Origin of the sequence: Pseudomonas triticifolii (assembly GCF_014358015.1) — a bacterium.
Lineage (GTDB): Bacteria > Pseudomonadota > Gammaproteobacteria > Pseudomonadales > Pseudomonadaceae > Aquipseudomonas > Aquipseudomonas triticifolii.
Genome location: NZ_JACONV010000010.1, coordinates 1 through 109819, shown reverse-complemented (window position 1 = coordinate 109819; position 109819 = coordinate 1). Strand labels below are relative to the sequence as shown.

At 60.0% G+C, this 109819-nt stretch carries 112 protein-coding genes, 1 other RNA gene and 1 pseudogene (1 of these 114 cut by a window edge); 62 read left to right on the top strand and 52 right to left on the bottom strand.

Annotation, left to right across the window (positions count from 1 at the left end):
* Positions 1 to 1186, bottom strand: the 5' portion of a protein-coding gene (gene coaBC, locus H8S56_RS15085; protein WP_024687411.1) for a bifunctional phosphopantothenoylcysteine decarboxylase/phosphopantothenate--cysteine ligase CoaBC. 23 nt of this gene lie to the left of the window's left edge; only the first 1186 of its 1209 coding nucleotides appear in the window; the start codon lies at positions 1184 to 1186; the stop codon falls past the left edge of the window.
* Between the two features lie 133 nt (positions 1187 to 1319).
* Here coaBC and radC point away from each other — a divergent pair, with 133 nt between their 5' ends.
* Positions 1320 to 1994, top strand: coding sequence for a RadC family protein (radC, locus tag H8S56_RS15080; protein WP_024694607.1), 675 nt, complete (start codon positions 1320 to 1322; stop codon positions 1992 to 1994).
* A 236-nt stretch (positions 1995 to 2230) separates the two neighbouring features.
* Here the strand turns inward: radC and H8S56_RS15075 are convergent, their stop codons facing one another.
* Positions 2231 to 3817: an ABC transporter substrate-binding protein gene (locus tag H8S56_RS15075; RefSeq protein WP_187519077.1), complete on the bottom strand. Its 1587-nt coding sequence runs from the start codon at positions 3815 to 3817 to the stop codon at positions 2231 to 2233.
* A gap of 364 nt (positions 3818 to 4181) precedes the next feature.
* On the opposite strand from H8S56_RS15075, the gene rpmB reads away from it, so the two are divergent.
* Together rpmB and rpmG are read left to right on the top strand one after the other, a co-directional pair.
* Positions 4182 to 4415, top strand: coding sequence for a 50S ribosomal protein L28 (gene rpmB / locus H8S56_RS15070; protein WP_002551514.1), 234 nt, complete (start codon positions 4182 to 4184; stop codon positions 4413 to 4415).
* 11 nt (positions 4416 to 4426) lie between these two features.
* Positions 4427 to 4582, top strand: a complete 156-nt coding sequence (gene rpmG, locus H8S56_RS15065; protein ID WP_004887154.1) for a 50S ribosomal protein L33 — start codon at positions 4427 to 4429, stop codon at positions 4580 to 4582.
* A gap of 76 nt (positions 4583 to 4658) precedes the next feature.
* Here the strand turns inward: rpmG and H8S56_RS15060 are convergent, their stop codons facing one another.
* Together H8S56_RS15060 and H8S56_RS15055 are read right to left on the bottom strand one after the other, a co-directional pair.
* The gene (locus H8S56_RS15060) at positions 4659 to 4862 is read right to left on the bottom strand and encodes a hypothetical protein (protein ID WP_187519076.1); all 204 of its coding nucleotides are present in this window, start codon (positions 4860 to 4862) and stop codon (positions 4659 to 4661) included.
* Between the two features lie 72 nt (positions 4863 to 4934).
* Complete coding sequence (locus H8S56_RS15055; protein ID WP_187519075.1) at positions 4935 to 5303, bottom strand: cupin domain-containing protein; 369 nt, start codon at positions 5301 to 5303, stop codon at positions 4935 to 4937.
* A gap of 239 nt (positions 5304 to 5542) precedes the next feature.
* On the opposite strand from H8S56_RS15055, the gene H8S56_RS15050 reads away from it, so the two are divergent.
* On the top strand, positions 5543 to 7036 hold the full coding sequence (locus H8S56_RS15050; protein ID WP_187519074.1) for an aldehyde dehydrogenase: 1494 nt from the start codon (positions 5543 to 5545) through the stop codon (positions 7034 to 7036).
* A gap of 181 nt (positions 7037 to 7217) precedes the next feature.
* Positions 7218 to 8363 carry an MFS transporter gene (locus H8S56_RS15045; RefSeq protein ID WP_187519073.1) on the top strand — a complete coding sequence of 382 codons (1146 nt, stop codon included), beginning with the start codon at positions 7218 to 7220 and terminating at the stop codon, positions 8361 to 8363.
* On the opposite strand, the gene H8S56_RS15040 is transcribed toward H8S56_RS15045, so the two are convergent.
* Both H8S56_RS15040 and H8S56_RS15035 read right to left on the bottom strand, forming a co-directional pair.
* A complete protein-coding gene (locus tag H8S56_RS15040; RefSeq protein ID WP_187519072.1) occupies positions 8360 to 9940 on the bottom strand; it encodes a phospholipase D family protein in 1581 nt (526 codons plus the stop codon). The two genes, H8S56_RS15045 and H8S56_RS15040, sit on opposite strands and share 4 nt — an antisense overlap.
* A 72-nt stretch (positions 9941 to 10012) precedes the next feature.
* Positions 10013 to 11434, bottom strand: coding sequence for an aminotransferase-like domain-containing protein (locus H8S56_RS15035; RefSeq protein ID WP_187519071.1), 1422 nt, complete (start codon positions 11432 to 11434; stop codon positions 10013 to 10015).
* Between the two features lie 176 nt (positions 11435 to 11610).
* On the opposite strand from H8S56_RS15035, the gene H8S56_RS15030 reads away from it, so the two are divergent.
* A complete protein-coding gene (locus H8S56_RS15030; protein ID WP_187519070.1) occupies positions 11611 to 11856 on the top strand; it encodes a DUF1127 domain-containing protein in 246 nt (81 codons plus the stop codon).
* Between the two features lie 7 nt (positions 11857 to 11863).
* Here the strand turns inward: H8S56_RS15030 and H8S56_RS15025 are convergent, their stop codons facing one another.
* On the bottom strand, positions 11864 to 13177 hold the full coding sequence (locus H8S56_RS15025; protein ID WP_187519069.1) for an NAD(P)/FAD-dependent oxidoreductase: 1314 nt from the start codon (positions 13175 to 13177) through the stop codon (positions 11864 to 11866).
* A gap of 106 nt (positions 13178 to 13283) precedes the next feature.
* Between H8S56_RS15025 and H8S56_RS15020 the strand changes: the two genes are divergently transcribed.
* Entirely contained in the window at positions 13284 to 13637 is a 354-nt protein-coding gene (locus H8S56_RS15020) for a YkgJ family cysteine cluster protein (protein WP_024687422.1), read from the top strand.
* 8 nt (positions 13638 to 13645) lie between these two features.
* Here H8S56_RS15020 and dadR read toward each other — a convergent pair whose 3' ends face one another.
* Positions 13646 to 14134 carry a transcriptional regulator DadR gene (dadR, locus tag H8S56_RS15015; protein WP_004887134.1) on the bottom strand — a complete coding sequence of 163 codons (489 nt, stop codon included), beginning with the start codon at positions 14132 to 14134 and terminating at the stop codon, positions 13646 to 13648.
* 157 nt (positions 14135 to 14291) lie between these two features.
* Between dadR and dadA the strand changes: the two genes are divergently transcribed.
* The 6 genes from dadA (at position 14292) to H8S56_RS14985 (ending at position 20552) form a co-directional block, all read left to right on the top strand.
* Entirely contained in the window at positions 14292 to 15593 is a 1302-nt protein-coding gene (gene dadA, locus H8S56_RS15010; protein WP_024687423.1) for a D-amino acid dehydrogenase, read from the top strand.
* Positions 15565 to 15918, top strand: coding sequence for a RidA family protein (locus tag H8S56_RS15005; RefSeq protein WP_024687424.1), 354 nt, complete (start codon positions 15565 to 15567; stop codon positions 15916 to 15918). Before dadA ends, H8S56_RS15005 begins: the two co-directional genes overlap by 29 nt.
* Positions 15919 to 15991: 73 nt before the next feature.
* Positions 15992 to 17065, top strand: a complete 1074-nt coding sequence (alr, locus tag H8S56_RS15000; RefSeq protein ID WP_187519068.1) for an alanine racemase — start codon at positions 15992 to 15994, stop codon at positions 17063 to 17065.
* Positions 17066 to 17188: 123 nt separating this feature from the next.
* Positions 17189 to 17737: a cupin domain-containing protein gene (locus H8S56_RS14995; RefSeq protein ID WP_024687426.1), complete on the top strand. Its 549-nt coding sequence runs from the start codon at positions 17189 to 17191 to the stop codon at positions 17735 to 17737.
* Between the two features lie 173 nt (positions 17738 to 17910).
* The gene (locus H8S56_RS14990; RefSeq protein WP_187519067.1) at positions 17911 to 18330 is read left to right on the top strand and encodes a c-type cytochrome; all 420 of its coding nucleotides are present in this window, start codon (positions 17911 to 17913) and stop codon (positions 18328 to 18330) included.
* Between the two features lie 299 nt (positions 18331 to 18629).
* Positions 18630 to 20552, top strand: coding sequence for an acetyl-CoA hydrolase/transferase family protein (locus tag H8S56_RS14985; RefSeq protein ID WP_187519066.1), 1923 nt, complete (start codon positions 18630 to 18632; stop codon positions 20550 to 20552).
* Between the two features lie 350 nt (positions 20553 to 20902).
* Here the strand turns inward: H8S56_RS14985 and H8S56_RS14980 are convergent, their stop codons facing one another.
* From H8S56_RS14980 to H8S56_RS14970, 3 genes are read right to left on the bottom strand one after another with little or no spacing between them, the layout of a single operon-like run.
* Positions 20903 to 21721 carry a sulfite exporter TauE/SafE family protein gene (locus H8S56_RS14980; RefSeq protein WP_187519065.1) on the bottom strand — a complete coding sequence of 273 codons (819 nt, stop codon included), beginning with the start codon at positions 21719 to 21721 and terminating at the stop codon, positions 20903 to 20905.
* Positions 21714 to 22967: an NAD(P)/FAD-dependent oxidoreductase gene (locus H8S56_RS14975; RefSeq protein ID WP_187519064.1), complete on the bottom strand. Its 1254-nt coding sequence runs from the start codon at positions 22965 to 22967 to the stop codon at positions 21714 to 21716. Before H8S56_RS14975 ends, H8S56_RS14980 begins: the two co-directional genes overlap by 8 nt.
* 27 nt (positions 22968 to 22994) lie before the next feature.
* Entirely contained in the window at positions 22995 to 23879 is an 885-nt protein-coding gene (locus H8S56_RS14970) for an MBL fold metallo-hydrolase (protein WP_187519063.1), read from the bottom strand.
* Positions 23880 to 24160: 281 nt separating this feature from the next.
* Here H8S56_RS14970 and H8S56_RS14965 point away from each other — a divergent pair, with 281 nt between their 5' ends.
* A complete protein-coding gene (locus tag H8S56_RS14965; RefSeq protein WP_024687433.1) occupies positions 24161 to 25480 on the top strand; it encodes a sigma-54 interaction domain-containing protein in 1320 nt (439 codons plus the stop codon).
* Positions 25481 to 25483: 3 nt separating this feature from the next.
* Here the strand turns inward: H8S56_RS14965 and H8S56_RS14960 are convergent, their stop codons facing one another.
* Together H8S56_RS14960 and rep are read right to left on the bottom strand one after the other, a co-directional pair.
* On the bottom strand, positions 25484 to 26053 hold the full coding sequence (locus H8S56_RS14960; RefSeq protein WP_024687434.1) for a xanthine phosphoribosyltransferase: 570 nt from the start codon (positions 26051 to 26053) through the stop codon (positions 25484 to 25486).
* Between the two features lie 52 nt (positions 26054 to 26105).
* Entirely contained in the window at positions 26106 to 28115 is a 2010-nt protein-coding gene (rep, locus tag H8S56_RS14955; protein WP_024687435.1) for a DNA helicase Rep, read from the bottom strand.
* A 204-nt stretch (positions 28116 to 28319) separates the two neighbouring features.
* On the opposite strand from rep, the gene H8S56_RS14950 reads away from it, so the two are divergent.
* The gene (locus tag H8S56_RS14950; RefSeq protein WP_024687436.1) at positions 28320 to 29984 is read left to right on the top strand and encodes a putative bifunctional diguanylate cyclase/phosphodiesterase; all 1665 of its coding nucleotides are present in this window, start codon (positions 28320 to 28322) and stop codon (positions 29982 to 29984) included.
* A 22-nt stretch (positions 29985 to 30006) separates the two neighbouring features.
* On the opposite strand, the gene H8S56_RS14945 is transcribed toward H8S56_RS14950, so the two are convergent.
* A complete protein-coding gene (locus H8S56_RS14945) occupies positions 30007 to 31389 on the bottom strand; it encodes a NorM family multidrug efflux MATE transporter (RefSeq protein ID WP_024695095.1) in 1383 nt (460 codons plus the stop codon).
* A 156-nt stretch (positions 31390 to 31545) separates the two neighbouring features.
* On the opposite strand from H8S56_RS14945, the gene H8S56_RS14940 reads away from it, so the two are divergent.
* Both H8S56_RS14940 and H8S56_RS14935 read left to right on the top strand, forming a co-directional pair.
* A complete protein-coding gene (locus tag H8S56_RS14940) occupies positions 31546 to 32466 on the top strand; it encodes a LysR substrate-binding domain-containing protein (RefSeq protein WP_024687438.1) in 921 nt (306 codons plus the stop codon).
* A 181-nt stretch (positions 32467 to 32647) separates the two neighbouring features.
* Positions 32648 to 34624: a methyl-accepting chemotaxis protein gene (locus H8S56_RS14935; protein ID WP_187519062.1), complete on the top strand. Its 1977-nt coding sequence runs from the start codon at positions 32648 to 32650 to the stop codon at positions 34622 to 34624.
* A gap of 194 nt (positions 34625 to 34818) precedes the next feature.
* On the opposite strand, the gene H8S56_RS14930 is transcribed toward H8S56_RS14935, so the two are convergent.
* Positions 34819 to 36312: a YifB family Mg chelatase-like AAA ATPase gene (locus H8S56_RS14930; RefSeq protein WP_187519061.1), complete on the bottom strand. Its 1494-nt coding sequence runs from the start codon at positions 36310 to 36312 to the stop codon at positions 34819 to 34821.
* Positions 36313 to 36627: 315 nt separating this feature from the next.
* Between H8S56_RS14930 and H8S56_RS14925 the strand changes: the two genes are divergently transcribed.
* Together H8S56_RS14925 and H8S56_RS14920 are read left to right on the top strand one after the other, a co-directional pair.
* Positions 36628 to 36906, top strand: a complete 279-nt coding sequence (locus H8S56_RS14925; RefSeq protein WP_073170993.1) for a type II toxin-antitoxin system RelE/ParE family toxin — start codon at positions 36628 to 36630, stop codon at positions 36904 to 36906.
* 9 nt (positions 36907 to 36915) lie between these two features.
* Positions 36916 to 37221, top strand: a complete 306-nt coding sequence (locus H8S56_RS14920) for a HigA family addiction module antitoxin (RefSeq protein ID WP_024695088.1) — start codon at positions 36916 to 36918, stop codon at positions 37219 to 37221.
* Between the two features lie 23 nt (positions 37222 to 37244).
* Here H8S56_RS14920 and H8S56_RS14915 read toward each other — a convergent pair whose 3' ends face one another.
* Positions 37245 to 37511 carry an accessory factor UbiK family protein gene (locus H8S56_RS14915; RefSeq protein WP_024687448.1) on the bottom strand — a complete coding sequence of 89 codons (267 nt, stop codon included), beginning with the start codon at positions 37509 to 37511 and terminating at the stop codon, positions 37245 to 37247.
* A gap of 80 nt (positions 37512 to 37591) precedes the next feature.
* Here H8S56_RS14915 and H8S56_RS14910 point away from each other — a divergent pair, with 80 nt between their 5' ends.
* The 5 genes from H8S56_RS14910 (at position 37592) to sutA (ending at position 40743) form a co-directional block, all read left to right on the top strand.
* Positions 37592 to 37735 (top strand): hypothetical protein, encoded by a 144-nt coding sequence (locus H8S56_RS14910; protein ID WP_187519060.1) that lies wholly within the window; start codon positions 37592 to 37594, stop codon positions 37733 to 37735.
* Between the two features lie 196 nt (positions 37736 to 37931).
* Positions 37932 to 38270 carry a P-II family nitrogen regulator gene (gene glnK, locus H8S56_RS14905; protein ID WP_002555808.1) on the top strand — a complete coding sequence of 113 codons (339 nt, stop codon included), beginning with the start codon at positions 37932 to 37934 and terminating at the stop codon, positions 38268 to 38270.
* Between the two features lie 35 nt (positions 38271 to 38305).
* Positions 38306 to 39643 (top strand): ammonium transporter, encoded by a 1338-nt coding sequence (locus tag H8S56_RS14900; protein ID WP_024687449.1) that lies wholly within the window; start codon positions 38306 to 38308, stop codon positions 39641 to 39643.
* 243 nt (positions 39644 to 39886) lie between these two features.
* The gene (locus tag H8S56_RS14895) at positions 39887 to 40312 is read left to right on the top strand and encodes a secondary thiamine-phosphate synthase enzyme YjbQ (protein WP_024687450.1); all 426 of its coding nucleotides are present in this window, start codon (positions 39887 to 39889) and stop codon (positions 40310 to 40312) included.
* 98 nt (positions 40313 to 40410) lie between these two features.
* Positions 40411 to 40743, top strand: a complete 333-nt coding sequence (sutA, locus tag H8S56_RS14890; protein WP_024687451.1) for a transcriptional regulator SutA — start codon at positions 40411 to 40413, stop codon at positions 40741 to 40743.
* 81 nt (positions 40744 to 40824) lie between these two features.
* On the opposite strand, the gene H8S56_RS14885 is transcribed toward sutA, so the two are convergent.
* Genes H8S56_RS14885 through lptM form a run of 6 tightly spaced genes read right to left on the bottom strand, consistent with a single transcriptional unit; the run spans position 40825 to position 45398 of the window.
* Entirely contained in the window at positions 40825 to 41517 is a 693-nt protein-coding gene (locus tag H8S56_RS14885; RefSeq protein ID WP_187519059.1) for an HAD family hydrolase, read from the bottom strand.
* Positions 41510 to 42409, bottom strand: coding sequence for a tyrosine recombinase XerC (gene xerC / locus H8S56_RS14880; RefSeq protein ID WP_187519058.1), 900 nt, complete (start codon positions 42407 to 42409; stop codon positions 41510 to 41512). Before xerC ends, H8S56_RS14885 begins: the two co-directional genes overlap by 8 nt.
* Before the next feature lie 2 nt (positions 42410 to 42411).
* Positions 42412 to 43146 (bottom strand): DUF484 family protein, encoded by a 735-nt coding sequence (locus H8S56_RS14875; protein WP_024687454.1) that lies wholly within the window; start codon positions 43144 to 43146, stop codon positions 42412 to 42414.
* A gap of 13 nt (positions 43147 to 43159) precedes the next feature.
* Positions 43160 to 43990 (bottom strand): diaminopimelate epimerase, encoded by an 831-nt coding sequence (gene dapF, locus H8S56_RS14870; protein ID WP_024687455.1) that lies wholly within the window; start codon positions 43988 to 43990, stop codon positions 43160 to 43162.
* Between the two features lie 4 nt (positions 43991 to 43994).
* The gene (lysA, locus tag H8S56_RS14865) at positions 43995 to 45242 is read right to left on the bottom strand and encodes a diaminopimelate decarboxylase (RefSeq protein ID WP_024687456.1); all 1248 of its coding nucleotides are present in this window, start codon (positions 45240 to 45242) and stop codon (positions 43995 to 43997) included.
* 9 nt (positions 45243 to 45251) lie between these two features.
* The gene (gene lptM / locus H8S56_RS14860) at positions 45252 to 45398 is read right to left on the bottom strand and encodes an LPS translocon maturation chaperone LptM (RefSeq protein ID WP_032610549.1); all 147 of its coding nucleotides are present in this window, start codon (positions 45396 to 45398) and stop codon (positions 45252 to 45254) included.
* A 236-nt stretch (positions 45399 to 45634) separates the two neighbouring features.
* On the opposite strand from lptM, the gene cyaY reads away from it, so the two are divergent.
* The 3 genes from cyaY (at position 45635) to rnk (ending at position 46765) form a co-directional block, all read left to right on the top strand.
* A complete protein-coding gene (gene cyaY, locus H8S56_RS14855) occupies positions 45635 to 45967 on the top strand; it encodes an iron donor protein CyaY (protein WP_024687457.1) in 333 nt (110 codons plus the stop codon).
* Positions 45967 to 46218 carry a DUF1289 domain-containing protein gene (locus tag H8S56_RS14850; RefSeq protein ID WP_408003818.1) on the top strand — a complete coding sequence of 84 codons (252 nt, stop codon included), beginning with the start codon at positions 45967 to 45969 and terminating at the stop codon, positions 46216 to 46218. Before cyaY ends, H8S56_RS14850 begins: the two co-directional genes overlap by 1 nt.
* 139 nt (positions 46219 to 46357) lie before the next feature.
* The gene (rnk, locus tag H8S56_RS14845; protein WP_024695085.1) at positions 46358 to 46765 is read left to right on the top strand and encodes a nucleoside diphosphate kinase regulator; all 408 of its coding nucleotides are present in this window, start codon (positions 46358 to 46360) and stop codon (positions 46763 to 46765) included.
* Between the two features lie 203 nt (positions 46766 to 46968).
* On the opposite strand, the gene H8S56_RS14840 is transcribed toward rnk, so the two are convergent.
* The 3 genes from H8S56_RS14840 to H8S56_RS14830 all read right to left on the bottom strand — a co-directional run bounded on the left by H8S56_RS14840 (position 46969) and on the right by H8S56_RS14830 (position 50741).
* Positions 46969 to 49815: a class I adenylate cyclase gene (locus tag H8S56_RS14840; protein ID WP_187519057.1), complete on the bottom strand. Its 2847-nt coding sequence runs from the start codon at positions 49813 to 49815 to the stop codon at positions 46969 to 46971.
* Positions 49816 to 49999: 184 nt separating this feature from the next.
* Positions 50000 to 50248, bottom strand: coding sequence for a TIGR02647 family protein (locus H8S56_RS14835; protein WP_024686361.1), 249 nt, complete (start codon positions 50246 to 50248; stop codon positions 50000 to 50002).
* Positions 50249 to 50465: 217 nt separating this feature from the next.
* Positions 50466 to 50741 (bottom strand): hypothetical protein, encoded by a 276-nt coding sequence (locus tag H8S56_RS14830; protein WP_187519056.1) that lies wholly within the window; start codon positions 50739 to 50741, stop codon positions 50466 to 50468.
* 195 nt (positions 50742 to 50936) lie between these two features.
* Between H8S56_RS14830 and H8S56_RS14825 the strand changes: the two genes are divergently transcribed.
* Complete coding sequence (locus H8S56_RS14825) at positions 50937 to 51599, top strand: glutathione S-transferase family protein (RefSeq protein WP_187519055.1); 663 nt, start codon at positions 50937 to 50939, stop codon at positions 51597 to 51599.
* Positions 51600 to 51831: 232 nt separating this feature from the next.
* On the opposite strand, the gene argH is transcribed toward H8S56_RS14825, so the two are convergent.
* A complete protein-coding gene (argH, locus tag H8S56_RS14820; RefSeq protein WP_024689330.1) occupies positions 51832 to 53226 on the bottom strand; it encodes an argininosuccinate lyase in 1395 nt (464 codons plus the stop codon).
* 134 nt (positions 53227 to 53360) lie between these two features.
* Between argH and H8S56_RS14815 the strand changes: the two genes are divergently transcribed.
* From H8S56_RS14815 to H8S56_RS14785, 8 genes are all read left to right on the top strand, one after another.
* A complete protein-coding gene (locus H8S56_RS14815; RefSeq protein WP_024689331.1) occupies positions 53361 to 54443 on the top strand; it encodes a sensor histidine kinase in 1083 nt (360 codons plus the stop codon).
* Entirely contained in the window at positions 54440 to 55186 is a 747-nt protein-coding gene (locus H8S56_RS14810) for a LytR/AlgR family response regulator transcription factor (protein ID WP_024689332.1), read from the top strand. The genes H8S56_RS14815 and H8S56_RS14810 overlap by 4 nt, the downstream gene beginning before the upstream one ends.
* 227 nt (positions 55187 to 55413) lie before the next feature.
* Positions 55414 to 56355 carry a hydroxymethylbilane synthase gene (gene hemC / locus H8S56_RS14805; RefSeq protein ID WP_024689333.1) on the top strand — a complete coding sequence of 314 codons (942 nt, stop codon included), beginning with the start codon at positions 55414 to 55416 and terminating at the stop codon, positions 56353 to 56355.
* Positions 56352 to 57128 (top strand): uroporphyrinogen-III synthase, encoded by a 777-nt coding sequence (locus tag H8S56_RS24525; protein WP_024695822.1) that lies wholly within the window; start codon positions 56352 to 56354, stop codon positions 57126 to 57128. Before hemC ends, H8S56_RS24525 begins: the two co-directional genes overlap by 4 nt.
* A gap of 51 nt (positions 57129 to 57179) precedes the next feature.
* A complete protein-coding gene (locus tag H8S56_RS24520) occupies positions 57180 to 58301 on the top strand; it encodes a uroporphyrinogen-III C-methyltransferase (protein WP_328803405.1) in 1122 nt (373 codons plus the stop codon).
* Positions 58298 to 59542 carry a heme biosynthesis protein HemY gene (locus H8S56_RS14795; protein ID WP_187519054.1) on the top strand — a complete coding sequence of 415 codons (1245 nt, stop codon included), beginning with the start codon at positions 58298 to 58300 and terminating at the stop codon, positions 59540 to 59542. The genes H8S56_RS24520 and H8S56_RS14795 overlap by 4 nt, the downstream gene beginning before the upstream one ends.
* Positions 59543 to 59772: 230 nt before the next feature.
* Positions 59773 to 60300 carry a disulfide bond formation protein B gene (locus H8S56_RS14790; RefSeq protein ID WP_187519053.1) on the top strand — a complete coding sequence of 176 codons (528 nt, stop codon included), beginning with the start codon at positions 59773 to 59775 and terminating at the stop codon, positions 60298 to 60300.
* A gap of 174 nt (positions 60301 to 60474) precedes the next feature.
* Positions 60475 to 60948: an Rsd/AlgQ family anti-sigma factor gene (locus H8S56_RS14785; protein ID WP_024689338.1), complete on the top strand. Its 474-nt coding sequence runs from the start codon at positions 60475 to 60477 to the stop codon at positions 60946 to 60948.
* Positions 60949 to 61020: 72 nt separating this feature from the next.
* On the opposite strand, the gene H8S56_RS14780 is transcribed toward H8S56_RS14785, so the two are convergent.
* Positions 61021 to 61695: an FKBP-type peptidyl-prolyl cis-trans isomerase gene (locus tag H8S56_RS14780; protein ID WP_024689339.1), complete on the bottom strand. Its 675-nt coding sequence runs from the start codon at positions 61693 to 61695 to the stop codon at positions 61021 to 61023.
* A gap of 216 nt (positions 61696 to 61911) precedes the next feature.
* Here H8S56_RS14780 and H8S56_RS14775 point away from each other — a divergent pair, with 216 nt between their 5' ends.
* Entirely contained in the window at positions 61912 to 62829 is a 918-nt protein-coding gene (locus H8S56_RS14775; protein WP_187519052.1) for an AlgP family protein, read from the top strand.
* Here H8S56_RS14775 and H8S56_RS14770 read toward each other — a convergent pair.
* A complete protein-coding gene (locus tag H8S56_RS14770; RefSeq protein WP_187519051.1) occupies positions 62826 to 63299 on the bottom strand; it encodes a TIGR02444 family protein in 474 nt (157 codons plus the stop codon). The genes H8S56_RS14775 and H8S56_RS14770 overlap by 4 nt on opposite strands.
* 46 nt (positions 63300 to 63345) lie before the next feature.
* Between H8S56_RS14770 and H8S56_RS14765 the strand changes: the two genes are divergently transcribed.
* The 3 genes from H8S56_RS14765 to H8S56_RS14755 all read left to right on the top strand — a co-directional run bounded on the left by H8S56_RS14765 (position 63346) and on the right by H8S56_RS14755 (position 66549).
* On the top strand, positions 63346 to 65256 hold the full coding sequence (locus H8S56_RS14765) for an ATP-binding cassette domain-containing protein (RefSeq protein WP_024689342.1): 1911 nt from the start codon (positions 63346 to 63348) through the stop codon (positions 65254 to 65256).
* Positions 65256 to 65849 carry a mechanosensitive ion channel family protein gene (locus H8S56_RS14760; RefSeq protein ID WP_024689343.1) on the top strand — a complete coding sequence of 198 codons (594 nt, stop codon included), beginning with the start codon at positions 65256 to 65258 and terminating at the stop codon, positions 65847 to 65849. The genes H8S56_RS14765 and H8S56_RS14760 overlap by 1 nt, the downstream gene beginning before the upstream one ends.
* A 67-nt stretch (positions 65850 to 65916) precedes the next feature.
* Positions 65917 to 66549 carry a LysE family transporter gene (locus H8S56_RS14755; RefSeq protein ID WP_024689344.1) on the top strand — a complete coding sequence of 211 codons (633 nt, stop codon included), beginning with the start codon at positions 65917 to 65919 and terminating at the stop codon, positions 66547 to 66549.
* A gap of 52 nt (positions 66550 to 66601) precedes the next feature.
* Here the strand turns inward: H8S56_RS14755 and H8S56_RS14750 are convergent, their stop codons facing one another.
* Genes H8S56_RS14750 through H8S56_RS14735 form a run of 4 tightly spaced genes read right to left on the bottom strand, consistent with a single transcriptional unit; the run spans position 66602 to position 69754 of the window.
* On the bottom strand, positions 66602 to 67342 hold the full coding sequence (locus H8S56_RS14750; protein ID WP_024689345.1) for a hypothetical protein: 741 nt from the start codon (positions 67340 to 67342) through the stop codon (positions 66602 to 66604).
* Positions 67343 to 67345: 3 nt separating this feature from the next.
* On the bottom strand, positions 67346 to 67933 hold the full coding sequence (lpoB, locus tag H8S56_RS14745) for a penicillin-binding protein activator LpoB (RefSeq protein WP_024689346.1): 588 nt from the start codon (positions 67931 to 67933) through the stop codon (positions 67346 to 67348).
* A gap of 38 nt (positions 67934 to 67971) precedes the next feature.
* Positions 67972 to 68343 (bottom strand): YcfL family protein, encoded by a 372-nt coding sequence (locus H8S56_RS14740; protein WP_024689347.1) that lies wholly within the window; start codon positions 68341 to 68343, stop codon positions 67972 to 67974.
* 13 nt (positions 68344 to 68356) lie between these two features.
* Positions 68357 to 69754 (bottom strand): COG3014 family protein, encoded by a 1398-nt coding sequence (locus H8S56_RS14735; RefSeq protein ID WP_187519050.1) that lies wholly within the window; start codon positions 69752 to 69754, stop codon positions 68357 to 68359.
* A 351-nt stretch (positions 69755 to 70105) separates the two neighbouring features.
* On the opposite strand from H8S56_RS14735, the gene H8S56_RS14730 reads away from it, so the two are divergent.
* On the top strand, positions 70106 to 72016 hold the full coding sequence (locus H8S56_RS14730; RefSeq protein ID WP_187519049.1) for a cytochrome c/FTR1 family iron permease: 1911 nt from the start codon (positions 70106 to 70108) through the stop codon (positions 72014 to 72016).
* A 162-nt stretch (positions 72017 to 72178) separates the two neighbouring features.
* On the opposite strand, the gene elbB is transcribed toward H8S56_RS14730, so the two are convergent.
* Positions 72179 to 72847, bottom strand: coding sequence for an isoprenoid biosynthesis glyoxalase ElbB (gene elbB / locus H8S56_RS14725; RefSeq protein WP_024685904.1), 669 nt, complete (start codon positions 72845 to 72847; stop codon positions 72179 to 72181).
* A gap of 156 nt (positions 72848 to 73003) precedes the next feature.
* Positions 73004 to 73663, bottom strand: a complete 660-nt coding sequence (locus H8S56_RS14720; protein ID WP_187519048.1) for a DedA family protein — start codon at positions 73661 to 73663, stop codon at positions 73004 to 73006.
* A gap of 230 nt (positions 73664 to 73893) precedes the next feature.
* On the opposite strand from H8S56_RS14720, the gene hemB reads away from it, so the two are divergent.
* Both hemB and ppk1 read left to right on the top strand, forming a co-directional pair.
* Positions 73894 to 74904, top strand: a complete 1011-nt coding sequence (gene hemB / locus H8S56_RS14715) for a porphobilinogen synthase (protein WP_073170862.1) — start codon at positions 73894 to 73896, stop codon at positions 74902 to 74904.
* Positions 74905 to 74920: 16 nt separating this feature from the next.
* A complete protein-coding gene (ppk1, locus tag H8S56_RS14710; RefSeq protein WP_024685901.1) occupies positions 74921 to 77131 on the top strand; it encodes a polyphosphate kinase 1 in 2211 nt (736 codons plus the stop codon).
* Here ppk1 and ppx read toward each other — a convergent pair.
* Positions 77118 to 78620 (bottom strand): exopolyphosphatase, encoded by a 1503-nt coding sequence (gene ppx, locus H8S56_RS14705; RefSeq protein ID WP_122697136.1) that lies wholly within the window; start codon positions 78618 to 78620, stop codon positions 77118 to 77120. The genes ppk1 and ppx overlap by 14 nt on opposite strands.
* 728 nt (positions 78621 to 79348) lie before the next feature.
* On the opposite strand from ppx, the gene H8S56_RS14700 reads away from it, so the two are divergent.
* Positions 79349 to 80005 (top strand): hypothetical protein, encoded by a 657-nt coding sequence (locus H8S56_RS14700; protein ID WP_187519047.1) that lies wholly within the window; start codon positions 79349 to 79351, stop codon positions 80003 to 80005.
* Positions 80006 to 80142: 137 nt separating this feature from the next.
* On the opposite strand, the gene H8S56_RS14695 is transcribed toward H8S56_RS14700, so the two are convergent.
* From H8S56_RS14695 to H8S56_RS14680, 4 genes are read right to left on the bottom strand one after another with little or no spacing between them, the layout of a single operon-like run.
* Positions 80143 to 80877, bottom strand: a complete 735-nt coding sequence (locus tag H8S56_RS14695; RefSeq protein ID WP_187519046.1) for an amino acid ABC transporter ATP-binding protein — start codon at positions 80875 to 80877, stop codon at positions 80143 to 80145.
* Complete coding sequence (locus tag H8S56_RS14690) at positions 80864 to 81514, bottom strand: amino acid ABC transporter permease (protein WP_032610709.1); 651 nt, start codon at positions 81512 to 81514, stop codon at positions 80864 to 80866. The genes H8S56_RS14695 and H8S56_RS14690 overlap by 14 nt, the downstream gene beginning before the upstream one ends.
* The gene (locus tag H8S56_RS14685; protein ID WP_187519045.1) at positions 81511 to 82176 is read right to left on the bottom strand and encodes an amino acid ABC transporter permease; all 666 of its coding nucleotides are present in this window, start codon (positions 82174 to 82176) and stop codon (positions 81511 to 81513) included. Before H8S56_RS14685 ends, H8S56_RS14690 begins: the two co-directional genes overlap by 4 nt.
* Before the next feature lie 30 nt (positions 82177 to 82206).
* Positions 82207 to 82992: a transporter substrate-binding domain-containing protein gene (locus H8S56_RS14680; protein WP_073170848.1), complete on the bottom strand. Its 786-nt coding sequence runs from the start codon at positions 82990 to 82992 to the stop codon at positions 82207 to 82209.
* A 251-nt stretch (positions 82993 to 83243) separates the two neighbouring features.
* Here H8S56_RS14680 and H8S56_RS14675 point away from each other — a divergent pair, with 251 nt between their 5' ends.
* The 6 genes from H8S56_RS14675 to H8S56_RS14650 all read left to right on the top strand — a co-directional run bounded on the left by H8S56_RS14675 (position 83244) and on the right by H8S56_RS14650 (position 89330).
* Complete coding sequence (locus H8S56_RS14675; RefSeq protein ID WP_024689164.1) at positions 83244 to 83948, top strand: FadR/GntR family transcriptional regulator; 705 nt, start codon at positions 83244 to 83246, stop codon at positions 83946 to 83948.
* Between the two features lie 122 nt (positions 83949 to 84070).
* Complete coding sequence (gene trxA, locus H8S56_RS14670; RefSeq protein ID WP_024689163.1) at positions 84071 to 84400, top strand: thioredoxin TrxA; 330 nt, start codon at positions 84071 to 84073, stop codon at positions 84398 to 84400.
* Positions 84401 to 84630: 230 nt separating this feature from the next.
* A complete protein-coding gene (gene rho, locus H8S56_RS14665) occupies positions 84631 to 85890 on the top strand; it encodes a transcription termination factor Rho (protein WP_024689162.1) in 1260 nt (419 codons plus the stop codon).
* Positions 85891 to 86019: 129 nt separating this feature from the next.
* Positions 86020 to 87486, top strand: coding sequence for a 4-hydroxy-3-polyprenylbenzoate decarboxylase (gene ubiD / locus H8S56_RS14660; protein ID WP_024689161.1), 1467 nt, complete (start codon positions 86020 to 86022; stop codon positions 87484 to 87486).
* A complete protein-coding gene (locus H8S56_RS14655; RefSeq protein ID WP_187519044.1) occupies positions 87486 to 88454 on the top strand; it encodes a CDP-6-deoxy-delta-3,4-glucoseen reductase in 969 nt (322 codons plus the stop codon). Before ubiD ends, H8S56_RS14655 begins: the two co-directional genes overlap by 1 nt.
* Positions 88455 to 88661: 207 nt before the next feature.
* Positions 88662 to 89330 carry a gamma-glutamylcyclotransferase gene (locus H8S56_RS14650; RefSeq protein ID WP_187519043.1) on the top strand — a complete coding sequence of 223 codons (669 nt, stop codon included), beginning with the start codon at positions 88662 to 88664 and terminating at the stop codon, positions 89328 to 89330.
* 1 nt (position 89331) lies between these two features.
* Here H8S56_RS14650 and glpT read toward each other — a convergent pair whose 3' ends face one another.
* On the bottom strand, positions 89332 to 90681 hold the full coding sequence (gene glpT / locus H8S56_RS14645; protein WP_024689158.1) for a glycerol-3-phosphate transporter: 1350 nt from the start codon (positions 90679 to 90681) through the stop codon (positions 89332 to 89334).
* A 307-nt stretch (positions 90682 to 90988) separates the two neighbouring features.
* Here glpT and H8S56_RS14640 point away from each other — a divergent pair, with 307 nt between their 5' ends.
* Positions 90989 to 91378, top strand: a complete 390-nt coding sequence (locus H8S56_RS14640; RefSeq protein ID WP_024695811.1) for a hypothetical protein — start codon at positions 90989 to 90991, stop codon at positions 91376 to 91378.
* Positions 91379 to 91729: 351 nt separating this feature from the next.
* On the opposite strand, the gene H8S56_RS14635 is transcribed toward H8S56_RS14640, so the two are convergent.
* The 4 genes and pseudogenes from H8S56_RS14635 to H8S56_RS14625 form a co-directional block, all read right to left on the bottom strand.
* On the bottom strand, positions 91730 to 92008 hold the full coding sequence (locus tag H8S56_RS14635) for a bacteriocin immunity protein (RefSeq protein ID WP_187519042.1): 279 nt from the start codon (positions 92006 to 92008) through the stop codon (positions 91730 to 91732).
* Positions 92005 to 92182: pseudogene (locus tag H8S56_RS24705) on the bottom strand (HNH endonuclease signature motif containing protein); the annotation flags it as partial. The gene H8S56_RS14635 and the pseudogene H8S56_RS24705, both read right to left, overlap by 4 nt.
* 163 nt (positions 92183 to 92345) lie before the next feature.
* Positions 92346 to 92819, bottom strand: coding sequence for a DUF6392 family protein (locus H8S56_RS14630; protein WP_187519041.1), 474 nt, complete (start codon positions 92817 to 92819; stop codon positions 92346 to 92348).
* A gap of 362 nt (positions 92820 to 93181) precedes the next feature.
* Positions 93182 to 94177 (bottom strand): NADPH:quinone oxidoreductase family protein, encoded by a 996-nt coding sequence (locus H8S56_RS14625; RefSeq protein ID WP_187519040.1) that lies wholly within the window; start codon positions 94175 to 94177, stop codon positions 93182 to 93184.
* A gap of 157 nt (positions 94178 to 94334) precedes the next feature.
* Here H8S56_RS14625 and H8S56_RS14620 point away from each other — a divergent pair, with 157 nt between their 5' ends.
* Entirely contained in the window at positions 94335 to 94724 is a 390-nt protein-coding gene (locus H8S56_RS14620) for a flagellar basal body-associated protein FliL (protein ID WP_032610707.1), read from the top strand.
* Positions 94725 to 94731: 7 nt separating this feature from the next.
* Here the strand turns inward: H8S56_RS14620 and H8S56_RS14615 are convergent, their stop codons facing one another.
* Entirely contained in the window at positions 94732 to 95181 is a 450-nt protein-coding gene (locus H8S56_RS14615; protein ID WP_073170827.1) for an EVE domain-containing protein, read from the bottom strand.
* A gap of 184 nt (positions 95182 to 95365) precedes the next feature.
* On the opposite strand from H8S56_RS14615, the gene H8S56_RS14610 reads away from it, so the two are divergent.
* Positions 95366 to 95518 carry a hypothetical protein gene (locus H8S56_RS14610; RefSeq protein WP_032610705.1) on the top strand — a complete coding sequence of 51 codons (153 nt, stop codon included), beginning with the start codon at positions 95366 to 95368 and terminating at the stop codon, positions 95516 to 95518.
* A gap of 77 nt (positions 95519 to 95595) precedes the next feature.
* On the opposite strand, the gene H8S56_RS14605 is transcribed toward H8S56_RS14610, so the two are convergent.
* The 4 genes from H8S56_RS14605 to H8S56_RS14590 form a co-directional block, all read right to left on the bottom strand.
* Positions 95596 to 96207 (bottom strand): 5-formyltetrahydrofolate cyclo-ligase, encoded by a 612-nt coding sequence (locus tag H8S56_RS14605; RefSeq protein ID WP_187519039.1) that lies wholly within the window; start codon positions 96205 to 96207, stop codon positions 95596 to 95598.
* Between the two features lie 102 nt (positions 96208 to 96309).
* Positions 96310 to 96488: non-coding RNA, 6S RNA (gene ssrS, locus H8S56_RS14600), on the bottom strand.
* Positions 96489 to 96518: 30 nt separating this feature from the next.
* Positions 96519 to 96848 carry a cell division protein ZapA gene (locus H8S56_RS14595; protein ID WP_024689152.1) on the bottom strand — a complete coding sequence of 110 codons (330 nt, stop codon included), beginning with the start codon at positions 96846 to 96848 and terminating at the stop codon, positions 96519 to 96521.
* Positions 96845 to 97054: a TIGR02449 family protein gene (locus H8S56_RS14590; protein WP_024689151.1), complete on the bottom strand. Its 210-nt coding sequence runs from the start codon at positions 97052 to 97054 to the stop codon at positions 96845 to 96847. The genes H8S56_RS14595 and H8S56_RS14590 overlap by 4 nt, the downstream gene beginning before the upstream one ends.
* 149 nt (positions 97055 to 97203) lie before the next feature.
* Here H8S56_RS14590 and H8S56_RS14585 point away from each other — a divergent pair, with 149 nt between their 5' ends.
* The 8 genes from H8S56_RS14585 to gcvH all read left to right on the top strand — a co-directional run bounded on the left by H8S56_RS14585 (position 97204) and on the right by gcvH (position 106319).
* The gene (locus H8S56_RS14585; protein ID WP_024689150.1) at positions 97204 to 97758 is read left to right on the top strand and encodes a YecA/YgfB family protein; all 555 of its coding nucleotides are present in this window, start codon (positions 97204 to 97206) and stop codon (positions 97756 to 97758) included.
* A gap of 72 nt (positions 97759 to 97830) precedes the next feature.
* Positions 97831 to 99165, top strand: coding sequence for a Xaa-Pro aminopeptidase (gene pepP, locus H8S56_RS14580; RefSeq protein ID WP_024689149.1), 1335 nt, complete (start codon positions 97831 to 97833; stop codon positions 99163 to 99165).
* Positions 99162 to 100349: a 2-octaprenyl-6-methoxyphenyl hydroxylase gene (ubiH, locus tag H8S56_RS14575; RefSeq protein WP_024689148.1), complete on the top strand. Its 1188-nt coding sequence runs from the start codon at positions 99162 to 99164 to the stop codon at positions 100347 to 100349. The genes pepP and ubiH overlap by 4 nt, the downstream gene beginning before the upstream one ends.
* 51 nt (positions 100350 to 100400) lie before the next feature.
* Positions 100401 to 101621 (top strand): 2-octaprenyl-3-methyl-6-methoxy-1,4-benzoquinol hydroxylase, encoded by a 1221-nt coding sequence (locus tag H8S56_RS14570; protein ID WP_187519038.1) that lies wholly within the window; start codon positions 100401 to 100403, stop codon positions 101619 to 101621.
* A gap of 160 nt (positions 101622 to 101781) precedes the next feature.
* Positions 101782 to 102783 carry an extracellular solute-binding protein gene (locus H8S56_RS14565; RefSeq protein ID WP_024689146.1) on the top strand — a complete coding sequence of 334 codons (1002 nt, stop codon included), beginning with the start codon at positions 101782 to 101784 and terminating at the stop codon, positions 102781 to 102783.
* A gap of 247 nt (positions 102784 to 103030) precedes the next feature.
* A complete protein-coding gene (locus H8S56_RS14560) occupies positions 103031 to 104647 on the top strand; it encodes an ABC transporter permease (RefSeq protein ID WP_187519037.1) in 1617 nt (538 codons plus the stop codon).
* Between the two features lie 154 nt (positions 104648 to 104801).
* Positions 104802 to 105884, top strand: a complete 1083-nt coding sequence (gcvT, locus tag H8S56_RS14555) for a glycine cleavage system aminomethyltransferase GcvT (RefSeq protein WP_024686152.1) — start codon at positions 104802 to 104804, stop codon at positions 105882 to 105884.
* Positions 105885 to 105932: 48 nt separating this feature from the next.
* Positions 105933 to 106319: a glycine cleavage system protein GcvH gene (gcvH, locus tag H8S56_RS14550; protein WP_024686151.1), complete on the top strand. Its 387-nt coding sequence runs from the start codon at positions 105933 to 105935 to the stop codon at positions 106317 to 106319.
* Between the two features lie 52 nt (positions 106320 to 106371).
* Here the strand turns inward: gcvH and H8S56_RS14545 are convergent, their stop codons facing one another.
* From H8S56_RS14545 to H8S56_RS14535, 3 genes are all read right to left on the bottom strand, one after another.
* On the bottom strand, positions 106372 to 106692 hold the full coding sequence (locus tag H8S56_RS14545) for a DUF2388 domain-containing protein (RefSeq protein ID WP_024686150.1): 321 nt from the start codon (positions 106690 to 106692) through the stop codon (positions 106372 to 106374).
* Between the two features lie 140 nt (positions 106693 to 106832).
* Positions 106833 to 108617, bottom strand: coding sequence for a GspE/PulE family protein (locus tag H8S56_RS14540; protein WP_187519036.1), 1785 nt, complete (start codon positions 108615 to 108617; stop codon positions 106833 to 106835).
* Positions 108618 to 108727: 110 nt separating this feature from the next.
* A complete protein-coding gene (locus tag H8S56_RS14535) occupies positions 108728 to 109075 on the bottom strand; it encodes a hypothetical protein (protein WP_187519035.1) in 348 nt (115 codons plus the stop codon).
* A 126-nt stretch (positions 109076 to 109201) separates the two neighbouring features.
* Between H8S56_RS14535 and H8S56_RS14530 the strand changes: the two genes are divergently transcribed.
* Positions 109202 to 109669 carry an Lrp/AsnC family transcriptional regulator gene (locus H8S56_RS14530; RefSeq protein ID WP_024695809.1) on the top strand — a complete coding sequence of 156 codons (468 nt, stop codon included), beginning with the start codon at positions 109202 to 109204 and terminating at the stop codon, positions 109667 to 109669.
* The last annotated feature ends 150 nt before the right edge of the window (positions 109670 to 109819 follow it).

Here is a 109819-nt window from a genome sequence, read left to right as displayed (position 1 = left end):
CGATAAAAGTGATCAGCTGGCGGGCAATCTTGGCCTTACTGGTCTGGGCGAAGAGCGTCGGGTGCAACGCTCGGTCGATCACGCTGCAGGCGTTCTCTTCGCTGTTGAAGCCAATGCTGGGGTTGGCCACGTCATTGGCGACGATCAGGTCGAGGTTCTTGTCCTTGAGCTTGCGTGCAGCATAGTCGAGCAGGTGCTCGGTCTCGGCAGCGAAGCCGACACTGAACGGGCGATCCGGGCGGGTGGCGATGGTGGCGAGAATGTCCGGGTTGCGGACCATCTGCAGCAACAGGCCGTCGCCGTTCGTAGGATCTTTCTTGAGTTTGTGAGGCGCGATGACTTCCGGGCGGTAATCAGCAACCGCAGCCGACGCGATGAAAAGGTCGCAGGGAATGGCAGCCTCGCACGCCGCCAGCATGTCGCGGGCACTGACCACGTCGATGCGCGAAACGCGGTCCGGCGTTGGCAGGTTGACGGGACCCGTGATCAGCGTCACTCGCGCACCCGCTTCCACAGCCGCTTCGGCCAGGGCAAAACCCATTTTGCCGGAGCTGTGGTTGGTGATGTAACGCACCGGGTCGATGTTTTCCTGGGTCGGGCCAGCTGTGATCAGCACGTGCTTGCCTGTCAGGCACAGGCGCTGGAAGCAATCGGCAGCACACTGCGCCAGATCATCGGCTTCGAGCATGCGCCCAAAACCCACGTCGCCGCAGGCCTGGCTGCCGGACGCCGGACCGAATACACGAAAGTCACGTTCTTCCAGCAAGCGGGTATTGGCCTGTACCGACGCATCGCGCCACATGGCCTGGTTCATCGCCGGTGCGATGGCGACGGTCGCATCTGTGGCCAGCACAATGGTGGTCAGCAAGTCGTTGGCGATGCCTTGTGCCAGCCGGGCGATCAGGTCGGCGGTGGCCGGCGCAATCAGGATCAGGTCGGCCCATTTGGCCAGTTCGATATGCCCCATGGCCGCCTCTGCCGCCGGGTCGAGCAAGTCCAGGTGCACTGGGTGGCCGGAAAGGGCCTGCATGGTCAGGGGTGTGATGAACTCGGCCCCGCCCCGGGTCATGACGACACGGACTTCCGCACCCTGGTCGCGCAACCGGCGAACCAGTTCGGCGCTTTTGTAGGCTGCGATGCCGCCGCCGACGCCCAGAACGATGCGTTTTCGATACAGCCGCTGCATAGGCCTGCCTTTTTGGTCAAGTGTTGACGCGACGGCCAGGACGCCTCCCCAGGCCAGATCGTCGCGCAAAAAAGATGGGCTAAGATAGCACAGCGACCGCACCGGAACAGGTGCTCAACCACAGGGAGGTGTTATGAGTATTCGCAGTTGGCCCACGGCCGAACGCCCACGGGAACGTTTGTTGGCGTTGGGCGCGGGCAGTCTGTCCGACGCCGAGTTGCTGGCCATCTTTTTACGCACCGGCGTGGCCGGAAAAAGCGCTGTAGACCTCGCTCGTCATCTATTGAATCAGTTTGGCGGCCTCAGACCGTTACTGGATGCGAATTTGCAGGATTTCACGGCGCAACTGGGCCTGGGACCCGCCAAGTTCGCTCAGTTACAGGCTGTCATGGAAATGGCGCGTCGACACATGGCCGAATCGGTGCGCCGTGATTCGGCGCTGGAAAATCCCCAGCAGGTTCGTAGCTACCTCAAGGCGTTATTGCGTCATGAGCCGCATGAGGTGTTCGGCTGCCTGTTTCTGGATAACAAACATCGGGTCATGACGTTCGAAGTGCTGTTTCGCGGCACGATCAACTCGGCGTACGTGCATCCCCGGCAGGTGGTAAAGCGTGCCATGGCCCACAATGCCGCCAGCCTGATCCTGTGCCACAACCACCCTTCGGGCATTACCGACCCCAGCCGTTCCGACATCGACCTGACCAAGCGCCTCAAGGAGGCCTTGCTGCTGATTGACGTTCAGGTCCTGGACCATGTGATCGTGGGGGATGGCGAGCCGTTGTCGATGGTGGAGCGGGGGTTGATGTAGTGCGTGTTGATCGTTACCACGCTCTGCGCTAAGTCTCTCGGACGATTTTCTTGAGTGCGCACACAGCCTGGTGGGAGCGAGCTTGCTCGCGAAGGCTGTGTTCCAGACGCTTCTTTTCTGGAAACTGTACCGGCCTATTCGTGAGCAAGCTCACTCCCACAGGTGCCTGCGTTTGCTCCGCAGGCACGGTATGTACCGTTGAGCGCTTAGCAGAGGCATGATCAACGGCAAGCCTGTTACTTCACCTGCACCTTGTAGAAATCCTGCCGCCCGAACGGGCTCACCTGATAGCCCGTCACGTCCTTGCGCACCAGTGCGGCAGCGGTCGGGTGGGCGAGGGGAATCCACAGGGCCTGCTGCTGGATCTGCGTCTGGGCCTGGTGGTAGAGCTTGCTGCGTGTGGCCTGATCGCTGGTGGATTTGCCGTCGCTGATCAATTTGTCCAGGGTCTTGTCGCAGTAACGGGCGAAGTTGGTGCCCGATTGCACGGCTGCGCAGGAGAACTGCGGTGTCAGGAAGTTATCCGGGTCGCCATTGTCACCGGCCCAGCCCATGAACAGCAGGTCGTGCTCGCCCGCCTTGGCGCGACGAATCAGTTCGCCCCATTCGATGACCCTGATCTCGGCATCAATGCCGATCTGCTTCAGGTCGGCCTGCAGCAACTGAGCGCCCAGGCTCGGGTTCGGGTTCAGCAGGCTGCCGGAGGGGCGTGTCCAGATCGTGGTCTTGAAGCCGTCCTTCAGGCCAGCCTCGGCCAGCAACGCCTTGGCTTTGGCAACGTCATGCGGGTAACCGGGCAGGTCCTTGGCGAAACTCCAGGTGTTGGGCGGATAAGGCCCGTTGGCGGTTTCTGCAGTGTCTTCGAACACGGCCTTGAGGTAATTGGCCTTGTCGAACGCAAGGTTCACGGCTTGACGCACCTGCGGTTTATCGAACGGCGGATGCTGGCTGTTGATGGCCACGAATGCGGTCATGAACGCTTCGGTCTTCTCGACCTTCAGTGAGGCATCCTTGCTGGCGGCCTGGATATCCAGTGGCTTGGGTGAAAGCGCAATCTGGCATTCGTTCTGGCGAATCTTCTGCAGGCGCACGTTGGCGTCCGGGGTGATGGCGTAGATCAGGGTGTCGACGTCGGACTTGCCGGCGAAGTAGTCCTTGAACGCTTCGTAACGCACCACGGCATCTTTCTGGAAGCGCTTGAACACGAACGGGCCCGTGCCGATGGGCTGGCTGTTGAGTTTTTCCGGCGTGCCTGCCTTGAGCAGTTGCGCGGTGTACTCGGCCGAATAGATCGAGGCAAAGCCCATGCTCAGCGTCGCGAGGAACGTGGAGTCGGCGCGGTTGAGGGTGAACTTCACTGTGCGCGCGTCAGGCGCATCAATACTCTTGATCAGCGCAGGCAGTTGCATGGACTGCGCGTGTGGGAAGCCGCTTTGCGCGATCTTGTGCCACGGGTTCTGCGGGTCAAGCATGCGTTTGAAGCTGAACAGCACGTCGTCGGCTGTCAGTTCGCGAGTGGGCGTGAAGTAGTCAGTGGTATGAAATTTCACGCCCGAGCGCAGCGTGAAGGTATAGGTCAGGCCGTCGTCGGAGACCGTCCAGTGGTCAGCCAGGCTCGGTATCAGCTTGCCGCTCTGGGCATCAAAATCCACCAGGCGGTTCATCAACACATCGGCCGACGCATTGGTGGTGGTCAGGGAGTTGTATTGCACCACATCGAAACCTTCAGGGCTGGCTTCGGTACAAACCGCCAGGCTCGCCGCCTGAGAGGCAATCGGGAGCAGCAGCGGGACGAGCAAAAAGGGAAGTGCAGCAAGGCGCATGGCGAAATTCCTGTTCAGAAAGGGCCCCATCTGCCGGCGCAGTCTGGTGAGGGAGTAACCCTAGACCATGTGCTGGCGCAGAACAATCGCCGCGGAGCGACGAGCGGTCTTTTTGCCAGTACCCCGCGCATGGCTTGATTCAGCCGCCGCGCAAGGTCCGTTCATTTACTGTAGAGTGCATTGCCTGTTGTTGCACGCAAGGCTTTCTGGTATAAAGCAGCGCTCTTTTCTAGGGGCCCGGTTCCTTCACTGTAGGTGTAGCCGGTAAGACCCTTAAAGAAACGCGGCGCCTGGCGCCAAATGACTGAGAGATTAAGCGGCCAACCCATGCCGGGTTGGGCATGTGGTTTTAGAGGGCTGAGGCATGTCGAGAGTCTGTCAAGTTACCGGTAAGGGTCCGGTAACCGGGAATAACATTTCCCACGCAAACAACAAAACCCGTCGTCGTTTCCTGCCAAACCTGCAGCATCACCGCTTCTGGGTTGAAGGCGAGAAGCGTTTTGTTCGTCTGCGCGTATCTGCTAAAGGCATGCGTATCATCGACAAGCGTGGCATTGAAGTTGTGCTCGCTGAACTGCGTCGCGACGGCAAAATTTAAGGGAGAGAATCATGCGTGAATTGATCCGTTTGGTGTCGAGCGCTGGTACAGGCCATTTCTACACCACCGACAAGAACAAACGTACTACCCCGGATAAAATCGAAATCAAAAAATTCGATCCGGTTGTACGTAAGCACGTGATGTACAAAGAAGGCAAAATCAAGTAATTGATTCTGTCTCCTGCAAAAAAGCCCGCTTTATGCGGGCTTTTTTGTGTCTGGGTTTTGAGGAAGGCTGGCGGTCTCAGGAGAACGAGAACGCCGAAATCAGCCCCGCCTCGTCGGCGGCGATCTTGATGCGGTTGCGGTCAAACATCCGGTCACTGGCATCCAGTGGCCCTACGATGCGGGTTCTGCCTGTCAGTTCGCTGATGTAGGCCTTGACTGTCGGTACATAGCGGCTGCCAATCAGATACTGAAGGTCCAGGGTGATTTCTTCGTTGGTCATTGTCATAGTCCTTTATGAGTAATGTCCGGAATGGACGCCCCTAGACTCATACAATCAGCAGGGCGTCTGGCGTTATTTATGTATAGCCGCCTCGAACACCACGTAAATCTTGCGACAGGCCTCCAGCACCTCCCAGGTGCCCTTGAATCCAGCCGGAATCACAAACCTGTCGCCTGCCCGCAACGTCTTGGCGTGGCCATGCTCATCGCGCAGAACCGAAACGCCATGCACGATTTCGCAGTATTCGTGCTCGGTGTAATTGACCTGCCATTGTCCTTGCTCGCCTTCCCAGACCCCTGCACTCATCTGCCCGCAGGGGCTGTTGTAGTGGTTGTAGACCGTCTGGGCAGGATCACCCTTGAAGATCTTTTCCGGAGCGGGTCGATAGTGCTCTGGAGCGGTGCTGGCTTCATTGAAGTCGACGATGCTGTCGATACTCATACCGGGCTGGCCTCTGGTGGAATGGGATGAAGGTTTGACGAGTGCATCCAGCAATGGTGCCGTGATGGTTCAAACCTGTGTTTAATAAAATCAACAAAAAAGGTCATTTTCCGGTAATTATGTCAAATATATTGGTTTTTGCCTGGCCGCTGGTTTAGGGTGGCGTTTGCCCTGAAATGTCGAATGGTGTCTTTAATCCACCATGACACACGCCTGTTCAACAAGAGGAGGAGATCCACATGACCACCCTGACTCGTGCCGACTGGGAGAAGCGTGCCCAGGATTTGAAGATTGAAGGCCGTGCCTTCATCCAAGGTGAATACACCAACGCCGCATCCGGCGAAACCTTTGACTGCGTCAGTCCGGTCGATGGCCGCATGCTTGCCAAGGTCGCCAGCTGCGATGCCGCTGACGCTCAGCGCGCGGTAGACAGTGCCCGCAGCGTATTCAACTCCGGCGTGTGGTCGCGCCTGGCACCTGCCAAGCGCAAGGCAACCATGATTCGCTTCGCTGGCCTGCTCAAGCAGAATGCCGAAGAGCTGGCCCTGCTGGAAACGCTGGACATGGGCAAGCCGATCAGCGATTCGTTCGGGATCGACGTGCCCGGCGCTGCCGGGGCCTTGAGCTGGAGCGGCGAGGCTATCGACAAACTGTACGACGAAGTCGCAGCGACACCTCATGATCAACTGGGTCTTGTCACGCGCGAGCCGGTGGGCGTAGTCGCAGCCATCGTGCCCTGGAATTTCCCGTTGATGATGGCCTGCTGGAAGCTGGGGCCTGCATTGTCGACCGGTAACTCCGTGGTGCTCAAGCCGTCGGAAAAATCCCCGCTGACGGCTATTCGTATTGCGCAACTGGCCATCGAGGCGGGCATTCCTGCCGGTGTGCTCAACGTGCTGCCGGGCTACGGCCATACGGTCGGCAAGGCGCTGGCACTGCATATGGACGTCGATACCGTGGTGTTCACCGGTTCGACGAAGATCGCCAAGCAGTTGATGGTCTACTCGGGCGAATCCAACATGAAGCGCGTCTGGCTGGAAGCTGGCGGCAAGAGCCCGAACATCGTCTTCGCCGACGCACCGGACTTGCAGACCGCTGCAAAAGCGGCTGCCAGCGCCATCGCCTTCAACCAGGGCGAGGTGTGCACCGCCGGTTCACGTCTGTTGGTCGAGCGCTCCATCAAGGATCGCTTCCTGCCGTTGGTGATCGAGGCGTTGAAGAGCTGGAAGCCCGGCAACCCGCTGGACCCGGCGACCACGGTTGGCGCGCTGGTCGATACCCAGCAGATGAACACCGTGCTGTCGTACATCGAGGCCGGTCACGCCGACGGCGCCACGCTGGTGGCCGGTGGCAAGCGCATTCTTGAGGAAACCGGTGGTACTTACGTCGAGCCGACGATCTTCGACGGCGTGAACAACGCCATGAAAATCGCTCAGGAAGAGATCTTCGGCCCCGTGCTTTCGGTGCTGACCTTCGACACGGCCGAAGAAGCAATCCAGATCGCCAATGACACACCGTACGGCCTGGCCGCGGCTGTCTGGACCGCCAACATCTCCAAGGCGCACCTGACGGCAAAAGCCTTGCGTGCCGGTAGCGTCTGGGTCAACCAGTACGACGGCGGCGACATGACCGCGCCGTTCGGCGGCTTCAAGCAATCGGGCAATGGGCGCGACAAGTCGTTGCACGCATTCGACAAATACACCGAGCTGAAATCCACCTGGATCAAGCTGTAAGCTGTCGTTCCCCGCAAGCGTCCCCGTCCAGTGCGGGGGCGTTTGGTCGCGTCCATTTTCCACGCTTACCGCCAGCAATCCGCCTGCCATAGGCAGCGTTGTGTCAGGCATGGTGTGGCTTCCCATCGGGTTTCGTATCAAGACGACACCTGCGTATAACGCCGAGTACAGAGTGAGAGTCATGCGTTGGGGTACTTATTTCGCCGTTCTGGCCTCGATCCTGAGTGTCGGCCTGGCCATCGGCGTCAGCATGCCGCTGGTGTCGCTGAGGCTGGCAGACTGGGGCTACGGCTCGTTCGCCATCGGCGTCATGGCGGCGATGCCTGCGGTGGGTGTGCTGGTCGGCGCTGGCGTGGCCAGTGCGCTGGCGTCGCGTTTCGGGACTGCCCATCTGATGCGGCTGTGTCTGTGGGGCGGCGCTGTGTCGGTCGGCGTTCTGGCGTTGCTGCCTTACTACCCGGTCTGGCTGGTTTTGCGTCTGATGCTGGGCATGATCCTGACGATTGTCTTCATCCTCGGCGAGAGCTGGATCAATCAACTGGTGATCGAGCGCCTGCGCGGCCGGCTGGTTGCCTTGTACGGCAGCACGTATGCCCTGAGCCAGCTGGCCGGGCCGCTATTGCTGGGGGTGATGGGCACCGAGGCCGACTATGGCTTCTGGGTCGGCGTGTTACTGATGACCTGCTCGCCCTTCCTGCTGTTGGGACGCACCGGCGCGCCGTCGACGGAGTCGAGCAGTGTGTCGTTTGCCGACCTGCTCGGCTTCTGTCGCGGCATGCCGGCCATCGCCTGGGCCGTTGCGCTGTTTGCAGCTTTTGAAGCGCTGATCCTGACGCTGCTGCCGATCTATTGCATTGGGCATGGCTTCACGCCCGAAGTCGCCCTGATGATGGTCAGCGCCGTTGTCGTGGGCGATGCGGTGCTGCAATTGCCGATTGGTCTGCTGGCGGACCGTATCTCGCGCCGCACACTGTTCACCGGTTGTGCAGGGGCGCTGATGGTGTCCAGTCTGGCCATTCCGCTGCTGGTCAGTACGGTGGTGATCTGGCCGCTGTGGGTGCTGTTCGGTGCCAGTGCCGGGGGGCTGTTCACGCTGTCGCTGATTATGATCGGTGAGCGTTATCGCGACGATGCGCTGGTGCGTGCCAACGCGCATGTGGCGCAGCTCTGGGGCATCGGCTGCCTGCTGGGGCCTTTGGCAGCAGGTGCAGGCAGTCAGTGGGTCAGTATTGATGCCTTGCCGTTGCTGATGGCTGCGGGGGCGTTCGGGTTGCTGGTCCTGACCTTGCGGCGCGGCGCATTCGGTGTGAGTGAAGCGCAGGCCTAGAGCATCCGTTCAAGACCAATCGCCTTGCTCATCCACGCATTGAAACGCCGCCACCAATCGCCGGGCTCGGTGTGCAGCGTGTGGATGACGCCATTGTCTTCGGTCACCCAGACTACCTTACCGTCCTCCAGTCGGGCTTCGTAGGTGAGCGAGGGTGCCATGCCCTGCAGCGTCAGCTCGCGCAGTTCGTCAGCCAGTTGCGGGCTGTCGACCAGCACGCCGACTTCGGTGTTCCACAGCACTGAGCGCGGGTCGAAGTTGAACGAACCGACAAACACTTTCTGACGATCGAAAATCATCGCCTTGCTGTGCAGGCTGGACTCAGAGCTGACAAAGGACCGGCTTTTCTTGAACAGGTGCGGGCCGCTGCCACGCATGGTTTCGGTATCGCCAGGCTGGCGGCGCAGCTCGAACAATTTGACCCCGTGTTCCAGCAGCGCCTTGCGATAGGGTGCATAGCCGCCATGCACGGCAGGCACGTCCGTGGCCTCCAGCGAGTTGGTCAGCAGGCTGACATTCACACCCGCGTCGGCCCGGCCGGTGAGGTACAGCAAGCCTTCCTGGCCTGGCACGAAGTAGGCCGAGATCAGCATCAGCTCTTTGCGGGTGTTCAACAGCTCCGGCGCCAGTTGCGTGGTCAGCAGCAGGTGCGGGTCTGGCTCGCCCTGTGCCAGCACCTTGGTGGGCGCATCCCACAGCGCCTGGTTCCAGGCCCAGACCAGTTCGTTGAGCCAGGTCTTCATGCGCGGTTCGGTCTTGTACGCCATCAGCCGCTCATACAGCGCCTTGTGTTGCTGATGCGCCTGCTCCAGAGAGGCGGTAAGCCGTTGCCTGGCCTTGGCCAGGTCCTGAGCGTCAGGCAGCACGTACATGAAGTCATCGATGGGCTTGCTCAGCGTGCTGTTCCAGTACTGATCGAAACTGTGCCCGAGCTGCTCGGCGACCGGTCCGACGCTGAGCATGTCGATGTCGGTGAAATTCAGATTGGGCTCGGCATCGAAGTATTCGTCGCCCAGGTTGCGCCCGCCGACGATGGCGACGCTGTTGTCCGCCAGCCACAGTTTGTTGTGCATGCGCCGATGCTGACGCGACAGGTTCATCAGCCTGCCAAGGCTGCGGGTGACGCCGGTCTCGCGCCCCAGGTTCTGTGGATTGAACAGGCGAATCTGAATGTTCGGGTGGGCGGCGAGGGTGGCAATGGCCTGGTCGACGCCGTCGCTGGTGGTGTCGTCCAGCAGGATGCGCACACGTACGCCACGGTCAGCAGCCTTGAGCAGTTCGTCGATCAGTGCCCGGGTGCTCAGGCCATCGTGGACGATGTAATACTGCAGGTCGAGGCTGCTTTTCGCATTACGGATCAGCTCGGCACGCGCCTTGAACGCGTCGCTGCTGTCGGGCAGCAGCCGAAAGCCCGAACGCCCTTCGTGGGGTTTTGCCATCGCCTGAATCGACCGGCCGAAGGCTGAGTCTGAAGACGGTATGGCCTGGCTTGGCTCACCGAGCGGGGCTTGATGTGCGCAACCGCTGACGCACAGCGCAACCAGCAAGGAAAAGGGCAAGGCCCATGAGTTCTTCAAATTGATTATCCAGTACCAGGCTCGGCTCGGTTTGGCGATAAGACCCACAAAACCGGGAAAAATTTGCCAGCGTCAGTCAGTTTGCGCAATCAGCTGCGCGATGGTCTCGCCGACGATGCGCACCGCGTTCTCGATTTTCGCTGTCGGCTTGGCGGCATAGTTCATGCGCATGCAGTTGCGGTACTTGCCCGAGGCGGAAAAAATACTGCCCACCGCGATCTGTACGCCCTTGTCCAGCAAGACGCGATTGAGGCGTTGCGTGTCGAAATCCTCGGCCAGTTCCACCCACAGCATGAAGCTGCCTTGCGGGCGACTGACGCGGGTGCCTTGCGGGAAATAGCGCATGACCCAATCGATCATCACGTCGCGGCTGCGCTGATACTGCGTGCGCATGCGCCGAAGGTGCGGTTCGTAGTGGCCGCCCTCGATGAAGTCGGCAATTGCCAGTTGCGGCTGCGGTGCAGTCGAGCCAGTGCTGATGTATTTCATATGCAGCACCCGTTCCAGATAACGGCCGGGCGCGACCCAGCCGATCCGCAGGCCGGGTGCCAGGGTTTTGGAGAACGAACTGCACAGCAACACCCGGCCATCCTCGTCAAAGGACTTGATGGTGCGTGGACGCGGATAAGTGAAGGACAGGTCGCCATACACGTCGTCTTCGATGATCGCCACGTCGAAGCGCTGCGCCAGGGTCAGCAGCGCTCGCTTGCGTGCTTCCGGCATCACATAGCCCAAGGGATTGTTGCAGCTGGGCGTCAACTGGATGGCCTTGATCGGCCATTGCTCCAGCGCCAGTTCCAGCGCTTCCAGGCTGATGCCGGTCAACGGATCGGTCGGGATTTCCAGCGCCTTCATGCCCAGGCCCTTGAGGGTCTGCATGGCACCGAAAAAGCTCGGTGAATCCACCGCCACGATGTCGCCAGGCGAGCAGATGGCTCTGATGCTGGCCGACAGTGCTTCGTGGCAGCCCGTGGTGATGATCAGGTCATTGGCGGTCAGGTGGCAGCCCGAATCCAGCAGCAGGCGGGCGATCTGCTCACGAAGTGTATGGACGCCGTAGATGTTGTCGTAATACAGACCGGGCATGTCCTGATGTCGGCTCAACTGGCCCAAGGCACGCATCAGCGGTTTCAGAGTGGGGCTGGAGACGTCAGGCATCCCGCGTCCCAGCTGCGTGACAGCTCCGAGAGGCGATACCCGAATCAGGTCCAGCACTTGATCCCACTGTGAGATATCCACCGGTCGCTGTACGGGACGACCGACCACCGGGAGCGCCGGGGCCTGGCGACTGGCCGATACGAAATAGCCCGACTTGGGCTTGGGTGTGGCCAGTCCGCTGTCTTCCAGAACGCGGTACGCCTGCTGCACGGTACTCAGGCTGACGCCGTGCTCAACGCTGAGCGCGCGCACGGAAGGCAGGCGGTCGCCAGGGCGATAAAGACCTTTTTCGATGCGCGAGCCCAACAGTTCGGCAAGGTTGACGTACAGCGTCATGGCGTACTCTCGAATGGAGTTGAACGGGAGAAGCAATACAGATTGCGCAAAAATACAGCATTCAGCGGCGGTTTTAAATCTTCTGTATGGAAAATATAACTGGTTTTTGAATCTGTAATGCTTTGTGCGTTCGCTCCATCATGGAGCCACACCCACCCGTGATGGAGAAATCAGAAATGAACGGGTTAAGCGACGTACGATTGATGCTTCACAGTCAGGAACTGGATAACACGCTCTCGACTGCGATCAAGGCCGTTCACGCAGATCAGTCTATGCCGGCAGGCATGAGTCGCTGGGCGCGCTATCGCCATCGCTGGACGTCCCGTCGCGCCCTGTTGCAGATGACCGACGACGAACTGCGCGATGTCGGCCTTGATGCATGGCAGGCCAGGGCTGAGGCGATGAAGCCGTTCTGGAAGTAGCGCGTCTTCAGCGCAGCTCTTTCAATCGGTGCCAGAGCATACCCAGCGCCAGCAGTGGCGAGCGCAGGTGCTTGCCGCCTGGAAAGGTCATGTGAGGAACCCTGGCGAACAGTTCGAAGCCGTCGCTGTGTTGTCCGGCGATGGCTTCGGCCAGCAGAAGGCCAGCCAGGTGTGTGGCGTTCACGCCGTGGCCGGAGTAGGCCTGCGCATAAAACACGTTGGGCTGATCTTTGAGTCGACCGATCTGCGGCAGGCGGTTGGCACCGATGCCGATCATGCCGCCCCACTGATAATCGATCTTCACGCTGGCCAATTGCGGAAACACGTCCAGCATCTTGGGTCGCATGTAGGCAGCGATGTCCTGCGGGTCGCGGCCCGAGTAATGACAGGCACCGCCGAACAACAGGCGGCGGTCGGCCGACAGTCGATAGTAATCCACCGTCACACGCTGGTCGCAGACCGCCATGTCCTGCGGCAGCAGTTCACGGGCTTGCGTCGGGCTCAAGGGTTCGGTCGCGATGATGTAGCTGCCCGCGGGCAACACCTTGCCGCTGATTTGCGGGTTCAGGTCTTTCAGGTACGCATTGCAGCCCAGCACCAGGGTGCTCGCCAGGACGCAACCCTGCGCGGTGTGCACCTTGACCTGTGGACCGTAGTCGATGCGCGTTACGTGGGAATGTTCGAACAGCTGCACGCCCAGCGATTGCGCAACCGCCGCTTCTCCCAATGCCAGGTTCAGGGGATGCAGGTGCCCCGAGCCCATGTCGATAAGCCCACCCACATACCGATCCGAGCCGACCACGCTGCGCATCTGGTCGGGCTGCACCAGTTTCAGCTCATGGCGATAACCCAGACTGCGCAACTCGTCGGCATCTTCAGCCAGGTGGGTCAGGTCGCGTGGCTTGTTGGCCAGGTCGCAGTAACCCCATTTCAGCGCGCAATCGATACTGTGCTTTTCGACGCGCCGACGCACGATTTCAACGGCCTCGATGCCCATCAGCTTGAGTTGGCGTACGCCGTCGCTGCCGATGACATTGGCGAACCGCTCAACGCCATGACCCACGCCGCGAATCAACTGACCGCCATTACGCCCGCTGGCGCCCCAGCCGATCTTGCGTGCTTCCAGCAATGCCACGCTCAGTCCGCGCTCGGCCAGTTCGATCGCCGTGTTGAGCCCGGAAAACCCGCCGCCCACCACGCACACATCGACCTTCACTTCGCCTCGCAGCGCCGGATGATCCGGTTGCGGATGGCTGCTGGCGGCGTAGTAGGAGGCGGTGTGCGAGTCAGGCTGGGCTGGGTTCTGAACGCGGGCGTTCATGGACATGTCCTGTTGGCGGCGCTGGAAAGTCTCTGGAGGATAAGCTGCTGTCATGAGCCTGCCAACTGAGGCAAAATCCCTGCATTGTGTCCGGGTGATCGTTTCAATGAGCTGTAACCTTCAGAAAGTCCGCGAGCTGCGCCGTCAGATTCCCTCGTTCGAGTGTGTGCCCGGCTGCCATGACTGCTGCGGCCCGGTGACCACGTCATCCGAGGAAATGGCCCGCCTGCCGCGCAAGACTGCTGCCGAGCAGGACGCGGCCCTGAACGAGCTGAACTGCGTGCATCTCGGGCCTCAGGGTTGCACGGTCTACGACGAGCGCCCGTTGATCTGCCGCCTGTTCGGTACCACACAAACCCTGCCGTGCCCCAACGGCCGACGCCCCGTCGAGCTGATTCACCCTCGCGTCGAGAAGCAGGTGCACGACTACATTGCCTCGACCCGGCAAGTGCTGGTGTAGCGTCCGGCTCAGTCGGCAATCGGCAGGTTCAGGCTCTCTTTCACTTCTTCCATCACGATATAGCTCTTGGACTCGCGCACGTGCGGCAGTTTTAGCAGGATGTCGCCGAGCAGCTTGCGGTACGACGCCATCTCCGAAATACGTGCCTTTACCAGGTAGTCGAAGTCCCCCGACACCAGGTGGCATTCCAGCACGTGTGGCAGTTTCAGTACCGCGCGGCGGAACTCCTCAAAGGTGTCCCCGGACTTGTAATCCAGGCTGATCTCGACGAACACCAGCAGGCTGGCCTTGAGGCTCTGCGGGTTCAGCCGGGCGTTGTAACCCATGATGATGCCTTCACGCTCAAGCCTTCTGACCCGTTCAGTGCAGGGCGTGGTCGACAGGCCGACCCGTTCGCCCAGTTCGGTGAACGAAATGCGTCCATCGGCCTGCAGGATCCGCAGGATATTGCGATCGATCTTGTCCAGCTCACGTTTTGACTGATGTTGCGTGCGCACGGTTTATATCCCCTCTGTGAAAGCGTTCTTTGCCGTGGATTAACACCGAATATAGGCATTTATACAGTTAAAAGCACTGCCCGATGCCCAATATACTGGCCACATCCTTGCTTTAAACTTCAAAACGTCAGCGGATATCCGCGATGAGGTCATCAACATGCGCGTTCTGGTCCTTGGTAGCGGTGTGATTGGCATAACCAGCGCCTATTATCTGGCGCGGGCAGGTTTTCAGGTCACGGTGGTAGACCGTCAACCCGCACCTGCCATGGAAACCAGCTTCGCCAACGCAGGTCAGGTGTCACCCGGCTATGCCTCGCCATGGGCTGCGCCGGGCGTGCCGCTCAAGGCCATGAAGTGGCTGCTGCAGCGCCATGCGCCGCTGGCGATCAAGGCGACTGCCGATATCGATCAGTACCTGTGGATGGCGCAAATGCTGCGCAACTGCACAGCCAATCGCTATGCCGTGAACAAGGAGCGCATGGTGCGGCTGTCCGAGTACAGCCGCGACTGCCTCGACGAGCTGCGTCTGGAAACCGGTATTGCCTATGAAGGTCGCAGCCTGGGCACCACCCAGTTGTTCCGCACTCAGGCACAACTGGATAACGCCGCCAAGGACATCGCTGTACTCGAACAGTCCGGCGTGCCGTATGAGCTGCTTGATCGCGAAGGTATCGCTCGTGTCGAACCTGCCTTGGCAGGGGTGACTGGAATCCTCAGTGGCGCCTTGCGCCTGCCCAACGATCAGACCGGCGATTGCCAGCTGTTCACCACGCGTCTGGCCGAAATGGCCGAGAAACTGGGCGTGGAGTTCCGTTACGGTCAAAACATCGAACGGCTGGACTTCGCGGGCGACCGCGTTAACGGCGTGTGGATCGACGGCAAGCTGGAAACCGCTGACCGCTACGTGCTGGCGCTGGGCAGCTACTCGCCCAAATTGCTCAAGCCATTGGGCATCAAGGCCCCGGTTTATCCGCTCAAGGGCTATTCGCTGACCATCCCGATCACCAACCCGGCCATGGCACCGACGTCGACCATCCTCGACGAGACCTACAAGGTCGCCATCACCCGTTTCGATAACCGTATCCGCGTCGGCGGCATGGCCGAGATTGCAGGCTTCGACCTGTCGCTCAATCCGCGCCGACGCGAAACACTGGAGATGATCGTCGGTGACCTCTATCCTCAGGGCGGTGACCTGACCCGGGCCGACTTCTGGACCGGGCTGCGTCCCACCACGCCGGATGGCACGCCGATCGTGGGTGCCACGCCTATGCGCAACCTGTTCCTCAACACCGGCCACGGTACGCTGGGTTGGACAATGGCGTGCGGTTCCGGCCGTTTGCTGGCTGATCTCATGGCCCGCAAGACACCCCAGATCAGTGCCGAAGGCCTTGATATTTCTCGCTATGGCAGTACCCAGGAGAACGCAAAGCATGTCAATCCAGCGCCAGCTCACCAATGAGCGCATGAGTCAGATCGTCGTCCACAACGGCACCGTCTATTTGTCGGGCCAGGTGGGAGATGACATGGCCGCCGGTGTCGAGAAACAGACCCAGGAAACGCTGGACAGTATCGAGCGACTGCTCGACCTGGCAGGTACCGACAAGACTCGCATTCTGTCGGTCACGATTTACCTCAAGGATATCGATGCACACTTTGCCGGTATGAACAGTGTCTGGGACAAGTGGCTGCCAAAAGGCGTCGCACCTGCCCGCGCAACCGTTGAAGCCAAGCTGTGCGAACCGGAAATTCTGGTCGAGCTGTCGGTGGTCGCCGCACTGCCATAACGTTTTTTCCTGGCCCGGCGACGCACCCTCGGCGTCGGGCTTTTTTATCACCTGCTCAGGCAATACCCTCCCCATGCGTCCAGCCCGCGCTCTTATCGATCTTCAAGCCCTGCGTCACAACTACCAGTTGGCCCGCGAAAGCACCGGCGCCAAAGCGCTTGCCGTGGTCAAGGCCGATGCCTACGGGCACGGTGCCGTGCGCGCAGCCCAGGCGCTGGAAGCCATGGCGGACGGATTTGCGGTGGCGTGCATCGAAGAAGCGCTGGAATTGCGTGCGGCGGGTATTACCTTGCCGATCCTGTTGCTGGAAGGTTTTTTCGAAGCCGACGAACTGGCGCTGATCGTCCAGCACGATCTGTGGATGGTGGTGCATTCGATGTGGCAGCTGGAGGCGTTGGAACAGGCCCGTCTCGGCAAACCCGTCACCGTCTGGCTCAAGCTCGACACCGGCATGCATCGTGTGGGCCTGCATCCCTCGGAGTACCGCACGGCGTACCAGCGTCTGCTGGCGACCGGCAAAGTGGCCAGGATCGTGCTGATGAGTCACTTCGCACGGGCCGATGAGCTGAACAGCCCGGCCAGCGCTGATCAGGTCGCGGTTTTTGAAGCCGCCCGTCAGGGGCTTGCCGCCGAAACCAGCCTGAAAAACTCTCCGGCCGTGCTGGGCTGGCCGACGATCCAGAGCGACTGGGTACGGCCCGGCATCATGCTGTACGGTGCCACGCCGTTCAGTGAGTCACAGGGACTGGCTGATCGCCTGCAGCCGGTCATGACGCTGGAGTCGAAAATCATCAGCGTACGCGAGCTGGCCGCCGGTGAGCCTGTCGGTTATGGCGCGGCCTATGTCACAGACCGTCCTTCACGCATCGGCGTCGTGGCAATGGGCTACGCCGACGGTTATCCGCGTCAGGCCCCCACCGGAACACCGGTGCTCATCGACGGGCAGCCTTCCAGGCTGGTCGGGCGGGTGTCCATGGACATGCTCGGTGTGGACCTGACCGACTTGCCTCAGGCCGGTCTCGGCAGCCATGTCGAACTCTGGGGCAAGCGCGTGCTGGCCAGTGATGTGGCCGCCCACGCGGGCACGATTCCGTACCAGATCTTCTGCAATCTGCGCCGTGTGCCTCGGGTTTATTCCGAAAGCTGAGGCTGTTCGTCGTCACCTGTTCCCCTGCGTTCCGGTCGCCGGTCGAGTGTTGTAAATATTGAACGCTGTGCCATCATGGCGCTCATAACGACTTGACCTGACTAAATCTGGGGGAATACCGCATTGGACGTGGGTGAACGACTGCAATCGATCCGCAAGCTCAAGGGCTTGTCCCAGCGTGAACTCGCCAAGCGGGCAGGTGTGACCAACAGCACCATTTCCATGATCGAGAAAAACAGCGTCAGCCCTTCGATCAGCTCCCTGCGTAAGGTGCTGGGCGGGATTCCCATGTCGATGGTCGAGTTCTTCTCCGAAGAAATCGAACCCGAAAATTCGACTCAGGTGGTTTACAAAGCCAGCGAATTGATCGATATCTCGGACGGTGCCGTGACCATGAAACTGGTCGGCAAGTCGCACCAGGGCCGTGCCATCGCCTTCCTGACCGAGACCTATCCGCCCGGTGCCGATACCGGTGAGGAAATGCTGGTCCACGAAGGCGAAGAAACCGGGATTGTCGTCGAAGGGCGTCTGGAACTGGTGGTCGGGCTGGACACCTACGTGCTCGAAGCGGGCGACAGTTACTACTTCGAAAGTACGCGTCCGCACCGCTTTCGTAATCCGTTCGACGCCCCGGCGCGGCTAATCAGCGCAGCCACTCCCGCCAACTTCTGACGTCACTGTCCCGCAGCCCTTGTTTTCAGGGGCGGTGGCTGATTTCTGTGTTCGTCGCTCACCTGGCCGACCGACTGCAGGCGCGTTTCAGCCGTGCCAGCTGGCCGTTATACTTTTGCGGCCTGCCAGCCCATTTGCGCAGGCGTGACCCAGTCACCTTGAGGGTGTTGAGCGTGAACCTGACAAACAAGTTTCTGGCCATTTCTGCGGTGCTGGCACTCTGGGCATTCAACGTTCAGGCGGCGAGCAATGAAGAGATCGCCAGGCGTCTGGAGCCTGTCGGGCAGGTCTGTGTTCAAGGCAAGGAGTGTCCCGGCGTGCAGGTTGTGGGTGCTGCTGGCGGTGCTGCCCGATCCGCAGATGATGTGATTGCCAAACACTGCACCGTCTGCCACAGCGGCATCATGCCCAATGCGCCGGTAATCGGTGATACCGCAGCCTGGACCGAACGTGCCCAGAAAGAAGGCGGCCTTGACGGGCTGCTGGCCAAGGCCATTACCGGCATCAACGCCATGCCGCCCAAAGGCACGTGTGGCGATTGTTCTGATGAAGACCTCAAAGGCGCGATTCAGAAGATGTCGGGGTTGAAGTGATCATTTAGGCTGCTGATCATGCATATGCTCCCGGCTCATCGGTCTACACAGGTTTCGCAGCAGGTGCGCGATTGTGGGAGGCGGCTTGCTGGCGATGACGTCAGCCCAGTCACTCATACGGCGCTGCAGGGACCGCCTCGCCGGCAAGCCGCCTCCCACGGGGTATCTATTCAGTCAGCCATTGTTGTTTTGGTTCTGGAGCGGGCGCAGAGCATGAAACGATCAAATCACACGCCGCGCAGCACTTTCCCGCCCAGACCTGTCCAAGCTGCATCCAATAACACATCAGGAGAGCTCGGATGCCGCAGTCCTGTTCCATTGAGCAAGCCGTTGATTACGTTCTTTCGCAGTTGCCCGAGCATATTCACCTCGGCATGCCGCTGGGGCTGGGCAAGCCAAATCGATTCGTCAACGCCTTGTATCAGCGGATCAGCGAGTTGCCTGAGCGCAAACTGACCCTTTATACCGCGTTGACCCTGGGACGTCCGACACCGGGAGAAGGCTTGCAGGCGCGCTTTCTCGAGCCGTTTCTGGAGCGCACGTTCGGTGACTATCCAGAACTCGATTTTCTCGCCGCACTGCGTCGCGACAGCCTGCCGGGCAACATCCGTGTCCAGCAGTTCTTCATGCAGCCAGGCAGTCTGCTCAACAGCGAATCGGCCCAGCAGGACTACGTCAGCAGCAATTACAGCCACGCCGCCCGCGACATCAATGCCAGCGGTCTGAACCTTGTCGCGCAGCTCGTGGCCCGTGATGAGCAGCGGCCGGGCAAGCTCAGCCTCAGCTGTAATCCCGACGTGACCCTTGACCTGTTGCCCATGATCGCCAAGCGTCGTGCGGCAGGTGAAACCATTTTGATGCTGGGACAGGTGCACGCCGACCTGCCCTACATGCCCGGCGATTCGGAGCTGGATGCCGTGGCCTTCGACCTGTTACTGGACGAGGAGGAGCGCAGCACGCTGTTCTCCACGCCCAACATGCCGGTGGGCTACCAGGATCACCTGATCGGTCTGCATGCCAGCACGCTGGTGCGTGACGGCGGCACCCTGCAGATCGGTATCGGCTCGATGGGCGATGCATTGACTGGCGCGTTGCTGGCCCGTCAGGCAGACAACGAGTCCTGGCGTGCGCTGCTGGCCGAGCTGAACATGAGCAACTGGCAAACGCTGATCGATCGCGAAGGCGGGATGCAGCCTTTTGCGAACGGCTTGTACGGTTGCAGCGAAATGTTCGTCAACGGCCTGCTGGTGCTGGCCGATGCGGGGATCATACGGCGCAGGGTATATCCCGACGCAGAACTGCAACGGCTGGCCAATATGGGCACTCTGGATGAGGACACCCATCCCGATGGCGTAGTGATGCATGGTGGTTTCTTTCTGGGTCCGACCAGTTTCTACGAGCGACTGCGCGAGCTGCCTGCCGAGCGTCTGGCGCAGTTCAACATGACTGCCATCAGCTACATCAACGAACTGTATGGCAATGAAGAGCTCAAGCGCCTGCAGCGGCGTGATGCACGTTTCATCAACAGTGCCTTCACCGTCACGCTGCTGGGGGCGGCAGTGGCCGACCAGCTGGAAGATGGACGTGTTCTCAGTGGCGTCGGCGGGCAGTACAACTTCGTGGCTCAGGCCCATGCGCTTGAAGACGCGCGCTCGATTCTGATGCTGCGCAGCTGGCGCGAATCAGGCGGCGAGGTCAGCTCCAATATTGTCTGGGAATATGGCCACGCGACGATTCCCCGGCACCTGCGCGACATCGTCGTGACCGAATACGGGATTGCCGACCTGCGGGGTCAGACCGACGCGACGGTGATCGAGCGGCTGCTGAACATCAGCGACTCGCGCTTCCAGGTCGGGCTGATCGAGCAAGCGCAAAAGGCTGGAAAACTGCCGAAGAACTTCAGCCTCGATCCGCGCTTTACGCAGAATACGCCTGAGCGTTTGCAGGACATTGCCTCGCGGCATGCCTCATTGTTCACTGAATACCCGCTGGGCAGCGACTTCACTCCACAAGAACGCGATCTGCTCCGGGCATTGAACTGGCTCAAGGGCAAATTCAAAATCACCGAGATTCTGGAGCTGGGAAAGGCCACGCTTGATGCGCCGGAGCCTGACGCTTACATGGAGCATCTACAGCGTATGCAGCTCGATAAACCGCAGGGGTTACGCGAAGAGCTTTATCAAAGGCTACTGCTGGCCGGATTGCAGAACACCGCCCAATGATCGTCCTCACTCCTTGCTCACGGTTATACGTATGCCGGAAAGAGCGCTGAAGCGGGGTAACAATAACGGTGGGGTGAAAAAACTCTCGTGGGAGGCGGCAAGCCGCCTCCCACACGTTTGTATTCATCGATGAGGCCGTGCATTACGCAGAGCATGGGCAATAGCATCCGGCCCCTTCGCGGACAAGTCCGCTCCCACTAGCTGATAAACCGGTTCTCAATCCGTAGGAGTGGACTTGTCCACGAAGACTGCTTTTCAGGCGCAACACATTCGCGAATGTACTGGCTGATGACCGGTTTTGCCTTTATTCACTAAAGCTGTGTACCACCAACGGAGCATGGGCACGATCATCAGGCCTGCAGCGCTGACAGGGCCAACATGCAGGCCGCGACGATCCCGCACAGCGCAAACAACTGCTGCAAGCGAGGCCCGGCCAGGTAACGCGAAATCTGTCTGCCGGCCAACAGGCCGACCATCGCCCCCAGCGCGAACGGCAAACCTACGGTCCAGTGCATGACCCCGCTCAGCGAGGCGGTGATGACGCTGCCGGTCGACACCAGGGCGATCACCGCCAGCGAGGTCGCCATGACGCTTTTTATGTCCAGATCGGTATAACGCGTCAGCGCCGGAATGATCACAAAACCGCCGCCGACACCGAGCAAACCGGACAGCAGGCCCGAGCCTAGCCCGGTCATCGTCAAGGCTCGCAGGCAGGGCATGGTCCAGCGCAGACGACCTTGTAACGGATTGATCACGCAGGGCAGCACCTCGGCGCGTGGGGCTGGTGCGCCGTCGCGCAGTTCGCGGTGGGCTTTGATCAGCATGCGTGAGCAGGCATACAGCAGCACGGCGCAAAAGAGCAGTGCCAGCGGCGCGTTGGGCAGGCGATGCGCAAGCCACAGTCCCAGTGGCGCGACCACCACCCCGATACCGGCGATGTAAGCCGCGGCGCGATAGCGCACGATGCCCTGACGCAAACCCAGCACCGCGCCAACGCCTGCCGCCATGCCCACGGCGAGCAGACCGACCGGCGCAGCCTCGACAATCGACAGCCCCAGCCCGAACACCAGCAGCGGCACCGCAAGAATCCCGCCGCCCGCGCCGGTCAACGCCAGCACCGCGCCAATAATCGCGCCCAGGCCGGCGCCCAGCAGTTGATGCTCATCCATGTTCGGCCGTGACCTTTTTCGGTTTGGCCAGCCACTCACGGCCCTTGAGCATGCCGTGCCAGTACAGTGGCGGCAGCACGCGCTCTTTCAGCCACCAGGCCAGGCGTGTCGGTCGTCGTCCGTTGAGCAGCCACTGTGGGAAGCTGGGCGCTACCTTGCCGCCATAGAGGAATTCGGCGAGCACGATTTTGCCTTTCTCGACTGTCAGCGGGCACGAGCCATAACCGTCATAGATGACCGGATCAGTCAGCCGCCCCAACGCGACCAGGACATTATGGGCAACCACCGGCGCCTGCTTGCGAGCGGCTGCCGCCGTCTTGGCATTGCTGGTGTTGGTGGCATCGCCCAGACCATGCACATTGGCGAACTGCCGGTGGCGAAGCGTGGCCGGGTCGACGTCCACCCAGCCTGCGGCATCGGCCAGCGGGCTGGTGCGGATGAAGTCCGGGGCGATCTGTGGCGGCACCACGTGCAGCATCTCGAAACCCTGTTCCACCGTTTCACTGCTGCCGTCCGGCCCGGTACGTAAAAAGGTGGCGCGTTTGCCAGGCCCATCGACGGCCACCAGTCTGTGACTGAATCTGAGGTCGATGGCATAGCGCTCGACATACGTCATGAGGGCCGGAACATAGTCCGCCACGCCGAACAGCACGGCACCTGCGTTGAAGAACTGCGTAGTGATCTGACCCTGACGCCCCGCCTTTCGCCAGTGATCGCAGGACAGGTACATGGCCTTCTGTGGCGCTCCGGCACACTTGATCGGCATCGGTGGCTGTGTGAACAGCGCACGACCCTGTTTCAGGTTCTGGACCAGTTTCCAGGTGTAAGGCGCCAGGTCGTAGCGATAGTTGGACGTCACGCCGTTGGCACCCAGCGTCTCGACCAGTCCGTCGATAGCCGACCAGTCCAGCTTGAGGCCGGGGCAGACCACCAGTTGCTGATAACCCAGCGTTCGCCCGTCCTGAAGCGTCACACGGTTGGCCTGCGGTTCGAAGCTCGCCACGGCGGCCTTGATCCACTGCACGCCGTTTGGGATCAGCGACGCCATGCTGCGTGCCGTCGTTTCAGGCGAGAAAATGCCCGCGCCGACCATTGTCCAGCCTGGCTGGTAATAGTGCGTGTCGGCCGGATCGATGAGCGTGATGCTCAAGGTCTTGTCGCGGGCGAGCAGGCTGGCGGCTGTCGAAAGGCCGGCAGCACCGGCACCGACAATCAGGATCTGGCAGTTGGCAGTGGGGGCATTCATTGCAAGGTTTCCGGAGGCTGACGGGAGTCAAAGGGTATTGAGGGGGATTTTGAGGTAGCGCACGCCGTTGTCTTCCGGCTCTGGAAAGTGGCCACAGCGCATGTTGACCTGCACCGACGGCAGCATGAGCACGGGCATTTCCAGTGTCTGGTCACGGGCTTCGCGCATGCTGACGAACGCGTCCTCACTGATGCCGTCCCGCACATGGATATTGCTGGCGCGTTGCTCGGCGACGGTGGTCATGTACTTCAGCTCCCGGCCGTTGGGCAGGTAGTCGTGGCACATGAAAAGCAGCGTCCGCGGCGGCAAGGCCAGCAGCTTGCGGATCGAGCGATACAGCGTGCGGGCGCTGGCACCGGGGAAATCGCAGCGGGCGGTGCCGTAGTCAGGCATGAACAATGTGTCGCCGACGAACGCGACTGTTTGCCCATCGACCTCGACCAGATAGCTCATGCACGCGGGCGTGTGTCCTGGCGTATGCAGGGCTCTGGCTTGCAGCGTGCCAATGGCAAACGTTGCGCCATCGTCGAGCAAGACGTCGAACTGGCTGCCGTCGCAGGCGAAATCGGCCGGCGCGTTGAATAGCGCGCCGAAGGTTTCCTGAACCTGGGTAATGTGCCGGCCGATCACGATTTGCCCGTCCAGCTTGTTCTTGAGGTACGCGGCGGCGGACAGGTGATCGGCATGTACGTGGGTTTCCAGAATCCACTGCACCGAGGCCTGCAGAGCCCGTACACGGCCGATCATCCGGTCAGCGGACTCGGTGCGCGTGCGTCCCGATTTGGGATCGTAGTCCAGCACGCTGTCGATGATCGCGCACTGCTTGCTGGCAAGGTCCATCAGCAAATAGCTGACGGTACAGGTCTGGCTGTCGAACAGCGCCTCGAGGTAAAGCTTGTCACCGATGATCATGTTCGAATCCCTGTGGCTGTAAGTCGCCCGAAACCCACGCCAGCAGGCAAGGCGGTTGGCAGTCGTTGCCAGATAGAGTCAATAAGCATGCCAATGGCCGATGTTCTGGCTTGAGCCCCTTAATTCAAAAGCGTCGACGGTTTTAGCCTGATGAGACGTCGCCGTCCGTATCGTTTGGACTGCCACTTAATGGCGGTTATGTGGCAGTCAATGGCAGTATCTGGCAGTGCAGTGCGGTAAACTGCACAACGCTTTTCACGCTATCTGCACAGGAACCGCCCATGTCTCTCATTGCCACCGATTTTTCTGGCAGCCACATGCAGTCGCTGGTGTCCTACCTTGAGCATGACGAGCGTCCCACCATTGTTCTGGATACCGACTACAACATCATTGCCGCCAACGGTGCGTACCAGCGCCAGTTCGGTGTTGAAGGCGTACCGCATGTGGGCGAGAAGTGTTATCGGGTGTCGCATCAGTACGCCGTGCCGTGCGATCAGGCCGGTGAGCATTGCCCCATGCGCAAGGCACATGAGACCCGGCTGCCGGAACGCCTGTTGCACATCCACCACACCCCGCGCGGCCCTGAGCATGTCGACGTTGAACTGCGCCCGATTCTGGGTGATCAGGGCGAGGTAATTGCTTACGTCGAGCGCTTGAGTTCCGTGGCGGTGGCCTCGGTTCAGCCTCAGCAGCATGGACTGGTGGGGCGTTCTGCCGCGTTCAAAGAGGTGCTGAGCGCCTTGCAACGCGCCGCGCCAGCGCAGATTCCGGTGTTGCTGCAAGGTGAGTCCGGTACCGGCAAAGAACTCTTCGCCCGCGCCCTGCATGCCAGTAGCTCGCGATCAGCCGGGCCGCTGGTGGTGGTGGATTGCACCGGGCTCACCGATACGCTGCTGGAGAGTGAGCTGTTCGGCTACGAGAAGGGCGCGTTCACGGGCGCGCTGCAACGCAAGATCGGCCTGGCAGAAGCGGCGCATGGCGGCACGTTGTTTCTCGACGAGATCGGCGAAGTGCCGCTGGCCATGCAGGTCAAGCTGCTGCGCCTGATCGAGTCAGGCAGTTTTCGGCCGGTGGGCAGCCTGAGAACCGTGCATTCGGATTTCCGTCTGGTCACTGCGACCCACAAGCCGCTCAAGGACATGGTGGCCGACGGCAGTTTTCGACAGGACCTGTTCTATCGCATCAGTGCGTTCCCCATCCGACTGCCCGCACTGCGCGAGCGCACCGATGACTTGCCGCTGTTGATCGACAGCCTGCTGCAACGCAGTGCGCAAGGGGCCGCGCCACGCGTTGATCCCGACGCCATGAAGCTGCTGCGGCTCTACAACTACCCCGGCAATATCCGGGAACTGCGCAATATTCTGGAGCGCGCCCGATTGTTCACCGATGACGGGGTGATTCGCGTGCAGGATTTGCCCGCCGATGTGCGCGGGCACAACGAGGCCGGGCGCGTGCTGCCTCGCCGCCAGGACGATGGGCTGGAGAAGCTCGCGCACACGCTCAGCGTATTTCAGGGGTCACGCAGTGAGCTGGCGAAAGAACTGGGGCTGAGCGAGCGCACCCTGTATCGGCGGTTGCGCACGCTCGGTGTGCTGACGTGACGTTTATTTGAAGGTCACGACACCATCAGACAGCGATTCGACCCGCGCCAGCGATTCGACGCGATAGCCTTGTGCGTCCAGTTCGGCGCGGCCGCCTTGAAACGACTTCTCGATCACGATGCCCAGCCCGGCAACGGTCGCGCCCGCCTGCTTGATGATTGAGATCAGCGCCTGCGAGGCTTTGCCGTTGGCCAGGAAGTCATCAATGATCAGCACGTGGTCATGGCTGTTCAAATGACGCGGCGAGATGGCAACGGTGCTTTCGACCTGTTTGGTGAACGAGTACACGCTGGCCGACAGCAGGTTTTCGGTCAGGGTCAGCGACTGATGCTTGCGGGCGAAGATCACCGGCACGCCCATGTTCAGGCCCGCCATCACCGCAGGGGCGATGCCCGAGGCTTCGATGGTGACGATCTTGGTCACGCCCGCGTCGGCGAACAGCCGTGCGAACTCGTCACCGATGGCCTTCATCAGCGCCGGATCGATCTGGTGATTGAGGAACGCATCGACCTTCAATACCTGGTCGGACAATACGATGCCTTCTTCGCGAATCTTCTTGTGCAGTGCTTCCACTTCGGTTCCTTGGGTGCGCCATTGCGCAATAAATGATCGATTCTTGTGCCGGTCAGCGTTTCAGCATCGCGCGGATATCGGCCAGGGCGGTATTGCCGCGTACCGCCTTGACCTCGGTTGGGGTGTCGTCGTTACCTTCCCAGGCCAGGTCGTCGGGCGGCAGTTCATCGAGAAAACGGCTGGGCGCGCAGTCGATGATCTCGCCGTACTGCTTGCGCTTGGCGGCGAAGGTAAAGGCCAGGGTCTGGCGCGCGCGGGTGATGCCCACATAGGCCAGGCGGCGCTCTTCTTCGATGGTGTCGGCTTCGATGCTGGAGCGGTGCGGCAGGATTTCTTCTTCCATGCCCATGATGAACACGTAGGGAAATTCCAGCCCCTTGGAGGCGTGCAGGGTCATCATCTGCACACCTTCGGCACCGTCTTCTTCTTCCTGCTGACGTTCAAGCATGTCGCGCAGTACCAGCTTGCCGATGGCTTCCTCAATGGTCATGCCGCCTTCTTCGTCCTTCTCCAGCGTGTTTTTCAACGCCTCGATCAGGAACCAGACGTTGCTCATCCGGTAGTCGGCGGCTTTCTCGCTGGAGCTGTTCTGGCGCAGCCAGTTCTCGTAGTCGATGTCCATGACCATGCTGCGCAGCACCGCGATAGGATCGTTCTGCGCGCATTGCTGACGCACGCCATCCATCCAGCGCTTGAAGCGTTGCAGGCGGTCGGTGAAGCGGCTGTCCAGATGCTCGCCCAGACCGATTTCGTCGGTGGCGGCGTACATCGAAATCTTTCGCTCAGTGGCGTAATTGCCGAGTTTTTCCAGCGTGGTCGAGCCGATCTCCCGACGCGGCACGTTGATGACCCGCAGGAAGGCGTTGTCATCGTCGGGGTTCACCAGCAGGCGGAAATAAGCCATCAGGTCCTTCACTTCCTGACGACCAAAGAAGCTGTTGCCACCTGAAAGCCTGTACGGAATCTGATGGTGCTGCAGTTTCAGCTCGATCAGCTTGGCCTGGTAGTTACCACGGTACAGGATGGCGAAATCGCTGTAAGGCCGGTCGGTGCGCAGGTGCAGGGTGAGGATTTCCACCGCAACGCGCTCGGCCTCGGCGTCTTCGTTACGGCAGCGGATCACGCGAATCTCATCGCCGTGGCCCATCTCGGACCAGAGCTGCTTCTCGAATTCGTGCGGATTGTTGGAGATCAGCACGTTGGCGCACCGCAGGATGCGGCTGGTGGAGCGGTAGTTCTGCTCCAGCATCACCACTTTCAACGACGGGTAGTCGTCCTTGAGCAACATCAGGTTTTCCGGCCGTGCGCCGCGCCAGGCATAGATCGACTGGTCGTCGTCGCCCACCACGGTGAACTGGTGGCGGCTGCCGATCAGCAGTTTGACCAGCAGGTACTGACTGGCGTTGGTGTCCTGGTATTCGTCCACCAGCAGGTAGCGGACCTTGTTCTGCCACTTTTCCAGAATGTCGGCGTGCTCCTGGAACAGCTTCACCGGCAGCAGAATCAGGTCGTCGAAGTCCACTGCGTTGTACGCCTTGAGCGTGCGCTGGTAGTGCGTGTAAACGATGGCGGCGGTCTGTTCCTTGGGGTTGCGCGAGTTTTCCAGCGCTTCGGCAGGCAGGATCAGGTCGTTTTTCCAGGCGCCGATCATGTTCTTGATTTCGTCGACGCCGTCGTCGCCGGAATACTCTTTCTGCATGATGTCGGTCATCAGCGCCTTGACGTCAGCCTCGTCAAAGATCGAAAAACCCGGCTTGTAACCCAGCCGCGTGTGCTCCTTGCGGATGACGTTGAGCCCCAGGTTGTGGAACGTCGAGACCGTCAGGCCGCGTCCTTCACCGGCCCTGAGCAGCGTGCCGACCCGCTCCTTCATCTCGCGCGCGGCCTTGTTGGTAAAGGTCATGGCGACGATGTACTGGGCCTTGATGCCGCAGTTCTGGATCAGATGGGCGATCTTGCGCGTGATCACGCTGGTTTTGCCGGAGCCTGCACCGGCGAGCACCAAAAGAGGGCCGCCAACGTAGTTCACGGCTTCCTGTTGCCGGGGATTGAGTCGGGACATGACAGCCTGAAAGTCGTTTGCGAAAAGGTCGGGCATTTTAACAGGCCCACGGGTTTGTGCAGCGATCATCGTAGAAAGGTCGTGACGACTATCTAATTTCTTCGTTTTTGTTACATTTGCGCCGCGGCGCGAAAACAAGTGCATTCGTTGTACGCTCGCGAGCGTGCAGCCATCAGTTTTTTCCTTTGAACTTAGGAAGTTAGATTGCCTACGCCTGTCGAACCCTTGCGGTTGCTGTTACTGGCCCAAGAGCCTTCCTGGGAGGCGCTCTTGAGCGGTTGCCTGACCGATCCGGGCCATCCTGTGACGCTGCTGAGCGCCACTGACTGGAGCGCATTCGACGCCCGTTACGGCAACGAGCGCAACACCGTGCTGTTGGCGACCCCCAGTCTGCAACCGCCCACCGGCAGTTGTACGTTGCCGATGGTGGCGTTGCTTGAGGCCGAGCCGTTGGCCGGGTTGCCCGGCTTCAGTGACTGGCTGGTGCGCGATGGGCTCAACCGGGATGTGCTGAATCGCTGTCTGCGCTACGCCCATGAGCGTAGCCATCTGGAAGACACCCTGCGCCGCCTTGCCGGTCAGGATCCGCTGACGGGGATTGCCAACCGCCAGGGTTTTCATGCGCTGTTGGCAGCCCGGCTGTCCAGTGGCGGCAGCATGGCGCTCGGGCACCTGGACCTGGATAACTTCCGCCGTACCAACGACGCGCTGGGCCACCAGGCCGGCGATCGGCTGATCCTGCAGGTGGTTGCCCGGTTGAAAAGCCAGTTGCAGGCCGGTGACCAGATCGCCCGCCTGGGTGGCGACGAGTTCGCTCTGTTGATCGACACCCGGCATGCGCCTGAGCGCGCCGCGCAACTGGCAGAACGCATCACCGACGTGCTGTCGGAGCCTTACTGGATCGATGGCGAAAGCCTGTTGCTCGGCTGCAGCCTGGGCGTGGCGCATTCGCAGACCGAGGCCGGTGCCGATGCCTTGATGTGGCACGCGCACATTGCGATGCGTCAGGCCAAAAGCCTGCAGGGCTGCACGTTTCATCTGTTCGATAACAGCATCAATCGAAACGCCCGCAGTCTGGCCGATCTGGAAGGGGAGCTGCGTCGCGCTCTGCGCCGCGATGACATGGAGCTGCATTACCAGCCTCGCCTGTGCCTGCGCAGCGGACGTGTCGTCGGTCTGGAGGCGCTGGTGCGCTGGCGTCATCACGAGCGAGGCTTGCTGGCACCCAGCGAGTTCGTGCCACTGGCCGAACAGTGCGGCCTGATCGTGCCGCTGGGCTACTGGGTCATCTTCCGTGCACTGCGCGACATGCAGGCCTTGCGTGAACAGGGCTTTGCGCCGCTGCACATGGCGATCAATCTGTCGTTCCGACAGTTTCAGGACAGTCAGTTGCTGGCAACCCTGACCCGGCTGATCAACGATCACGCTGTCGATGCCCGCTGGCTTGAGTTCGAACTGACCGAAACCGCCGTGATGCGTCGCAGCGATCACGTCCGGCAGACCATGGACGCGCTGGGACGTCTGGGCGTGCGCTTCTCGCTGGACGATTTCGGCACCGGTTACTCCTCCTTCGTGCACCTCAACAGCCTGCCGATCAAGCTGCTCAAGATCGACAAAAGCTTCGTCGGGCAAATGGAATCCCGCGAGGAAAACCGCAAGCTGGTTCACGCCATGATCAACCTGGCGCACAACCTGAATCTGGACGTGGTGGCCGAAGGCGTGGAGACGCCCGAGCAACTGGCACTGCTGCGTGGTTTTGACTGTGATCAGGTGCAGGGCTACCTGATCAGCAGGCCGCTGCCGCTGAATGAACTGGTCACCTGGCTGCAATCAGACGCTGATCAGGCTCAGGCAGCCACGCTGGGGTGAGGTGCGGTCCTCGCTCGGCGCATCACCCTGGCACCACCGCCCCGGCCGGTTGTTTGCGCAACAGCCGTGCGGTCTTCCATTCAAAGGCGTAGGTCAGCGCAACGGCTGAGCAGAGCAGGCCCAGCGCCAGTCCCCACCAGACGCCCGGGGCTCCTGCATTGGCGTAAAAACCGAGCAGCCACGCGGCTGGCGCGGCAATCAGCCAGTAGCAGGCCAGGCCAACCAGGAAGGTCGTGCGGGCATCCTTGAGTCCGCGGATCGCGCCCATGGCGATGGTCTGCGTGCCGTCGAAGAACTCGAACCAGGCCGCGATGGCCAGCAGGTGCACGGCCATGACCACAATGTCGGCGAACGCCGGGTCGTTGATGTCCAGAAACAGGCCGATGATCTGATGCGGCGCCAGCCAGAACAGCAGGCCGAACAGCAGCATAATGGTGCCACCAAACCCAATCCCCAGACGTCCGGCCGTGCGGGCCATCAGCATATTGCCTGCGCCGTAATGATGCCCAATGCGCATGGTCACGGCGTAGGAAATCCCGACCGGCACCATGAACGCCATGGACACCGTCTGCAGGGCGATCTGGTGCGCAGCCATCTGAGTGCTGCCCATCGCACCCATGCAGAACGCGGCAAAGGTGAAGAGCCCGACCTCGACAGCGTAGGTTCCGCCGATCGGCAGACCCAGACGCCACAACTCACTCAGATGGCTGCGCGAGAGCCGGGATAAGCCCTTGCGAATGGGGTATGCCGCGTAGGCCGGGTGTCGACCGATGTGCAGCGCCAAGGCAAGCGCCATGCAGTTGGTCACGATGGCTGTCACCAGTCCGATGCCCATCAGCCCCAGATTGGGCAGGCCAAACCATTGGTGAATCAGCACGTAGTTGAGCGCGTAGTTAGCGACGGCACCGATCAGGCTGATGATCATGACGGGCCTTGCCCGACCCAGCGCGCTGGTAAAACCACGCAGGGCCATGAAGCTCAGCAGGCCGGGCAAGGCCAGCGGCAGCGTGATCAAAAACTGAGCTGCCATGTGCACGTTGGCTTCGGCCTGGCCGAATTGCAGCAGGATGGGTTCCAGATTCCAGAGGATCAGCGCCGCCACCAGCGCCATGCCCCACGCCAGCCACAGCCCGGCTTGCGTCAGGCGGGTTGCGCCCTCGGTGTCGCCAGCGCCGTGACGGATCGACACCAGCGTACCGACCGCCGCCATCACCCCCACGCAGAAAAACGAAATGAAGTTGTAGGTCGCAGCGCCCAGACCGCCGCCCGCCAAGGCTTCAGGCCCGATCTTGCCCATCATCACCGTGTCGGTGAACACCATCAGCATGTGCGCCATTTGCGAGGCGATAAGCGGCCCGGCCAGGCGCAGGATGATCCAGAGTTCTTTGAGGGCGGGCTGTTGCATGATGGCGGTGCTCTACGGCAGATGAACTGATGAGCCGCTTATTGTCGGCATTTACGGTCATCAGCACAAAGCGATAAATCCGATACTGGGCATGACTAAAACTCATGCGAAGCTGTTTGCAGTACAGTAGTTGCCTGGCCCCTCAGGAAACTGCACATGTCTCGTCGTCTTCCCCCTCTGTATGCACTACGTGCATTCGAAGCTGCGGCCAGGCACACCTCGTTCACTCGCGCAGCAGAAGAGCTTTCCATCACGCAGAGTGCGGTAAGCCGCCATATTCGTACGCTGGAAGAGCACTTTGGCTGCCGATTGTTTCAGCGCAACGGGCGCAACCTGCAACTGACCGAGGCGGCGAGGGCGTTGCTGCCTGGCGTGCGGGACGGGTTTCTGGCGCTGGAGCGAGCGTGCAGTACGTTGCAGACCGAAGAAGGCATTCTGCGCATGAAAGCGCCGTCCACCCTGACCATGCGCTGGCTGTTGGCGCGGCTCAGTCGTTTTCGTCACCTGCAGGTGGGTAATGAAGTGCAACTGACCAGCGCGTGGATGGACATTGATGCGGTGGACTTTGCGCAGGAGCCGTTCGACTGCGCGATCCTGCTCAGTCATGGGCATTTTCCGGCCGACTGGGAATCCACGCTGCTGTTTGCGGAATGGCTGATCCCCGTGGGCGCTCCGACCTTGCTGAAGGATCCGCCGTGGAACGTCGAGCGGTTGGCCAAAGCCGAACTGTTGCACCCCACGCCAGACCGTCGCGACTGGCGCACCTGGCTCAACCGCATGGGGCTGGGCGACAAGGTGTCGCTCAAGGGCGGCCAGGTGTTCGACACGCTTGAACTGGGAATGATTGCGGCAGCGCGCGGGTATGGCGTGTCGATGGGCGATTTGCTGATGGTCGCCGAAGACGTGGCGCAGTCCCGGCTCAGTTTGCCATGGCGCACGGCGGTGGCCAGTGGGGAAAACTACTATTTGGTCTGGCCACGTACAAGGCCCGGTGCAGAGCGGTTGCGGCGTTTGAGCGACTTTCTGCAGGCCGAAGTGAAAGCAATGGAATTGCCGTTAGTTGAAATTTTGCACTAATACGTCGCGCATAGTGCGAAAATGCCATCTTTACTAAAGCCCACACGCGATGCTCAAGTATCGTTCTTGTTGGCCGAAGCTCTGCTTAAGAGCCGTTTCTCGCAAACGGTACAACCTCTAACTAACGTTTGCTGAATGACTGGCCACGGATCTGGCGCAGGTCATTCGGCATGGAGCCCCTATGTCCAAGCCCCGTACCCGAATTGCGACGCAACTCGGTATCGCCCTGGCTGTGATCCTGGCCATCGTCATCAGCGGCAGTACGCTGTTCGCGTTGAGGTCTCTGGACGCATCCAATCTGGTCATCCGTGAAGATCACATGTCGAGTGAGGCAAGACTGCTTGCCGATCAGATCAACACTTTTCACAGCACCCTGCGCGACAGCACTCAGCGCTTGAGCGGGTTGTTCGAAAAACGCTTCTCCGACGGCCTGACGCTGCAGGCGGACAAGCCCGTCACTGTCGCCGGTAAGCAGACCCCAGGCCTGTTTCTGCGTGATGCGGTGCTCAATAATGACTTTACCGAAGTGGATGAGTTCCGTCGGCTTACAGCGGGCGTGGCAACTATTTTCGTGCGCAGCGGCGATGACTTCATCCGCATCAGCACCTCGCTGAGCAAGCAGGACGGCACACGCGCCATCGGCACGATGCTCGATCGCAAGGCGCCTGCTTATGAGCGCCTGATGTCCGGCCAGGGCTATGTAGGCAAGGCAATGTTGTTTGATCGCTACTACATGACCCAGTACAGCCCGGTTCGCGACGGCAGTGGCAAGATCATTGCGGCGCTGTTTGTGGGGTTTGACTACACCGATGCGCAGAAAACCCAGTTCGATAACCTGAAAAACTTCCGCATCGGCACCACCGGTTCGCTGGCGCTGCTGGATGACAAGGGCACCTGGCTGGTCCCGCCTGCCGGCATCCAGTCGCCTGAAGATGCCGCCAAGGCGGTCGTCGATCTCGCCAGCAAACCGGGCAAGGCCCAGTTCTGGAATGACGGCAAACAGGATTTCTACAGCGTTGGCCAGCCCTTCGCGGGCGGTCCATGGACTGTCATTGCCAGCATGCCCCGCAGCGAAATCAGCGCAGTGACCTGGGACGTCGGCACGCAACTGGCCATTGGTAGCCTGCTGGCCATGCTCATCGCCGTTATCAGCGCCATCTGGCTGCTGCGCAGCAAACTGCGCCCGCTGTCCGAGCTGGTACGTCAGGCCGATGAACTGGGCGCGGGCAACCTGAGTGTGCGTCTGAACATCACCAGCAACGACGAAATCGGTCAGTTGTCGGGCAGCTTCAATAAGATGAGCGAAGCGCTCTCCTCGATGGTGTCGCACATCCGCACCGCCGCGCAGGAAGTCAGCACCCGTGCTCACGCCTTGTCCGGCCTGTCCGGCGGCGCTTACGAAGGTATGGAGCAGCAGTCCGGCGAGATCACCAGCATGGCGGGCGCGGTTGAAGAATTCAGCGCAACGTCGATGAACATCGCCGACAACATGGGCAACACCGAGCGACTGGCGCAGGACAACGCGCAACAGACCCGCATCGGCCGTACCTCCATGGAAGAAGCCTCCTCGTCACTGCAGCAGATCGCCACGTCGCTGAGCAGCACCGCGACCGTGATCGACACCCTGGGCCAGCGCTCGCAGGAAATCGGCAGCATCGTCGGGGTGATTACTTCGATTGCCGACCAGACCAACCTGCTGGCCCTCAACGCCGCCATCGAGGCCGCACGCGCCGGTGAACAAGGTCGCGGTTTTGCCGTGGTCGCCGACGAAGTCCGCAGCCTGGCCTCGCGCACCCGCAAGGCCACCGACGAAATCTCCGTCATGATTGCCAGCATCCAGCAGGAAACCGGCAACGCCATCAACACCATGCAACAAGGCAACGTGCTGATGCAGGAAGGGCTGTCGCTCAACGCTAAAGTCGCCTCGGCCCTGGCCCAGATCGACGAACAAAGCCGCTCCGCCGGTCACCAGTTCGCGGCCATCACCACCGCGACTCAAGAGCAGAGCAGCACCGCCACCATGCTCAGCAGCAACCTGCAAAGCATCGCCATGGCCAACAGCGAACAGCGCGAAGTGGTTTCCAATCTGGCTATCACGGCTGAAGAACTGAGCGCGCTGGCGGCAGAGTTGCGCAGAGAGGTTGATCGGTTTCGGTGAGGGGTCGCTTGCTTTAATTCTGATGCGACCATGCCGGTGGTATTTGCTGGCATGGTCTTTTCGGATTTGAAGGCGCAATGCTCGGGGATTCAGGGGGATTCAGGGGGATAAGCGATATCAGTCGTTTGCGAGCCTGTCCTCTCAGCAGATGTTGCGAGTGCTTTCATCTGTAGAGCAGATGATTCCATGCCTTCTCACCCACTCGCAGGCCGATACTGCAACGCCTCTGCCAAATGACTGCGATTGATCGTCTCTGACTGCTCCAGGTCCGCCAGGGTTCGCGCCACCTTCAGCAGCCGATGCGCCGAGCGCAGCGATAGCGTCAAGCGCTCGCATGCCGTTTCCAGCCAGGTCTCATCAGCACTCGACAGCGCGCAATGCTGGCGCAGGGCAGGAAGGTCGAGGAAAGCGTTGGCGCAGCCCTGGCGACGATTCTGTCGGTCGCGGGCCTGCGCAACGACGGCAGCCGCGCTGGCTGTGGTGTCGCCGGTAGACGGGCCGGGATTGAGTGAGGTGGTTTCACGCGCAACGGTCAGGTGCAGGTCGATGCGGTCCAGCAGCGGGCCGGACAGTTTGTTTCGATAGCGCTGCACCTGTTCGGTGGAGCAGCGGCAGCGACCGGTGGGCTCACCCAGATAACCGCATGGACACGGGTTCATCGCCGCGACCAACTGAAAACGTGCTGGAAACCGCACCCGATCCCGCGCGCGGGAAATCACGATATGGCCGGACTCCAGCGGCTCGCGCAGGACCTCCAGCACGCGACGGTCGAACTCCGGCAACTCATCCAAGAACAAAACGCCATGATGCGCCAGTGTGATTTCGCCCGGCTGCGGACGACTGCCACCACCGACCAGCGCCGGCCCGGACGCCGAGTGGTGCGGTTGCCTGAACGGACGCTGCGGCCAACTGGTCAGCGGCACCTGGCTGGCGACCGACTGAATGGCCGCTACTTCCAGCGCTTCGTACTCATCCAGCGGTGGCAACAGACCGGGCAGGCGACTGGCAAGCAGCGTCTTGCCCGTGCCGGGTGGGCCGCTGAACAACAGGTTATGGGCTCCGGCAGCAGCGACCACCAACGCGCGCTTCGCCGCCGTCTGCCCCTGCACTTCGCTGAGGTCCGGGTAAGGCCTGGACTGATGCAGCAAGCCACTGGATTGATACGGCGCAATCGGCGTGCGCCCGTTGAAGTGCGCCACCAGCTCCAGCAAATGATTCACCGCAATGACCCGCAAGCCCGAGGCCAGGCACGCCTCCTCGGCGTTAACGGCTGGCACGATCAACGTCCGCTCCGCCGCACGCGCGGCCAGTGCGGCGGGCAACACGCCCTGAATCGGCCGAATACCCCCCGACAGCGCCAACTCCCCCAGGCACTCGACATCCTGCAACGCCGTCAACGGCACCTGCCCACTGGCTGCCAGCAAACCCAGCGCGATCGCCAGATCAAACCGGCCGCCATCCTTGGGCAAATCGGCAGGTGCGAGATTGAGCGTGATACGCCGCGCCGGAAAATCCAGCCCGGAATTGAGAATGGCACTGCGCACCCGGTCCTTGCTCTCCTTGACCGCCCCTTCAGGCAACCCGACGAGCGTCAGCGTGGGCAGCCCGTTGGCCAGATGCGCTTCAACAGTAACCGCCGGGGCTTCAACCCCGACCTGGGCACGACTATGGACGATGGCCAGCGACATGGATCATTCCTTGATATGAGCGACGGGGCGTTATCGTGCGTCATTCGGGGATGAAGGGCAGGTGGGGAATGGATACAGGGTGTTAATGAGGGCTACGGATAGACTGCAGGCGTGATCTGTCCGCTGAGCTCAACGTGCGTCATTGCCGGAACGCAACGTCAGACCCTCAGCGAACGAGGGATGGCGGTGAGCACGAGGACAGGACACTGTGATTAAAAAGGACGCATTCCTACAGCCTCTTGCGATGCGTCGTATTGGATGCAGAGTGGTGGAAGAATAAAGTGCTTTCTTAACGAATAACGTTAAGCTTTAATCATGATTGTGAGTTTTAAATGCGCCGATACGAAAGGGTTATTTCAAAATGGCAGGACCCGACTATGGCCTGCGCTAAGGACGGTTGCAGAACGAAAGCTCGCAATGCTGGACGCCGCAGTCCTGCTGTCGGACCTTCGATCTCCGCCGGGTAACCGGCTTGAGACGCTTGATGGCAATCGTCGCGGTCAGCACAGCATACGTATCAATGCTCAGTTTCGAATTTGCTTCGTTTGGGGCGAGAACGGCCCCGAGGACGTTGAAATTGTCGATTACCACTAAGGTGCAACAATGACCAAAAATGGAATGCGCCCCGTTCATCCCGGCGAGGTTCTGAAAGAGGAATACCTCGAACCCATGGGCCTTACCGCCGCTGCCTTGGCTCGGGCGCTGAATGTTTCAACACCGACAGTCAATGACATCGTGTTACAGCGAAGGGGCGTGAGCGCGGATGTAGCGCTGCGTCTGGGCGTATGTCTTGATACCAGCCCCGAGTTCTGGTTGAACCTGCAGCTGACTTATGACCTGCGCAAGGCAGAGATCGAGAAGGGCGCGCAGATTCGCGATCAGGTCAGGTGTCTGGCCCACTGCGCCTGACGACCTGACCCGGCGCTGACCCGTCACTCAGCCTTGTCAGCCGGTCCCATTTTCTCTTCAAGCTCCGCCATCTTGGCTTCCAGCGCCTCCAGACGGGCGCGGGTGCGGGCGAGGACGGCCATCTGGCTGTCGAACTCTTCGCGGCTGACCAGATCCAGTTTGCTGAAGCCGCTTTGCAGCAGGGCCTTGAACTGGGTTTCGAATTCGCCGCGGGGCACGGGGGTTTCGCCGTTGAACAGGCGCGAGGCGTGGCCGCTGAGGGCGTCGAGGAAATCTTTGGGCGCGAGCATGGTGGTTTTCCTGAATCAGATGGGCGGCAGTGTAGCACGCAGGGGCTACAGTCAATTCAGGCGGGCGGCAGTGCACGTTTATGGCGCGCATGGGCGTGCACGTGCGCACCATGCTTGTGCATTCGCCGCGCATCAAGGCGGCTGTGGTGCGTGCCAAATGGCTCAAGGGCCTGTATTTGATGAATATTCACGAGATGGCAAGCTTTCTGCTTAGTGGCTTATGACCCATGCACTGATGCAGTCGCTGTGACGAATGCAGTGCGGCAGGCGGAGCGGGGAAGTGTTTCGTCAGAAGCGGTTTTCTGGAGTCGGTCAGGCCTGATCAGGCGACCGGCGCGTTACAAAGCCAGGCACTGCGCTTAGACTTGAGTCGGGTTTGTTTTCCTGGGGCAAGTCCACCAAATTCGGGAGAAAGTTTTCATGAAGCTAGTCACTGCCATCATCAAACCGTTCAAATTGGATGACGTGCGCGAGTCGTTGTCTGAAATCGGCGTGCAGGGCATCACCGTTACTGAAGTCAAAGGCTTCGGTCGTCAGAAAGGTCACACTGAGCTTTATCGCGGTGCTGAATACGTAGTCGACTTCCTTCCTAAAGTGAAGATCGATGTTGCCATCGATGACAAGGATCTGGATCGCGTCATCGAGGCTATAACCAAGGCCGCCAACACCGGCAAGATCGGTGACGGCAAGATCTTCGTGGTCAATCTGGAACAGGCCATCCGCATCCGTACCGGCGAGACCGATACCGACGCTATTTAAGCCGCCAAAACCCCAACGCCCCAGGAGAAAACAATATGACTCTGCGTCAATTCGCAGGGCTAGGAGCCCTGTTGTCCCTTGCAGTACCTGGTCTGGCCCTGGCGGCTGACCCAGTGGCCGAGCCCGTGCTCAATTCCGGTGATACCGCATGGATGTTGACGGCGACCGCTCTGGTCCTGTTCATGACCATCCCTGGCCTCGCGCTGTTTTACGGCGGCATGGTTCGCTCGAAAAACATCCTGTCTGTGATGATGCAGTGTTTCGCCATCACCGGCATGATCAGCATCCTGTGGGTCGTTTACGGCTACAGCATCGCGTTTGACACCACCGGTATGGAAGCTGGCGTCGTCAACTTCAATTCCTTCTTCGGCGGCATGGGTAAAGCGTTCCTGGCGGGTATCACGCCATCGAGCATTACCGGCGCTGCGGCATTGTTCCCTGAGGCGGTGTTCGTCACCTTCCAGATGACCTTTGCAATCATCACCCCTGCGCTGATCGTCGGTGCTTTCGCAGAGCGTATGAAGTTCTCCGCGATGCTGATCTTCATGGCGATCTGGTTCACGCTGGTCTACGCGCCAATCGCCCACATGGTCTGGGGCGGCGTCGGTGGCCTGATGTGGGACTGGGGCGTTCTGGACTTCGCAGGCGGTACCGTCGTGCATATCAACGCCGGTGTTGCTGGCCTGGTTGCCTGCCTGGTGCTGGGCAAGCGTAAAGGTTTCCCGACCACCCCGATGGCCCCGCACAATCTGGGTTACACCCTGATCGGCGCGGCAATGCTGTGGGTAGGCTGGTTCGGTTTCAACGCAGGTTCCGCTGCTGCGGCCAACGGCACTGCCGGTATGGCGATGCTGGTCACCCAGATCGCGACCGCTGCTGCTGCGCTGGGCTGGATGTTCGCTGAATGGCTGACCCACGGTAAGCCAAGTGCTCTGGGCATCGCCTCGGGTGTGGTTGCAGGTCTGGTGGCGATCACGCCAGCGGCCGGCACCGTAGGTCCGATGGGCGCGCTGATCATTGGTCTGGTGGCAGGCGTCATCTGCTTCTTCTGCGCCACCAGCCTGAAACGCAAGCTGGGCTACGACGATTCCCTGGATGCCTTCGGCGTTCACGGTATCGGCGGTATCGTCGGTGCGATCCTGACCGGCGTCTTCGCAGCCCCTGCACTGGGTGGCTTCGGCACGGTGACCGACATTGGCGCTCAGGTCTGGATTCAGTTCAAAGGCGTCGCGTTTACGGTCATCTACACGGCCATTGTGACCTTCGTGATCCTCAAGGTGCTGGACGCGGTGATGGGTCTGCGTGTCACCGATGAGGAAGAGTCTGTGGGTCTGGACCTTGCGCAACACAACGAGCGTGGCTACAACTTGTAACGAGCCGCCGCGCTGTAAACAAAAAATGCCCGGTTTCCGGGCATTTTTTTGTCTGGCGGTTGTGGATAAATCGAGATTTTCTGCTGTCACTGGTTTGCCTGCGTCAATGATTTGGGCGCTCTGACGCGGCGCGTGTGAGGTTGTTCTGTTTGTCTTCGTTAATGTGCGGTGAAGCTGGTTTATTGCGCGCTTTGCTTTTTTCTCAGGCGAGTTAGAATGCGCGCCGAAGGTGCGGAGAATGGTATGTGGCATCAAGCCAGAATTACGCTGCGGGCAAGGCCACGCGGGTTTCATCTGGTCACTGACGAGATACTGGCAGGCTTGCCCCAGCTGCGCGAATGTCGAGTCGGACTGCTGCACTTATGGCTGCAACATACCTCGGCCTCGCTGACCGTCAACGAGAATGCCGATCCGGCGGTACGTCGTGACTTCGAGCGTTTTTTCAGCCGGCTGGTGCCTCAGGGTGTCGACGGTTATGAACACAACGACGAAGGCCCTGATGACTTGCCCGCGCACTTCAAGGCCAGTCTCCTTGGCTGCCAGTTGTTGTTGCCGGTTTCGGCAGGGCGATTGGCGCTGGGCACCTGGCAAGGTATTTATCTGGGCGAACATCGAGAGTCGGGTGGTACTCGTAACGTCCAGGCCACTCTTCAGGGTGAATGGATATAACCGCTGGGGTCAGTGGTTATTGATTTTTCCGGCGGTCTCAGGCGTTTGAGGCTGTTGGGCTATAACTAAATCTGCTTTCGCAAGTCATGAGGTAGAACATGAGCGACGACGACAACGACAATGACGATCTGGTAGACGACCTGGAAGGCGAGGAGGATGGCGACGAAGGTCTTGTTGCCGCCACCGACGACGACGCTGTCGAGGTAGACGATGCCGAGGTTTCGGCACCGGTTGCCAAAGGCAAGGCCAAGGCTGCAGTTTCGGTCGATGAGCTGCCCAGTGTAGAAGCCAAGAACAAGGAGCGTGATGCTCTTGCGCGTGCGATGGAAGAATTCCTGGCGCGTGGCGGCAAGGTGCAGGAAGTGGAAGCCAACGTGGTTGCCGATCCGCCCAAGAAGCCTGACAACAAATACGGCAGCCGCCCTATCTAAGGCAGCAGATGTCGTATGAGAACGAGCCCGCCGTCGCTGCGGGCTTTTTCTTGTCTGCTGTTTGAGCGCAGTCCGCTGGCCTCAGGCCCAGCGCGCCAGGACTTCGGGCAATTGCGACAGGTTATGAATTTCCGCGTCCGGCAACTGATCGGCATCCCAGGCCTTGCCTTGCGGGTTGTACCAGATGGCACGCATACCGGCGCGCTGGGCTCCGGCGATGTCGTCGCTGGGGTGATCGCCGACATGTACAGCGGCACTGGCATTCGCATTACCGCGCCGCAAGGCTTCCAGGAACGGTGCAGGGTCCGGCTTGCCGATGCCCAGATCCTCGGCACACAGCGCGAAGGAAAAGTAGTCGGCCAGGCCCAGACGGCGCACGTCGGCGTTGCCATTGGTGATCACACCCAGCGTGAAAGTCTTGGCGAGGATTTCCAGCGTGGGTTGCACATCAGGGAAGACCTGCACCTGATGGCGTCCGTGCAGAAAGACTTCGAAGCCCTGGTCGGCCAGGTCCTGTGCCTCGTCGGCGTCGTAACCGGTGTCTTCCAGCGCGTGAAAAAGCACACGGCGGCGCAGGGCGCTGATTCGGTGCTTGAGAGAAGGATCGGCCTCTATCAGGCGCGACCGGATCTCCCACAGATGTTCCACGGGCACGGGGCCGAGCCTGGGGGCGTGCTCGGCCAGCCAGTCGCGCAGTGCCGCTTCGGCACCCACTATCGCGGGCGCAGTGTCCCACAGGGTGTCGTCCAGATCGAAAGTCACCAGCTTAATCATCTACAGATCCTTTGCGTTTGGCGCGTGGATGGGCGCTGTCATAAACAGTAGCCAAATGCTGGAAATCCAGGTGTGTATATATCTGGGTGGTCTTGATATCGGCATGGCCCAGCAGCTCCTGGACGGCCCGTAAGTCCTGCGATGACTCCAGCAGATGGCTGGCGAAGGAGTGGCGCAGCATGTGCGGGTGCAGGTTCTGGCCCAGTTCGCGCTCACCGACCGCCTTGACCCGGCTCTGCACCGCACGAGGCCCCAGGCGCGTGCCTTTCTGGCTGATGAACACTGCATCGTCTTTCGGATTGGCCAGTGCTCGCAGCGGCAGCCAGGCTTCCAGCGCCTGACGGGCCTTGCTGCCCACAGGCAACAAACGGGTCTTGCTGCCTTTGCCGAGCACCTGCACCAGGCCGTCGCGAAGGTCCAGTTGCTCAAGGTTCAGCCCGGTCAGTTCTGACAAGCGCAAGCCCGAGGAGTACAGCAACTCCAGAATGGCCTGATCGCGACGGGCCATGAAGTCATCCTCGACGCCGCCATCCAGCAGTTGTGAGGTTCGGTCGGCGTCCAGCGTCTTGGGCAGGCGGCGTTCGCCTTTGGGCGGGGATAGCCCGTTTGCAGGATCGTGTTCGCACGCGCCTTCGCGGTTCAGGTATTTGTAGAAGCCGCGCACGGCCGACAGCATGCGTGCAAGGCTGCGCGAGGACTGTCCGTGCTGATGCTGGCGGGCCGTAAAGCTGCGCAGGTGCTGAATGTCCAGTGCAGTCCAGTTCGACAGCCCGGCTTTCTTGCAGAAGGCCAGCACCTTGTCCAGGTCGCGCCGATAGGCTTCCAGCGTATGAGGAGACACCTGCCGCTCACTGCGCAGGTGCATGCAGTAGGCGTCCAGATGCTGTTCCATGGCTAGCGGACCGAACGCAGCGAGTGGGCGAAGCGTGGCAACAGGCGGCTCAAGACGTCAGCGATATAACTGAGAAACAGCGTTCCTACCGAGCTTTTGTAATGCTGCGGGTCACGGCTGCCGATGGCCAGCACGCCGTGCAGGCCCAGGTGGTTGAGGCTGGCGATGGCCGTCGAGCCGACTTCCTTGCCTTGTTCTGCGCCGAACAGGAAAGCCAGTTCGTGTTCACGCAAGGCACCGCACACGACCTTTTCACCGATCAGTCCACCGATGGCCTTCTGCGCTTCTGCGCTGCTGACCCAACGCCCGACCTGCATGGGATTGTCGCTGAACAGAATCAGGCTGACATAGGGCACCTGGAAGTCCTGACGCAGGCTGTCTTCGACCGCGATGACAATCTCATCCAGGCTGGTGGCGTCCATCAGTGCAAGGTTCAGGCGGCGTGTCTTTTCGAACAGCCGGTCATTGTCCCTTGCGACATCCATCAGTTGTGACAGGCGATGACGCATTTCGATATTTCGCTCGCGCAGCAGTTTTAGCTGGCGCTCGACCAGCGAAACCGTGTCGCCACGCTGGTGCGGGATGCGCATCGACACCAGCAGTTCGTCGTGCTCGGCAAAGAAGTCAGGATGCTGCAGCAGAAAAGCGATGACCGCCTCTGCTTCAAGGTTTGGCGCTGCGCTATCGGCAGGCGATTCGCTGGGGGTGCCGGTTGAAGCTTGAGGCTGATCAGTCATCGCATTTGCTCACTTAAAGACGAACCTGGCCTTCGTAAACCCTGACGGCCGGGCCTGTCATCATCACAGGATGCCCCGGGCCTGCCCATTCAATGGACAGCCGCCCGCCAGGCAGGTCGATCAACAGCGGCGACATCATCCAGCCCTGGGTAATGGCGGCCACTGCAGCAGCGCAAGCGCCGGTGCCGCACGCCTGGGTTTCCCCTGCACCACGCTCCCAGACCCGCAATTGTGCGCGCTGGCGATCCACGACATGCAGGAACCCTACGTTAACCCGTGCGGGAAAGCGCGGGTGATGTTCGATCTTCGGGCCCAGCTCATGAACCGGCGCATTATTGATGTCATCCACGCGCAGTACCGCATGGGGATTGCCCATCGAGACGGCGGCCAGTTCAACGCTCTGTCCGTCAACATCGACGGTGTAGCTGGTCGCCTGGGCTGCGGCCTGAAATGGAATCTCGTCCGGAATCAGGCGCGGCGGGCCCATGTTGACGCTGATCTGTCCGTCGCTACGGATATCCAGCTCAATGATGCCGCTTTTGGTTTCGACGCGGATCTGTTTTTTGGCGGTCAGGCGCTTATCGAGCACGAAACGTGCAAAGCAGCGTGCGCCGTTGCCGCATTGCTCGACTTCCGAACCGTCGGAATTGAAGATGCGGTAGCGAAAGTCCACGTCCGGGTTGTTCGGTGCTTCGACCAGCAGGAGTTGATCGAAGCCCACACCGGTGTGCCGGTCGCCCCACTGTTTGGCGTGCTTGGGCAGAATATGCGCGTGCTGACTGACCAGGTCCAGGACCATGAAGTCGTTACCCAGCCCGTGCATTTTGGTAAAACGCAGCAGCATGGGGTTACTCCGGCAGCAGGCTTTCGCCAGCGAACAGCTCGGCCACGGTTTCGCGACGACGCACTTCAAAGGCCTGCGTGTCGTCCACCAGTACTTCGGCAGCACGGCCACGCGTGTTGTAGTTCGAGCTCATGACAAAGCCATAGGCCCCGGCCGAATGCACGGCCAGCAGATCGCCTTCGGCCAGTGCCAGCTCCCGGCCCTTGGCCAGGAAATCACCGGTTTCGCAGATCGGTCCGACGATGTCATACGCGCGTGCAGCGCCGTCGCGCGGGCGCACGGCCGTGACGTCCATCCAGGCCTGGTACAGCGCTGGGCGTATCAGGTCGTTCATGGCCGCATCGACGATGGCGAAGTCCTTGTGCTCGGTGTGCTTGAGGTATTCGACGCGGGTCAGCAGGACACCTGCGTTGGCCACGATGAAGCGCCCCGGTTCGAACAGCAGGCCCAGATCACGGCCGGCCAGGCGTTCGCGCACGGCCTTGATGTAGTCCGCCGCCAGCGGCGGTTCTTCGTCGCGGTAGCGAACACCCAGGCCGCCACCCAGATCGATGTGGTGCAGATGAATGCCGCAATCGCCCAGACGATCGACCAGGTCCAGCAAACGATCCAGCGCATCGATGAAAGGCGCAAGCGTGGTCAGCTGTGAGCCGATGTGGCAGTCGACGCCGATCACTTCAAGGTTCGGCAGTTGCGAGGCGCGCACGTAAACGTCTTCAGCGTCTGCGATGGCAATGCCGAACTTGTTTTCCTTGAGGCCTGTGGAGATGTACGGGTGGGTACCCGCATCGACATCCGGGTTGACGCGCAGCGAGATCGGCGCACGCACGTTCAGCTCGGCGGCGACGGTCTGCAGGCGTTCAAGCTCGTCGGTGGATTCGACGTTGAAGCAGTGGACGCCGACTTCCAGCGCACGACGCATGTCTTCACGGGTCTTGCCGACGCCGGAAAACACGATCTTCTCTGCCTTGCCGCCAGCGGCCAGCACGCGCTCCAGTTCGCCACGCGAGACGATGTCGAAACCGGCACCGAGGCGGGCCAGGACATTGAGCACGCCCAGGTTGGAGTTGGCTTTGACGGCGAAACACACTAGGTGCGGCATGCCGTCCAGTGCGTCGGTGTAGGCGCGGTATTGTGCTTCGATGTGAGCGCGGGAGTAGACGTAGGTCGGCGTGCCAAAGCGATCGGCGAGGGCAGACAAAGCTACACCTTCCGCGAACAGCTCACCGTCGCGGTAGTTGAAAGCGTCCATGTAATTCCCTTAAAGATGCTTGTGCGATTGCGATTTGGCTTGTTCATCGGGGGACTTGGTGTCATCCGGCAGATACAACGGGCCTTTTTGACCACAGGCTGTAACAAGACAAGCGACCGCGACGAGCGCAGCAAGCGAAGAGATCAGGCGCTTCATGGCGAAATCCTTTGTAAAAGCATTAATTGCGCCCGAGTATACCGGCCACCCGACGGCTTGCCTATGCAGGGCTCCTCCCGTCCGGCGGGCTTTTGACGCGGCAGTGAAGGTATTGACCTGTCACGCCGGATTATCGCGTTCAGTCATGCCAATGACGGGTATGCTTTGCATTTGCCGAATGGCATCCGTATCTTGCCCCACTGCGCTTTCAGCAGACACTTTCCGAGGTTCCCGCAATGAGTTTGACCGAAGCCCGCTTTCACGACCTGGTCGATGCGACCCAGCAAAATCTGGAAGATGTGTTCGACGAGAGTGGCCTGGACGTGGATCTTGAAAACTCGGCCGGTGTGTTGACCGTCAAGTTCGAAAACGGCTCCCAACTGATTTTCAGCCGTCAGGAACCGCTTCGCCAGATGTGGCTGGCAGCGCGTTCAGGTGGTTTCCACTTCGATTACGACGAAGAACACAGCCGCTGGACCTGCGACACCAGCGATGAGCTGCTGAGCGAGATGCTCGCCCGCATGACGCTGGAACAGGCCGGTGTCGAGCTGGATTTCGACGAGATCTGATCGTGAGCCAGACCCCTCAGCCTGCTGCCGTCAGGCCGCCCAAACCGCTGTATAGCAACGTCAGCCCCGCCGTGCCCTCGCCATGCATCAGTACGTGCCGGCTGGATGAGCACAAGGTCTGCCTGGGATGCTTTCGTCATGTTGAAGACATTCGCGAGTGGCGCTCGGCCGATGATGAGCGCCGACGCCAGATCCGCCATGAAGCCGAGCGGCGTCGTTCTCACGCTGAAACAGGTCATGCCGCAGGCTGACGTCCCGTCGGGTTGTGTATTTATTGCACTGTGTTAGTGTCAGAACCTGCTTCTCTTGATAGGGAGGCCCGTCAAAACCCCGCCCAGCTCGGCGGGGTTTTGCTTTTATCACGCGCGGAAAAAGGAGTCTGCCCCGATCATGAACACTGCACCTTCACTCATCCTCACCCGGCTCGACGTACAGCGTCTTGAGAACCTGATCGACAGTCTGGACGATTCCACGCCAGGTGTCCTGGCGTTGCAGGCCGAGCTGGACCGCGCCGAACAGGTGGTCGGCCACGATGAAGTCCCTGCAGGCGTCGTGACCATGAACTCTCGTGTGCACTGCCGCGAAGAGGGCAGCGGCAAGGACTATCACCTCAAGCTGGTTTATCCACAGGATGCAGGCACCGAGGGCACCGTTTCCGTTCTGGCGCCGATGGGCTCTGCGCTGCTGGGTTTGCAGGTTGGTCAACACATCGACTGGCCCGCGCCGGGCGGCAAGACCCTCAAGCTGACGCTGCTCGCCGTTGAGTATCAGCCGGAAGCAGCAGGCGAGTATCAGTAAGCCTGTGGGCTTATCGACCGCCAGTGGTCGCGAGCTTGCTCGCGAATAAGGCAATACATCCGTTGAAGAGGCGGCGGCTGATGCATCGCCTTCGCGAGCAAGCTCGCTCCCACGGGTTTTGTGTTATCCGGCAGGATCTGTGTACAGCGCGGAGTTCAAGCTGACGGTGCTCGCTCCCACGGGGTTTGTGTTTATCCGACACCTCACGCGTCGTCCATCGCCTCATTGAGCAGTTTTTCCAGCTCGGCCTTGTGGCGCAGGAACAGGATGCTCTGGCCGTGCCCGTCATTGAGCAGGCCTGAAAGGTCCAGATCGGTGATGTAGCAGCGATAGCGCTTGGGCTCCAGGCGTTTGCCGAGAATCTGGCGAGCCACCGCCTGATACAACTGATCGCCATATTCGAGCTCGGAGAACTCGCTGTTGTCGCAGTACAGCGTGACGTTCAGTTGTCCCGGTGAGGTTTCCTCGATGATGGCCTGTACGTCATAGAACGGCTTGTCCGCCGCCGTCGGGGCGCGGCGTGGTTCTATGCGGCGTGCGCGTGACGCACCGGAAGGCATGAGCTGATAGTAGAGCGTCTCCAGCAGGGTCGGTTCGTCCGGGTTGTCCAGCGGCAGTGAAGCGCCTCGACGGTAGACCAGCGAATGAAAGAAGCGCTGCAACGGCATCAGCAGGCTTTGTTCGTCGTGCCAAGGTACGCGTTGATGCCAGAGCGAGTTGTGTTCATCCAGCACGTACAGGTCTGCCTCGTCGTCGCTGACGCGGTAGAACACCTGAATGCATTCCGGCTGCCCGAACGGCAGGATCAACGCCAGATCGTGACCGTCCAGTGCATGCGGGTCCAAATGCAGCGGGCTGTAGTGGGGCTGCTCTTCACCCAGGTATTTGAACAACCCGGGCAAGCTGTTGACCACCACGTGGCCGACCTGGCCGGGGACCATTTCCAGAATGTGGTACTGCTGCTGCACCTGAATCAGGTAGCGATGGTTGAGGCGCCGCGCGAGCAGCAAGCGTGCGGTATCGGTCAGTTCTTCAACCCGTTGGGCGATGGCGGGCGCCCGGTTATGGCAGAAGCAGCGCACATGGATGCGTGGCTGATTTGCGCCCTGAGGCAAGCTGCTCAGCAGCTCGCTCAGGCAATCCAGCAGTGCGTGCGGGCCGTCGTAGCGATTGACCAGCGTTTCATTCCAGCTATTGAGGGTGATCTGGTCTAGCGTGAGCACCAGATTTTCCCGAACGCCTGCATAACTGAGCGAGTCGGTACGCTCGGTCGTCATCAGGATATTCAAGTCGCGGTGATGCCTGAGTGGATCGACCCCCACGTTGACCAACAGCAGTATTTCCCTGGGTTCGCTTGGCCGCAACAGGGCGTCGTCGCTGACGTCGGGCAGCGGCAGCTCGATGGTCTGTTGCAAGGCACCGAGCAGATTGAACAGCTCGAATTCACTCAGGTCGCTGCTACCGGGATGCAGTGCGATGCGGGTCGTGGCGTCGATGACATTGTTGCGGTGACACCACGCCAACAGGTCGAGCAGCTCGCGACTGCGCTTGATCGGAGAAAAATTCGCCCATTCGTGTGTTCCCAGGCTGCCGTTGTACAGCGCCCATTGATGCTTGCCGGGCTCGCGCTTGTCCGGCGAGTGCACCAGCGTCAGGGTGTCTTCGGCCAGGTCAGGCGCGATGCCGGGGTTGATGAACTCGACCTTGCCCGCCTTGCGTTCGAATGCGGCATACAGGCGTCGTCCCAAAACCGTCAGGTCGCGAGCGTTGAGTGCGTCGGCGGTGCTCTGCAGTCGGGCGAACTGGGTCTGGAACCGGTAGCTGTAATTCAGCTCGTTGACCAGTGCGCGACGTTCGTGCGCGACCTGGCGGACTTTCCACTGGCTGCGACTGTCGAGCAGCGCCAATTGACGTTCATCCCAACCCCATTCCTGTGTCAGACGCTCCAGTAACTGCCGTTGCCAGCTGTTACTGCGCTGACGCGTCGGGCCGGTGAGCTTCTTGTTGACCTTCAGGTAGAGACTGCGTCGCACCAGCTCCAGGCGCTCTGACTCCTTGCGGGCCTGCAGGTGCTCCTCGATCCGGCGATACACGACCATATAGGGGTCGAGTTCGTCCAGGTCCAGTCGGTTGGCGAATACGGCCTGCTTGAAACGCATGCTCAGGCATTGAACGTCCGGGTGCTCGCTGGAGTACACCTCGATCAGCAGCAGCTTCAGAACGGATTTGTAAGGTGAGTCGATGGCCTTGAACAGTTGCCAGAGCCCGGCACCGACGAATTCGGCAGGCGGAATCTGCGCCATAGGCCCCAAATCGATGACTTCGTCGGCGCGAATGAAGCGCTTGGACAACAGCGTGTGGGTGTAATCCTCGTAGCCGTTCTCTTCGTAGACCGGCACCAGCCACCACATAGGCGTGCGCCCCGCGAGCCAGATGGCGGTGCGGTAGAACTCGTCGAGCAACAGGTAATGCTGGGTTGTGCCGCAATCGTCAGAACTGAGTTGGGTGTCGCGATCCCCCTTCCTGAAACGCTGCGGGTCGATCAGAAAGAAATGCGCTTCGGCGCCCATGGTCGTGGCCCATGCTTCCAGCGCCTGGCATTTCTTGCGCAGCTCGGCGACGGCGTCAGCTTCCAGTTCGCTGTCGTGGCAGACCCACACGTCCATGTCGCTCTGTTCGGCCTGCGCGAGCGTGCCGAGGCTGCCCATCAGAAACAGACCGTGGATGGGCTGTGGAGGATTGCCGTGCCTGACCTTGTACGAGAAGGAACGGGTCATTCGCTGGGCTTCGGCCAGCACCAGCGCGTCGGGCTCGTAATGGGAAACACCGGCAGGCGTACTGCTGGAGACATAGCCCGGCAATAGCGGATGGTTCACATGAAAGAACAACGGCAACAGGGTCAGCACGGTTTGCTGGCGCGTCGACATTCCTTCAATGGCGCGCGCGTACCGCCCGTCATTGAGAGTCAGGAACCGGTTACGCAGCTGGGTGAGAACCTTGCGGTCAATGCCCTCATCCAGGTCGGGGCGAATTTCAGGATTACGCGTCATCGCAACTCAAGGCATCTGGCCTGTGGCAGGCGTGGAATTACTGAGCAAGATGGCGAAGAAGGTTTGCAGCCGAAAGAATGCAGGTTCGGTCGGGTTGTTATTCTGGCGCCAATTTTCTATATCGACCGGTGCCGCGATAAATGAAGGGCCTGTGGCAGTGTTTTTGCGGCAGGCCCTCAGCTAATCAGGCAGCTTCTTTAGATACATCCAGAATGGTCAGCAACGACTGGGCGTGCTCGGCAGCCTCAAGCCCCAGGCTGGTGAGGTAACCGCCATCGACCTGAGTCGTCAGTCCTTTTTCAAAGAGTCTTTTTGCAGCGGCAATAGCGGAGGGCGAGGCCACGTGATGGACTTTGAGGCCTTCCTGGGTATTGCCCAGATTGAACAGTGCAAGGATTTCCAGTTCGGCAACCAGCTCAGGGGTATACGACATAGGTGCTCCAGACTTTTTGTAGTAGTACGACCTCGCAGGCTGCGGGTGTGCTCTGGAATCGACGTGTCCGTGCTGCGCTCGTCGGTTCTGGATGACCGCTGAAGCCGGCTTGGCGTGAGAGCCCCGGAGGATGTAGCGTCAGCGGGGCATTTGCAGTGTAGTCCAGCACTCTTGAACTTTGCAGCATATATCTGAAGGGTTTGAATCGAGGGGCCGGTTACTTCTCTGGAGGCAGCTCGGGCAGTGCGCGCAAGGCGGTTTCGTACCACTGGGTGTCGAACGGGCGGTCCTGATCCAGCAAGGCGTCGATCTCGATGGCCAGTACATGAGCCATCATCTCGAGGATGTTATCACGCTCATAACCGACCAGCGTCAGCTTGTTGAACGTGGCCTTGGCGGCAGGAGGATTGTCGGCCTCGATCTGGTTTTCGATGGCTTCGATCAGGGTCGAGGCGGCGAATTCTTCTTCATCATTGTCGATAGCGTCGGTCATGGCGATTCCTCAGGAAAGGCTCGCAGTCTAACCGGATTCCATGATCCGGACAGCCAGGACGTGCCCGACGTCTGTTTGTAGGAACGGTCTTTAAAATCGCCGAAAATGATACAAGTCATTGATTTTGAAAGTTAATTGAATAGGCTTCGGGTCGCCAGTGAATGGCTTATGCACACAGGGTCAAGGAGGCCGCCGATGCTGAAACTTTATGGATTTGCATCAAGCAACTACTTCAACATGGTCAAGCTGGCGCTGTTGGAGAAACAGTTGCCATTCGAGGTCGTGCCGCTGTTCGGCTGTCAAAGCCCCGAGGTGCTCGCCGTCAGCGCGCGTGGCAAGGTGCCGGTGCTGGGAACGGCCGAGGGTTTCATCAGCGAGACAGACGTCATTCTGCGTTACCTGGAAGAGACCTTTCCAGAACGGCCGCTGCTGCCTGCTGATCCGTTTTCCCGGGCACAGGTCTGGACCATCGCCAAGGAAATCGAGCTGTACATCGAGTTGCCGGCGCGGGTCTGCTACGCCGAAGTGATCTTTGGCGGCAGACCGACACCGCCTGACCTCAAGGCCAAGGCTCGCCGGGATCTGGTCAAGGGTGTTGCCGCACTGGCCCAGCGCGCCCGGTTCGCGCCTTACGTGGCAGGCGAGCGGTTCAGCGTGGCGGATGTGTATTTTCTGTACAGCATCGACCTGGCCCAGCAGGTGGGCGAGCGGTTGTTCGATGAGGATTTTCTGGGTGACATGCCGAAAGCACGAAGCTTGCTGGAGAGGTTGGCACTGAATCCGAATGTGCAGCGGGTGGCGGCTGACAGAGAGGCAGACTGGCCGACGTTCATGGCGCGTGTGAGGCCGGCAGGCTAGGCAGCGCCGATTTTTACCGTGGGAGCGGACCGGGCGGCGCTGCGCTTGTCCGCGAAAGCAGGCACATCCGACGCCAGCGCAGCGTCTGAAATGCAGCATTCGCGGACAACCGTGATGGCGTCAGCCTATTCACTGACAGGGCGCTGCAGAAATCGCATCGCCGGCAAGCCGCCTCCCACGGGATATGCATTTATCCAGTGAGAGGTATGTTTACCTCAGCGCCTTTGCACGATCAGCGACTCGCCAGCAACGCCTGCCCGCGAACCACTGCAGCGCGCACCTGCCCGGGTGCTGTGCCGCCGATGTGGTCACGCGCGTTCACCGAGCCTTCCAGGGTCAGCACGGCAAACACATCCTGCTCGATCTGATCGCTGAACTGGCGCAGTTCCTCCAGGCTCATTTCAGCCAGATCTTTGCCGGTCTCGACGCCATACTTCACAGCGTGGCCAACAATCTCGTGGCAGTCGCGGAACGGCAGGCCGCGGCGTACCAGATAGTCGGCCAGGTCGGTTGCGGTGGAGAAACCGCGCAGTGCCGCTTCACGCATGATGGCGTGTTTCGGCTTGATCGCAGGGATCATGTCGGCGAACGCGCGCAACGAGTCACGCAAGGTGTCGGCGGCGTCGAACAGCGGCTCCTTGTCTTCCTGGTTGTCCTTGTTGTAGGCCAGCGGCTGGCCCTTCATCAAGGTCAGCAGCCCCATCAGGGCGCCGAATACGCGGCCGCTTTTGCCACGCACCAGTTCCGGAACGTCCGGGTTTTTCTTTTGCGGCATGATTGAACTGCCGGTGCAGAAACGATCCGGCAGATCAATGAACTGGAACTGCGCGCTGGTCCACAGCACCAGCTCTTCGGAGAAGCGCGACAGGTGCATCATTGCCACGGAGGCTGCTGCGCAGAATTCGATGGCAAAGTCGCGATCCGACACGCCGTCCAGCGAGTTTCCGCCAACCGCGTCGAACCCCAGCAGTTTGCAGGTCAGTTCGCGATCGATCGGGTAAGTGGTGCCCGCCAGTGCGGCGCTGCCCAACGGCATGCGGTTCAGGCGCTTGCGGCAATCCACCAGGCGCTCGTAGTCACGGCTGAGCATTTCGAACCAGGCCAGCATATGGTGACCAAATGTAACCGGCTGTGCGGTCTGCAGATGCGTGAAGCCCGGCATGATGGTGTCGGCTTCGCGCTCGGCCTGGCCCAGCAGACCCTGTTGCAGACGAGTGATTTCGCTCAGGATCAGGTCGATTTCGTCACGCAGCCACAAGCGAATGTCGGTGGCCACCTGATCGTTACGGCTGCGACCGGTGTGCAGTTTCTTGCCGGTGATGCCGATACGGTCGGTCAGGCGCGCTTCGATGTTCATGTGCACGTCTTCCAGATCGACGCGCCACTCGAACGTGCCTGCTTCGATCTCGGTCTGAATGCTCTTCAGGCCTTCAATGATCGTGTCGCGCTCGGCGTCAGTCAGAACGCCGACCTTGGCCAGCATCGTGGCGTGGGCGATGGAGCCCATGATGTCGTGGCGGTACAGGCGTTGATCGAAGGTGACGGAGGCAGTGAAGCGCGCGACGAACGCGTCGACGGGTTCACTGAAGCGGCCGCCCCAGGACTGGTTGGTCTTGTCGGTGCTCATGGATTCGCTCGTTGCTCTACGGAAAGTGGCGTGCCCGATACGTGGCACACAGGCGGTTGCGATCATAGCAGGGTTGCCACTTTTTTATTTCCGGATGGCTTGCCGCTGGCCCGGCCAGAGCCGAGACTGAGCCGATGCGAGATGATCCTGTAAAGCGTGACGCCGGGCGTAGGCCCGGCAAAGAATTCTTCCTTCCCGAACTGTGCCTGCCGCAGGCCCTGCTCGTGCTTGTGGTGCTGGCCGAACTGCTGGTTCTGGTGTTGGTGCTGGTTGAGCCGATGCGCGCGGGTTTCGACTGGGTGCGTCTGGCGTTGATGTCGCTGTTCGTGCAGTGGATCGTGCTGCTGTCCGCCGCGCTGCTCTGCGGGCTGCGCCCCTGGCTGGCACGCCTTTCACCCGGACTTGCCGGACTGCTCGGCTGCCTGCTGGTGGTCGGCCTGACGCTGCTGTGCACGGCGGTGACGGATGTGTGCCAGCTCACCGGCAGGATCACGGTGGGCGGCATGGTGGATCGCTACATTCGCTATTCGTTGATTGCCCTGATCATGTCCGCACTGATGCTGCGCTACTTTTATCTGCAGAGTCAGTGGCGCAAGCAGCAACAGGGCGAATTGCGAGCCAGGATCGAATCGTTGCAGGCGCGTATCCGACCGCACTTTCTGTTCAATACGCTCAACAGCATCGCAAGCCTTGTGGCCAGCAATCCGGTCAAGGCCGAGCAGGCGGTGCTGGATCTTTCCGACCTGTTTCGTGCCAGTCTTGCCAAGCCTGGGAGCCTGGTAACGTGGGGTGAGGAGCTGGCTTTGGCAAAACGATATTTATCGATTGAGCAATATCGTCTCGGCGAGCGTCTACAGTTGGACTGGAGGGTGAGCGCAATTCCCGATGACTTGCCGATTCCCCAGCTAACCTTGCAGCCATTACTGGAAAACGCTTTGATTTATGGCATTGCCCCGCGAGTCGACGGGGGCGTGGTCACGGTCGAAGCAGACTACGAAGGGGGAGAGTTCATATTGCGCGTCAGCAATCCCTATGAAGAAGTTGCCACTCGGCAGACTTCCAACGGTACTCAACAGGCCCTGACAAATATCGGTGCTCGCATTACGGCACTTTTTGGCCCATACGCCAGTCTGAGCGTGGAGCGCCGTGACGGTCGTCACTACACCTGTCTACGCTATCCTTGTGCGAGACTCACGCAGGAAGCCAGAGCTATATGAATGTCCTGATCGTTGATGACGAACCCCTGGCCCGCGAGCGACTGAGCCGATTGGTCAGCGAAATCGAGGGTTACCGGGTACTTGAACCCAGCGCCACAAATGGTGAAGAAGCTTTAGCGCTGATCGATAATCTCAAACCAGATGTCGTGCTGCTGGATATCCGCATGCCAGGCATCGACGGGCTGCAAGTCGCGGCCAAGCTGTGCGAGCGTGAAGCACCGCCTGCCGTTGTCTTTTGTACCGCACATGACGAATTTGCCCTGGATGCCTTTCAGGTCAGCGCTGTCGGTTATCTGGTCAAGCCCGTTCGCCCTGAACACCTTATCGAAGCGTTGAGAAAGGCCGAGCGCCCCAACCGCGTGCAATTGGCGGCCATGACGCGTCCGGCAGCCGAAAGCGGTAACGGCCCACGCAGCCACATCAGTGCCCGAACCCGAAAAGGTATCGAGCTTATTCCGCTGGACCAGGTGATCTATTTCATTGCCGATCACAAGTACGTCACCCTGCGTCATGAGGGGGGCGAAGTCCTGCTGGATGAGCCGCTTAAGGCACTTGAGGATGAATTTGGTGACCGCTTCGTGCGCATTCACCGCAATGCGCTGGTAGCGCGTGAGCGCATCGAGCGTTTGCAGCGTACGCCGCTGGGGCATTTCCAGTTGTTTCTCAGAGGCCTCAATGGTGATGCATTGATCGTCAGCCGTCGTCATGTGGCAGGCGTGCGCAAGATGATGCAGCAGTTGTAGAAGCGTGCTGTGACGGTTTGCTCGCGAAAGCCGAGCCATGGTACTGGCGTCAAAACCTGGACCCTGGGTCATCCGGTTCTCTGCGAACAACCGCCTCCTTTCCCGCCGAATCCGTGGGCTGAAATCGTCGTAAGGACACGCCGTCAGGCGCTACTTTTCGGTCTACGCTGAAGTCGTTCCGGCTGAGCTGTTATTATCCGTCGCATTTACCCAGTACGGATCGTTCAATGTCTTCTCGCGAAATCCGCATCGCCACTCGCAAAAGCGCGTTGGCCCTCTGGCAGGCCGAATATGTCAAAGACCGGCTGGAGCAGGCGCATCCTGGCCTGATCGTGACACTGGTGCCGATGGTCAGTCGCGGCGACAAACTGCTGGACTCGCCGCTGTCAAAGATCGGCGGCAAGGGCCTGTTTGTCAAAGAACTCGAAACGGCGCTTCTCGAAAACGCAGCCGACATCGCTGTGCATTCCATGAAAGACGTGCCGATGGACTTTCCTCAGGGGCTCGGCCTGTTTTGCATCTGCGAGCGCGAAGACCCGCGCGATGCCTTTGTGTCCAACACTTACGCCAGTCTGGAGGCGTTGCCGGCCGGCAGTATTGTCGGCACCTCCAGCCTGCGTCGTCAGGCCCAGTTGCTGGCACGGCGTCCCGATCTGACGATTCACTTCCTGCGCGGTAACGTCAATACGCGTCTGGCCAAACTGGACAACGGTGAATATGACGCGATCATTCTCGCTGCCGCCGGCCTGATTCGTCTGGGCTTCGAAGACCGGATCACCAGCGCGATCAGTGTCGACGACAGCCTTCCCGCAGGCGGCCAGGGTGCCGTCGGCATCGAGTGCCGCAGTGTCGATGCCGAAATTCACGCCCTGCTCGCGCCTTTGCACCACGAAGACACGGCCGTGCGTGTGATTGCCGAGCGCTCACTGAACAAACACCTCAATGGTGGCTGCCAGGTGCCTATTGCCTGCTACGCGGTGCTTGAGGGCGATCAGATCTGGCTGCGCGGCCTGGTCGGCGATCCCTCCGGCAGCCTGTTGCTCCATGCCGAGGCACGCGCGTCGCAGACCGCTGCCCAGGCATTGGGTGTTCAGGTGGCCGAAGCGCTTCTGGCGCAGGGTGCGGCGAAGATCCTCAAAGCCGTCTACGGCGAGCCCGACGACGAATGAGCGCCTGGCGACTGCTGCTGACCCGCCCCGCCGAAGAGTCGGCGGCGGTGGCGAGTGTGCTGGCCAGCGCCGGTGTCTTCAGCAGCAGCCTGCCGCTGCTTGAAACCGAGCCTCTGACGTTGACGCCCGCTCAACGCTCGATCATCTTCGAGCTGCTCAATTATTGCGCGGTGATCGTGGTCAGCAAACCGGCCGCGCGCCTTGCCGTTGAACTGATCGACGAAGTCTGGCCGCAGCCGCCGATTCAGCCCTGGTTCAGTGTGGGCGCAGCGACAGGGCAGATACTGATCGATTATGGGCTGGATGCCCGTTGGCCCGAGCAGGGCGATGACAGCGAAGCGCTGCTCGATTTGCCGCAGTTGCAGGCCGCGATAGCCGTGCCGGGAAGCCGGGTCCTGATCATGCGCGGCGACGAGGGCCGCGAGCTGTTGGCCGAGCGTTTGCGCGAGCAGGGCGTCATGGTTGAATACCTGCCGCTGTACCGCCGTTATCTGCCACAGTATCCGGCCTCGGCGCTGACCCGGCGTATCGAGTTGGAACGCTTGAACGGGCTGGTGGTCAGCAGTGGACAGGGTTTTGAACACTTGCTGCAGTTGGCAGGTGATGCATGGCCGGACCTGGCCGTTTTGCCGTTGTTTGTACCGAGTCCCCGCGTCGCCGATATTGCGCGTGCGGCAGGGGCTCTGAATGTTGTTGATTGCCGGGGCGCCAGCGCCGCGGCATTGCTGGCAGCGTTGCGGGGTCAACCTCAGCCTGCCGTCAGGGCGTATTGATCGACACCTTGTCGTTTACGCTATTACGCCAAAATGCAAAGGATGGGATACGTGAGCGAAACAGCCTTGCCTAAAGACGAAGAATCGGTCGTGAAGACGCCGCAATCCACGCTTGATCCTGTGCGGCCTGAGCGCCCGGTCAATCGCAACAGCGGGTTGGTGATCCTGGCGCTGCTGCTGGGCATTGCAGGTGTTGCAGTCGCTGGCTGGGGTGTCTGGCAGCTACGTATGTTGCAGGCCGGGCATCAGCAACAGCGCGGTCAGGTTCAGGACATTGCCGATCAGACGTTGGCCCTTGCCCAGAGCGACCAGCAACTGACGGCGCGCCTTGCCCAGTTCCCGCCTGCCGATCAGCTTGAAGACAGCCGGCGTCTGGTCGCTCAACTGCAGGGCGACCAGCAGCGTCTGAGCCAGCGTCTGGAAACGGTTCTGGGTGCCAGCCGTAAGGACTGGCGTCTGGCCGAGGCCGAGCATCTGCTGCGCCTTGCCAGCCTGCGCTTGTCAGCGTTGCAGGACATCAATAGCGCCGAAGCACTGGTTCAGGGCGCCGATGAAATTCTGCGCGAGCAGGATGATCCGGGATCGTTCGCTGCCCGTGAGCAGCTGGCCAAGAGCCTGGGCGCCCTGCGTAGTGTCGAGCAGCCTGATCGCACCGGGTTGTTCCTGCAACTCGCCGCCCTGCGGGATCAGGCCGTACAGCTCAACAAGCTTGCACCCGAGTATGAAGACAAGGGTGAGTCCCTGTTGGGTCTGACCGCCGACAAGACTGAAGACAGTCAGTGGTCGCGCTGGTGGGACCAGATCTCCCATTACTTCCGCATCGATTTCAACGCCGACAAGGACATCCGCCCTGTATTGGCCGGACAAAGCCTGTCGCAGGTCCGTCTCGCCCTGAGCCTGACGCTTGAGCAGGCGCAGTGGGCCGCGCTCAATGGTGAGCCGCAGGTCTATGCGACCGCCCTGACGGAAGCCCGCAGCGTGCTGCAGGCCAATTTCAATCAGGATGATCCGCAGACCCGCTTGCTGGGCGAGCGTCTTGCCGCGCTGGCCGCGCAACCTGTTGCTGTCAAGACGCCTGATCTGGCGCAAAGCCTGAGCGCGGTTCAGGCTTACCTCGAACGCCGCCATGCAGCAGGCCAGCCGGTTGAAACGCAGCGGGGTACCAGCCCATGAAGCGCCTCTATGCAGTGTTGTTTATAGCCATCGTGGCGGCGGCGCTGATTGGCGTCGCCATCGCCGAGCATTCCGGCTATGTGCTGATCGCTTATCAGAACTTCCGCTATGAATCGAGCCTGTGGGCCACGTTGGCGCTGCTGGTGGTTGTCCTGCTGCTGATCGTGATGGTGCGTTGGCTGATTTATCTGCTGACGACGTCGGGACGCGTGGTCAACCCGTGGTCGCGCCGCAACCGTCGTCGCCGCATCCAGCTGGCGATCGAGCAAGGCCAGATGGACCTCGCCGAGGGGCGTTGGGCCAGTGCGCAGCGCCATCTGCATCGTGCTGCCGAAGCCGACACCCATCCGCTTCTGTACTACATCGGGGCTGCGCGTGCCGCCAACGAGCAGGGTCGTTACGAAGACAGCGACAGCCTTCTGGAGCGTGCACTTGAGCGTCAGCCGCAGGCCGAACTGGCCATTGCGCTAAACCACGCGCAACTGCAGCAGGACCGCGGTGACACTGACGGTGCACTGACTACGCTGCAGGCGATGAAAGAGCGCCACCCCCATAACCCTCAGGTACTGCGCCAACTGCAGCGGTTGTATCAGCAGCGGGGCGACTGGTCCGAGCTGATCCGCCTGATGCCCGAGCTGCGCAAGGATAAAGTCCTGCCGCCCAAGGAGCTTGCCGAGCTTGAGCGCCGTGCATGGGGCGAAAACCTCACGCTGGCAGCCTATCGAGAGGAAGGCGAGAGTGCGCTGACCGGTCTACCTTCGCTTGAAAAAGCCTGGCAGGGTCTTTCTTCCGCGCAGCGTCAGGAGCCGCAGTTGGTGCTGGCGTACGCAGATCAGTTGCGTCGCCTCGGTGCCGATGCTCAGGCTGAGGAAGTGCTGCGCGCGGCACTCAAGCGCGATTACCACAGCCATCTGGCCCGCCTGTATGGCCTGGTACGCGGCAGCGACCCGGCCCGGCAATTGCAGACCGCAGAAGGCTGGCTCAAGCACCACCCGGGTGATCCCAGCCTGCTGCTGAGCCTGGGCCGTATCTGCCTGCAAAGCCGACTGTTGGGCAAGGCTCGTGATTATCTGGAAAGCAGCCTTCGGCTTGAGCGCAACCCTGAAACCTGTGCCGAACTGGCCAGGTTGCTTGCTCAATTGGGCGAGACGGATCGCAGCAACCAGCTCTTTCAGGAAGGCCTCGGTCTGCTTGATGAGCGCTTTCTTGCCCGTCCGTTGCCAGCGCTGACCAGCGTCTGAGCTGATTGACGCAAAAAGCCCTGTTTCTCAGGGCTTTTTGCGTGCAAGGCACCTGTGATTAAAGCCGGCCGGTATGCTGCAGGAATATTCCTACGCGGGTGCGTCAATAAGCCGCACTGTCGTGTGTGTTGTTTCTTCATTTTGCAGCGACGTATCTGTACGGCATTGCCTTGAAAGCGGCGAGTCCTTTCCTCTACCGTTACCGCCTCGTCTCTTGTTACGGATTTGCCATGCACCTGGCTCGCACGCGTTTGTTGTTTTTTCTGGCATTCCTGACATGTGCTTTGATCATTGCCGCTGTCCTGTATCTCCAGCATAGCGTTGGGCTTGAGCCTTGCCCGCTGTGTCTGTTTCAGCGCGCTTCACTGGTCAGTTGTGGCGTACTCATGCTGGCCGCAGCCTGCCATTCCCCGAGTGCAGCTGGCTGGTGTCGGTATTGCGTCGGGTTGCTGGCGGTCGCGCTCACCGGGGTGACTGTTGCAGGGCTTCAAGTGTGGCTGCAAACCGCATCGGCCGAAGAACTGACGCCCGTGATCGCAACGCTGCAACAGGCGCTCGACAGCATTGCTCCAGGCCGATGGAGCGAGGGTTTGCCGGGCGGCGCTGCGTTTTGTGCGCAGATCACCTGGTCGCTGTTCGGCATCAGTCTTCCCGAGTGGAGCCTGCTGGCATTCGTCGCCATTGGCCTGCTCGCACTCTACCCATTGCTCAGTGAGCTGAGCCGCTGGATATCGGCCGAAAGTCGGACCGACGATTAAACGCTTGTATGAACTTTATCTCCTGCGTACCTTGAAGGCTTGGTCGAGCGGGCATAATCTGAGCCGCACGCGTCACTGGAAGTATGCTGTGCTGGTGCCTTCAACGGGCCAGGGTCTACAGATCGCCAAGGCCAGCACTAGGACCGCCTGCCCCTGAAGGGAAGAGAGAAGACCATGCTGGAAAGTTGTCAGAATGCTCAGGAACGCTGGGGTGGTGTCAATCTGTTGATTGATCGCTGGTTACAGGACCGCCACGAACTGATCAAGGCTTACGATGCGCTGGGCGACACGCCTGAAGCACTCGCGGCCGATCGCGCTGGACTGCAGAATTTTTGCGAAATTCTGGTCGATTATGTATCGGCCGGGCACTTTGAGGTCTACGAACAACTGGGCGACGAAGCCCGGGCGTTCAATGACGAGCGCGGCCTTGAGCTGGCTGAAACCCTTTACCCGCGTCTGGATGTCATCACCAAGTTTGCGCTGGCCTTCAATGACCGCTGTGACAAGGGCGATTGCTCCGACTGCTCGGTGGTCGCCAAGGAGTTCAACCAGCTGGGTGGCTTGCTTCACGAGCGCTTTGAGCTGGAAGACTGCCTGATCGAAGTGCTGCACAACTCCCACAAGGAAGAGGTCGCCGCACAGGTCTGACCGCTTCGTGATCGTTGCGTAGGTTGTTGCCAAGGGTGCTGTTGCACCCTTTTGCGTTTTTGCAGCGGCAGTTTATTGCGAGACAGCGACGAGTTCGATCTCGAACACCAGCGGGGTGAACGGATCGATCAGGTCGCCCGCGCCTTCTGCGCCATAGGCTTGATCCGAGGGGATCACCAGTCGCCATTTTGCGCCCGTTGGCATTCCCTGCAGGGCGGTGGTCCAGCCGCTGATGACGCTGTCGAGCCTGAACCATTGCGGTTGTGTGCTCTGATCGAAGATCGTGCCGTCCGGCAAGCGACCCACATAGCGAACTTCCACCCGACCGTTCACATCCGGTTTCGGCCCGGTGCCCGGCGTCAGTTCGGTCATCAGAATGCCGTCGGCCAGCACTTTGACGCCAGGTTTGGCCTTCTCGCTTTCCATGAAACGCTTTTCCGCGCCCAGCGCAGCTTCGGTCGGCGCGTCCGTGCCTGTGGTTTCGGCCTGGGCCATGGCCGCATCGTGCTCGCGCAGGATCTGATCGATGCGCTCCTGCTTGAGCGCCAGTGGTTTGCCCTGGTAAGCCTGCTTCAAACCGTCGACCAGTGCTTTGAGGTCCAGGTCAGGAACCTCCTGATGCAGACGTTCGCCAAGGCTTGCGCCCAGGCTGTAGGCAAGGTCGCGTGAATCGGTGTTCGGAGGGGTTTCAGTGGCCTGAGCCATGGGTAGCAAGAGAAACAACGACGTTAACAGGTAGCGCGACATGGATGCTCTCCGGCCTGGGAAGTCAGCGATTATGCCAGTGCAAGCGCCTGCCGTGACGGGTCTTGCCAGGTGAATTTCGTAATGCCCTGGTAGCGGGCGTATTAATCATTTTGTGCAGTATGCAACAGGCCGCCTTTCATGGTGTCAAGATGCCCTAGCGGCGATGCGAGCAGAAGTCTAGTATGAGCCGCAATTTCGTCAGCCAGGAGGTAAGTCATGTCGGCCAAAAAGAAGCCAGTTAACACTCCGTTGCATTTGCTCCAACAATTATCGGGCAGCTTGCTAGAACATCTGGAAGACGCCTGTTCCCAAGCTTTGGCTGATGCCGAGAAACTGCTCGCCAAGCTTGAGAAACAACGCGGAAAGGCGCAGGAAAAACTGCACAAGTCCCGCACCAAATTGCAGGATGCTGCCACGGCCGGTAAGGCCAAGGCACAGACCAAGGCCAAAGACGCCGTGTCTGAACTGGAAGAACTGCTGGACGCTCTCAAGGATCGTCAGACTGAAACCCGCACCTACATTTTGCACCTCAAGCGTGATGCGCAAGAGAGCCTGAAGCTCGCTCAGGGCATTGGTCGCGTCAAGGAAGCGGTTGGCAAGATTCTCACCACCCGTGACGCCAAGCCTGCTGCGCCAGCCAAATCGGCAGCAGCCAAGCCGGCATCTAAATCTGTCGCCAAGTCGCCTGCTGCCAAGCCTGCCGCCAAAGCGCCAGTGAAAACTGCCGCGAAGCCGGTTGCCAAATCGGCAGCGGCCAAACCTGTTGCAGCCAAAGCTCCGGCAAAAGCGCCAGCAAAAGCAGCCGCTAAACCGGCTGCCAAGGCTCCAGCTGCCAAGCCGGTCGCGGCCAAAACGGCGGCTGCCAAGCCTGCTGCTGCAAAAGTCGCTGCACCTAAAGCTGCAGCCAAGGCACCGGCTGCAAAACCGGCCGCAAGCGCCGCTGCCAAGGCTCCGGTAAAAGCGCCAGCCAAGGCTGCGGTAAAGCCCGCTGCCAAGCCTGCTGCAAAACCTGCCGCTGCCAAGGCCGCTACGACCGCGACACCTGCGGCCAAGCCTGCTGCCGCCGCTCCAGCGCCATCGGCCGCGCCTGCACCAGCAGCATCCAACGGTACGACGCCAACCAGCGCTTCCTAAGGCTTGAGGGTGTCATCGGCCGCGATGCGCAGCACCTGCAGCGCATCGCGGCTTTTTTTCGCGTCCTGATCGACCAGCCCGTTCAGCCACGCACTGACGTCCTGCTTTTCTCGGCATGGCCATGCTTGAACCCGCGTTTCGAGCCGACTCAGCAATTGCTGTTCCGCCTCCAGTTCCAGCGCTTTCACCTGAGCACGCAGCGCACTCAGCGACGCGTCCTGACGCGCCGCCTCTCGCCATTGCATGCGCACTTCGCGCAGCGGCCGCACCACTTCATCGTGCCAGGGCGTCGCCAACTGTCCGATTTCCATCAATCGTTGCGCCGTGCATTCAACGCCACGCACCCCCAGCCATACGCCGCACAACACTGCGCACACGTTGGCCCCGTTGGCTTGCAGCTCAAGACATGCCTGTTCCACACCCGGTCGGGCGTAAAAATCCAGGGTGAAACTCCAGAGGTCTGTAGGCATAGTGATCTACCTGTTCGGGACGAAGCTGGTAGACTCCGCCGCCATTATGATTCGACTTCAAAGCCTTACCTTACAGCGTGGTCCGCAACGTCTGCTAGAAGACGCCGAGCTGACCCTGCACGCCGGCCATAAAGCCGGTCTGATCGGTGCCAATGGTGCCGGAAAATCCAGCCTGTTCGCGTTGTTGCGCGGCGAGCTTACGCCCGATGCCGGTGACTGTCTGTTGCCTGCTGACTGGCGCATCGCTCACATGCGTCAGGAGGTCGACACGCTCGAACGCCTGGGCGTGGACTACGTGCTCGATGGCGACGTGCGTCTGCGCGAGGTTCAGCGCCTGCTGGCCGAAGCAGAAGCGGCGCAGGACGGTGCTGCACAGGCGCGCCTGCACGCAGAACTCGACAGTGCTGACGGCTATACCGCCGATGCACGTGCCCGCAAGCTGCTGGCAGGACTCGGCTTTACCAACGAGCAGATGGAACGTCAGGTCGGCAGCTTTTCCGGTGGCTGGCGCATGCGCCTGAACCTGGCGCAGGCTCTGATGTGTCCTTCGGACCTGTTGCTGCTCGATGAGCCGACCAACCACCTGGACCTCGATGCGATCCTGTGGCTCGAAGACTGGCTGAAAAGCTATCCGGGCACCTTGTTGCTGATTTCCCACGACCGGGATTTTCTCGATGCCGTGGTCGATCACATCGCCCATGTCGAGCAGCGCAAGATCACGCTCTACCGGGGTGGCTACAGTGCCTTCGAGCGCGCCCGTGCCGAACGTCTGGCCCAGCAGCAACAGGCCTACGAGAAGCAGCAGGTGCAACGCGCGCACATGGAAAAATACATCGCGCGCTTCAAGGCCCAGGCCACCAAGGCGCGGCAGGCCCAGAGCCGGATCAAGGCGCTGGAGCGCATGGAAGAGCTGTCCGCGGCGCACGTGGACTCGCCTTTCAACTTTGTTTTCCGCGAATCCGACAAGATATCCAGCCCTTTGCTGGACCTGTCCGACGCGCGTCTGGGCTACGGCGACAAGACCGTCCTGGAGAAGGTCAAACTGCAACTGACGCCGGGAGCGCGTATCGGTCTGCTGGGGCCTAACGGCGCAGGCAAATCGACGCTGATCAAGAACCTGGCCGGTGAACTGCAACCACAAAGCGGCCGACTGGTGCGCGGCGAGAACCTGACCGTGGGCTACTTCGCCCAGCATCAGCTCGATTCGCTGGACGCCAAGGCCACGCCTTTGCTGCACTTGCAGCGTCTGGCGCCGACCGAGCGCGAGCAGACCCTGCGAGACTTTCTGGGCGGTTTCGACTTCCGCGGCGCGCGTCTGGATGAGCCCGTGCTGAATTTCTCCGGTGGTGAAAAGGCGCGCCTGGCGCTGGCCTTGATCGCTTGGGAAAAACCCAATCTGTTGCTGCTCGACGAACCGACCAACCACCTCGATCTGGAAATGCGTCTGGCGCTGACCATGGCGCTTCAGGAGTTCGGCGGTGCGGTGCTGGTGGTGTCTCACGATCGGCACTTGCTCAAAAGCACGACCGACGATTTCCTGCTGGTCGCTGACGGCCGTGTTCAGGAGTTCGATGGCGATCTGGACGACTACACGCGTTGGCTGGCTGACTACAGGTTGCGCAACGCGCCGGTCAGCAACACGCCGGTCAACGCCGACAAGACGGACAAGAAAGCCCAGCGTCAGCAGGCCGCCGCACTGCGTCAGCAACTGGCCCCGCACAAGCGCGAGGCTGACAAGCTGGAACGCGATCTGGGCACGCTGCACGAGAAGCTCGCCAAGGTCGAAGAGGCACTGGCCGACAGCGCCAACTATGACGCCGCCAACAAGGACAAACTGCGCGACCTGCTGGCCGAACAGGCGAAGCTGAAGGTGCGTGAGTCCGAGCTGGAAGACGCCTGGATGCAGGCGCTGGAGTTGCTGGAGTCGATGCAGGCCGAGCTGGAAGCCTTGTCGTGATGGAGATGCTGGGTTTGCCTGTTTCTGCGTATTGGGTCGAACCGATTCTGCTGGGTGCGCAAATCCTGCTGATTCTCCTGGCAGGTTATGTGCTGCAGCGGATCGTCGGACGTTTTCTGACCGGCCTGGGCGAGCGTTATCCGTTGCCGCCCGAGCTTCTGGTACCGGTACGTGGCGGTCTGCGCTGGTTGATCATGGGCAGTGCGTTCGTGTTTGTGCTCGGGCGTCTCGGCGTGTCGGCCACCGTGCTGTGGACGGCCTTGTCTGGCTTTGTAGCCGTCGCCGCTGTGGCGTTTTTCGCCATGTGGAGTGTGCTGTCCAACCTGCTCTGCGCGATTCTGATCTTCACCATCGGCCCGTTCCGTATCGGTGATCTGGTCGAGCTGGTCGACACGCTGGACAAGCCTGGCGTCAAAGGCCGGGTGGTCGCCATCAACCTGATGTTCACGACCCTGATCGAAACCCCGGAAGCCGGTGGTGCACTGGTTCAGGTGCCCAATAGCCAGTTCTTCCAGAAGTCGGTGCGTCGCTGGCGCGGGAGCGAACAGTACCCTCAGTCCGCCATCCCGACCCCGCAGGACGAGCAGGATTAGAAATCAATAGTCACGGCGCGCGTTACGCACTAATTTAGCGAGCATTGAACTTTGCTTGAGGTGCGTGATGGCGCTTGAAACGTGGCTGGGCTTTTTTGCGGCCTGCTGGATTATCAGTCTTTCCCCTGGTGCAGGCGCTATCGCCTCCATGTCGTGCGGCCTGCAATACGGCTTTCTTCGCGGTTACTGGAATGCGCTCGGTTTACAAATCGCGCTGGTGGCGCAGATCGCCATTGTCGCAGCCGGGCTGGGTGCGGTGCTCGCCGCGTCCGAGCTGGCGTTCACCTTGATCAAGTGGTTCGGCGTGGGGTATCTGGTCTATCTGGGCATCAAGCAGTGGCGGGCGCTGCCCATGGACCTGTCCGATGAGTCGGCTGTCCGCCCGGTCGGCAGTCCATTGAGGCTGATTCTGAGAGGCTTTCTGGTCAATATCAGCAACCCCAAGGCGCTTGTCTTCATGCTGGCGATCCTGCCGCAGTTCATCGACCCTGCTGCGCCGTTGCTGATGCAATACGTGATCATCGCCGCCACCATGGTGGTCGTGGACCTGACGGTCATGGCGGGCTATACGGGGCTTGCGTCGAAGGTGCTGCGTGCGTTGAAAACACCCCGTCAGCAGCGTCGTCTCAATCGCACCTTTGCCAGTCTGTTTGTCGGGGCTGCCGGTTTTCTCGCGACATTGCATCGCGGCACGGCCTGATCCGCATTGCGCGAGCCGCCTGTGATGAGCGGCTCGCGAACGCAGCTTGTCGCTAGCGCAGGATGCGCGGTGCTTCGTCTCGGGGCAGGCTGTTCTGCGGTTGACGTTGCTCGGTGTATTCCACCTCGCCGCGCAGTTGCTCACGCAACTGGCGCGCCACGTCTTCGCCAATCGATTTGGACACGTCGCGAATCACGCGACCACGATTGAGCGACACCTTGATGTCCCGGCCATTCACCAGCTTGGTGTCCTGGCCCTCACCCATGGCGGTAAACGCGGAGGTCACTTCGTAGGTACGGGTGTTGATCAGGCTGAAATCCGCCACCAGTGTCAGTGCCAGAATCGCCGAATGGCTGTCCGTGTTGGCGATCTCGCCGACGTCCTGCTGGAAGTCGATATCCGAGACCGTGCCGAACAGCACGTAGTCCGCGCCCTTGAAGTTGCCGTTCTTGATGCGCTTGATGACGTCGTAAACGTCTTCTTTCGAACTGGCGGTGTAGGGCGTGCCCTGCACCAGCTGGAACATGCCGGACTTGAGAATCTCGCCCTTGATGTCGCCGCTGAACTTGCGCAGTTCGCCTTGCTCGATGTAGCTGGTGCGCGACTCGTACTCGTCATAGCTCGACGAGCCGCTTGCGCTGTAACGATTGGCCTGCAGGTTGGCGCGGGCCGAAACGGTGTGGATGTACTGCTCCACGCGCTCCTGAAAAGCCATGTCTGTCACTGCGATCTTCGGGGCAGCCTGCGCACCTAAGGCGCAGACCATGCCGATAATGCCAATCCATGCGCGCATCTGTTAACGCTCCGTAGTTTTACGAATTTCTTTCTCGTCCATCCACTCGGCCAGACCGCTTTCTACGTCGATCAATTGCAGGCTGAATTTGTAGAAGACGTCCTTGTAGTCGCTGCTGCGCTTGACGATGGAGCTGATCGAGCCTTCCAGACGGTATTTGGCAGCGACCATGTTGCCGGTCTTGGCGACGGTGGTCTTCTTGTACAGACCGCTCTGGTTCTGCAGCTTGAGCTGATCGACCTGGTTCTGCATCTGGTTGTCGTCACTGGCAAAACGGGCGGTGCCGCTTTTCATCAGCTGGGTTTTGATCGAGGTGGTGATCTCGCGGGTATCGATGTATTCGCTGGTCTTGTTCTTCACGTCATAGACCTGAACCACCGGACGGCCTTGCAGGATGCCGGACTGAGCGAGCGAACGCGTCATGCTTTCGGCAATCATCTGCAGGTCGGTCGAGCCGAATTCGTTGGTCACGGTCTCGACGGCCTTGGTGTCGCCGTAGCTGATGTTCTTGCTGCCCAGGCTAGGCGAATTGTTGGCGCAGCCGGTGACCAGCAGTGCAAGGGCGGCGATGGAGCAGAAGCGTGTAAGCATTGAGGCGTTCTCCAGAACTGGACGAAAAGATGTGCCAATCAAGGCGTGTTGATCTCGATACGGAAATCGGTCGCACGCGGAACCGGTGCAATGGCTGGCAGTACGGTGCTTTGCGAGCCGTACAGGGTCATGCTTTTCCAGCTTTCTTCGTCGGCAACCGGAAAGCCATCGTTGCCCAGCCAGGCAAAGCGGTAATACATCATCCGGTTGCGGCTGCTGGTGTTGGTCAACTGCGCCTTGACGGTCAGAAAGCCGTTTTCACGCGCGACACGCATGGCACCGACTTCGATGTTTTTGGTGTCGCCCATCGACACCACCTTGCTGGCTGCGCTGCCCGGCGCCGGGGGTGGCGGTGTTGCGCATCCCGCCAGCAAGGCTACTGCCAGCAGGCCAAGAATCTTCATACGCATGGAAAATCTCCGATCAGGGTTGTTTGGCGGTTGCGATAGCTTGCGGCGCGTTCGTCGACATGACGTGAGCGGCCAGACTGCCTGCATAGACCTGGCTGCCCAGCGCGCGCAGCGGGATCACCTGATAGCGCTGATCGACGCTGACCCGCACATGCGAGCCGCCCATCGAGTTGGGCAGAATGATCTGGTGCTCGCCCTGGGTCAGGCGCAGGCGCGCGACCAGTGTGTTGTCCGGCAGCGTGCGCCAGGTACGGGTGTCGGCACCTTCGGTGACGGCCGAGGCAATGCCCACGGCCAGACCGGCCAGCGGGTTGACGTCGTTGAGCTGCTTCTGGGCAACGCCACGGGTGATGGCGCGGACCGTGGTGCGCAGGATGATGCCGGGCATGTCGTCACGCAATGCGCGGCGGGACATGTCGGTGGTGCTGTTGAGCAGTGTCAGGTTGAGCGGCTTTCCGTCCAGAGTGATCTGGTTGAAGGCGGGCGTGGAGGTGTCGGGCCTGATGACCGGGAAAGACAACGGCGTGATGACCAGATTGCCGCTGATCGGCAGCGGCAGCGGGATACGGACCGAGTCGCGGGCCGGAGCGAAACCGCTCTGCACCACGATCAGCACTTCGCTGTTGCCGTCTTTGCTGGCCGCCGCGTCGAGGTCTTTCAGCGCCTGTTCCAGCAACGGCGTATTGGGACGCAGCTCGGCAGCCTTGCTATAGCCGGGCGCTGCCAGGCCTTTCTCGCCGAGCGCTTCGTACACGAAGCCGGACAGGTAGTGGCTGAACGCACTCTGATAGCTGTTTTTCAGGCTGACGACTTCAGGTGCATCCAGTGAGGCGACCGGGTAGCCCTTGAGCTCCTTGAATTCGGTGCGCACGCCACGGTTTTCGGCTTCCTGTTCGCTTTTCAGGTATTCCTTGTCGCGCAGCTCGGCGATAACGGCTTCACGCTCGTGGGTCTTCTTGATTTCGGTACGGGCACTGTCGAAGTCATTGCGGGCGAGGTGGTTGAGCGCCATCTGGGTGGTGAGCATGACCTTTTCGTAATCGTAGCCTTCGTAGCGACGTACCTTGTCGTTCACCAGGAAGCTGCCGAACTGGGCCAGGTATTTGTCGGTGTCGAGCTTGACCGACTCCTCCCACTTGAACACCACCAGGTCAGCAGCACGCCAGGCAGTCTGACTGCCGGCGAAGTCGCCCTTGGCACGCAGCAGCTCGCCTTTCTCGAAGTAATAGAGCAGGTCTTTGTCCTCACCCTTGTTGTTCTTTTCAAGGGTGCCAATGGCGGCATCAACATTGCCGCTGGCCAGTTGCTGATTGGTTTCCTTCAACTCGGTGTCGTAGCTGCGAAATGCAGAGCAGCCCGCCAGTTGAAAAGCAGAGATCAGCGCAAGCGCGGTCAGGGCACGAGAGGACATAGGCGTTCTATTCCCTAAGGGGATAGCCTGGGCGGCTATTCAAGTCCGTTTGATCAGGCGGCGTGGCTGCCTGAATGGTGAGCCCGCGCATGTCTGACTGGATCCAGCGCTGCGGGCGCGGAATTATAGGCGCAGGGAATGGGATGACAATGGCTTTTTGATGTCTTACACAGGTTTTGGATGTTTCCTACCTTCCGGTCGAGACCTGGCGCACAGTTTCAGGCGTCATTCGAACGACGGTGCACTTCATGCCTCCTCGTAAAATTATGTAACAAAAAATTGCCCTGAGTATTGAGTAGCGTCTCGTTGAAGTGAACAATGCAACGCATCGCATTCTTATTGAGATTCACAATGCTCCCCCTTTCTCGTTTGCTTCTCCGGCTCCTGGCACCGATGTTGGCGCTGTGCAGCTTCGGCGTACTGACTGATCCCGTCGAAGGTGCCGCTCAGGCGCTGCATGTGCTGGACTATCTGAGCGCGGATTACCCGGCGACCGTGGCAGACGGCAAAGTGATCGATGCCACAGGCTATCAAGGGCAGGTCCAATCGCTCGATGCGCTTCAAAGCCTGATCATTGCACTGCCGCAACGCACCGAGCGCGCTGAACTCGAACAGGGCGCAGCTGACTTGAAAACGGCTGTCGGCAAGCGACAGGACGCTGCGGTCGTGGCTCGTCAGGCGCGGCAGTTGGGCGCAAAGCTCGCATTGGCTTATGAAGTCAGCCAGGCACCTGCGATCACGCCTGACCCTGCCCGAGGTGCGCCGTTGTACGCGCAGCACTGCTCGGTCTGTCACGGCGATACAGGTCTCGGTGACGGCCCGGCCGGTATCGGTCTGGAGCCTGCGCCGGGCAACCTGCGCGACGCCGCGCGGATGGATCGCCTGAGCCTTTACGGCCTTTACAGCGCGCTGGGCCTGGGTATCGCCGGGACTGATATGCCCGGGTTCGCCGACCAGCTTGATGATCGTCAGCGCTGGGACATTGCGACCTATATCGCAAGCTTCAGTGCACAGCCGGTCGCCAGTCCGGCCAGGACCTACAACCTCGCAGACCTTGCACGTCAGACCCCTGCGGAGATCCTGGCTGCCGATGGTCCGGACGCTGCCGCGACATTTCGCGCCCAACGTTCTCAGCCCCCACAGGTTCAGCGCGGCCCTGCGCAGTTGCTCGACTACACCAGCGTGACGCTGGACAAGAGCCTGGCGGCCTATCGCTCAGGTGATCGCGAGCAGGCGTATGACTTGTCCGTCGCGGCCTATCTGGAAGGGTTCGAACTCGTCGAGAGTTCGCTGGATAACGTCGACGCGCAGGTTCGCAAAGACACCGAGAAGAGCCTGATGGCCTACCGGCAGTCCCTGCAGGACGGATTGCCGGTCCCGCAGGCGGCGCAGAAACTGGAAGCGGCCAAGGCGAAGCTCAAGCAGTCGGCTGACCTGCTGGGCAGCGATGGTTTGAGTCTGTCACTGAGCTACATTTCAGGGCTGCTGATTCTGCTGCGCGAAGGGCTGGAAGCGATTTTGGTGCTGGCCGCGATTCTGGCGTTTCTGCGCAATACCGGACAGCAGTCTGCGGTGCGCAGCGTCAACGTTGGCTGGGGCCTGGCGCTGTTGGCGGGCCTGGCAACCTGGGCGGTGGCCGCTTATGTGATCGACGTAAGTGGTGCGCAGCGTGAGTTGCTTGAAGGCGCGACCGCGCTGTTCGCCAGCGTGATGGTGCTCTGGCTGGGCGTGTGGATGCACGATCGCCGGCATGCCGCAGCCTGGCAGGATTACGTAAAAAACAGCCTGGTCGGCGGCGGCGGGCGTTTCGGCTTCGCGGTGTTGGCGTTCTTTTCGGTTTACCGCGAGCTGTTCGAGGTCATCCTGTTCTACGAAACCCTGTGGCTGCAGGCAGGTCCCGCCGGGCATGACGCGGTGCTGGCTGGCGGCGCCACGGCGTTGGTATTGCTGGTGGGGTTGGCGTGGATCATCCTGCGCGGCTCAGCGAAACTGCCACTGGCGCTGTTCTTCAGCATCAACGCGACCTTGTTGTGTGCGTTGTCAGTGGTGTTTGCCGGTCATGGCGTCAAGGCGCTGCAGGAAGCCGGTATCTTCGGCACCCGACCTGTGCCGTTCTTCGAGTTCGACTGGCTGGGTATTCACGCCGATGCCTACTCGCTGGCAGCGCAGGCCATTGCGCTGGCCGCCATTGCGGTGCTGTATGGCCGCAGTCGCCTGGCAGAGAGGCGCAGGCTTCAAGTGGCTGATCAGAGGTCGGGCTAAAAAGCACCACCGTGGGAGGCGGCTTGCCGGCGATCGCGTCAGGTCAGGTTGCGAGAGGTTGTCTGACAGGTCGCATCGCCGGCAAGCCGCCTCCCACAGATGTGCATTTATCCAATGAGGATTGCGTAGAGCGCGGAGCGCAGGAACATCAGTTTCGCATCCTCACGCATCCTGCTCCTGCGTCAGCTCCAGCACGCGATCAACCAGTTTGTTGATGCCTGATGCGGCTTCGCTGATGCTCTTTGCAACCATGTAGGCCGGGGTGCTGACCAGTTTTCGCGCCTCGTCTTCCACGATCTCCGACACTTCACAGTCCTGATGCGCACCGCCCATTTTAGTGATGGCCGCGGCGGTTTCGGGGTCATTGCCGATGGTGCAGGTCACGCCTGGGCCGTAGATCTTTGCAGCAAGGGCCGGGGTGATGCAGATCAGTCCAACGGGCTTGCCTGCCAGCGCGAAGGCCTCGGCCAGCGCCAACAGCTCAGGGTTGACCTGACAGGCCTGACCCTGCTGCGCGAAGTCGGACAGGTTCTTCGCCGAGCCAAATCCACCGGGGACAATCAATGCATCGAAGTCGTTGACGTCGGCTTCCCGCAGGTCTTTCACTTCGCCGCGTGCGATGCGTGCCGACTCGACCAGCACGTTGCGGGTCTCGGGCATTTCCTCACCCGTCAGGTGATTCACGACGTGGTGCTGCGCGATGTTCGGCGCGAAGCACTGCACCTGTGCGCCACGCTGGTCCAGGCGCAACAGGGTCAGCACGCTTTCATGGATTTCGGCACCGTCGTAGACGCCGCAGCCGGACAGGATCACAGCCACTTTCTTTTGCATGATTTCGACTCCTTGGTCATGACGCATCTACCAATGGAACACATTGCGCGTCATCTGTTCAGTGTCAGGTCTTGTCGAGGCGGGATCAGTCGGGGAGGTGGTGCGTCATCCGGGCGAGGCTTTTTGGCCTGCACCCGGAGAAGTCGGGAGGGATAATCAGTCGTCGGACTTTTTCTTCAGGTCGAGATGGGCCTCGACCGGCATGTCCAGATCGGAAGCCGCTGAGGATGCGCAGTATTGTCGCTCTTCACGGGCCTCGCGAGCGATGCGGGCGTTCTTGATACGGCGACGCAGCCACAAGCCAAGGCCCACCAGAAGCAACGCGCCCAGCACCCAGAGCTCGTATTTCTTGACGTTGCCTAGCAGGCCTTCGAGCACGGCGCCGAAATGATACGCCGCCGACCCCAGCGCCGCCGCCCAGACCGCCGCGCCGATGCCGTTGAGCAGCAGGTAGCGTCCTGGCGGATAGCCGGACAACCCGATGGCCACGGGCATGACGGTTCGCAGGCCGTAAACGAACCGGAAGCTCAGCACCCATATGTCCGGGTGTTTGCGCACAAGCCTTAAGGCCTTGTCGCCCATGAGCTGCCAGCGAGGTTTGCGGGCCAGTAGCTTGCGGCCGTGCTTGCGCCCCATGAAATACCACAGCTGATCGCCCGCATAGCTTCCGCAGAAGGCCACGAGGATGACGATGTTGAGGTCCATGTACCCACGGAAAGCCAGGAATCCGGCAAGAACCAGAATGGTCTCGCCTTCAAAGAAGGTGCCGAGGAAGAGGGCGAAGTAGCCAAACTCATTCAAGAAATTCTGGAGCATTGTCTGGATGCTGGCGAAATGAGCACGCAGCCTAACGCGCCGAGGGCAATCATGAAAGTGTCGATATGTGTCTCGACGTTAAAGATTCTTGCAACCACAATGTTCCTTTCTCTCCAGTTGAGTCGCTGCGGCCTGCAGTCGCAGGTCGAACCATGACTGTCACACATTGGTCATAATGGCGGCTTATAACTGTCGCGCTTGCCCGCGTAAGCGGGCTCAGGAGTCTCGCCGTGAGCTTTACCCCCGCTAACCGCCTGTTTCCTCTCACTCGTCTGCGCCGTAATCGCCGCGACGACTTTTCCCGTCGGCTGGTCCGCGAAAACGTTGTCACTGTCGACGATCTGATTCTTCCCGTATTTGTACTCGACGGTGAAAACCGTCGTGAAAGCATTGCCTCGATGCCTGGCGTCGAACGCCTGAGCGTTGACCTGTTGCTCAAGGAAGCCGAAAGCTGGGTGGCGCTGGGCATTCCTGCGCTTGCACTGTTTCCGGTGACGCCGCCTGAAAAGAAATCCCTGGACGGTGCCGAAGCCTGGAACCCGGAAGGCATCGCCCAGCGCGCCACGCGTGCGCTGCGTGACCGTTTCCCCGAGCTGGGCGTCATCACTGACGTGGCGCTGGACCCGTTCACCACGCATGGCCAGGACGGCATTCTTGATGAAGAAGGCTACGTGCAGAACGACATCACGGTCGACGCGCTGGTCAAGCAGGCGCTGTCCCATGCCGATGCCGGTGCGCAGGTGATTGCTCCGTCCGACATGATGGACGGCCGCATTCAGGCGATTCGTGAAGCGCTGGAACTGGCCGGACACGTCAATGTGCGGATCATGGCCTATTCGGCCAAATACGCCAGTGCCTATTACGGTCCGTTCCGCGATGCGGTAGGTTCTTCGTTGAACCTGGGCAAGGCCAACAAGGCCTCCTATCAAATGGACCCGGCCAACAGCAATGAAGCGCTGCATGAAGTGGCCGCCGATCTGTCTGAAGGCGCGGACATGGTGATGGTCAAGCCGGGTATGCCGTACCTGGACATCCTTCATCGGGTCAAGGATGAGTTCAAGGTGCCGACCTTTGTGTATCAGGTCAGTGGCGAATACGCGATGCACATGGCTGCAATCCAGAATGGCTGGCTGAGTGAAGGGGTGATTCTCGAATCCCTCACCGCCTTCAAACGCGCAGGAGCTGACGGCATCCTCACTTATTTTGCCGTCCGCGCTGCTCAACTGCTGAAAGGGCAATAGCCTCACAGGAACACTCATGAATACCGAAGGACTCATCGAAGCCGCTGTTGAAGTCGATGTTCAGGAAGCTGCTCCCGTGGTTGAACCTGACATTGAAGTTGTCCCGGCCATCGAGGCACCCGTTGCTGTGGTGCCTGCCGTCGTCGCTCCGAATCTGGACGACAGCAGCCTGTACATCCACCGTGAGCTGTCTCAGTTGCAGTTCAACATACGGGTTCTGGAGCAGGCGCTCGATGAGTCCTATCCGTTACTGGAGCGGCTGAAGTTTCTGCTGATTTTCTCCAGCAACCTCGATGAGTTCTTCGAGATTCGTGTCGCGGGCTTGAAGAAGCAGATCACCTTTGCCCGTGAGCAGGCCGGTGCCGACGGCTTGCAGCCGCATCAGGCGCTGGCCCGCATCAGCGAACTGGTCCATGGTCACGTTGACCGCCAGTACGCGATCCTCAACGATATTCTTCTGCCGGAGCTGGAAAAGCACCACGTCCGCTTCATTCGTCGCCGTCACTGGACGGCCAAGCTCAAGGCCTGGGTGCGTCGTTATTTCCGCGATGAGATTGCGCCGATCATCACCCCGATCGGCCTGGACCCGACGCACCCGTTCCCGTTGCTGGTCAACAAGAGCCTGAACTTCATCGTGGAGCTGGAAGGCATTGATGCGTTCGGTCGCGACTCGGGTCTTGCGATCATCCCGGCACCACGCCTGCTGCCGCGCATCATCAAGGTGCCGGAAGAGGTCTGCGGGCCTGGCGACAACTTCGTGTTCCTGTCGTCGATGATCCACGCTCACGCTGACGATCTGTTTCAGGGCATGAAGGTCAAGGGCTGCTACCAGTTCCGCCTGACCCGTAACGCCGACCTGGCGCTGGATTCGGAAGACGTGGAAGACCTTGCACGCGCACTGCGCGGCGAGCTGTTCTCGCGTCGTTATGGCGACGCGGTGCGTCTGGAGGTGGCGGACACCTGTCCCAAGCATCTGTCGGACTACCTGCTCAAGCAGTTCAACCTGAACGAGTCCGAGCTGTACCAGGTCAACGGCCCGGTCAACCTGACGCGTCTGTTCAGCATCACCGGTCTGGACAGCCATCCGGAGCTGCAATACCTGCCGTTCACGCCAGCGATTCCCAAGCTGCTGCAGAACAGCGAAAACATTTTCAGTGTGATCAGCAAGCAGGACATTCTGCTGCTGCACCCGTTCGAGTCCTTCACGCCAGTGGTCGATCTGCTGCGTCAGGCCGCGAAAGACCCACACGTGCTGGCGGTGCGTCAGACGCTGTATCGCAGCGGCGCGAACTCGGAAATCGTTGACGCGCTGGTCGATGCGGCGCGTAACGGCAAGGAAGTCACGGCGGTGATCGAATTGCGTGCCCGGTTCGACGAAGAGTCCAACCTGCAGCTGGCCAGCCGTCTGCAAGCGGCGGGTGCGGTGGTGATCTACGGTGTGGTCGGCTTCAAGACCCACGCCAAGATGATGCTGATCCTGCGCCGTGAGGCAGGCGAAATCGTGCGTTACGCGCACCTGGGCACCGGTAACTATCACGCCGGTAACGCCCGCCTGTACACCGACTACAGCCTGCTGACCTCCGACGACGCGCTGTGTGAAGACGTCGGCAAGTTGTTCAGTCAGTTGATTGGCATGGGCAAGACGCTGCGCATGAAAAAGCTGCTGCACGCGCCGTTTACGCTGAAGAAAGGCATGCTCGACATGATCGCCCGCGAGACGCAATTTGCGCTCGACGGCAAGCCCGCGCACATCATCGCCAAGTTCAACTCGCTGACCGATCCGAAGATCATCCGCGCGCTGTACAAGGCCAGTCAGTCAGGGGTGCGTATCGATCTGGTGGTGCGCGGCATGTGCTGCCTGCGTCCGGGCATCGCCGGGGTTTCGCACAACATTCATGTGCGCTCGATCATCGGTCGTTTCCTGGAGCACACGCGGGTGTTCTACTTCCTCAACGGCGGCGACGAGCAGATGTTTCTGTCCAGTGCCGACTGGATGGAGCGCAACCTCGACAAGCGCGTCGAGACCTGCTTCCCGGTGGAGGGCAAGAAATTGATCCTGCGGGTGAAGAAGGAACTGGAAAGCTACCTGACCGACAACACCCACAGCTGGCTGTTGCAGTCTGACGGGCGTTACGTACGCAGCACGCCGACCGGCAACCAGAACGCTCGAAGCGCCCAGGCGACCCTGCTGGAGCGCCTGAGCAACCCGGTCCTCAGCGTACGCTGAAGACGATGCCGACTCGGGTCAGCCACTCCGCTTCCAGCGCGAAGTCGGCCTGAGTCAGCTGGTTGTTTTCCAGCCAGCCGGTCGGGAATTCCGCATCCAGGTTCGGACCGTCCGCACGCAGCACCACGCGTGGCATCTCTTGGGTGCCACGAATGTGGTGGAACAGGATCGCGAAGCGCAGCAGTACGCACAGGCGAATCAGCTTGATGCCTTCATCGCCGAACTCGGCAAACTTGTCCTTGGGAATGTTACGACGATGCCCGCGCACCAGCAGTGCGAGCATCTGCTGGTCTTCGCGTGAGAAACCGGCCAGGTCGGAGTGCTCGATCAGGTAAGCGCCGTGCTTGTGGTAATGATAGTGGGCGATGTCCAGGCCTACTTCATGCACCTTGGCAGCCCAGCTCAACAGCTCGGCGTAGCTTTCGTGCTGCAGGTCCCAGCTGTCGGCGACCTGTTCCAGCGCGTGCAGGGCCTTGGCCTCGACGCGAGCGGCCTGTTCCATGTCGACGTGGTAGCGCTCCATCAGCGACGTCAGCGTACGCTCGCGCACGTCTTCGTGATGATGGCGACCCATCAGGTCATACAGCACACCTTCACGCAGGGCACCTTCGCAGTGATCCATGCGCTTGAGTTCGAGGGCGTCGAAGATAGCTTCCAGAATGGCCAGGCCCGCCGGGAAGATCGCGCGACGGTCGGGCTTGATGCCGTCGAAGTCGATTTTCTCGACGTCACCCAGCTTGAACAGTTTGCGCTTGAGCCAGGCCAGCCCTTCGGCGTTGACCTCGCCTGCGCCGTAGCCGTTGGCCTTGAGCGCCACACCAATCGCACGAATGGTTCCGGACGAGCCGATGGCTTCATCCCACTTCAAGCGATGCAGCGCGTGTTCGATGCTCATGATTTCCAGGCGGGCAGCGGTGTAGGCCTGGGCGTAGCGGGCAGGTGTCACCTTGCCGTCGCGGAAGTAGCGCTGGGTGAAACTCACGCAGCCCATCTGCAGGCTTTCGCGCAGCAGAGGCTCGAAACGCTGGCCGATGATGAACTCGGTACTGCCGCCGCCAATGTCGGCCACCAGGCGTTTGCCGGGAGTGTCTGCCAGGGTATGGGAGACGCCCAGGTAGATGAGGCGTGCTTCTTCGCGGCCGGAGATGACTTCCACCGGATGGCCGAGGATTTCTTCTGCACGGTGAATGAAGTCGTTGCGGTTGCGGGCTTCGCGCAGGGCATTGGTGCCCACGATACGCACGGCGCCGAGCGGCAGGCCGTTGATCAGTTGGGCGAAGCGCTTGAGGCAGTCGAGGCCCCGCTGCATGGATTCTTCAGTCAGCTGGCGCTCTTCGGTGATTCCGGCTGCCAACTGCACCTTCTCGCCCAGGCGCTCAAGAATGCGAATTTCGCCCTGATTGGCTTTTGCCACAACCATATGGAAGCTGTTGGAGCCCAGGTCGATAGCGGCGATCAGTGAAAGATTCTTGGGTTTAGAGTGCGGCATGGTCTGGCAATCCCGTTCGATAACCGCGTCATCGTGCCACGATCCACCTCTGCCGCCAACGCGAAGCTGCCCAGGCGGCGGAAATACCCGGTATTAATCTCGCCCAGTGACTCCCACTTCGCACCCGCCCCCTGATGTGAGCCGAGCATCACGGGCTGCATACCCACGCGGAGCGCTCATCGTTATACACAAGTCTTGCTGCAATCAACGGACTGTGGGAGACGGCTTGCCAGCGATGCGTTTTTCGATGCGACATATCGGGGACTGAGCTGACACCATCGCCGGCAAGCCGCCTCCCACGAGTATGCATTCAGTCAGACACTTTCGTTTTGGCCCCGTTATGCGCGTCTTTTGGATGTGCGTGTAACGATGAGCGCTTTGCGTGGGAACGCCTCTCAGGACGCTACGCATCCGGGTGTTTGCGATGGAGGGCGATCAGTTTACCCCGACATCATGACTCGATCCCTCATTGTCGCCGGACGGGAAGCGGCAGTGAGATCATTTTCCGTGCACCTGAAGTGTAATTTGAGCTCAGGTAATGCAGGTGGCTGTGGACCTTCTATCGTCACGATCCAACAGCGCTCGTTCGCGCCCTATAATTGAGAAGGCGCACAGATAATCATGGAGCAACATGTAGGTGTTGGTGGTGGCCGGACGGGCTTCCAAGGATATTCAAAAAGATCAGTGCTGTGAAAGTCATGCATGCTTTAATTAGAAAGGAATCTATCATGTCTAATGAACTCCCCGCCTCAGCAACACGTTTATGGGTTGGGCAGCCCAACGTATTTGGTAACTTAGAGGTCGAGCCTAATGGTTCGATAATCTATGTCTATGATCGCGATTTAAACAAAAATGTCTGGCGTTATTTTAAGCCGTCTGACTCGGTGAGCTACCGCTGTGAAAGTCGAAATATAAGAGTTGGCACTCAGGCCTATAAGTGGCAAAAAGGCAAGACCTACACGCTAAACTGGAAAAGTAAGCTGACTAAAATAGACAGTGCCTACGGAGATTTTGTGATTTTTCAGTGGAAGTCTTATCCCAGCGGGCTCCAGAACTACCCGTTGATCATGACGGCGGTAAGAGATGAGGTCGTTTTGCGGTTTGTAGACAGGGGCGAGGTTTGGAAAACAGTGTGGACAAAAAAAACTCAGGACAATGTATGGAACAGTTATAGTTTGACTTTGCACCTGTCGGACGTTGATTCAGAAGGTTGGTTTGCACTTAACTATAATGGTGTCGATCAATTGCTCGATGGAAACAGCAGGTACACAGGGTGGACATTGGATGGGGCAAATGAGCCCAAGTGGGGTGTCTATAATAGAGACAATCCTGAGCATGAAATGGAGCAGTTTGTCGCGGACCTTGAAGTGTTTGAGCTTTCGTAAGGCTGGTAAAAAATAATTCCCTGGGTTCGTCGTTCGCAGGTGTATGGCGTCGCTATTAAACGCTGTTAGTTATCAGGAGGGAGCGACGCCTCGCTTCCTCCTGCTACTCCATGTGGCTATCGCTCTTTGGCCTATGCTCAAGCCTGCTCGACCGATCCGATAAAGTTGGCCAGTTCCGGGGTTTTCGGGTTGGCGAACAGTTCTTTCGGATCGCCCACTTCATGCACCTTGCCCTCATGCATGAACACCAGTTTGTCGCCCACTTCCCGGGCGAAGCGCATTTCGTGGGTGACCATGATCAGGGTCATGCCATCGGCAGCCAGCTGGCGCACGACGCTGAGCACTTCGTTGACCAGCTCCGGGTCCAGCGCGGACGTGATCTCGTCGCACAGCAGCACCTTGGGCGACATTGCCAGCGCACGGGCAATCGCCACGCGTTGCTGTTGACCGCCCGACAGCCGATCCGGGAAGGCATCGAACTTCTCGCCCAGCCCGACACGCTCCAGCATCTGCCTCGCCAGCTTTGCCGCCTCGGCTTTAGGCACTTTCTGCACGACCTGCGGCGCGAGCATCACGTTTTCGCCCACGCTCAGGTGCGGAAACAGGTTGAACTGCTGGAACACCATGCCGACTTTCTGCCGCAATGTGCGCAGGTCGGCCCGCGCAGCGTCCAGGTATTCGCTATCGACTTCGATCACGCCATCGTTGATCGACTCCAGCCCATTGAGGGTGCGCAACAACGTGCTCTTGCCCGAGCCGCTGCGACCGATGATCGCCACCACCTGACCTTCTTCTACGGAAAGGTCGATGCCTTTGAGAACGTGATGGTCGCCATAGTATTTGTGCAGGGCGGAAATTCTAAGCAGAGGCATGCAGTCTCCTTTCCAGATGACGCGCACAGAGCGACAACGGATAGCAAAGGATGAAATAGCCCAGGGCAACGAAGCCATAGACCATGAAAGGTTCGAACGTGGCATTGGCCAGCATGCTGCCGGTCTTGGTCAGCTCGGTGAAACCGATGATCGAGGTCACGGCTGTGCCTTTGACCACCTGCACCGAAAAGCCGACCGTCGGCGCAACAGCGATACGCAGGGCCTGAGGCAGGATCACATAGCGCATCTGCTCAAACGGGGTCAGCGCCAGGCTGGCGGATGCTTCCCACTGACCTTTGGAGATTGACTCCACACACCCGCGCCAGATTTCCGCAAGGTAAGCACTGGTGAACAGCGTCAGGGCCAGCGCGGCGGCGGCCCACGGGGAGATGTCCATCCCCATCAGCGCGACGCCGAAGAACACCAGAAACAGCTGCATCAACAGCGGGGTGCCTTGAAACAGTTCTATATATAAGCTGGCGGCCACTCGCGGCCCGGATTTCTCCGAGGTGCGCATGCCCATCACCAGCAGGCCGATCAGCCCGCCACCGATGAACGCCACCAGCGACAGGGCGACGGTCCATTGCAGGCCGGTCAACAGATTGCGCAGGATGTCCCAGAGGGTAAAGTCCATCAGCTGCTCCTCGAGATGTAGCGACGCCCGATCCAGGCCAGCAATTGCCGGATCAACAGTGCCATGCACAGGTAGATCAGCGTGGTGACGATGTAGGTTTCGAACGAGCGAAAATTGCGCGACTGGATGAAGTTGGCGAAAAAGCTCAGCTCTTCCGTGGCGATCTGCGAACAGACGGCCGAACCGAGCATCACAATGATGATCTGGCTGCTCAGGGCAGGCCAGACCTTGCTCAAGGCGGGTACCAGCACGACGTAGCGGAAGGCTTCATAGCGATTCATCGCCAGCGCCGCCGAGGCTTCGAGCTGCCCTTTGGGAACCGCCTGGATGCCTGCGCGGATGATTTCCGTGGAATAGGCCCCCAGGTTGATGACCATTGCCAGCACGGCGGCCTGCCACTCCGATATCTGCATGCCCAGCGAGGGCAGACCGAAGAAAATGAAGAACAGCTGGACCAGAAACGGCGTATTGCGGATCAGCTCCACGTACACCGCAAAGATCGTCGCAAAGGGCTGGATCTTCCAGGCCCTCACGACAGCGCCAACGATCCCCAGGCTGACGCCGAGCAAGGTGCCAATGGCGGTCAATTCCAGCGTGAATAATGCGCCGCGCAACAGCAGATCAATGTTCTGCAGAACCGGTGCAAAGTCGAAGTGATAAGCCATCGGCAGACCCTGTGAATCAGAAAACGGTGATCAGAGATCGGCTGGCAGCGGCTGCTTGAGCCAGGTGGTGGACGCTTTTTCCAGCGTGCCATCGGCCTTGGCGGCATTCAGGATCTCGTTGACCCTGGCCAGCAGTTCCGGCTGCCCCTTGTTCACGCCGACGTAGACGGGCGAGTCCTTGAGCTTCACTTTCAATGCCGGAATACGCTTGGGGTTGCGCTCGCTGATCGCAACCATCACCACGTTGCCGCTGGCGATCAGATCGGTCTGACCTGCGAGGTAGGCTGCGATGGTGGAGTTGTTGTCCTCGAAGCGCTTGATGGTTGCACCTTGTGGTGCGACGGCCGACAGCTCGATGTCTTCGATTGCGCCGCGGGTGACGCTGATGGTCTTGCCATTCAGGTCGGCGATTTCCTTGATCGGGGCATCAGGCGGACCGAATACAGCCAGATAGAACGGCGCATAGGCCCGCGAGAAATCGATCACTTTCTCGCGATCCGGGTTCTTGCCCAGGCTTGAAATCACCAGGTCGACCTTGCCGGTGGTCAGGAACGGGATGCGGTTGGTGCTGTTGACCGGCGTCAGTTCCAGCTTGACCTTCAATTTGTCGGCCAGCAGTTGTGCGGTGTCGATGTCCAGACCGCGCGGCTTCATGTCCGGGCCTACCGAACCAAACGGCGGGAAATCCTGAGGAACGGCAACTTTCAGGGTGCCGCGCGCTACGACGTCTTCCAGGCCATTGGCATGGGCTGGGGCCTGGCTCAGCATCAGGCTGGCAAACAGGGCAGTAAGCAGGGCGCTGTAACGCTTGGTCATGAGAACTCTCCGGGCGGAACGAAAGATGTTGGCCTGTCTGGTAGTGCACAGCCCATGCCACTCATCGTGTTTATGCCGTAACTCAAGGTGTGTAGCGGTTTTTTGGTCTTACTGGTCTGAACAGTTGGGCGGGGGTGCGCCCTGCTTTGGCGCGCCCGAAAGCCCCGCCGCCCCAGCGCTGGGCGTCGCTTGCCGAATGTGCGGGATGACGCTAAAAGGGATTTTTACTGGACTGACTGGCCTGAACAGTGATGCCTCACACTTCACTCGCAGTACCTGAATCGGCTCTTAGGGCAATCCGCAAGCTGATTGCCGAGCAAGGCTATAAACCTGGTGACAGCCTGCCGTCGCAACGCGATCTGGCGGTTTTGCTGGGCGTCAGTCGTGCCTCGCTGCGTGAGGCGCTGTCCTCGCTCAGCGCGCTGGGGGTCGTCAGTGTGCAGCCCGGCAAAGGCGTGTTCGTGCAGTCGCTTTCTGAACCAGAACAGCGCACCGGTGGATTTTCCTGGCCTTTCGATGCTCAGGTGTCGCCAGCGGATACGTTTCAATTGCGTTATGCGCTGGAAGGTTTCGCCGCTGGTCTGGCCGCCGTCACGCTGACAGCCGACGAACGGGACGTGCTGGAAGATAACGTCGAGGCGATGCGCCTTGAACTGCGCGCGGGCGACTTCGAGGCCGCAGCACGCCTGGATTTCGAGTTTCATCGGCACATTCTGGTGGCCAGCGGCAATCAGGCGATGCTCGGCATTGTGACCGCAGGCGCCGACATCTTTCTGGAAAGTCAGAAAATGCCGTTCATAAGGGCCGCCAGAGTGATGGAAACCTGGCAAGAACATCGCAAGATCATCCGCGCGCTGGCCCGTCACGCCTCTGGTCCTGCGCAAAAAGCCATGCAGGAACACATCCGGGGCGCTGCGCTGCGTACCGGCATCGTTTTCGTTTCCCCTTCTAGCTAGGGATGAGCTATAACCTGACTCATCGGCCGTCATAGCCAGACTCAATGAACCTTCGCTTCCTGAATGTCATAAGGCCCGCTATGATGAGCGTCGTTTTTTAGCCTACGAACTCGGAGACATTCATGAGTAACGACAAGATCAAACACGTCACCGACGCCAGCTTCGAAGCCGATGTACTCAAGGCCCAAGGGCCTGTGCTGGTTGACTACTGGGCTGAATGGTGTGGCCCTTGCAAGATGATTGCTCCTGTTCTTGACGAAATTGCGATCACCTACGAAGGCAAGCTGACCGTTGCCAAACTGAACATCGACAACAATCCGGAAACCCCGGGCAAGCACGGCGTACGTGGTATCCCGACTCTGATGTTGTTCAAGAACGGCAATGTTGAAGCGACCAAGGTGGGTGCTCTATCGAAGTCGCAGCTTGCTGCCTTCATCGACGCCAACATCTGAAGCGTTCCAAAGCCCTGCGAATAGCGGGGCTTTTTTCGTGTGCCGTACTAGACTCCTTGAAAATCGAGTGGTACATTCGGCCTCGCAACGGCTTCTCCGTTGCCCCCTGCTAGCCGTCGCCGACGCTCTCCTTTCGATTTAGTACGCGATCCTGTCGCCTTCTCTGCGGCGCGGCCTCATTAAGCCAAAAGCTTAATTTCCCCCTCCATACATGATTACGTCATTCCTATATGAACCTGACTGAACTCAAGCAAAAGCCGATTACCGATCTGCTCGAAATGGCCGAACAGATGGGCATAGAAAATATGGCCCGTTCGCGCAAGCAGGATGTGATTTTCTCCCTGCTCAAAAAGCACGCTAAAAGTGGCGAGGAAATTTCCGGTGATGGCGTGCTGGAGATCCTCCAGGACGGCTTCGGCTTCCTGCGCTCTGCAGACGCGTCCTACCTGGCCGGTCCGGATGACATTTATGTCTCCCCGAGCCAGATCCGCCGTTTCAACCTGCGTACCGGCGACACCATCGTTGGCAAGATCCGTCCTCCTAAAGAAGGTGAGCGTTATTTCGCGCTGCTCAAGGTCGACACGATCAACTACGACCGTCCGGAAAACGCCAAGAACAAGATTCTGTTCGAAAACCTGACGCCGCTGTTCCCGAACGTGCGCATGAAGATGGAAGCCGGTAACGGCTCCACCGAAGACCTCACCGGTCGCGTGATCGATCTGTGTGCGCCAATCGGTAAAGGTCAGCGTGGTCTGATCGTTGCTCCGCCGAAGGCGGGCAAGACCATCATGCTGCAGAACATCGCCTCGAACATCACGCGTAACAACCCCGAAGTTCACCTGATCGTTCTGCTGATCGACGAGCGTCCGGAAGAAGTGACCGAAATGCAGCGCACCGTGCGCGGCGAAGTGGTTGCCTCGACCTTCGACGAACCGCCGACCCGTCACGTACAGGTTGCCGAAATGGTGATCGAGAAGGCCAAGCGCCTGGTCGAGCACAAGAAAGACGTCGTCATCCTGCTGGACTCCATCACCCGTCTGGCCCGTGCCTACAACACCGTCATCCCGAGCTCCGGCAAGGTACTGACCGGTGGTGTCGATGCGCACGCCCTGGAGAAACCAAAGCGTTTCTTCGGTGCTGCACGAAACATCGAAGAAGGCGGCTCGTTGACCATCATCGCCACCGCGCTGGTTGAAACCGGTTCGAAAATGGATGAAGTCATCTACGAAGAGTTCAAGGGTACCGGCAACATGGAGCTGCCTCTGGATCGCAAGATCGCAGAGAAGCGCGTGTTCCCGGCCATCAACATCAACCGCTCCGGCACACGCCGCGAAGAGCTGTTGACCGCTGATGACGAGCTGCAGCGCATGTGGATCCTGCGCAAGCTGCTGCACCCGATGGACGAGGTCGCGGCGATCGAGTTCCTGATCGACAAGCTCAAGCAGACCAAGACCAACGATGAATTCTTCCTGTCGATGAAGCGTAAGTAACAGGCGGGTCGATTCAAGAAATGGCATCCTTCGGGGTGCCATTTTTTTTGCCTGTCGTTTGGCTCATTAGCTGCCTTGAATGCTCAGAGCAGGTACGATGTGCATCTATTTGGATAAATGGCCGGGTTAATGAAATTCAAAGATCTAAGGGATTTCGTACAGCAGCTTGAGCAGCGCGGAGAGCTGAAACGCATTCAGATGCCGATTTCCCCCGTGCTGGAAATGACCGAGATCTGTGATCGCACCCTGCGTGCGAAGGGTCCGGCCCTGTTGTTCGAAAAACCGGTCGGATTTGATATTCCAGTGCTGGGCAACCTGTTCGGCACGCCCGAGCGTGTGGCCATGGGTATGGGAGCCGAAGCGGTCAGCGAATTGCGCGAGATCGGCAAGCTGCTGGCCTTCCTGAAAGAGCCCGAGCCACCCAAAGGTCTGAAAGACGCCTGGTCCAAGCTGCCGATTTTCCGCAAGGTCATCGCCATGGCGCCCAAAGTCGTCAAGGACGCCCCGTGTCAGGAGGTCGTTATCGAAGGTGATGACGTTGACCTCGGCATGCTGCCGGTCCAGACCTGCTGGCCGGGCGATGTTGCGCCGCTGATCACCTGGGGCCTGACGGTGACCAAAGGCCCGAACAAAGAGCGCCAGAACCTGGGGATCTACCGCCAGCAGGTGATCGGTCGCAACAAGATCATCATGCGCTGGCTCAGCCATCGTGGCGGCGCGCTGGACTTTCGCGATTGGTGCGTAAAGCATCCGGGCGAGCCTTATCCGGTCGCCGTGGCGCTGGGTGCTGATCCTGCGACGATCCTGGGCGCAGTGACCCCTGTGCCGGACAGTCTTTCCGAGTACGCATTCGCCGGCCTTTTGCGCGGCTCGCGTACCGAACTGATCAAGTGCCGAGGCAGCAACCTGCAAGTGCCAGCCAGCGCCGAGATCGTGCTGGAAGGTGTGATCCATCCCGGCGAAATGGCTCCTGAAGGTCCCTATGGCGACCACACCGGCTATTACAACGAAGTGGACAGCTTCCCGGTGCTGACCGTCGAGCGCATCACGCACCGCATCAAGCCGATCTACCACAGCACTTACACGGGCCGTCCACCGGATGAGCCCGCGATTCTGGGCGTTGCCTTGAACGAAGTGTTCGTGCCGATCCTGCAGAAACAGTTTCCGGAAATCGTCGATTTCTACTTGCCGCCTGAAGGCTGCTCGTACCGCATGGCCGTGGTGACCATCAAGAAACAGTACCCCGGTCATGCCAAACGCGTGATGCTGGGCGTCTGGTCGTTCCTGCGGCAGTTCATGTACACCAAATTCGTGATCGTCACCGACGACGACATCAATGCCCGCGACTGGAACGACGTGATCTGGGCGATCACCACACGCATGGACCCCAAGCGTGACACCGTGATGATCGACAACACGCCTATCGACTACCTGGACTTCGCGTCGCCGGTTTCTGGCCTGGGTTCCAAGATGGGCCTGGATGCGACCAACAAATGGCCGGGTGAAACCAGTCGTGAGTGGGGCAGGGCCATCGTCAAGGATGAAGCCACAGTACGTCGGGTCGATGAGATCTGGGATCAGTTGGGAATCAAGTGATGCGCGTAACCTTGCAGCCATCAGGCGCAGTGCTGGACACTTTGCCGGGTGAGCGGATTCTCGACGCTGCACAGCGTCTGGGCTACGAGTGCCCACAGAGCTGCCGCAACGGCAACTGCCACGTCTGCTCGGCGCTGCTGGTCGAAGGCCGGGTCATGCAGTCGGGTCAGGAGCTGGATCACGGCGAGATCTACACCTGCCTGGCCGAGCCACTGCAAGATTGCGTGGTGCTGTGGGACGGCGTGCTGGCCAAGGGCGAGTTGCCGGTGCGCAGTTTTGCCTGCCAGTTGAGTGAGTGTGTCGAGTTAGGTGGCGATGTCTGGCGTGTGGGCCTGCGTGCCCCGGCGGGCAAGGCGCCGCGCTACCACGCCGGGCAGTACCTGATGATCGAACGTGAGAATGGCGAGAAATCGGCGTTCTCCATCGCTTCGGCGCCTCACCGCGGGCGTGATCTGGAGTTGCATGTCCTGGTGCGCGAAGACAGCGCACGCAGCCTCCTGGAACAGTTGCAGCGCAATGCGATGGCGCGTGTCGAACTGCCGTTTGGCGACACACACCTGGCCGAACTGCCTGATGGACCGCTGGTTCTGATCGCGGCGGGCACCGGCATGGCGCAGATGAGCAGCCTGATCGAGCATTGCCGGGTGAAGGGGTTCGAACACCCCGTGCACCTGTACTGGGGCGTACGTCGTCCCGAAGACTTCTACACCATCAGTCACTGGGAAGAGTGGCAGAAGCTGCCCAATCTGTTCCTGCACAAGGTCGTCAGCGACGTGTGTGGCTGGGAAGGGCGCTGCGGGATGCTGCACGAAGCCGTCTGCGATGACATCAAGGATCTGACTGCCGTGCACGTATACGCCAGCGGCTCGCCTGCCATGGTCTATGGCACACTCGACGCGCTGGTCAGCGCCGGTATGGACGCTCAACAGATGCGCGCGGACGTGTTTGCCTACGCGCCCCGTCCGTGACACCTGACTGACGGTGGCGCAGCTGGAGTGTAAATTGCTTGGAAGCGCTTATGGCCGTTGATCATGTCAAATCATCGGTCAGTGTTTTTTGGAAGAAAGGCCATTGGCCTGTAGCAGAGAACGTACCACGACACCCTGACGCCGCTCGTCCATGAGCGATTCAGCGGGGCTCGGCAAAGACTGACAGTCAGACTGTCAGGGAGGCAAATGGAGAACCCCATCAACGAACTGGCCGTGGCGGTAAACGACGGCCTGGGCCTGACGTATCCACCTGTCATCGATCTTGGCCCGCAACTGACCCGTGAGCAATTGCTTGCGTCCATGGCTGCAACCATGCAGCGCCACAACGGTGGTCCGGTCTGGCTGTTTGCCTACGGCTCATTGATCTGGCGACCTGAATGCACCGCTGTAGAACGTCGGCGCGGACGCGTGCATGGCTACCATCGAGGTTTGTACCTGTGGTCCCATGAGCATCGCGGTACGCCGGAGGTTCCGGGGCTGGTCTTTGGTCTGGACCGGGGCGGCTCGTGCACCGGCTTTGCCTATCGCTTGCCGGATGAATGCCTGGAAGACTCGCTGCTCGCGTTGTGGCAGCGCGAGATGCCTTATCCCTCTTATCGCCCACACTGGCTCAGTTGCCGTCTTGAAGATGGCAGGCAGGTACAGGCTTTAGGGTTTGTGCTGGAGCGGCATTTGCCGAGCTATGCGGGCAACCTGCCGGACAGTGTGCTGAGCCAGGTGCTGGCCAGCGCAAGCGGGCGGTATGGGACCACCCGCGATTACGTCGAACAGACCGCCAACGCCCTGCGTAGCCACGCCATGCCCGATCTGCATCTGGAGGCGCGGCTCAAGCGCTGCCGGTCAGCGACGGCCTGAATCAGGCTTTGGCTTCACGCGAGGTACTGGCGACCTGTTTGTGACGCAGCGTCGGCGCCAGGAACACCATGGCCAGAATGCACGCGCCGATCAGCAGCACGAAGCCGCCGTCCCAGCCGAAGTGGTCCACGGTATAGCCCATCGCCGCGCTTGCTGCGACCGAGCCGCCCAGGTAGCCGAACAGGCCGGTAAAACCTGCCGCCGTGCCCGCCGCCTTCTTGGGCGCCAGCTCCAGTGCCTGCAGCCCGATCAGCATCACCGGGCCATAGATCAGGAAGCCGATGGACACCAGCGCAATCATGTCCACCGTCGGGTTGCCTTCAGGGTTCAGCCAGTACACCAGCGTGGCGATGGTCACCAGGAACATGAACACCATGCCGGTCAGGCCGCGATTGCCCTTGAAGATCTTGTCCGACATCCAGCCGCACAGCAGCGTGCCCGGAATACCGGCCCACTCGTACAGGAAATAAGCCCACGAGGTCTTGTCGACGGTGAAGTGCTTGGCTTCCTTCAGGTAGGTCGGGGCCCAGTCCAGCACGCCGTAACGCAGCAGGTAGACGAACACGTTGGCCATGGCGATGTACCACAGGAATTTGTTGCGCAGCACGTACTTGACGAAGATTTCCTTGGCGCTGAATTCCTCTTCATGGCTGGCATCGTAGCCTTCTGGGTAATCGTTCTTGTAGTGCTCGATAGGCGGCAGGCCCACAGACTGCGGCGTGTCGCGCATGGTTGCGAAGGCGAACACTGCAACCAGCAGCGCCACAGAGGCCGGTACATAGAAGGCCGCATGCCAGTCGTTGGTCCAGCCCATGCCCAGCAGGAACAGCGGACCGATCAGGCCGCCACCGACGTTATGCGCCACGTTCCACACCGACACCACGCCGCCGCGCTCTTTCTGCGACCACCAGTGCACCATCGTCCGCCCGCTCGGCGGCCAGCCCATGCCCTGCGCCCAGCCGTTGATGAACAGCAACACGAACATGATCGTGACGCTGGACGTCGCCCACGGCGCGAAGCCGAAAATGAACATGATCCCGGCCGACACCAGCAGACCGAAGGGCAGGAAGTAGCGTGGGTTGGACCGGTCGGAGATGATCCCCATCAAGAACTTCGACAGGCCGTAGGCAATCGCAATGGCCGACATCGCCACGCCCAACTGGCCACGCGTGTAGCCCTCGTCGATCAGATAAGGCATCGCCAGCGAGAAGTTCTTGCGCAGCAGGTAGTAACCGGCATAACCAATGAAAATACCCGCGAAGATCTGCCAGCGCAGGCGGCGATACGTGCTGTCGACTTGCTCTTCGGGAAGGGGTGCCTTGTGCCTGGCAGGGCGGAAAAACGCAAACATACAGACTCTCCGGGTTCTTATTGTTTTTGCGAAAGCGAATATTACATTTTCGTTACAGAAAAAAGCAGTGCCTTTTGACCGAAATACGGCCGGAAATACGTGGTTACGCATGTTGTTTTGCGAACGTCAGGTAGGTTTAACGATTCAGTTGCTGAATAGGACGGTTCCTACAGTCGTATGGGAAATCGTGTCCTTATGTGTTCAATACGACCCCCTCTAGTATCGCGACACGGACGCCATGCAGGCATTCGCGTCGCGATGAGCAGAGGTAGGGATGAAATGGATTGTGGTTGTCTTAGTGGTTTCAATGGCCTTGATGGCAATGCCGCTCTACGCAGTGCAGGCGTTTCTGGTGCCGACGCACAATCGCTTTTCTGAAACGACGCCCGGCAGTGGCCATGCTGATGAAAATGCCGACCTCAAAAAAGTGCTGTGCAGCCAGATCAATCGGGCATTCAGGCAGAACCAGACTCGCTGGAGCAAAAAGCTGGCTCCGTACGACCTGGAAACATTCCGCCGAACCGAGCGCCATCTTTCCAGCGGCCCCGTGAACCAGGCATTTCTGTCCACGGACGAGCGCCAGGCACTGGTGCGTGATCTGGTCGGTGCGGTGCCGCAGGTGATGGCCGGTTGTCGTGACAATCCGGAGCGGTTGTATGTGGATTACTTACCGGAGAACGTTCGGCAGGCGCTTTAGGGACTGGAGCCTTGAGCGCCTGACGCCCGGTCAGCCTGGCGCAAGCTGATCCGGCGCTGTCTGTTTTAGTTATTCAGCGACGTGTATTTTTCCGACCGCTTCAAAATGAGCAGCGTTGGACAGGCCGTGAGCGTTCAGGTCGTTTGAAAACTCTCCAATCGCAGACTCAATGGCATGTTTGAGTGCATTGAGAGCAGTGCCGATCTCTCGCGTCGTCTCAGGTCCGAATAGGGTCTGGACTGTACGCGCTGACTCTCGCACCCGCCTATGGGTTTCCTCGGCTTTTACTGCACGTAATGCCTCGTCAAATTGATGCTGAGCGAGTTGCAGGGCTGCTTCTCGCTGAATGGGTCATTCAGGGTGTTTGAATCCGGGTTTGCCGCTTCGTGCTATCCACGCTTTGATTTCCTGCATGACACCGTTGGCGCTGTCCTCTCTGTCGGCGGGTGGGTAACACAGGAGGCCTGATTCTTCGGGGTGCTCGGTCACGCTAGCTATATGGTCAATAAGATCAGTTATGTATTGTTCTTCTTGATCTTCAGGTACACCGATCGGGCCGTCAAACAGCTCGTTAAGGGTTTCAAAGAACTCGACTTCTGTGTATTCACTCAGCGTTGATTCAAATTTCATGGGCGGATTTTCCTGTGCGCCTGAATATGCTCTTTGGGAGTCATTATGGCGAGGTTGTCGAGGTCGTAGACGGCTCCCCCTACCGATCCAGTGTTTGTGATGAATCTCGAGTTTCACACGTCTGCCTATTCTGTCTTTCTGTAGAGCATAGGGTGCGCGTGTCTTTGAAAGTTCTCCACATCGTGGCAAACGCAAGCCACTGTCGGCTGATCTGCCGCGTATCGAAGTCATCCACGAACTGCCCGAATATGAACTGACCTGTGCGTGCCGCTGCATCGTTTCGAAAGTGTAGAGTCGACATGGCATCCATATCCCGCGGCAACCGGCAACAGTTAAATCAACGCCCTTTTTTTATCAATGTGAAAACTATGGCATTGACATCCATCGACTCAAGGTACTGAATCTGAAGTCTGGTATTTGGGTAAGTTTCAGGGTTCAGTGAGTAGTACTCCCATCCCCCTGTCATCCCCATTGGCTGAGGGAGTCTCACTGGGCCGGAAACCTCCAGAGGTTCGCCTAAAATCTCCCTGACGGTTGTTTGATTCGTTAGGTGACGGTAGGGTGCAGGTAGCGCTCCGGTATAGGCAACAGTGGAGGGCGTCGACTTCAGAAACGTAATGCAAATTGATTCAAATCGTTCTGTTTCTGCCCAGAAGCTCATCGAAAGCCCAAGTTGGGGCTCTAAATACAGTTCATCTATGCCAGGGAATAACTCAATCAAACCATCGTCGTTAACCAAGGACTTTGATACGAGTTCTCCATAGGTGTTCCCTAAATGGCTAATCAAGGTTTCAATCATCAATGCACTCATTGGTACCACCCTTGCTCTATGTTCAACCTGTGAAGTTTTTCTCGAGCAACTTCAATTTCAGTTTCTAAAAAACCGTCTTCCAGTAAACCTGGCTTGATCGCATCCAGGTTACTATTGACCGCAGCTCTTAGGCTCTGTACGAAAAGTGGCTGCGCATCGGTGATGCTGCGTAAAAACAGGCTCGTGCGCGAGTCCGATCGGAATGCTCATTTACAACACCTAAAGTCGAACGCGACCCCGGCCGATCCTCGCCTGTTTTTGCCTTGCCTGACCTTCGCTCGCCGACTTTTCGTACAGAGCCTGAGTCCGATGAATCGAGGGCCTGCTTCGCGCGAGTTTTTCGTCCCCCGTAGGGCTGAAAATTATTGCTCGTTTTCGCCAGTCTTCATTGTAACCACCACCTTCCCCACAGCCCTGCGCCCACCCAACGCATCAATCGCCTCCCCGGCCCGCGGCAGCGGATACACCTGCGACACCAAGGGTTTCAACTTCCCCTCTTCAAACCACGCAAACAACTGCTTGAAGTTCGCGGCATTGTCCTGCGGCTGCCGTTGTGCGAAAGAACCCCAGAACACTCCCACCACCGAAGCGCCTTTGAGCAGGGCCAGGTTGACGGGCAGTTCGGGGATGCGGCCGCTGGCGAAGCCGACGACAAGGAGGCGGCCGTTCCAGGCGATGCAGCGGACGGCCTGGTCGAAGAGGTCGCCGCCGACCGGGTCGTAGATCACGTCTACGCCGTTGCCGTTCGTAAGGCGTTTGATTTCGTCCTTGAGGCTGGTCTCGGTGTAGTTGATGAGTTCGTCGGCGCCGGCGTTTTTGGCGACGTCGAGTTTTTCTGCCGAGCTTGCAGCTGCGATGACGCGTGCGCCGAGGGCCTTGCCGATTTCCACGGCGGCCAGGCCCACGCCGCCGGATGCACCGAGCACCAGCAGGGTTTCGCCGGGTTGCAGGTTGGCGCGTTGTTTAAGGGCGTGCATCGAGGTGCCGTAGGTCATGCTGAAGGCAGCGGCGAGGGTAAAGTCCATGCTTTCGGGAATCGGCAGCACGTTGTAGTTCGGCACCGCGACCTGCTCCGCGAAGCTGCCCCAGCCGGTGAGCGCCATGACGCGATCGCCGGGTTTGAGATGGGTGACTTTTTCCCCGACAGCCGAGATCACGCCTGCGGCCTCGCCACCCGGTGAAAATGGAAAGGGCGGCTTGAACTGGTATTTGCCTTCTATGATGAGGGTGTCTGGAAAGTTGACACCGGCGGCGTGCACGTCGAGCAGGATTTCGTTCTTCTTGACGTCAGGCGCCGGGATGTCTTCGAGCACCAGCGTGCTGGCGGGGCCGAAGGCTTTGCACAAGAGGGCTTTCATCGGGGCTATTCCTTTTCCAGAGATGGCCGATAAAGTCAGTTAAGCGGGTGTGCGGGTCAATGAGCATGACTCGGCCTGATAAGTACACATAAGCTATACCGGCTGTATAAGCTATGTGGCGAATCGTATTAAGGAGTGGACTGTGAAGTGGATCCTGATGTTGCTGGCCTTGTCGTTGCCCGCTGTGGTGCTGGCTGAAGAAACCAAGGAAGAAGGTCCGCCCAAGGCGGCTTACGTGTCGCTGACGCCGCCGTTCGTGGGCAACTACGCGCTGGATGGTGGCCCTAAACTGCGCGTCTACAAGGCTGACATCGCCCTGCGCGTTAGTGGTGCCGACGCCGAAGCTGCCGTGAAACGCAACGATGCATTGATCCGCAATCAGTTGGTGGCGCTGTTCACGCAGCAGACCGTCGAAACCATGAGCAGCGCCGAAGCGAAAGAAAATATTCGTCAGGAAGCGCTCAAGCAGGTGCAGCGCGTCATGAACGATGAAGAGGGCAAGCCGATCGTTGAGGACTTGCTGTTCAACAACTTCATCGTCCAGTAAGCGCTGTTCAGCGCAGTGCCAGAATCGCTGCCCACTGTTCGGCGGTGACGGGCATGACCGAGAGACGGCTGCCTTTCTGTACCAGAGGCAGTTGCTCCAGCTGACTTTGCTGTTTCAGGTAGCCAAGCCCCAGCACGTTGCGAAACGTCTCCACGAACTCGACATCGATCGCGCTCCACGGATTCTTCTCGGGTGTAGCCTTGGCGTCGTGGTAATGGCTGTCAGGGTCCAGCGCGGTCGGGTCCGGGTAGGCGGCTTCCGTGATTTTCGCGATCCCGGCGATACCCGGCTCTGGGCAACTGGAATGGTAAAAGAAAAACTCGTCGCCAGCGGCCATGGACCTGATGAAATTTCGCGCCTGATAGTTGCGCACGCCGTCCCAGCGGGTCTTGCCCAGGCGTTGCAGGTCGCTGATCGAGAGCTCGTCGGGCTCGGACTTCATCAGCCAATAGGCCATTACGGGTGCTCCTCAAGTGATAAGTTCATGTGGCTTTGATGACAAACCGACAGTCGGTTGGCGCCACTATTTGCGTACTGGTTCACGTTATCGCAGAATGCCGCCATTTTAAGCACCACGCTGCTGCACGGCTCAAACAAAACCGATGCTGACACCGTATTGATTTGCCTAAGGAGGGCAGTCAATGAAACGCAAGCCTGATTTACTCTGGATTCTGGTCGTATTGTTTGGCTTGGGTGTCGTGACAACCGGTTATGCGCAAAGCCTGTGGTCGAGCCATGCCGACATGCCTGTCGAGCTGACCCAGCAACAGCAGAAAGTGCCCGGCCGACACTGATTGTCCCCGTTATTTGCGTGCTGATAAGCCCGTCCTGCTCTGACCGTCCAAACGCCTTCGCAACGAAGCCTGATTGGTCAGAGTGCCTGAGCCAGATACCAGCGTTTGTCCGAGACCGTCCCCTGTAACGGAACATCCCAACTGGCCTGCGCCAATCGCTCAACTTTCTGACATTCATGCGCCAACCCCAGCAGCACCGGTTTGCGCCATGTGCTCCTGCGCGCCCTGTAAGCCAGGCTGCGGTCATAGAAGCCGCCACCCATGCCCAGGCGTCCGCCTTCATCATCAAACCCCACCAGCGGCATCAGGATCAGATCGAGTGCCCAGATGCGGCGCTGCTGTGCGCGGTTGATCCGTGGCTCGGGTATGCGAAATCGATTGGGCGTGAATTTTTCGCCTGGCCGCACTCGCTGGAACACCATGCGGGTTCTTGGCCAGGCATTGAGGACGGGCAGATAAGTCGCCTTGCCGCGACGCTGTGCCGCACGCAGTAACAGGCGCGGATCTATCTCGCCATCCATGGGCAGGTACAGCGAGACATGGCGAGCGCGTCTGAACAAGGGGTGTTGCGCCAACTGGCGATAGAGGCCGCGGGCCGCTTCGCGCTGCTGACCACGGGTCAGGGATCGACGGGCCTTGCGCAACTGGCGGCGCAATTGCGGGCGTGTGAGTGAAGGTGCGCTGGTCATGAGCGATAAGTCATGCAGGCTGATCCGGCAGATGAATCCTTGAGGTCGATTTCAAGGCGGGATCGTCATTGCCAGACAGCGGGCTGGCAATGCATTGAATGAGGACTCCCCGACGAACCGCTGTCGGTGTAGCCCTTGAACCCGAAAGTTCAAGGTGGAGATTGCAGGAGGTTTTAAGGCTTTCCGTCGAGCGGACATGCACACCAACCCCAACGTGCAACCCCCGTGGTTGTGCGTATCGGCTCAGGGACATGACCGACTGGCAAGCACTCCAGGGAGCGCCGCAAGTATACAGAAATGCCCCGAAATAATCAGCTGCGAGTTGAATCCGGTGTTCCTGGTGTGTCGGTGGCGAGTACCAGGTCGACCTTTTCCAGCAGATCGCGGACCTGTTCACGGGTCGACCCGCTGGCCTGTACATCAGGCAGGTCCTGCTTGTGCAGCAAATCGTGGGTGATATTCAGCGCGGCCATTACAGCAATGCGATCGGCACCGATGACTTTGCCGCTGCTACGGATTTCGCGCATCTTGCCATCCAGGTAGCGGGCTGCGCTGACCAGATTTGTGCGCTCTTCCTGCGGGCAGATGATGGAATATTCCTTGTCGAGGATCTGAACGGTCACGCTGTTGCCATTACTCATGAGTCTTGCTCCAAAGCCTTGAGGCGCGAAATCATTGACTCGACCTTTTGCCGGGCGATTTCGTTCTTTTCAATGAGGTGGGCGCGTTCCTCGCGCCAGGACTTTTCCTGAGCTAATAGGAGTGCGTTTTGGGCTTTAAGTTGCTCGGCGAGCTTGAGTAGCAGCTCCACTCGTTTCATCAGCGCTTGCAGGTCGGTGTCTTCCATTGTTTTCCACTGAGTACTTTCTGATGAATGGCATGGGGGTTGTATTCGTGCTCAAGCCCAAACCGTCGCGTTGATGATCTTGGCGCGCGGATAGTCTAGGATACAAGGCCTTCATTCTAGACATTGCGCCGTTTGGCGACTAGCTACCCATGCCCATTCAGAATTCTCCGTACAAAGCATTCGCCACCCTGCTCAACAGCAGTGGTCACCCCGTGTCTCCAGCCGAACTCCATGGCCTGCTGCTGGGCCGCAGTTGTGCGGGTGCCGGTTTCGACAACGAAGGCTGGTTTGCCGACGCTTCAGTGCTGCTGGAAACCGAGCCGCAAGACAACGTGCGTCAGGCGCTTGTCGGTCTGCAGGAAATGGTCAAGGGTGAACTCACCAGTGACGACATGACGGTTGTGCTGTTGCTGCCGGGTGACGACGAGCCATTGGCCGACCGCGCTGCCGCGCTGGGTCAATGGTGCCAGGGTTTCCTGTCGGGCTTTGGTCTGGCCGCGGGCGACAAGGTACTGAGCATCGAGGCCACCGAGGTCCTGCAGGATCTGGCGGCCATCGCTCAGGTACAGGACGCGCTGGAAGAGTCCGAAGACGGCGAAACCGACTACATGGAAGTCATGGAATACCTGCGCGTCGCGCCGTTGCTGCTGTTCACCGAGTGCAACAAGCCCGCCACGCCGGAGCCCAAGCCTTCCCTGCACTGATTGCTCATCATCGCGTATCGGTCGATGCTGAAAACCTCTGATCGATACGCGCCATCAGGACTCACGTTGCCGATGATCCCTATACCGAAGTCCGAATACGCCCGCCGACGCAAAGCCTTGATGGCCCAGATGGAGCCCAACAGCATTGCGATTCTGCCTGCTGCGGCTGTGGCGATTCGCAATCGTGATGTCGAGCATGTGTATCGCCAGGACAGCGACTTTCAGTACCTGAGCGGGTTTCCCGAGCCGGAAGCCGTCGTGGTGCTGATTCCGGGGCGCGAGTATGGCGAATACGTGCTGTTCTGCCGCGAGCGCAACCCGGAGCGTGAGCTGTGGGACGGTTTGCGGGCGGGACAGGAAGGCGCCATTCGCGATTTCGGCGCGGACGACGCGTTTCCGATCAACGATATCGACGACATCCTGCCAGGCCTGATCGAAGGCCGCGATCGCGTGTATTCGGCGATGGGCAGCAATCCTGAGTTCGACCGTCACCTGATGGAGTGGATCAATGTGATCCGCTCCAAGGCGCACCTTGGTGCTCAACCGCCCAATGAATTCGTCGCGCTGGATCACCTGCTACATGACATGCGCCTTTACAAGTCGGCCGCCGAGATCAAGGTCATGCGTGGCGCGGCGCAGATCTCAGCGCGTGCCCATGTGCGGGCCATGCAGGCTTGCCGTGCCGGGCTGCATGAATTCAGCCTGGAAGCCGAACTGGATTATGAGTTTCGCAAAGGCGGCGCGAAGATGCCTGCCTATGGCTCCATCGTCGCCTCGGGGCGCAACGCCTGCATCCTGCACTACCAGCAGAACGACGCGGTGCTCAAGGATGGCGACCTGGTGCTGATCGATGCCGGCTGTGAGATCGATTGCTACGCCAGTGATATCACCCGCACCTTCCCGGTCAGCGGTAAGTTTTCGCCCGAGCAAAAAGCCATTTATGAGCTGGTGCTCAAGTCCCAGCAGGCGGCTTTCGAGGCCATCGGTCCGGGCAAGCATTGGAACCAGGCGCATGAAGCCACTGTCCAGGTCATTACCGCAGGGCTGGTCGAGCTGGGTCTGTTGCAGGGCGATGTGGCTCAATTGATTGAAGACGAAGCCTATAAAGCGTTTTACATGCACCGCGCCGGGCACTGGCTGGGCATGGACGTGCACGATGTGGGCGAATACAAGGTCGGCGGCGAATGGCGTGTGCTGGAGGTCGGCATGGCGCTGACTGTTGAGCCCGGCATTTACGTGTCTCCTGACAATCTGAATGTCGCAAAAAAATGGCGAGGTATCGGCGTGCGTATCGAGGACGACGTGGTAGTGACCAAGAACGGCTGTGACGTGCTTTCCGGCGACGTGCCCAAGACCGTGGCCGAGATCGAGGCCCTGATGGCCGCCTCAAGGACTCAGGCAGCATGAGCCGTTTCAACATTGCCATCGTCGGTGGCGGGCTGGTCGGCGCCAGCCTTGCGCTGGCGTTGCAGGCTGGGGCCAAGGCGCGTGGCTGGAAAATCGTGCTGATCGAGCCGTTTGCGCCGGGCGAAACCTACCAGCCCAGCTACGATGCCCGGTCTTCAGCGCTGTCATTCGGTGCGCGCCGCATTTATGAGCGACTGGGCGTCTGGCAGCAGATCTCGCGCCGGGCCGAGCCGATTTTGCAGATTCAGGTCTCCGACCGTGGCCGCTTCGGCGCGACGCGCTTGTCGGCCATCGAGGAAGGCGTGCCCGCGCTGGGTTACGTCGTTGAAAATGCCTGGCTGGGGCAGTGCCTGTGGGCCGGCCTGGACCGTGACGTCGTCAGTTGGCGCGTGCCGGCCGAGGTGCGCAAGATGCAGCCGCTGGCGGATGGATATCGTCTGACGCTAGCGGATGAGACCGAACTGGAATGCGATCTGGCCGTGCTGGCCGATGGCGGACGCTCCAGCCTGCGCGAGCAACTGGGTATCGGTGTTCGCCAGACGCCGTATGACCAGAGCGCGCTGATCGCCAATATCACGCCGAGCGAGGCGCATTGTGGCCAGGCCTTTGAGCGCTTCACCGACGATGGACCAATGGCCTTGTTGCCGCTGCCGGACAACCGCTGCGCGCTGGTCTGGACGCGTCGTGGCAACGATACCCGGCGTCTTGCCGAGCTGGATGACCGCCACTTTCTCGAAGAGCTGCAAGGCGTGTTCGGCTATCGCCTGGGCACGTTGCGACAGGTCGGCGCACGCCACGTCTACCCATTGGCGTTGATCGAGTCCGAGGAGCAGGTGCGCTCGCATCTGGTGATTCTGGGCAATGCTGCGCACAGCCTGCACCCGATTGCCGGGCAGGGCTTCAACCTGTCGTTGCGCGATGCCGATGCGCTGGCCGAAACGCTGCTTGAAAGCGACGCCGTGCTGGGCGATCTGGCGACATTGCAGGTCTATCGCGAACGTCAGCGTGCCGATCAGCAATTGACCGTGGGGTTCTCTGACAAGGTGACGCGCCTGTTCGGCAGCACCCAGTCGGCGGTCACCACAGGTCGTAACCTCGGTTTGCTGGGACTGGATCTGCTGCCCACCGCCAAGCGCTGGTTTGCGCGTCAGGCCATGGGCCTGGGGACGCGCACCGATGTTTGACGAACGCACCTTAAACTCAGGGCTACGGCCGCAAGCGGGAACGGTTTGAACATGGAAACGCGTGCAGATGTGCTGATTGTCGGTGCCGGCATGGTCGGTAGCGCCCTGGCGTTGGCCCTGCAGGGTAGCGGCCTGGATGTCATCGTCGTCGATGGCGGGCCGCTGAGCGTCAAGCCGTTCGACCCGGACGCTGCGTACGAGCCTCGTGTCAGCGCCCTGTCGGCCGCCAGTCAGCGGATTCTGCAGCGACTGGACGTGTGGGAAGGCATCGCCTCACGGCGCGTCAGTCCCTACAGCCACATGCACGTCTGGGACGGCAGCGGCACCGGGCAGATTCATTTCTCCGCCTCCAGCGTGCATGCCGACGTGCTGGGTCATATCGTCGAAAATCGTGTGGTACAGGACGCATTGCTTGATCGCTTGCATGACAGCGATATCGGCCTGATGGCCAATGCGCGGCTTGAGCAGATGCGTTATTCCGGCGATGACTGGCTGCTGACCCTGTCGGATGGTCGCACGTTGCGCGCGCCGCTGGTCGTCGCTGCCGATGGTGCGAACTCTGCGGTGCGCCGTTTGACCGGCACGCCGACCCGCGAATGGGATTACCTGCACAACGCGATTGTCACCAGCGTGCGCACGGCCGATTCCAACCGAAAAACGGCCTGGCAGCGCTTCACTGACGAAGGGCCGCTGGCCTTCCTGCCCCTTGATCGCCCCGGCGAGCATTGGAGCTCCATTGTCTGGTCGGTGACGCCTAAAGAGGCCGAGCGCCTGATGGCGACGACCGACGAAGTGTTCTGCAAGGCGCTTGAACAGGCGTTCGAAGGGCGACTGGGCCAGGTGCTGGCGGTTGATGCACGCTTGTGCGTCCCGCTGCGTCAGCGGCATGCCAAGCGCTATGTCGCCAAAGGCCTCGCCTTGATCGGCGATGCTGCGCACACCATTCATCCGCTCGCCGGGCAGGGCGTGAACCTCGGGTTCCTCGACGCTGCCGTGCTGGCTGAAGTGCTGACCCATGCCGCCGCACGCGGCGAGCTGCTGTCGGACGTGCGCGTGCTGGGTCGCTACGAGCGCCGCCGCATGCCGCACAATCTGGCGCTGATGGCCGCAATGGAAGGCTTCGAGCGCCTGTTCCAGGCCGATCCATTGCCGCTGCGCTGGCTGCGTAATGCCGGGCTCAAGGTGGTCAACAAGATGCCGGAAGCCAAGGCGCTGTTTGTGCGAGAGGCGCTGGGGTTGTCGGGGGAGCTGCCGGAGTTGGCGCGGTTGTAGGGGCGCGGCGGACCGTTCCCTTGCTCCGATTCACGCACAGCGATCAGCAGGGTTATCGTGAATCCTGCAACATCCGGTAACGCCTCCAGTACTGCATCGATTGAGATAGCAAATGGGATTCACTACCATTTCGCCTCATTTGCTAACGCGAGATACCTTCATGCAGGCAAGCAAGCGTCTTCTGGCTGCTCTGACACTGACCTTACTGGGCAGCACCGTTCAGGCTGCTGACGAAGTGGTGGTGTATTCCTCCCGAATCGATGAGCTGATCAAGCCCGTATTTGATGCCTACACCGCCAAGACCGGCGTGAAGATCAAGTTCATCACCGATAAGGAAGCGCCGCTGATGCAGCGGATCAAGGCCGAAGGTGAGAACGCGACGGCCGACCTGCTGCTGACCGTCGATGCCGGCAACCTCTGGCAGGCCGAGCAGATGGGTATTCTCCAGCCGTTCACCTCGCCGGTCATCGAAGCCAACATTCCGTCACAGTATCGTTCATCCACCCATGGCTGGACGGGCCTGAGCCTGCGGGCGCGAACCATTGCCTACTCGACGACGCGCGTAAAGCCCGCCGAGCTGACGACGTATGAGGCGCTCGCCGACAAGAACTGGGAAGGCCGCCTGTGCCTGCGCACGGCCAAGAAGGTCTACAACCAGTCGCTGACCGCCACGTTGATTGAAACCCATGGTGCCGAAGCGTCCGAAAAAATCCTCAAGGGCTGGGTGAACAACCTGTCTACCGACGTGTTCTCCGATGACATTGCCGTGCTTGAAGCGATCAATGCCGGTCAGTGCGATGTGGGCATCGTCAACACCTACTACTACGGCCGTCTGCACAAGCAGAACCCGGATCTGGCAGTGAAGCTGTTCTGGCCGAACCAGGCTGACCGTGGCGTGCACGTCAACCTGTCGGGCATAGGCCTGACCAAATACGCGCCACACCCGGAGGCCGCCAAGGCGCTCGTTGAATGGATGACGGGTCCCGAGGCGCAAAAGATCTTCTCCAGCGTCAATCAGGAGTTCCCGGCCAACCCGAAAGTGGCGCCATCGGAAGAAGTGGCGAGCTGGGGGAGCTTCAAGGCAGACACCATCCCCGTCGAAGTCGCGGGCAAGCGTCAGGCAGAAGCCATCCGTATGATGGATCGCGCGGGCTGGAATTGATTTAATACGCGGCGTTGTATGCACAACCAACGGTCCGTGGGAGGCGGCTTGCCGGCGATGGCGTCAGTTCAGTCGCTGACACGGCGCTTGAGCAACCGCATCACCGGCAAGCCTCCTGTCGAACGCCCCTTAAATCCGTGAATAAAAAGGTTTTGTGGGGGCGGACCGGGCTGCGTCCTGGACGGGGCGAGATTTCCCACAGGTCATGCATCGCTCAGTTCCTACCGTTTTAGTTATCGAGAACCCCTTGGCCCATCCTGCCCAACGCCGCTGGTATCCCCTGGTCTTTGCCATCGCCGCGCTGGTGCTGTTGCCGCTGAGCGTGTTGCTGCTTTCCTGGCAAAGCATCGATCAACAGATCTGGTCACACCTGCTTGAAACCCAGATGACGCGCCTGCTGGGCAACACGTTGATTCTGGTGGTCGGCGTCGGTGTGGGCGTGACACTGCTGGGGGTGAGCCTGGCGTGGCTGACCAGCTTGTGCGAATTTCCCGGACGGCGCTGGCTGGACTGGGCGCTGATGCTGCCGTTTGCGATCCCCGCCTATGTGCTTGCGTTCGTCTTTGTGGGCCTGCTGGATTTTTCCGGCCCGGTGCAGACCTTGATGCGCGAATGGTTCGGCAGCGGCCTGCGGCTGCCGAGGGTGCGCTCAACGGGCGGGGTGATCATCGTTCTGGTGCTGGTGTTCTACCCCTACGTTTACCTGCTGGCACGCACAGCGTTTCTGGCGCAGGGCAAAGGCCTGATGGAAGCGGCGCGAGTGCTTGGACAATCGCCGTTGCAGGCTTTCTGGCGCGTGGCCTTGCCGATGGCACGTCCGGCCATCGGTGCGGGTGTGGCGCTGGCGTTGATGGAGACCCTGGCGGATTTCGGTGCCGTGTCCGTGTTCAACTTCGACACCTTCACCACCGCCATCTACAAGACCTGGTACGGCTTCTTCAGCCTGTCCAGCGCGGCGCAACTGGCCAGCTTGCTGCTGTTGGCTGTGCTGGTCCTGCTTTATGGCGAACGCCGCGCCAGAGGTGCAAGCAGGGCCACCAACGAGCGACCGCGAGGCAAGGCGCTTTATCACCTGCGTGGCTTCAAGGCGCTGGCCGCGACCTTCTGGTGTGGCCTGGTGTTTCTCTGCGCGTTTGTCGTGCCCGTCCTGCAGTTGGTGGTCTGGGTGTGGCAGCGTGGCCGTTTCGATCTGGACGAGCGCTACACCGGCCTGATCCTGCATACCCTGTATCTGGGCGGCATGGCGGCATTGATCACGGTCAGTGCGGCGCTGGTGCTGGCCTTCGCCCGGCGCATGGCGCCCACGCCTGCGATTCGCTCTGGCGTCAGCCTGGCCAATCTGGGTTACGCATTGCCGGGTTCGGTATTGGCGGTTTCCATCATGCTCGCCTTCAGTTACCTGGACCGCGAGCTGGTTATCCCCTTGTCGGGGTGGCTGGGCGGTGCGGGCAAGCCGCTGTTGCTGGGAAGCCTGTCTGCGTTGTTGCTGGCGTATCTGGTGCGCTTTATCGCCGTGGCGTTCGGTCCGCTGGAAAACAGCCTGTCGCGTATTCGTCCCTCGTTGCCAGAAGCGGCACGTAGCCTGGGCGTCAGTGGACCTAAGTTGTTTCTCAACGTGTATCTGCCCTTGCTGATTCCCGGCGCCTTGAGTGCAGCGCTGCTGGTGTTCGTCGATGTGCTCAAGGAAATGCCTGCAACCCTGCTGATGCGCCCGTTTGGCTGGGATACGCTGGCCGTACGCATTTTCGAAATGACCAGTGAGGGCGAGTGGGCACGTGCTGCATTGCCTGCCTTGACGCTGGTTCTGGTCGGCCTGTTGCCGGTGATTGGGCTGATTCGCCGTTCTGCCCGGCAGATTGGCTAGGTGCGGGGTCCTCACCTTGCGGCTACAATGCGCCGCAATTGGTGCGGTCTGTCAGACAATTCGGCCTGCTATGTTCGCTGCAAACTCCGGTTCAATGGGGGGCTTGCCGTGATGCGTCTGCCCGCACCTTCGCCACGCCCGGAAGGAGAAACCCATGGGACAGCGTACCCCCCTCTTTGACCTGCACCTCGCGCTGGGCGCGAAGATGGTCGATTTTGGTGGCTGGGACATGCCGTTGCATTACGGATCGCAGGTCGAGGAGCACCATCAGGTGCGTCGCGATTGTGGGGTCTTCGACGTCTCGCACATGAACGTGATCGACGTGGCCGGCAGTCAGGCCAAAGCCTGGCTGCGCTACCTGCTGGCCAATGACGTCGACCGGCTCAAAACGCCCGGTCGCGCCCTCTACAGCGCCATGCTTGACAGTCATGGCGGCATTATCGACGACATGATCGTCTACCTCACGACCACGGGTTATCGTCTGGTCGTCAACGCGGCCACCGGTGCCAAGGACCTTGCCTGGATGCAGTCCCGTCTGGAAGGGTTCGACGTGCAACTGATCGAGCGCAGCGAGATGGCCATGCTCGCGATCCAGGGGCCGCAGGCCAGAAACAGGGTCTGTGAGCTGGTGTCCAGTGCTCGCGCCGATCTCATCCGCCAGCTCAAGCCGTTCGAAGGTCAGGATAACGCCGACTGGTTCATTGCCCGCACGGGTTACACCGGCGAGGACGGACTGGAAATCATGCTGCCCGCCGAACAGGCACCCGGCTTCTTCAACGATCTGGTCGGCGCAGGCATTTCGCCGATCGGTCTGGGCGCACGCGATACCCTTCGTCTGGAAGCGGGCATGAACCTCTATGGTCAGGACATCGACGAAAACGCTTCGCCGCTGGTGTCGAACATGGCCTGGAGTATTGCCTGGGAGCCTGCCGAACGTGATTTCGTCGGTCGCCAGGCGCTCGAGACCGAGCGCGCTGAAGGCATTGCCTACAAGCTGGTCGGACTGGTGCTTGAAGAGCGCGGCGTGCTGCGGGCTCGTCAGGTCGTTCGCGTCGCAGAAATTGGCGAAGGTGAGATCACCAGTGGTAGTTTCTCTCCTACGCTAAGCAAGTCGATTGCTCTGGCACGTGTACCCATGGTCACCGCTGACCGGGCCGAGGTGGAAATCCGCGGCAAATGGTACCCGGTACGAGTGGTGCAGCCAGCGTTTGTGCGTCATGGTAAAGCCCTGATCTAACCTAATCTGGCGGGTTTTCCGCTGACTCGATGTGTTGAGGATGACTAAATGAGCAATATTCCCGCCGAACTGCGTTTCGCCGAAAGCCATGAATGGGCGCGTCTGGAAGCTGATGGCAGCGTCACTGTCGGTATTTCGGATCACGCACAGGAAGCGTTGGGCGATGTCGTTTTCGTCGAGCTGCCGGAAATCGGCAAGACGTTCGCTGCTGGTGACACTGCTGGCGTCGTGGAGTCGGTCAAGGCCGCTTCGGATATCTATTCGCCGGTTGCTGGCGAAGTGATTGCTGTCAACGATGACCTGCAAGGTACGCCTGAAGGGCTCAACAGCGACCCTTATGCTTCCTGGATCTTCAAGCTCAAGCCTGCCGATGCGACGGGCGACCTGGCGAAGCTGCTGGACGCTGCCGGTTACAAGAGCGCGATCGGCGAGTAAATGCCGGACAAAAAAATGCCGCTCGATCGAGCGGCATTTTTTTTGGAGTGAATTACTGGTTTTCGGCGACCAGATTCTTGTCCAGGATCGCGTTGGCCAGATCCATGTCCGAGGCTTTCAGGCCAGGATTGTCCTGGCGAACCTGCTGGATGGCCGCTTCCAGAAATGGACCGCGAATACCGCCATTGCTGGCGACATAGCTCCCTGCATCGTCCTGTGCAGCAACGATCAGTTTGTGGTCCTTGAAAGTCAGGTAAGTCGAGCCAGTGGTGGCACCCGAGGAAATCACATTACGCCAGAAGGAGTCAGCCATCGCTGAACCCATCGGGATGGAAAGCAAGGCAACGGTGGCGACAGCAAACTTGAGACGCATGGTGAGGTACTCCAACTGTGGTTGTTCTGAGGGGTTGGATAGGCAAAGCCGCGTACTAGTTCAATAAGTGGACCGCCTTGTTCACTTTAGCTGTCGCACAGCGCCTTTATGCGCGTTCTCACGTCTTCAGAACTGCGGGTTCAACGCTGTTCACTTTGCGGCGTTACGCGCAGCACCTCTTCAAGGGTAGTCAATCCTGCCGAAACTTTTTGTGCGCCGGACAGACGCAGACTGCGCATTCCTTCCTTGAAGGCTTGCCTGCGCATGGCCGTGAGGTCCAGATCAGCGCTGATCAGCGATTTCACAGCGTCCGACATCAACATGATTTCGTACACGCCAGCGCGGCCGCGATAGCCGGTGTCGCGGCATTCCACGCAGCCCACCGCCTGATGCGCACCCGCCGGAACCGGCGCCTGCCAAGGGCGTGTCAGGGTCTGCCAGTCGGTCTCGTTGAGGTTGATCGGCGCCTTGCAGTGCTGACACAGCGTGCGCACCAGACGCTGAGCCATGACGCCGAGAATCGTGGCCTTGAGCAGGTAGTGCGGCACGCCGAGTTCCAGCATCCGGCTGATGGCGCTCGGTGCGTCGTTGGTGTGCAGGGTTGAAAGCACCAGGTGACCGGTCAGGGCTGCCTGAATGGCCATTTCTGCTGTCTCCAGGTCGCGAATCTCGCCGATCATGATGATATCCGGGTCCTGACGCATCAGTGCGCGAACACCACTGGCAAACGTCAGGTCGATGTTGTGTTGCACCTGCATCTGGTTGAAGGCCGGCTCGACCATCTCGATGGGGTCTTCGATAGTGCAGAGGTTGACCTCGGACGTCGCCAGCTTCTTGAGTGTGGTGTACAGGGTCGTGGTTTTACCTGACCCTGTCGGGCCTGTGACGAGAATGATGCCGTTCGGCTGGCGGGTCATCTCTTGCCAGCGACGCAGGTCGTCACTGGAAAAGCCCAGTTGATCGAAGTCCTTGAGCAGCACCTCGGGGTCGAAAATCCGCATCACCATCTTTTCGCCGAACGCGGTAGGCAGGGTCGACAGGCGCAATTCCACTTCGCCGCCCTCCGGCGTGGTGGTCTTGACCCGGCCATCCTGCGGCTTGCGCTTTTCGGCGACGTTCATACGGCCCAGGCTTTTCAGGCGGCTGACGATGGCCATGACCACCTGTGGCGGAAACTGATAGACGTTGTGCAGCACCCCGTCGATGCGAAAGCGCACCGTGCCTTGCTCGCGTCGGGGTTCGATGTGGATATCGCTGGCACGTTGCTGAAACGCATACTGGAACAGCCAGTCGACGATGTTGACGATGTGCGCGTCGTTGGCATCGGGTTCCTGATCGCTGGCGCCCAACTTTAGCAACTGTTCGAAGTTGCCCATGTTGCTGACTTTCTGCTCGTTCGAGCTGGCACCGCTGACCGATTTCGCCAGCCTGAAGAACTCGACCGCCACCCGCTGGATGTCTGTCGGATTGGCGACCACGCGCTTGATCGGCAGCTTCAGCACATGCTCAAGGTCTGCCTCCCAGGCGCGAACGTAAGGTTGTGCGCTGGCGATGGTGACGGATTCGCGATCAACCGCCACAGCCAGGATCTTGTGACGCTGCGCAAAGGCGTAGGACATCAGCGGCGTGACGGCGGCAACATTGATTTTCAGCGGGTCGATGCGCATGTACGGCTGGCCGCAGGCATTGGCCAGCCACGCCGTGAGGCTTTCAAGGTCGAGTTTCTTGCCGGGACGTTTGAGGTCCTCGAACTGCTGGGCTGCGAGAAACTCGAGCGGGTGCAGCTGTATGTTCGCGGCGCTGCGCCGCTGGGTGACCGCTGTTTCGGCGTCGTCCTGGCCGAGCATGCCTTGGGCGACGAGATCACGGAGTACATCGTTCAGATCGAGCCAGCGATCCTGTGAAGCTGGTGCCAGGGATGCCATGCACGCTCCTTGAGGCAGTTCATCATCGGAAGATGAACAAGACTAGCTGCCAAGCGTGCCAGTGTTGGGCCTTCTATGCGACCGGGAATTTCCAAAAGGGCTTTATGGATTCAGCCAGTTGCCAGTGCGACGAAGGTTTCCGGGGGTTGCAGCGACTCGCTGTGCGTCAACTCGACCGAGCACACATCGATCAGGTTGCGCATTTTTTCGCCAATCACGCCCGCCCGGTGCCAGCTCAAACCGTCGACCTGCACATGGATGACCAACAACCCGTTCTGCCGGGTCGCCTCAAGGTGGCAGGGCGTCAGGTATTGCAGTGCGAACAGATTGAGTACCTGACACAGCAAAGCGGGTTCGGCCTCGGCCAGGATCTGATAGCGCACACAGCAAGTCTGGTTGACGGATGACCAGCTGTCGGGACGGTGTGCAGGCGTTGGGACGGTTTCTAGAGTGGGCATGCCGGTTCTCCTGTTCGAGTGAGAGAAATTCTTGCATGCAGAAAAAGAAATATCTGGTCGATGATGGATTGGATTAGGCTTGTTTTGACTTGTTAATGCGTGATGTCGGGTTCTGGAGAATTGTTTATGTCTGTTGAGCTGGATGCTTATGATCGCAAGATTCTGGCGTTGCTTCAGGAGGACGCTTCATTGTCCAGCGCGCAGATAGCCGAGCAGGTGGGCCTGTCGCAATCGCCTTGCTGGCGGCGTATTCAACGTTTGAAAGACGAGGGGGTGATTCGTCGTCAGGTTTCCCTGCTGGATCGCAAGAAAATCGGCCTGAACACGCAGATATTTGCTGAGGTGAAACTCAATGCACACGGCCGCTCCAATTTCACCGAATTCACCGACTCGATTCGCGGTTTTCCCGAAGTGCTGGAGTGTTATGTGCTGATGGGGTCGGTGGACTTTCTACTGCGCATCGTGACGCCCGACATCGAGGCGTACGAACGGTTTTTCTTCGAAAAACTGTCGCTTGTGCCGGGGATTCAGGAGGTGAATTCAACCGTGGCCTTGTCGGAAATAAAATCCACGACAAGTTTGCCGTTGCGCTGAAAGCGACGTCCGCGAAGCTCTTTGTTACCACGCAAGAACGTGGGAACTATATCCGGTCGATGATCGTGCCCATGCTCCCCGCTCAGACTTATCCAGAAGACGCTCAAAAAGGGGCCAAACCGAAAGTGTCTGACTGGATGCATACCCTGT

Excerpts from the sequence above, each read along its gene's own strand:
- H8S56_RS15060 (WP_187519076.1), bottom strand. The coding sequence starts at position 4,862 with ATGACCAACGAAGAAATCACCCTGGACCTTCAGTATCTGATTGGCAGC.
- H8S56_RS14680 (WP_073170848.1), bottom strand. The coding sequence starts at position 82,992 with ATGACCAAGCGTTACAGCGCCCTGCTTACTGCCCTGTTTGCCAGCCTG.
- H8S56_RS14685 (WP_187519045.1), bottom strand. The coding sequence starts at position 82,176 with ATGGCTTATCACTTCGACTTTGCACCGGTTCTGCAGAACATTGATCTG.
- H8S56_RS15045 (WP_187519073.1), top strand. The coding sequence starts at position 7,218 with ATGCGTTGGGGTACTTATTTCGCCGTTCTGGCCTCGATCCTGAGTGTC.
- H8S56_RS14675 (WP_024689164.1), top strand. The coding sequence starts at position 83,244 with ATGCCTCACACTTCACTCGCAGTACCTGAATCGGCTCTTAGGGCAATC.
- H8S56_RS14695 (WP_187519046.1), bottom strand. The coding sequence starts at position 80,877 with ATGCCTCTGCTTAGAATTTCCGCCCTGCACAAATACTATGGCGACCAT.
- xerC (WP_187519058.1), bottom strand. The coding sequence starts at position 42,409 with ATGGAACAGCATCTGGACGCCTACTGCATGCACCTGCGCAGTGAGCGG.
- H8S56_RS14900 (WP_024687449.1), top strand. The coding sequence starts at position 38,306 with ATGACTCTGCGTCAATTCGCAGGGCTAGGAGCCCTGTTGTCCCTTGCA.
- H8S56_RS14775 (WP_187519052.1), top strand. The coding sequence starts at position 61,912 with ATGTCGGCCAAAAAGAAGCCAGTTAACACTCCGTTGCATTTGCTCCAA.
- H8S56_RS14570 (WP_187519038.1), top strand. The coding sequence starts at position 100,401 with ATGGAAACGCGTGCAGATGTGCTGATTGTCGGTGCCGGCATGGTCGGT.
- H8S56_RS14655 (WP_187519044.1), top strand. The coding sequence starts at position 87,486 with ATGCGCGTAACCTTGCAGCCATCAGGCGCAGTGCTGGACACTTTGCCG.
- H8S56_RS14635 (WP_187519042.1), bottom strand. The coding sequence starts at position 92,008 with ATGAAATTTGAATCAACGCTGAGTGAATACACAGAAGTCGAGTTCTTT.
- lptM (WP_032610549.1), bottom strand. The coding sequence starts at position 45,398 with ATGAAGCGCCTGATCTCTTCGCTTGCTGCGCTCGTCGCGGTCGCTTGT.
- H8S56_RS15035 (WP_187519071.1), bottom strand. The coding sequence starts at position 11,434 with ATGACGCTGTACGTCAACCTTGCCGAACTGTTGGGCTCGCGCATCGAA.
- H8S56_RS14540 (WP_187519036.1), bottom strand. The coding sequence starts at position 108,617 with ATGGCATCCCTGGCACCAGCTTCACAGGATCGCTGGCTCGATCTGAAC.
- H8S56_RS14640 (WP_024695811.1), top strand. The coding sequence starts at position 90,989 with ATGGCCTTGATGGCAATGCCGCTCTACGCAGTGCAGGCGTTTCTGGTG.
- H8S56_RS14940 (WP_024687438.1), top strand. The coding sequence starts at position 31,546 with ATGTCTCGTCGTCTTCCCCCTCTGTATGCACTACGTGCATTCGAAGCT.
- H8S56_RS14750 (WP_024689345.1), bottom strand. The coding sequence starts at position 67,342 with ATGCGCGCATGGATTGGCATTATCGGCATGGTCTGCGCCTTAGGTGCG.
- dapF (WP_024687455.1), bottom strand. The coding sequence starts at position 43,990 with ATGCTGCTGCGTTTTACCAAAATGCACGGGCTGGGTAACGACTTCATG.
- H8S56_RS14735 (WP_187519050.1), bottom strand. The coding sequence starts at position 69,754 with ATGTCCTCTCGTGCCCTGACCGCGCTTGCGCTGATCTCTGCTTTTCAA.
- H8S56_RS14770 (WP_187519051.1), bottom strand. The coding sequence starts at position 63,299 with ATGCCTACAGACCTCTGGAGTTTCACCCTGGATTTTTACGCCCGACCG.
- argH (WP_024689330.1), bottom strand. The coding sequence starts at position 53,226 with ATGAGCACCGACAAGACCAACCAGTCCTGGGGCGGCCGCTTCAGTGAA.
- H8S56_RS14925 (WP_073170993.1), top strand. The coding sequence starts at position 36,628 with ATGATTGTGAGTTTTAAATGCGCCGATACGAAAGGGTTATTTCAAAAT.
- H8S56_RS14585 (WP_024689150.1), top strand. The coding sequence starts at position 97,204 with ATGCCCATTCAGAATTCTCCGTACAAAGCATTCGCCACCCTGCTCAAC.
- H8S56_RS15020 (WP_024687422.1), top strand. The coding sequence starts at position 13,284 with ATGAGCTGTAACCTTCAGAAAGTCCGCGAGCTGCGCCGTCAGATTCCC.
- H8S56_RS14650 (WP_187519043.1), top strand. The coding sequence starts at position 88,662 with ATGGAGAACCCCATCAACGAACTGGCCGTGGCGGTAAACGACGGCCTG.
- trxA (WP_024689163.1), top strand. The coding sequence starts at position 84,071 with ATGAGTAACGACAAGATCAAACACGTCACCGACGCCAGCTTCGAAGCC.
- H8S56_RS14830 (WP_187519056.1), bottom strand. The coding sequence starts at position 50,741 with ATGACCGACGCTATCGACAATGATGAAGAAGAATTCGCCGCCTCGACC.
- rnk (WP_024695085.1), top strand. The coding sequence starts at position 46,358 with ATGAACACTGCACCTTCACTCATCCTCACCCGGCTCGACGTACAGCGT.
- radC (WP_024694607.1), top strand. The coding sequence starts at position 1,320 with ATGAGTATTCGCAGTTGGCCCACGGCCGAACGCCCACGGGAACGTTTG.
- gcvH (WP_024686151.1), top strand. The coding sequence starts at position 105,933 with ATGAGCAATATTCCCGCCGAACTGCGTTTCGCCGAAAGCCATGAATGG.
- H8S56_RS14610 (WP_032610705.1), top strand. The coding sequence starts at position 95,366 with ATGAAACGCAAGCCTGATTTACTCTGGATTCTGGTCGTATTGTTTGGC.
- lysA (WP_024687456.1), bottom strand. The coding sequence starts at position 45,242 with ATGGACGCTTTCAACTACCGCGACGGTGAGCTGTTCGCGGAAGGTGTA.
- glpT (WP_024689158.1), bottom strand. The coding sequence starts at position 90,681 with ATGTTTGCGTTTTTCCGCCCTGCCAGGCACAAGGCACCCCTTCCCGAA.
- H8S56_RS14595 (WP_024689152.1), bottom strand. The coding sequence starts at position 96,848 with ATGAGTAATGGCAACAGCGTGACCGTTCAGATCCTCGACAAGGAATAT.
- H8S56_RS14835 (WP_024686361.1), bottom strand. The coding sequence starts at position 50,248 with ATGTCGTATACCCCTGAGCTGGTTGCCGAACTGGAAATCCTTGCACTG.
- H8S56_RS14795 (WP_187519054.1), top strand. The coding sequence starts at position 58,298 with ATGAAGCGCCTCTATGCAGTGTTGTTTATAGCCATCGTGGCGGCGGCG.
- H8S56_RS14720 (WP_187519048.1), bottom strand. The coding sequence starts at position 73,663 with ATGCTCCAGAATTTCTTGAATGAGTTTGGCTACTTCGCCCTCTTCCTC.
- H8S56_RS14545 (WP_024686150.1), bottom strand. The coding sequence starts at position 106,692 with ATGCGTCTCAAGTTTGCTGTCGCCACCGTTGCCTTGCTTTCCATCCCG.
- H8S56_RS14885 (WP_187519059.1), bottom strand. The coding sequence starts at position 41,517 with ATGATTAAGCTGGTGACTTTCGATCTGGACGACACCCTGTGGGACACT.
- rpmB (WP_002551514.1), top strand. The coding sequence starts at position 4,182 with ATGTCGAGAGTCTGTCAAGTTACCGGTAAGGGTCCGGTAACCGGGAAT.
- H8S56_RS14765 (WP_024689342.1), top strand. The coding sequence starts at position 63,346 with ATGATTCGACTTCAAAGCCTTACCTTACAGCGTGGTCCGCAACGTCTG.
- H8S56_RS14590 (WP_024689151.1), bottom strand. The coding sequence starts at position 97,054 with ATGGAAGACACCGACCTGCAAGCGCTGATGAAACGAGTGGAGCTGCTA.
- rep (WP_024687435.1), bottom strand. The coding sequence starts at position 28,115 with ATGTCCCGACTCAATCCCCGGCAACAGGAAGCCGTGAACTACGTTGGC.
- H8S56_RS15075 (WP_187519077.1), bottom strand. The coding sequence starts at position 3,817 with ATGCGCCTTGCTGCACTTCCCTTTTTGCTCGTCCCGCTGCTGCTCCCG.
- H8S56_RS14730 (WP_187519049.1), top strand. The coding sequence starts at position 70,106 with ATGCTCCCCCTTTCTCGTTTGCTTCTCCGGCTCCTGGCACCGATGTTG.
- H8S56_RS14535 (WP_187519035.1), bottom strand. The coding sequence starts at position 109,075 with ATGCCCACTCTAGAAACCGTCCCAACGCCTGCACACCGTCCCGACAGC.
- H8S56_RS14935 (WP_187519062.1), top strand. The coding sequence starts at position 32,648 with ATGTCCAAGCCCCGTACCCGAATTGCGACGCAACTCGGTATCGCCCTG.
- pepP (WP_024689149.1), top strand. The coding sequence starts at position 97,831 with ATGATCCCTATACCGAAGTCCGAATACGCCCGCCGACGCAAAGCCTTG.
- H8S56_RS14700 (WP_187519047.1), top strand. The coding sequence starts at position 79,349 with ATGTCTAATGAACTCCCCGCCTCAGCAACACGTTTATGGGTTGGGCAG.
- H8S56_RS14965 (WP_024687433.1), top strand. The coding sequence starts at position 24,161 with ATGTCTCTCATTGCCACCGATTTTTCTGGCAGCCACATGCAGTCGCTG.
- rho (WP_024689162.1), top strand. The coding sequence starts at position 84,631 with ATGAACCTGACTGAACTCAAGCAAAAGCCGATTACCGATCTGCTCGAA.
- ubiD (WP_024689161.1), top strand. The coding sequence starts at position 86,020 with ATGAAATTCAAAGATCTAAGGGATTTCGTACAGCAGCTTGAGCAGCGC.
- sutA (WP_024687451.1), top strand. The coding sequence starts at position 40,411 with ATGAGCGACGACGACAACGACAATGACGATCTGGTAGACGACCTGGAA.
- ppk1 (WP_024685901.1), top strand. The coding sequence starts at position 74,921 with ATGAATACCGAAGGACTCATCGAAGCCGCTGTTGAAGTCGATGTTCAG.
- alr (WP_187519068.1), top strand. The coding sequence starts at position 15,992 with ATGCGTCCAGCCCGCGCTCTTATCGATCTTCAAGCCCTGCGTCACAAC.
- H8S56_RS14605 (WP_187519039.1), bottom strand. The coding sequence starts at position 96,207 with ATGACCAGCGCACCTTCACTCACACGCCCGCAATTGCGCCGCCAGTTG.
- H8S56_RS14815 (WP_024689331.1), top strand. The coding sequence starts at position 53,361 with ATGCGAGATGATCCTGTAAAGCGTGACGCCGGGCGTAGGCCCGGCAAA.
- elbB (WP_024685904.1), bottom strand. The coding sequence starts at position 72,847 with ATGCAAAAGAAAGTGGCTGTGATCCTGTCCGGCTGCGGCGTCTACGAC.
- H8S56_RS14840 (WP_187519057.1), bottom strand. The coding sequence starts at position 49,815 with ATGACGCGTAATCCTGAAATTCGCCCCGACCTGGATGAGGGCATTGAC.
- H8S56_RS14760 (WP_024689343.1), top strand. The coding sequence starts at position 65,256 with ATGGAGATGCTGGGTTTGCCTGTTTCTGCGTATTGGGTCGAACCGATT.
- H8S56_RS14930 (WP_187519061.1), bottom strand. The coding sequence starts at position 36,312 with ATGTCGCTGGCCATCGTCCATAGTCGTGCCCAGGTCGGGGTTGAAGCC.
- H8S56_RS14740 (WP_024689347.1), bottom strand. The coding sequence starts at position 68,343 with ATGCGTATGAAGATTCTTGGCCTGCTGGCAGTAGCCTTGCTGGCGGGA.
- H8S56_RS14615 (WP_073170827.1), bottom strand. The coding sequence starts at position 95,181 with ATGGCCTATTGGCTGATGAAGTCCGAGCCCGACGAGCTCTCGATCAGC.
- H8S56_RS14945 (WP_024695095.1), bottom strand. The coding sequence starts at position 31,389 with ATGCAACAGCCCGCCCTCAAAGAACTCTGGATCATCCTGCGCCTGGCC.
- H8S56_RS14915 (WP_024687448.1), bottom strand. The coding sequence starts at position 37,511 with ATGCTCGCGCCCAAAGATTTCCTCGACGCCCTCAGCGGCCACGCCTCG.
- glnK (WP_002555808.1), top strand. The coding sequence starts at position 37,932 with ATGAAGCTAGTCACTGCCATCATCAAACCGTTCAAATTGGATGACGTG.
- H8S56_RS14920 (WP_024695088.1), top strand. The coding sequence starts at position 36,916 with ATGACCAAAAATGGAATGCGCCCCGTTCATCCCGGCGAGGTTCTGAAA.
- hemC (WP_024689333.1), top strand. The coding sequence starts at position 55,414 with ATGTCTTCTCGCGAAATCCGCATCGCCACTCGCAAAAGCGCGTTGGCC.
- ubiH (WP_024689148.1), top strand. The coding sequence starts at position 99,162 with ATGAGCCGTTTCAACATTGCCATCGTCGGTGGCGGGCTGGTCGGCGCC.
- H8S56_RS14630 (WP_187519041.1), bottom strand. The coding sequence starts at position 92,819 with ATGAGTGCATTGATGATTGAAACCTTGATTAGCCATTTAGGGAACACC.
- H8S56_RS14780 (WP_024689339.1), bottom strand. The coding sequence starts at position 61,695 with ATGTCGCGCTACCTGTTAACGTCGTTGTTTCTCTTGCTACCCATGGCT.
- H8S56_RS14785 (WP_024689338.1), top strand. The coding sequence starts at position 60,475 with ATGCTGGAAAGTTGTCAGAATGCTCAGGAACGCTGGGGTGGTGTCAAT.
- cyaY (WP_024687457.1), top strand. The coding sequence starts at position 45,635 with ATGAGTTTGACCGAAGCCCGCTTTCACGACCTGGTCGATGCGACCCAG.
- gcvT (WP_024686152.1), top strand. The coding sequence starts at position 104,802 with ATGGGACAGCGTACCCCCCTCTTTGACCTGCACCTCGCGCTGGGCGCG.
- H8S56_RS14875 (WP_024687454.1), bottom strand. The coding sequence starts at position 43,146 with ATGACTGATCAGCCTCAAGCTTCAACCGGCACCCCCAGCGAATCGCCT.
- H8S56_RS15030 (WP_187519070.1), top strand. The coding sequence starts at position 11,611 with ATGAACGGGTTAAGCGACGTACGATTGATGCTTCACAGTCAGGAACTG.
- H8S56_RS14620 (WP_032610707.1), top strand. The coding sequence starts at position 94,335 with ATGTTGCTGGCCTTGTCGTTGCCCGCTGTGGTGCTGGCTGAAGAAACC.
- H8S56_RS24525 (WP_024695822.1), top strand. The coding sequence starts at position 56,352 with ATGAGCGCCTGGCGACTGCTGCTGACCCGCCCCGCCGAAGAGTCGGCG.
- ppx (WP_122697136.1), bottom strand. The coding sequence starts at position 78,620 with ATGCCGCACTCTAAACCCAAGAATCTTTCACTGATCGCCGCTATCGAC.
- H8S56_RS14625 (WP_187519040.1), bottom strand. The coding sequence starts at position 94,177 with ATGAAAGCCCTCTTGTGCAAAGCCTTCGGCCCCGCCAGCACGCTGGTG.
- H8S56_RS14810 (WP_024689332.1), top strand. The coding sequence starts at position 54,440 with ATGAATGTCCTGATCGTTGATGACGAACCCCTGGCCCGCGAGCGACTG.
- H8S56_RS14980 (WP_187519065.1), bottom strand. The coding sequence starts at position 21,721 with ATGGATGAGCATCAACTGCTGGGCGCCGGCCTGGGCGCGATTATTGGC.
- H8S56_RS15055 (WP_187519075.1), bottom strand. The coding sequence starts at position 5,303 with ATGAGTATCGACAGCATCGTCGACTTCAATGAAGCCAGCACCGCTCCA.
- H8S56_RS14755 (WP_024689344.1), top strand. The coding sequence starts at position 65,917 with ATGGCGCTTGAAACGTGGCTGGGCTTTTTTGCGGCCTGCTGGATTATC.
- H8S56_RS14790 (WP_187519053.1), top strand. The coding sequence starts at position 59,773 with ATGCACCTGGCTCGCACGCGTTTGTTGTTTTTTCTGGCATTCCTGACA.
- H8S56_RS14565 (WP_024689146.1), top strand. The coding sequence starts at position 101,782 with ATGCAGGCAAGCAAGCGTCTTCTGGCTGCTCTGACACTGACCTTACTG.
- H8S56_RS14975 (WP_187519064.1), bottom strand. The coding sequence starts at position 22,967 with ATGAATGCCCCCACTGCCAACTGCCAGATCCTGATTGTCGGTGCCGGT.
- lpoB (WP_024689346.1), bottom strand. The coding sequence starts at position 67,933 with ATGCTTACACGCTTCTGCTCCATCGCCGCCCTTGCACTGCTGGTCACC.
- H8S56_RS14910 (WP_187519060.1), top strand. The coding sequence starts at position 37,592 with ATGGCGCGCATGGGCGTGCACGTGCGCACCATGCTTGTGCATTCGCCG.
- H8S56_RS15025 (WP_187519069.1), bottom strand. The coding sequence starts at position 13,177 with ATGAACGCCCGCGTTCAGAACCCAGCCCAGCCTGACTCGCACACCGCC.
- H8S56_RS14825 (WP_187519055.1), top strand. The coding sequence starts at position 50,937 with ATGCTGAAACTTTATGGATTTGCATCAAGCAACTACTTCAACATGGTC.
- H8S56_RS14985 (WP_187519066.1), top strand. The coding sequence starts at position 18,630 with ATGCCGCAGTCCTGTTCCATTGAGCAAGCCGTTGATTACGTTCTTTCG.
- H8S56_RS15050 (WP_187519074.1), top strand. The coding sequence starts at position 5,543 with ATGACCACCCTGACTCGTGCCGACTGGGAGAAGCGTGCCCAGGATTTG.
- H8S56_RS15005 (WP_024687424.1), top strand. The coding sequence starts at position 15,565 with ATGTCAATCCAGCGCCAGCTCACCAATGAGCGCATGAGTCAGATCGTC.
- H8S56_RS14895 (WP_024687450.1), top strand. The coding sequence starts at position 39,887 with ATGTGGCATCAAGCCAGAATTACGCTGCGGGCAAGGCCACGCGGGTTT.
- H8S56_RS14530 (WP_024695809.1), top strand. The coding sequence starts at position 109,202 with ATGTCTGTTGAGCTGGATGCTTATGATCGCAAGATTCTGGCGTTGCTT.
- rpmG (WP_004887154.1), top strand. The coding sequence starts at position 4,427 with ATGCGTGAATTGATCCGTTTGGTGTCGAGCGCTGGTACAGGCCATTTC.
- H8S56_RS14970 (WP_187519063.1), bottom strand. The coding sequence starts at position 23,879 with ATGATCATCGGTGACAAGCTTTACCTCGAGGCGCTGTTCGACAGCCAG.
- dadA (WP_024687423.1), top strand. The coding sequence starts at position 14,292 with ATGCGCGTTCTGGTCCTTGGTAGCGGTGTGATTGGCATAACCAGCGCC.